The organism is Xanthobacter autotrophicus, from assembly GCF_030015065.1.
GTDB classification, from domain to species: domain Bacteria; phylum Pseudomonadota; class Alphaproteobacteria; order Rhizobiales; family Xanthobacteraceae; genus Xanthobacter; species Xanthobacter autotrophicus_D.
Genome location: NZ_JAIVFN010000001.1, coordinates 1 through 113,181 on the forward strand (window position 1 = coordinate 1; position 113,181 = coordinate 113,181).

Sequence of the window (113,181 nt, forward strand, 5' to 3'; positions counted from 1 at the left end):
GCCCCACCTCCCCCACGGCGAGGCGCTTGCCGAGCTTGATCAGCTTCGCATCGGCGAACATGGGCCCCGGAGCGGGCTTGCGCAGGAAGTTGATGGACAGGCTGGTGGTCACGGCAAGCCCCACCGGCCCGATCTGTCCCAGCAGGGCCACGTAGATGGCCACGTCCGCCAACGCCATCATGGCGGGGCCGGAGACCGTGCCGCCGGGGCGCAGGTGGCTCTCGTCCGCATCGAGGCGGACCGTGGCGACGTTGCGGCCGACGCTCTCCACATGGTGCGGCTTGCCCGGCCCGAAGGCCTGGGGAAACTCCCGCGTGAGGAAGGCTTCCAGCTCCTTCACCGACATCACCGCACCGCGCGCCGCGTCCATGCCGCTCGTCCCCTGCCCTTGAATGCGCTTTGGCCCCGGCTCGCGCCGGCCGCTTCTTGTGAATAGGATAGTACCCTGAAGGTCAAACATAAGAGGGCGGAAACCCATGTCGGCTGTGCCATCGGCCCACCCCGTCGCCAGCGCGGCGTCCCCGATCGTGACGCTGAGCTGCGATGACGGCGTTGCGACGCTCACGCTGGCGCGGCCGGAGCAGCGCAACAGCCTCTCCGAGGCGATGATGGCCGCGCTCACCTCCGCGCTCGCGGCTGTTGCGGCTGACACCTCGGTGCGCGCCGTGGTGCTGGCGGCGGAAGGCCCGGTCTATTCCGCCGGCCACGACCTGAAGGAGATCCAGAGCCATCGTGGCGATGCCGACCGGGGTCGGGCCTATTTCGAGGACGTGCTGAAGCGCTGCGCCACGCTGATGACCGCCATCGTCCGCCTGCCCCAGCCGGTGATCGCGGCCGTGGAAGGCATGGCCACCGCCGCCGGCTGCCAGCTGGTGGCGAGCTGCGACCTTGCCGTGGCCGGCGAGAAGGCGCGCTTCTGCACGCCGGGCGTGAATATCGGCCTGTTCTGCCACACCCCCATGGTGGCGCTTTCGCGCAACCTGGTGCGCAAGCACGCCATGGAGATGCTGCTGCTGGGCGAATGGGTGGAGGCGCAGGAGGCCCACCGCATGGGCCTCGTCAACCGGGTGGCGCCGGCCGGCGAGGCGCTGTCCGCGGCGCAGGCCCTCGCCCGGCGCATCGCCGAAAAGTCCCAGGTGCCGGTGAAACTGGGCAAGGCTGCCTTCTACACCCAGATGGAGATGGGCCTCGACGACGCCTATGCCTATGCCTCCCGCGTCATGGCCGAAAACATGCTGGCCCGCGACGCCGACGAAGGCATGTCCGCGGTACTCGCAAAGCGCGCACCCTCCTGGGAGGACCGGTGACAGCCCTGCCCTGACGGAGGTGTTGCGGCCCCTGTTTACCAACCATCAACCATAATCCGCTCAACTCGACACAGGCTGGCGCGACTCGTGCCGCCTGCGAGGGCCCGTTCCGACCGGCGTGTTCCACGCGTGCGGCCGGGGAAATGGTCCCTTCCTCGAAGTTTCGGGACGGCCCGTGGGCGGCTTATCTGAGCCTCGACGGGTCCGGCTCCGGGGAGAGCGGCCCAATGGCGCACACGGATGTGGCGCACACGGATATGGCTCAGGCACCCGCCGCAGGGGGGTGGTCGGCGCGCGCTTGGCGTCCCAGCCTCTGGCAGGTGGCGTGGCTGGCCCTTCTCCTGGCCGTCGTTGCCAGTTTCTTCCCGCTCCGCTTTACCGCCACCACCACCATTGCCTTCGATGTGGGCGCCCAGCCGCCGGCCATGGCGGCGCGCGGCGTGGCGCAGGTGCTCGCCTCGCGCGAACTCGCCTACAAGGCTGTCGACCGGCTCGGGAGCGATGACCGGGCGCGGCTGGCGGGCGGCTTCGGGATTCGCCTTCCCGGTGCCCGCGCCGATGCCGAGGAGCGCCCGGAGCCCGTGCGCGCCGCCTGGCGGCTCCTGGATGATCTCAACGTCACCACCATCAATGGCGGGCGGGGCCTTCGCCTGACCCTCTCGGCCCCGACACCATCCCTCGCCCTGCGTGCGGCGGATGCCTACGTGGCCGCCTTTCTCGCCCTGGACGCGGAGACGCGCGCCGCGGCCGACGAGCCCGCCACACTTCCGACCCTGCGGCACGGGGAGAGCGCGCACGTCGCCTTCCTGCCCGATCCCCCGCGCCCGCTCGCGCTGGCCCTGCTCCTGGCGGCGGCCGTGACCCTGCTGCTTGCCCAGCGCAACGCCGCCGCGGAGCCCGAAGTCGAAGGGCCGCTCACCGGCACCGACCTGCCGCTTGAGCTGAAGGGCAGCCATCGCATCGCCTGGCTCGGCGGTCCGGACGGCGGGCTTGAGATCGAGCCGGCGGTAGCCCGCCTTGCCGCCCAGATGGCGCGGTCCGGCACCTCCTCTCTTGTCATCCTGACTTCCGATGATCTGCCGGAGGCCTCGGCCGCCTGCGCCGTCGCCCTGGCCCGGCGGCTGTCGGACGAGGCGCGGGTTGCATTGGTGGCGCTCGACGGCGCGTCCGAGAACCTCGCGACCCTCGTTGCGGACCCGTGGTCGCCGGGCATGAGCGAGCTTCTGTTCGGGGTCGCCGGCTTCGGCGAAACCATCCATCGCGATGCCCATTCGCGTGCCCATGTGATCCCGCCCGGCCGCGATGCGCGTGGCGGGCCGGCCGTAATCGGGGCGGAGCGTCTGGCGCTCGTGCTCGAATCGTTGAAGCGCACCTACGATTATGTGGTGGTCGCCGCCCCCAGCCTGTCCGGCGCCAATGGTGGGGAACGGCTTTCAGCTCTCGACCCGCTGGTGGTGTGCCTCAGTGCCGACACCGCGCCCTCGACTGCGGCCGTGGAAAGCTTCGATGCGCTGGCGGAGCAGCGGTTCGCCCGCGTGGTGATGCTCTGCCTCGCCCTGCCGCCGGCCGAGAATGAAGGCGCCGAAGACGAGGGGAGGCCCCTGCCCACCATCGACGTGGTTGCAAGCCGCTCGCTGCACCGCGAGACGTCCATGCGTTACGCCGGCGCAGCTTGAAAGCCGAGCTAATTATTAGCCGACGAATTAAATAAATAAGCCGGCTAATTTATGCATTGAAGCATAGGGATTTGCCGTGCGGAAAATGCCCCGGGCGCGCCTTCGGCCGGCTCATCTCCTGCGTGAGAAAAGCCATATAATACATTGAAATTTATTTTTCTTTCGGCCTTTACGCCTTGCGGTCCGGCTGTTCCATCCACCGGATCAGCAGCCCGCCGGGAATGATCCAGAGCACTCCGAGCAGGATGTAGCAGATCATCTGCCAGAACCAGCCGAGCTCGGTCACGCGGCCCTGCGCCAGCGCCATTGCCGAAAGAGCCCAGAACACCACGAGGAGGAGCAGCAGCACCGTGCCGATGAGCTTTCGGATGCGTTGGGGCATGGTCCTGCTGTCCTCCTCTTGCCATCACATGGTCCGGCGAACCGATGGGCATGCGGCACCCGCGCCCTTGCGCGCCCTATCCGCCCTCTATAACGGATCGAAGTCGAGGGGCCAGTGCACGTTCCGTCAGCGCCCATGGCGCGCGGCGGGCAAATGCGATCATTGAGGCTTGCGCCAGTTCCGGAGCCGGCGGACGGATCGGCCCACGAGGCAGCCTCCGCCCCCGGACAGCGCACGGAAGCTGAGGGACACATGCCGCACGCCGAGGCCATCACTTTGACCCCAGACCGACACCGCCCTGGTCTCGCCAGCGTGCGCCTGTGGCTTTATGCCGTCGCCGCGCTGATCGTCGCCATGGTGGTGGTGGGCGGCGCGACCCGCCTCACCGAATCGGGCCTGTCCATTACCGAATGGAAGCCGGTCACCGGCGCCCTGCCCCCGCTGTCGCAGGCGGACTGGCAGGCGGAATTCGACAAGTACAAGGCCATTCCCCAGTACGAGATCCTCAACAAGGGCATGGGGCTCGAGGCCTTCAAGCAGATCTACTGGTGGGAATGGGGCCACCGCCTGCTCGGCCGCCTCATCGGCTTTGCCTTCCTGCTGCCATTCCTGTGGTTCGCGTGGCGCGGCGTTCTACGCGGGCGCCTGCTGGGGAAGTGCCTCGTCCTGTTCGTCCTGGGCGGGCTTCAGGGCGCGGTCGGCTGGTGGATGGTGGCGTCGGGGCTCACGGCCCGGGTATCGGTAAGTCAATACCGTCTCGCCATTCACCTGACATTGGCCTGCATCATCCTGTCCGCCATCGTGGCGGTCGCCCGCTCCTTGTCACCGGAGCCGCGCCGGGCGGTGAGCGGCCGCGTGCGGGCCACCGCGTGGGCGCTGCTGGTGCTGGTGCTGGTGCAGATTTTCGCCGGCGGGCTGGTGGCCGGGCTCGATGCCGGCATGGCGTACAATACGTGGCCGCTCATGGACGGCCACTTCATACCGCCCGCAGCCCAGCTGGCGGCGGCGGAGCCGTTGTGGCGCAATCTGTTCGAGAATGCGCTGACGGTGCAGTTCAGCCACCGCATGGTGGCCTATGCCTTGTGGACGCTGGCCTTGCTGCACGCCCTCGACGCCCGCCGGATCGGTGGTGCGGTGGCGAAGCGTGCCTTTGTGCTGTTCGCCCTCGTGACCGCCCAGGCAATGCTGGGCATCCTCACCCTGATCCATCAGGTGCCCATCGACCTGGCCTTGGCCCATCAGTTCGGCGCCACCCTCGTGCTGGTGGTGGCGACCCTTCATCTGGGCGGGCTCGCCGCCCCGTCCGGTGCGGCGGCGCCGACGCTGAAGCTGGTGAAGGGCTGAATGCCTTTACCAGCAGTAGCTTGGAGCCGGATTTGCCCAGTTTGATTCAGCTGGGTGCGTGTGTTCTTTCCTTATGTTTAGAGGGCGGTTCACCGAGCAAATTGGTTCAATCTGATCGGATCGCTCTCTAGGTCATCAGGGCGGCGACGATGGGCGCCATCAGCACGTTGAACAGGCCGGCCAGTACCATCACCAAGCCGGCTATGGAGCCTTCCTCCCCGCCGATCTGGTGGGCGCGGGCGACGCCGGCGCCATGGGCGCCCATGCCGAACAGGGCGCCGCGCGCAAGTGACGAGCGCAGCGGCATCAGCTTCATCACCACCTCGCCGATCGCCGCGCCGCAGATGCCGGTGACGATTACGAACACGGCCGTGAGGTCGGGCACGCCGCCGATATCCCCGGAGACGGTCATGGCGAAGGGCGTGGAGGTGGAGCGCGGCATCAGGCTGAGCTGGAGCGTGTGCGACAGGCCCAGCAGGTCCGCCAGCAGGAAGGCCGTGGACATGGCCAGCGTCGATCCCACCAGCACGCCCACCAGCAGCACCGGCCAGTGTCGGCGGATGAGCGCGCGCTGCTCGTAGATGGGGATGGCGAAGGCCACCGTCGCCGGCCCCATCATCAGCACCAGCCAGTGGGTGCCGCGGATATAGTCCGCATAACCCGTGTGAAGGCTGAGGGCGATGATGCCCACTGCCACCGGGGTGAGAAGCAGCGGCGAGGTCCACCAGAAGCGCCAGCGTCGGGCGACAAGCCGTGCCGCCGCATAGCAGCCGATGGTCACCGCCGACCAGAACAGGGTGGCGAACAGGGGGTCACGCAACATGGCCCGCCTCCGGAGCCACGGTGCGCATGCGCCAGCGATAGCACAGGTCCACCGCCAGCGCGGTGCCGCCCATGACCATGACGGTGCCGGCGAGAATCACCGCGGCGATCTTGAGACCCACGAGGCCCATCAGCTCGCCATGGTCGAGGATGGCCATCACCGCCGGAACGAAGAAGAGCAACATTTCAGCCAGCAGCCACCCCGCCCCGCGCCGCACCACGGCCGGCCGGATATGGCCGGTGGCGAGCAGCGCCAGCACCACCACCATGCCGACAATGCCGCCGGGCAGAGGCAGATGGGTGAGCCGCACCGTCGCTTCCCCAACAGCCCAGAAGCCGGCGAGAACCGCGATCTGAAGGATCATGCTGCGATGCAATATCGCCCGCATGCTGCGCAGTATGTTGCGCAATATATGTTGATGGGACAAGGAATGTGAAGACATTGGGGCAGACACCGTTCGGCACCTGAAGTGCCATTGCCGGCAATATAGTATGCGTCGCAGCATGATGAAAATGAATTGACTGAATTAATATCATTCCATAATCGCATGATATGGAACTTCGCACGCTCAAGGTTTTCGTGGAGGTGGTGCGGCAGGGCGGTTTCTCCCATGCGGCCAAGGCGCTGTTTTCAACGCAGCCCACCGTCTCGAAGGCGGTGAAGCAGCTGGAGGACGAACTGGGCGTGCCCCTGCTCGACCGCATCGGCCACCGAAGCCAGCTCACCGCGGCGGGCGAGATCGTCTATCGTCGCGCCCTGACCCTGCTGGCGGAGCGTGAGGGCCTCATCGCCGAGCTGGACGACCTGCGCGGCCTCAGGCGCGGCAGCCTGCGCCTCGGCCTGCCGCCGCTGGGCGCCAGCACCCTGTTCGCGCCGCTGTTCGCCATCTTCCGGGCGCGTTATCCGGGCATCGACATCCGCCTCACCGAACACGGCTCGAAGCGGCTGGAGGAAATGCTGCTGGAGGGCGAGGTGGAACTCGCCGGCTCGCTCATCCCGGTGCGCGATGTCTTCGACGCGCAACCGGTGCGGCGCGAGCCTCTGATGGCGGTGCTGCCCAAGGCTCACCCCCTGGCGGGGGACGAAAGCACCGGCATCGCGGCGCTGGCGTCATCGCCCTTCATCCTGTTCGAGGGCGGCTTCGCCCTCAACCAGGTGCTTGAGGACGCCTGCGCCCGCAACGGCTTCGCCCCGCAGGTGGCGGCGCGCAGCGGGCAGATCGACTTCATCGTGGAACTGGCGGGGGCGGGCCTCGGCATAGCCTTCCTGCCCCGCACCATCGCCGAGCAGAGGGCGACACCCTCCGTCGCCCTCACCCGGCTCGACGAGCCGGGCACCGAATGGCAGATGGCCATCGTCTGGCGGCAGGGCAGCTACCTCTCCCACGCCGCGCGCGCGTGGCTGGAGCTCACGCGCGAGGTCTATGGTCCCGAGGGCTCCGGCTGAGGCCGCGCCTCAGACCTTCGCCAGCGCCTGCTCGAGGTCGCCGATGATGTCGGCGACATCCTCGATGCCCACCGAGAGGCGCACCACTTCCGGCCCGGCGCCCGCCGCAACCTTGGCGTCGTCGGCCAGCTGGCGATGGGTGGTGGAGGCCGGGTGGATGATGAGGGAGCGTGTGTCGCCGATATTGGCGAGATGGGAGAACAGCTCCACGTTCGACACCAGCTTCACGCCCGCCTCGTAGCCGCCCTTCAGGCCGAAGGTGAAGACGGCGCCAGCGCCCTTGGGCAAATACTGCTTCGCCAGGGCATGGTAACGGTCGCTCGCAAGGCCGGGATAGCTCACCCAGTCCACCTTGGGATGGGCGGCGAGATATTCGGCCACCTTCAGCGCATTCTCGCTGTGCCGCTGCATGCGCAGCCCCAGCGTCTCGATGCCGGTGAGGATGAGGAAGGCGTTGAAGGGCGACAGCGCCGGACCGAGATCGCGCAGGCCCAGCACCCGGGCTGCGATGGCAAAGGCGAAATTGCCGAAGGTCTCGTGCAGCACCATGCCGGAATATTCCGGCCGCGGCTTGGACAGGAACGGATAGCGATCAGTGGCGGACCAGTCGAAGGTGCCCGCGTCCACGATCACGCCGCCAATGGAATTGCCGTGGCCGCCCAGGAACTTGGTGGCCGAATGCACGACGATGTCGGCGCCGTGCCTGATGGGCTGCCACAGATAGGGCGTCGCCAGCGTATTGTCGACGATGAGCGGCACGCCCGCCTTCTTCGCCACCGCCGAGATGGCGGCGATGTCGGTGACCACGCCGCCGGGATTGGCGATGCTCTCGGTGAAGATGGCCTTGGTCTTCGGCGTCACCGCCTTCTCGAAGGAGGAGATGTCGTCGGGATCGGCCCACACCACATTCCAGCCGAAGCTCTTGAAGGCATGGCTGAACTGGTTGATGGAGCCGCCATAGAGCTTGCGGGAGGCGATGAACTCATCCCCCGGCGTCAGCAGGGTATGGAACACCAGGTGCTGCGCCGCATGGCCCGAGGCCACCGCCAGCGCCGCCGTGCCGCCTTCCAGCGCCGCCACGCGCTCTTCCAGCACCGCATTGGTGGGGTTGGTGATGCGCGAATAGATGTTGCCGAAGGTCTGGAGGCCGAACAGGGCCGCGGCGTGGTCCACATCGTCGAACACGAAGGACGTGGTCTGGTAGATGGGGGTCGCCCGCGCGCCGGTGGTCGGGTCCGGCTGCGCCCCGGCATGGATGGCGAGGGTGGAAAAACCCGGCTCGCGCTGCGGCGCGCTGGTCTCGTCGGTCATAAGCGCTGTCTCCCAGTGGCATGACGCCGACCCATGAGGACCCGGCGTGAGTTTTTATATTAAATCGACAGTTTATGTATTATTAGGTCCGCGCGGTGCGATGGAAAGCCGCTGCACCCCCTGCCCCAGCCGCAGCGGCTTGCGGGAGGAGATGGTGCGGGAATTCACACCGGTCCAGCCGATCTCGCCGGAGAGGCGGCCATATTCGATCTTGGGGCAGCGGTTCATCACCACCTGAAGCCCCGCCGCCTCGGCCCTGGCGGCGGCCTCGTCGTTGCGCACGCCGAGCTGGGTCCACAGCACCTTGGGGAGGGGGGCGAGCTTGAGAACCTCGTCCACCACCGCCGGCACATGCTCCGGCGCGCGGAACACGTCCACCATGTCGATCGGCTCGGGCACATCCGCGAGCGTGGCGACGAAGGTGAGGCCCGCCACGGTCTTGCCCGCCTGTCCCGGATTGACCGGGAACACGCGATAGCCGCGCTCGGACAGGTATTTCATGACGAGATAGGAGGGCCGGGCCGCATTGGCGCTGGCGCCCACGATGGCGATGGTCCGCACCTGGGACAGGATGGCGCGGATATGGGCGTCGTCGTAGCGGTCGTGGTTCACCGGGCGCGTCCTCTCGCGTTCAGGGCTGGCTTTTGGCCTTGGAGAACAGAGTGAAGAAATTCCGCGTGGTGGCCTGCGCAAAATCCTCGAACGCCTCGCCCCGCGCCTGCGCGAGCACCTGGGCGGTCTCCCGCACGAAGGAGGGCTCGTTGCGCTTGCCGCGATAGGGCGTCGGCGCGAGGAAGGGCGAATCGGTCTCCACCAGGATGCGGTCGGCCGGCACGCTGGCTGCGATGGCGCGCAGGTCCTCGCTCTTCTTGAAGGTCACCACGCCGGAAAACGACACGTAGCCGCCCAGCGCCAGCGCGCGGCGCGCCAGATCCGGCCCCGCCGTGAAGCAGTGCAGCAGGAAGGGGAAGGCGCCCTTGGCGCTCTCCTCCTCGAGGATGGCGGCCACGTCCTCATCCGCCTCGCGGGCGTGGATGACGAGGGGCAGGCCGGTCTCCCGCGCCGCCGCGATATGGGTGCGGAAGCCCTGCTCCTGGGCCTCGCGGGGGCTGGTGTCGTAGTGATAGTCGAGCCCCGCCTCGCCGATGGCCACCACCTTCGGGTGGCGGGAGAGGGCCACGATCTCGCCCAGGGTCACGTCCAGCTCCTCGGCCGCCTGGTGCGGATGGGTGCCCACCGAGCAGGAGACCTGCTCGAACCGCTCGGCGATGGCGAGGATCTGCGGAAACCGCCGCACCCGGGTGGAGATGGTGACGAGATGGGACACCCCGGCCGCGCCGGCGCGGGCCACCACATCCGGCAGCTCGGCGGCGAAGTCGGGAAAGTCGAGATGGCAATGGCTGTCGACGAGCATGGCATTCACATTCGAAAGGTCGGCCTCACATAAGCGCATCCCCCCGCCGCGTCGAGGTGGCGGTGCGCCGTCGCCGGGCGCGCGTTGACGGAGCGCTCCGCTTCCGCCTTTGTGCACGCATTGCTGCAACGGATCCTGGTCATGGCATTGCCTGTCGCTCCCTTCCGCCCCGCCCTCGCCCGCCTCGCCGATTTTTCCGCCGCCTGGGCTGTCGCCGCCCTGGTCGCTGGGGTCGCGCTGCTGGCCTGGAGCGCGCAGGTCTCCATTCCCATCCAGCCCGTTCCCATCACGCTGCAAAGCTACGTGCTGATCACGCTGGCTGCGCTCATGGGCTGGCGGTTCGGCGGGCTGACCGTCGCCATCTACCTGTTTGCCGGACTCATGGGCCTGCCGGTGTTTTCCGGCGGGCGCAGCGGGCTTGGGATGCTGACCGGAACGTCAGGGGGCTTCATCGTCGGCTTTCTTCTGACGGCGCTGCTGGTGGGCTGGCTTCAGGAGACCTGGGCGCGGCTCAAGCCGTTGCCCTTGTTCGCAGCGCTGGCGCTCGGCCACCTGCTGCTGATGGTGCTCGGCGCCGGCTGGCTCGCCACCAAGATGGGGCCGATGGCGGCGCTGGAGAAAGGCTTCCTGCCCTTCCTTCCCGGCGCGGCGGTGAAGACGGTGGCGGCGCTTGCCACCGTCATCCTCGTCGAGCGCCTTTCGGGAACCGAGCGGTCGCGCTGAGACGCCCTTTCAGTGGGCCTGCCGGCCCAGATGGCGGATGAGGACGAGCGCTTCTTCCGGCGGGCGCTGCTCAATCCGCCGATAGCATCGTCCGTCCGCGGTGCGCCAGAGGCGGCCTGTGTCGACCAGGCACCGGCGCAACAATGCCGGGTCATCGAACAGGTGCCACGCCCGCAGCAGTTCGTTCACCTGCGCCTCGTTGAAGGTCTCGCCCGCCGGAATGCGGGACCACAGCACCCACAGGCACAAATTGCGACGGCTGTCCTTGGCGGGCCAGCGCGCGAGCCTGCCGGCGCCGTCGAAATGCTTGACTGCGTGCTCCACGCGCTTCAGGTCCACCGGCTCGGGCGGAGCGGGCTGGCTGGCGAGGCGGGCCTCGGCGGCGTGGTTGGCACGCAGATGCTGGAAATTGCGATAGCCGGCCGAGCGCGCCAGCATGTTCAGCAGCTGGACGTGGCCCGGCGTCGTCTCGCAGGCCGCAAGCTCGCGACCGAGCGCGCGCGCCAGCGCGGAGACGTCCCGGGTGGCGAAGGGCAGTTGGGTTCTGGACATGACCTATCCCTCAGGTGCCGAGGTTTTCAGTCGTTGGTCGCTGGCTTACGACACGGCACGGGATAAGTGTCTGCCGAGGGACGATGGCAGGTTTAGCTCCCCTTGCGGGGCAGCGACGCCTCGGTGAACTGCCGACCGAGGGCGCTTCTACACGCAGCGGCGGCGGCGATGCAAGGGGCGGCGCCCCTCTCAGCCGGACGCCGCGATCTCCTGCTTGAGCGCGTCGGCATCGCTTGCCGGCATGGTGATGGCGCGCACCTGCTCGCCCGGGCGCCCGGGATTGGTGACGATGGAGGCTTCCAGCGAGACGGTGACCGTGCCGCCGGAGGTGTTGAAGATATAGTCGAGCCGGAATGCCGCATCCTGGCTCTGGCCATTGGTGCGCTTCAGGGCCTCGTCCGGCGTCAGGCGCTTTTCGGCGACAAGCTGGGACGGCTGATCGACGGTAATATTATATTGCCGGGCCCGTCGGGAGGTGGCGATACGGGCCCGCACCAGCGTCGAATCGGCGTTGGGCAGCTTCACCTCGATGCGGGGGACGGCAGGGCCTTCCGGCAGCGGTGCCTGCTCGGCGGGCATCAGCGGGGGAATGGGGTCCATGGACGCCTGTGGCGCGCGGTCATACCGCTCGGCGGAACAGCCAGCGAGAAGCAGCGCGACGGCGACTGCCGTTATCCCTTTTCCGCCCGTCATCCGCACGGCTCCCGCTGCCTCCCGCTGCCGCGCGCCTCTGGCGCGCTTGTATTGAAAATGCCCGGATCGAGATTAACACCAGCTCCCGCCTAAGCCTGTGTGGTGCAAGGGCGAGGGCGAACCCTGCGGGTCATCCTGTCAACCCGTATAGGGCATTTTGGGGCGTGGCATCCATCCCGTCGCGGCGTTTTGCGTTCACGCCGCCGTTTCCGGCTCCACATAGCGGGGGAAGACACCCGCCGGCGCCGGCAGGGCGCGGCCGGCGGGAAGCCGGTGAACGGCGCCGAGCCGGTCGAAGCCGCGCTCGTCCGGCGGCACGGCCACGAGGTCGAGCAGCTTCGCCGCGCTCTGCGGCATCACCGGCTGCACCAGAATGCCCACCTCGCGGATAACCTCGGCGGTCACCCAGAGCACGGTCGCCATGCGGGCTGGGTCGGTCTTGCGCAGCGCCCAGGGGGCCTGGGCAGCGAAGTAGCGGTTGGCCTCCGCCACGACGGCCCATACCGCGGCGAGATAGTGGTGGATCGCCTGCCCTTCCATGGCCTCGCGGCTCTTCTCCAGCATGCCGTCGGCCAAAGCGAGGATGGCCTCGTCCTCCGGCGAGAGCGGGCCGGGCTGCGGCACCACGCCGTCGAGGTTCTTGGCGATCATGGACAAGGAGCGCTGGGCGAGGTTGCCGAGGTCGTTGGCGAGGTCCGCGTTCATGCGCGCCACGATGGCCTCGTGGCTGTAGGAGCCGTCCTGGCCGAACGACACCTCGCGCAGGAAGAAGTAGCGGATGGCATCCACGCCATAGGTGGCGGCGAGATCGAACGGGTCGATCACGTTGCCCACCGACTTCGACATCTTCTCCCCGCGGTTGAACAGGAAGCCGTGGCCGAACACGCGCCTGGGTGCCTCCAGCCCCGCCGACCACAGGAAGGCCGGCCAGTAGACCGCGTGGAAGCGGATGATGTCCTTGCCGATCACATGCACGTTCGCCGGCCAGAACCGCTTGAACAGCTCCGCGTCCGTGTCCGGATAGCCCAGCGCCGTGATGTAGTTGGTCAGCGCGTCCACCCACACATACATGATGTGCTTGTCGTCGCCGGGCACGGGAATGCCCCAGTCGAAGGTGGTGCGGGAGATGGAGAGGTCCTGCAATCCACCGGACACGAAGCTCACCACCTCGTTGCGCCGCGCCTCCGGCATGATGAAGCCGGGGTTTTCCGCATAATAGGCAAGCAGCCGGTCCTGATAGGCGGAGAGGCGGAAGAAGTAGCTCTCCTCCTCCACCCACTCCACCGGCGTGCCCTGGGGGCCGAGGCGGACGCCCTGCTCGTTCAGCTGGGTCTCGTCCTCGGCGTAATAGGCCTCGTCGCGCACCGAATACCAGCCGGCATAGGTGGATTTGTAGATGTCGCCGTTGGCGGCCATCTTCTCCCAGATGGCCTGGCTGGATGCGTGGTGCCGCTCCTGGGTGGTGCGGATGAAATCGTCTATGGAGAGATTGAACGCCTCCACCATGGCCTCGAAGCGCGGCACGTTGCGCGCCAGAAGCTCGCGCGGGGTGAGGCCGGCCTTCTGGGCGGTCTGGAGCATCTTGATGCCGTGCTCGTCGGTGCCGGTCAGGAAGCGCACGTCATAGCCGTCGAGCCGCTTGAAGCGCGCGATGCAGTCGGTCGCGATCGCCTCGTAGGCGTGGCCCATGTGCGGCACGCCGTTGGGATAGGCGATGGCGGTGGTGATGTAGAAGGAGGGCTTCGCGGACATCGGACGCTCGGAACAGGCTGGCTCGGAAAAGGGCTCCGGCCCCGCGCGTCGCGGCGGCTTCTCAGCGCACGGCTTCGGCGAGGTCGGCGAAGATACGGAACACCAGCGCCTTGCGATCGAGATTGAAGACATCCGCCTCCATCGCGCTGCGCCGCACCTTCTCCCATACCTCGCCGAGGCGGACAAGGCGATGGCGGGGCTCGTCGCCCCGCGTGGCGCGCTCGGCCACATAGTCGCTCACGGCCTCGATGAAGAGGTCGAGCCCGTCGGCGCGGTCGCCCTGGAGGCGGGCCCCCAGCGCGTGAAGGTCCTCGGGCCGGGGGCGGGGAAGCTGCGCCAGCGCCCGCAGGGTGGCGGAGCGCACCTCCATCCCCTCCCCCCGCGCCAGCACGATGGCCCGGCGCACGCTGCCCCCGCTGGCCTCGGCGGCCGCCGGCAGGGTGGCTGCGTCGAGGTCGTCCGTCTCGCCCTTCAGATGGTCGAGGGCGGCCAGCACGTCACCCTCGCCGAGGGGGCGCAGCCCCAGCAGGCGCGTGCGCGAGCGGATGGTGGGCAGCGCCCGGCCCGGCGCATGGGAGATGAGCAGGAACAGCGCTTTGGGCGGCGGCTCCTCCAGCGTCTTCAAAAGCGCGTTGGCGCCGAACGCGTTGAGGTCGTCCACCGCATCCACGATGCACACCCGCCAGCCCCCCGCCGCCGCCGTGGCGCCGAAGAAGCTGCGCACCCGCCGCACCATCTCGGCCGGGATGACGGTGGGGATCTTCTCCTCCCCGGCCTCGGGCACCCGGCGCAGCACCAGGAGATCCGGATGGCTGAGGGAAGCCACCTGCCGGAACACGGGATGGGCGGCCGGAAGATCGAGGTCGTGGGCGCCCGGCACGGGGCCGCCGGACAGCACCATGCGGGCGAGACGGTAAGCGAGGGTCGCCTTGCCGATCCCCTCCGGCCCGCCGATGAGCAAAGCGTGGGGCAGCCGCCCGGCGCGGAAATCCGCGATGAGGTCGGCTTCCAGCAGCCCATGGCCGAACAGGCGCGTCTGTTCCCTGGGATGCGGCGCGCCCGGCAGCGCGTCGCCCGCGACGACCTCGCTCATGGCGCCCCGCCCCGGATGCCTTGCGCACGGAGCGTCGCCATCACGACGCGGCGGCCTGCACTGCGAGCCCGAGGCGCGAGGCGACGATGCCGGCAATGGCCGCCGCCACCACATCTGCATCGGGCGTCGCGTCCACCACCACGCAACGCCCCGGCGCTCCCGCCGCACGCGCGAGAAAAGCCTCGCGGACGCTTGCGTGGTAGGCGACGCCTTCCTTCTCGAACCGGTCTGGATCGCCCATGCCGCGCCCGGCGGCCCGCGCGAGGCCGGTTTCCGGCGGCACGTCGAGGATGAGGGTCAGATCCGGCCGCGTGTCGCCGGCGGCCATCTCCTCCAATGCGTCGAGGAGGGACGATTCCACCTGGCCCACGGCGCCCTGATAGACGCGGGTGGAATCGATGAAGCGGTCGCAGATCACGATTTTGCCCGCCGCCAGTGCCGGGCGGATCAAGGTGTCCACATGGTCGGCCCGCGCCGCGGCGAACAACAGCGCCTCGGCGACCGGCCCCAGCGGCTCGGCCGCGCCGGAGAGCAGCACATGGCGCACCGCCTCCGCCCCTGGCGATCCGCCGGGCTCGCGGGTCTCCACCACGTCATGGCCGAGGGCGCGCAGACGGGCGGCGAGACGGCGGGCCTGGGTGGACTTGCCCGTCCCCTCCCCGCCTTCCAGCGTGATGAAGCGTCCGTTGGTCATTTGTGCAGCTTGGCCAGCGCGCGCCTGGCGAGATCGCGCACGCTGTCGCCCATCAGCGTCAGCCCGCCGTCGAGGGCGCGATCCACCAGGGAGCCCACCGGCACGTCCTCCTGCGTGTAGAGCGGCACCTCGAGCACTTTCACCTGGCCGCGCGTCACCTCGAGCCGGCCCACCTGCGTGCCCTTCGTGACCGGAGCCCGCAGCGGCCCGTTATAGACCGCGCGGGCGGTGATGCGCTCGTTGCCCGCACGGGGGGTGAGGACCGAGACCGGCCGTCCCGCCACCAGCCCCACGCTGCCGGACGCCCCGCCGAACACCTGGGCACGCCCCACATCCTGGTCGGCGGCGAAGATCACGCGCTGGCGGAACGCCTGGAAGCCCCATTCGACGAGCTTGCGGGTTTCATCCAGCCGTTCCTTCTCGCTCCTCGCTGCCAGCACCACCACGACGAGCCGCTGGCCGTTCTGCACCGCCGAGCCGAGGGCGTGATAGCCGACATCCTTGAGCCAGCCCACCTGCAGCCCGTCGGCGCCAATGCCCGCATCGAGCAGGACGTTGCGGTTGCGCTGCTTGATGCGGCTCCATTCGATGCCCGGGCGTGAAAACACCGGGTAATAGTCGGGATAAGTGCGGATGATATGCTGGGCCAGCACCGCCAGATCCCGCGCCGTGGAATACTGCCCCGGGTCGGCGAAGCCGGTGGCATTGCGGAACTCGGAATTGGCCATGCCTATGGCCTTCGCCCGGTCCGTCATCATCTGCGAGAATTCGACCTCGGTGCCGCCGACGCCCTCCGCCAGCGCGATGGCCGCGTCATTGCCTGAAACCACCAGCATTCCGGCGAGGAGCTCGCCCACGGGGGCAGGCTTGTTCACCTCGGCGAACATGGCGGCGAGGCCCGAGGGGGCGCCGCCCCGGCGCCAGGCGTTGACGCTCACGACGAACGGCGTGTCGAGGGCGATCTTGCCCGCCTTCAGCTGGGAGAAGACGACATCCGCGGTCATCACCTTGGCGAGGGCGCCGGGGGCGATGCGGCGATCCGCCTCCTTCTCGAACAGGGTCGTCCCGGTCTCGTAGTCGACGAGCATGGCGGAGGGCGCCGAGGTCTGGAAGCCGTCCGCCGCACGCGTCGTCTCTGCGCCGGCGAGCCCCGCGAGGCCTGCGAGAAGAAGGGCGAAGCAGAGCTTCCGCAGCATGGTGATCCACTCAGAGCATTTTCAGGCGAAAAGGAACCTGGTTCGCATGAAGAAAATGCGACGAACCATGGAGATAGATCATTCCTGCGCGGTCGGGAAAGCGCAAGATGCCCCGTTGAGCCGGACCGCCCGCAACCGCCGCGTACGAGGTTTGTCTAACGGAAAATGCCCGCAGGGACTCACCCGCGCCGCTGCCGGCGCACCTTGATCATCCTCCAGGGTTGGGAGGCGGGTAAAGCCCTGGACCGTGGGTCGCGAAAAAATGTGCCGGTCAGCGCGCGGCGTCGGCCGGCACGCCGGCGAAGCCGAGCCCGCTCACCGGCTCGGGACCCGAAGACCAGCCGGAGGCATTGGCCACCGCCACTGTGCCGGCGCTGCCGGAAATGCCGAGATCATAGGGCCGCCCCGGCGGCACGGGAGCCTCGGCGCTGGGCGGCGTAGAAGCCGGAACCGCGCGCATGGAGGGCACCTCGGGCACGAACGGCTTGGCCGAGGCCACCATGACCGGCGAGGTGGTCTTCAGATCGGCGAGGGTGCCATCCTGGCGCAGCGTCGAGGCGAGCTTGACGTCGTCGTCCTCGTCGAGCGGCGCGCGGCCCAGATAGTCCACCCGGACGCGGGCGACGCCGAACTTGGCGAAGCCGAGCAGCTCGGCAGCGCGATAGGAGACATCAATCACCCGCCCGCCCACATAGGGTCCGCGATTGTTCACGCGAACGACGATGGAACGCTTGTTGGCGAGATTGGTCACGCGCACGTAAGACGGCATGGGCAGCGTCTTGTGGGCTGCCGAGATGGAGCCCATGTCGAAGATCTCGCCATTGGCGGTCTTCCGGCCATGGAAATCCTTGCCATACCAGGAGGCGAGGCCCTCGGCGGTGTAGTCGGGATTTTCCGCCGGCACGTAGGTGCGACCTGCAACCGTATAGGGCTTGCCCACCTTGTATCCGCCGCCGCCCCGCGGCACGGGATCGCCCTCCGCCACGACGCGCGGGCTGGCGGAGACGCCGTAGAGCGGATCAATCTTGCTTCCGAGGGTTTCGACCGATCCGCATCCCGCAACGACGAGGCATCCGGCGAGAGCGACCGCCATTCGCGCTGCTGCACCGCTTCCGCCTCTCGCCCCGCTCTCCGGGGGGAGCGCCTTGCACGCAGGGGCGGGAGTTCGCGGAAGGAAGTGCAACGACGGTCCCCTCTTCATCGGTGCCAGGTCTCCAGCTTGCGCCGAAACCCGGCCGAGATGTCTTCAAGGCGCGCGCCGTCCTTGAGCCGGACAACCGCATTCGACGCCACAAGGGTGACTAAACACGGCAAAAATGGGGCAAGCTTGCGGCCATGGTTAATGACACGGCCTCCCATGCGGGCCTCGACGGGTGCCGGCGGGTGAGCTAGAGGAGGTCCTGCGCCAGCTCGGACCAGGGGCAACGCCCCCTGATGCATCAGCGGAAGGGTGGCCGAGCGGTTTAAGGCAGCGGTCTTGAAAACCGCCGTGGGTGCAAGCCCACCGTGGGTTCGAATCCCACCCCTTCCGCCAAAAGTGATGCAAAATCACTGGGTTATGACGGGCTGTGGTAGGGCGGATGTGCGGGCGGCGCAGCGAACAAATCGGCACCATCGGAGCTGAAAAGCGCTGTTCGGGACAAAAAGTCCCGAAAAAGTCCCGAACTGCGTTCACGCCATCCCCCGACACCAGCGTCTGGACGAGCCGGGACTTCGATCCCATGATTGAAACTTCGCCCTCGGCGACTTCGACGCGCCGGCCGAGCGCAATCTCGGCTTCCTTCTCGCCGCCGCCGCCCCGCTATGGACGGGGGTGTTGGTCCGGGGTCTGTCAGCGGTGAGTTGAATTCGCTGCGGTGGCGTCTTATCCGTGGACGCCATGGACACCCACGCCTGCGCCGAAAAAACCTTGATTTCCCTGCCCGGCCACCGGCCGCCTTCCGGTAGGGCGGCGCCGTTCCTGCCCATGAGCCGCGCCGAGATGACGGCGCTCGGCTGGGACGCCTGCGACATCGTACTGGTGACGGGCGACGCCTATGTGGATCATCCGAGCTTCGGTATGGCGATCATCGGCAGGCTGCTGGAAGCCCAGGGCTTCCGGGTCGGCATCATCGCGCAGCCCGACTGGCAGTCGGCGGAGCCGTTCAAGGCGCTGGGCAAGCCCAAGCTGTTCTTCGGCGTCACCGGCGGCAACATGGACTCCATGGTCAACCGCTACACGGCGGACCGCCGGCTGCGCCACGACGACGCCTACACCCCCGCCGGGGAGGGCGGCCGCCGGCCGGACCGCTGCACCATCGTCTACACCCAGCGCTGCCGCGAGGCGTTCAAGGACGTGCCCATCGTGCTCGGCGGCATCGAGGCATCGCTGCGCCGCATCGCCCACTACGACTACTGGTCCGACAAGGTGCGCCGCTCGATCCTGGCGGACGCCAAGGCGGACCTGCTCATCTACGGCAACGCCGAGCGCGCCGTGGTCGAAGTGGCGAACCGCCTCGCCGCCGGCGAGGCGCCGCGCGATCTGGAGTCCATCAGGGGCGTCGCGCTGTTCCGCCGCGTGCCGGAAAACTACACGGAACTGCACGCCGACGATCTCGATTCCGCCGATGAGGGAGCGGCCCGCCGCCCCGGCGATGTGGTGATCCGGCTGCCGGCGTATGAGCAGGTCGAACAGGACAAGGAAGCCTATGCCCGCGCCTCGCGCGTGCTGCACCGGGAGAGCAATCCCGGCAATGCGCGCCCGCTCGTGCAGCGCCACGGCGACCGCGACCTGTGGCTGAACCCGCCGCCGATCCCGCTGACCTCCGCCGAGATGGACGCCGTCTACGACCTGCCCTACGCCCGCGCGCCGCATCCCTCCTACGGCGATGCGAAGATCCCGGCCTGGGACATGATCAAGTTCTCGGTGACCATCATGCGCGGCTGCTTCGGCGGCTGCACGTTCTGCTCCATCACGGAGCACGAGGGCCGCATCATCCAGAACCGCTCGGAGGCCTCGATCCTGCGCGAGATCGAGCTGATCCGGGACAAGACGCCGGGGTTCACGGGGGTGATCTCGGACATCGGCGGCCCCACCGCCAACATGTACCGCATGGCCTGCAAGGACCCCAAGATCGAGGCCGCCTGCCGTCTGCCGTCCTGCGTGTTCCCCGACATCTGCCCGAACCTGAACACCTCCCACGACGATCTGATCCGGCTCTATCGCAAGGTGCGCGAGACAAAGGGCGTCAAGAAGGTGATGGTCGCGTCCGGCGTGCGCTACGACCTCGCGGTGAAGAGCCCGGAATATATCAAGGAGCTGGTGACCCATCACGTCGGCGGCTATCTGAAGATCGCGCCGGAGCACACCGAGCGCGGCCCGCTCGACAAGATGATGAAGCCGGGCATCGGCACCTATGACCGCTTCAAGGAGATGTTCGACGCCGCAGTGAAGCAGGCGGGCAAGAAATACTACCTCATTCCGTATTTCATCGCGGCGCATCCGGGCACGACCGACGAGGACATGATGAACCTCGCGCTCTGGCTCAAGAAGAACCGCTACCGCGCCGATCAGGTGCAGACGTTCCTGCCCTCGCCCATGGCCACGGCCACGGCCATGTACCACACCGGCGTCAATCCGCTGCGTGGCGTGCGGCACGGGGGAAGCGACAAGGTGGTGACGGTCACCGGGCTGCGGCAGCGCCGGCTGCACAAGGCGTTCCTGCGCTACCACGATCCCGACAACTGGCCGCTGCTGCGCGAGGCGCTGAAGCAGATGGGCCGCGCCGATCTGATCGGCTCCCGCCCGGACCAGCTCGTGCCGGCCCACCAGCCGCCCGGCACCGGCAAGGCCGCCGGCACGCGGCGACCCGTGCGCGGCACGGGCGGGGCACAGCGCTTCACCACGAAGGGCGTTCCCCTGCGAAAGACGTGAGCAGTCGGAGCGGGCAGGAGGTGTTCCCTGCCTTGCCCGGCACCAGCCATCACTCGGGCGAGGGCGCAGCCTCGCGCTGCAGGACGGCAGCAAAAAAGCCATCGGTATCGTGGCGCGCGGGCGTCAGAGACAGGTAGTCCGGATGGGCGGACTCGGCCAGTTGCGGCGCAGCCTCTCGTAGCGGCACGACGTGAAAGGCGGGATGCGCCGCGAGGAAGGCGGCCACCTGCGCCTCGTTCTCCTCGGCCAGCATGGAGCATGTGGCGTAGACGAGCCGCCCGCCGGGCTTCACGAGCCGCGCCGCGCTCGCGAGAATACTGGCCTGCAGCGGCAGGAGATTTTCAAGTCCGAGGCCCAGAACGCGCCAGCGTGCGTCCGGATTGCGCCGCCACGTGCCGGTGCCGCTGCAAGGGGCATCGACCAACACGCGATCGAACCCGCCCTTGTGACGCTTCACCCAGCGATCGGTCTCGCTGGCCAGGAGTCTGGTCTCGATATTGTGCAGTCCCGCACGCCTGAAACGCTCGGCGGCGCGCTTCAAACGGCTGTCGAGGACGTCGCAGGCGATGACGTGGCCCTTGTTTGCCATCTGCGCGGCAATGGCCAGTGTCTTGCCGCCGGCTCCGGCGCAGAAATCCACCACGCGTTCGCCCGGCCGTGCGTCGACCAGCATGGCCACGAGCTGCGAGCCCTCGTCCTGAATCTCGACCTCGCCGCTTTTCAACATCGGCAGGCTGGCGAGTGAAAGGCGCCCTTTCACGCGGATACCATAGGGCGCCATGCGGGACGCCTCGGCCGGCAAGCCAAGATCCCGCAACGCGGACAGCACGGCCTCACGCGTGGACTTGACCGGATTCACGCGCAGGTCGAGCGGGGCTGCTGCCAGAAGCGCGGCCATCTCGCGCGCGAACGCCTCGTCGAAACGCCGCCGCAGAGGCTCGACCGCCCAGGATGGACATTCAAAGCGCACCTCGTCCGGCATGGCTGGATGGTCGATCGGGCAGCCCTGCAATTTGACCAGCAGCGCGCGCTCGTGATCCATCAGGACGGCAGGGGCGAATTTGCCCCCGTTGAACAGACCATGGATCTGACCCCGCGTGTTGCCTCCCGGGGTCTTGCCCCCAAAGATGTTGCCCCCATCGAGCGCAAGCCATGCCAGCAGCCGGTTGCGAGGCACGTCCTTTCGTCCGTGCTTCGCCAGCCACCAGCCCACCCGTGCGTGATGTCGCAGCAGCGCATAGAGCAAATCGGAAATATGGCCACGATCCTCGTCGCCGATATAGCGTCTGGCCCGAAACCACGCCGAGACGACAGCATCGGCGGGACGCGCGACACTATCGACTTCATGCATCAGGTCGAGAGCAGCTTGCAGACGGGCGGCGGGGGTCACGGAAAGACGATTAGGCTGGAAAAACCGCGGCACCATAGACGAAGGCGCTGTTGTTGGCGATTGATTCGCATGTCGCTCGGACCCGGTCCGTCCGTGTTTGCGATCTCGGATCACTTCCGATCACGATTCGGGAGGCTCGGCCTGCCCGCAATTGTCGAAAGCAGGCCTCGCCAAGGAGCGCTCCGCGGGCTGCCGTCCGGCCGACCGCCTCTTTCCAAGGCGACGCTGGAGCTGTATTTTCGAGCGCCTACGGTCCGTTAGAGCGCGATCCGAGCAAATTGAACCAATTTGCTCGGTGAATCGCCCTCTAAACGCAAGAAAGAGAACGCGTTGTCCGATCAGCTTGCGATGCAAGCAGATCGGCACGTGCTCTAGACGTCTGATGGCGGAGTGTGTCGTGGCATTCGCACCGGGGTCGAAGCTTTCGTGAAACGTCCGTCCCGGTGGATCGGCCTGCTCGCCAAGCCGGCAATCCTTGCCAGTGTCATCGGCTTCCTTTCGTTTTTCGGCCTGGCCGACCAGATCGCCGGCTTCAGCGCCAATCTCGGTGAGAAGGACAGGATCGTGCGCTGGTCGGCCGTGCTGTCCGGCGCCACCCGCGATGCCGTTCCCGTGACGCTGATCGACATCGATGCCGCGACGATGGCGCTGCTCGGGCACCCCCAGCGCGTGCCCCGCGATCTGGTCGCCGGGCTGGCGTCGCTGGCCGCGGCCAAGCGGGCAAGCGGCATCTTCCTCGACATGGATACCTCGCAGCCGGGATCTCCGGCGGGCGATCAGGCCCTCCTCGCCTTCATCTCGGCCTATCCGGGGGATGCGCCGCCGCTCGCGCTCGCGCGCCGGCTGGGGCCGGTGGAGCAGGCCGGCAGCCGCGACGAGGCCCTTGCCGAGCAACCCTCCATCCTCGATGCCGCGGTGCGCGGGCGGGCGAACATCCTCTGGGTGACGAGCATCAGCCGCATCGACGAGGACCGTGTCGTCCGGCGGTGGGAGCTCAGCCGGACGTTCTGCGCGCCGGACGGCGGACGCACCCTGCCCTCGCCGCAGCTCTTCGCCGCCGCGGTAGCGAGCGCGGATCCGCGGCCATTGTCCGATATCCAGGCCTTCGCGGCGGCCCGCACCCAGGCGATCTGCGATCCCGGCGCGGCAACCGCCCCGGCCTCGCCCTGGCCACGCAATCCCGACCAGCGGGCGGCAATCGCCTTCCTGATCGCCGACGGACCCGATCACGCCGATCCGCAATTCATCCGGCGCGATGGCCGGAACGTGCCCCTGTTCCGCAGGGTATCGGCGCGCGCGCTGATGACCTCGGCGGGAACGATCGTCGCCCCCCGCGCGGTCGCCGACGATCTTCTGCGTGACCGGTTCGTGATCATCGGCGCCAGCCATGCCGAGAGCCTCGACGGGCATCTCACGCCGATCGGCTTCCTCCCCGGGGCGCTCATCGTCGCCAATGCGGTCGCCACGGCCCCCGCGGTGCTGTCCGGGCAGCCGCTGGGCCCGCTCGGTGCGACGCTGATCGCGCTGGCGCTGTTCGGCGCCATGATGGTGGTCACATCCCGCCTGCGGGCGGTGGCGGCGAGCGTCGTCATCGCCGTCGCGGTGCTGGTTTCGCTGATGGCGCTCGGCCGCATCTTCGCCCCTTCCACCGCCGGCGACATCGTACTGGCCGCCTTCGGCATGGTGGCCTTTCTTTCGACACTTGAAGGCCTCTACACCATTTGCAAGGAATGGCGTGCACGAGGATGGCGCGCGCTGCTGAAGCCGGAAAAGCCGCAGGCATCGCAACGCACGGAGGACATCGCGTGAAGAGTGCAGCCATGCTGCTTGCCCGGATGCGCCCTGCGCTGCTGGCCTTCGCCTTCGTCGCTGCCGCAAGCCTTCCCGTGCGAGCGGAGGACGAGGCCATGCGCACCCCGGCGGGCTACATCGTCGGCGTCGAGACTCCGGCCGCCGATCCCGACGAGGCCGCCCATATCCTGCGCGAGGGACAGGAAGTCTCCGTCCAGATCGGTGGCGCGCTGTTCGACGGCGACCAGGTGGTGGTGCGCGAGCCCCGCACCTCGGTCGTCATCGAGACGGTGAATGATCGCCATCTGCGCGTGGACGCGGCGCACTCGCCGCATCCCATCAAGGGCGAGCTTCCCGCCGGAGGACGCTTCAGCGCATTCGCGGCCATGGTCGGGGAGCTGTTCCGGGCGCGTCCGGAGGCACGGACCGTCAATCTCATAGGGCGCACCGACGGCACCCTGCGGCTGCAGCTCGGTCGTACCGTCACCCAGCGCGTGGTTCCCGGGACGCGACTGTGGATCGCCTGGGACGGCGGCATGAAGCCTTATACAGTCGAGATCCGTGGCCGGGCCGAAGGCGGCACGGCGCTGGCGACGACGCGCGCGAGCGGGCGCTCCGCCGTCGTGGCGCTTCCGCGCAAGGCATCCGGCCCCCTGCTTCTGGCGGTGAGCGATGCGGTCGGCGCGCAGGTCCGTATCGACCTTCTCGCCGACCCGACACCGCCCGCCGTCCCGGAATGGATCAGCGAAGGCGCGCCGACGCCTGCCTTCGGCCAGGTGGCGACCGCGCTCTGGCTGCTCGACCGCAAGCCTGCGGAATGGGATCTGCACGCCGCCGCCATTGCCGCGGAGGCGGGAAACTACGGTGCCGCCGAGGAGTTGCTGCTCCGTCTTGCCGAAGGCAAGAGACCTGCCCGATGACTTGCCGAAGGCAAGAGACCTGCTCGATGAGATTGCGCAGCGTCCTGCTGGTCGCGCTCTCCGCCCTCGCCTGCGCCGCCGCGCCCCACGGGGCAACGGCGAAGACCCGGGCCCTGCTGGTCGGGGTCTCCGAATATCCGAGCTTTCCGGCGGAGAAGCAGCTGAAGGCGCCGGCCAACGATGTGCGCCGCATGCAGCTCGCGCTCAAGGCGCGCGGCCTCTCCCAAGGTGATCTCGTCGTGCTCGCCGATGGGGTGGAGGGCTCGGCCGGCGCGCCGACCCGTGCGGCCATCCTGGAGGGCATGGAACGGCTGGCGCGGGAGGCGGAAAAAGGCGACCTGGTCATCTTCTATGCCTCCGGCCACGGCACCCGCCAGCCCTCGCGCACCAGCCTCAAGGTGGATGGCCTCGACCAGGTGTTTCTCCCCCGCGATGCATCTCCGCCAGGACCAGGCGGGCCGCGCAACCGGTTCGACAATGGCATCGCCGGGCCGGATTTCGGCGAACGGCTCGATGCCATCCGTGCCCGTGGCGCCGATGTCTGGTTCATTCTCGACAGCTGCTTTTCCGGATCGGCTTCGCGTTCGGTCGGCGAGGGCGTGCACGACAAGAAGATCGAGCTAGAGGACATCGGCCTTGCGTCCGCCACGGCCATGGCTCCCGAAAAGGCGACCGTGCTCGCCGACATGGCACCGGCCCTGCCGCCCGGCTCCGGCAGGCTGACGGCCTTCTATGCCTCACAGCCGAACGAGACGGCGCGGGAGGTGGCCCTGCCGCCCGGGGCGCCGATGGAAAGGCGTGTCTGGGGCTCGATCTTCACAACGGCCCTCGCCGAGGTGCTGCAACGCGCTCCCTCCCTCACCTATCGCCAGATGATGGTCGAAACCGGCCGCGTGCTCCGCGCTGACGCCGCCTTCCAGGCCCGGCAGACGCCGAGCTTCGAGGGCGATGGCATGGATGGGGTGCTGCCCGGCGCGGCGGCGCCAACTGCCGGCGCGACCTGGCGGGTGAGCGGCGGCATTCTGCATGCCGGGCAGATCGAGGGGGTGGAGGCAGGCGCCGTCGTGGCGCTCTATGACAGCGCGGCACCCGGGGTCGGAAAACCCACCGGCTTCGCGGTGGTTCAGGATGTGGAGGCGACCCGCGCCACGCTGGCGGCGGTCAAGCCGGGTTGCATGCCCACCACGACACGCTGCCCGACCGCAGCAAGCTCCCCGGCCCTGAAGCAGGCGGCTTATGCGCGGCTCGCCCGCCCCGCGCCACCGGTCACCTTCAGCATTTCTCGCCCTCGCCCGTGGCCCGGCGCGGGCGCACCGGATGCGGCAACCGAGGAACGCCTGCGCAAGGGGCTGGAAGCCGCGCTTGCGGGCCCGCTGAAGGACCGCGCGCGGCTCGACGACGCTGCCCCTGCCCTGACGACATGGATGACGGCCGACGGCTTCCGCTTCATGCCGGACGGCTTCGACCCGCTTGCGGTGGAGGCCGGACCGGCGGTGCTGATCGCGCCTGACGCGGATAGCGGCAGCACCGCCGCCGCGATTGCGCGCGCGGTGCTGCGCGCACGCCAGCTCTCGCGGCTCCAGGCCCTCGCCACAGCCAGCGGCACAACCGGCGACCTGGAGGTATCGGTCGAGGTCCGGCGCTTCGGGCTCGATCCGGCGACGCGGCAATGCGCGTTCAAGGGCGCCGCGACGCCGGTTGGCGAGGATGCCCTCGTCAAGCTCTGCGACAAGGTACAGGTCACGGTGGAAAATCGGAGCACCCGCCCGTTCCTGGCGGCGATCTTCTTCCTCGACGACGCGTGGAATCTGATGGCGCGCCGGCCGACCTGCCCCATCGGGCTCACCGTCTCGGACCGGCTGGAGCCCGGTCGGCGGCTGGTGTTCGAGGTGCCCTATCACGCCCGGGCCATCGTGGCCGGGCGGGCGCCCTCCACCACCAATGGCGTCTTCGTCACGGGCGTTCCCTTCGTCGAAGGCGAAACGGACCTGCCCGCCTTGTGTGCCCTGACAGGGTTCAACGACACCGGCGGACCGGCCACCCGGGGTAGCGAGACCGGCGATCTCGACGACCTGATCGAAGGTTCCACGCGCGGGGGTCGGCTGCCGCTCGAAAGCGCCAGCCTGTCTTTCGCCTTCTGGCCCATCAGCCAGCCCGTGAAGCCCTGAAGCACACGGGTCCGGTCAGGGGCGCTCAGGGGCGCTCAGGGGCGCTTCTGCGGCTTGGCCGGTGCTTGCGTTGCCGCGGCAGCCGGAGGCGGAGCCGGTGGCGTGGCGATGGTCTTCTTCATCCAGTCGGTATAGAGCGCCAGCCGGGTATAGACGCCGGGCAGCTCGGCGTGGCCACAACCGATGCCGAAGCTCACGATGCCCACCTGCACGAAGGAGCCATTGGCCTTGCGACTGAGGATCGGGCCTCCGGAATCACCCTGGCACGTATCGATCCCGTCCACGGCCGCTCCGGCGCAGAACATCTGCGGCGTCACCACGCCACCAATCTGCGGGAGCTGCTGCTCAAGGGCCCTGCGGCCGGCGGGCGAGAGGTTGAACACGTAGCTGAGGTTCTCGATCGCCTTGCGGGCATCCGGCGAATTCACCAGCGCCGAGGTCAGAACCCGGTTGCACTGATTGCGATCCACGGCGTTGAGCTTGGTTTCCAGCAGATCAGGCGAAGGACTGCCGCCCTCCGAGGTGGTGCCCCAGCCGATGATATGCAGCTCGGCCTCGCTCGGGAGGTCGGCGGACTCCGAATCCAGGGTCGTCACCGTGACCTGCGCGACCTTGACGTTGCGCTTGGGCGCACGCTCGAGCTCGATCAGGGCGATGTCGTTGACGTTGGTGCCGGTCACATATTTGGGGTGCGGGATGATGCGCTTGATCGGAATCCAGTCGCGCTCGTCATCCTCGGCGAGAAGGCTGGTATTGCCCACATGGACCAACAGGTTCTTGGTGTTGCGCAATCCTTCGACCTTGCCGCCTTCGCCCTCGACGAAGCAATGGGCCGCGGACAGGATCCAGCGCGAAGTCAGAACGCTTCCCCCGCACATGGGGGCGAGGCCCGTGATCTTTCCGTTGGTGGAGGTCACGCGGATGATCCCGGCCTGGAACGGATAGCTGCCCGGGGCCGCCTGCTGCCCGCCGACGATCTTCTCGTTGGCGCCCTTCTTCAGGATCCCGCCCGTCTTGAGCGCGGCGCCAGCGGCGGCGTAGGGCAGTGTCTTCGCATTGCTGCCGGGACGGAACGGGCGATCGGCGGTGCCGATGTCATCCGATGCCGGCAGCGTCGACGGGCGCGCACCCGCTGCGGCGGGGGCCTGCTCGAGGCGCAGTTCGTCTCCCGGCGCCTGGGCCTGAGCGGCGGATGCGGTGGCGGAAAGACAGACCGCAAGCGCGACGAAGCGGAGCGTCGGCCTTTGGACAACGGGGCGAAGCAACTGAAGCATCATGGGAGGCACTCTGTGACGACGGAGGGGCGTTCCGGGCCGATGCGACGGGGCTCTTGCCCTTGGGATGGCATGGTCACCGGGCTGAACGGGGCAGAACTGGACTGATCGGGACAGGACCGATCGGAAGGCCGAGTGCGTCCGGATGGAGCCTGGCTCACGGGTGCGGGCGTCTGCGGCAACGCCGCCCCTCAACTCCAGGGACGTTTCAGTACCTGCCGGGCACAACGATGAATGCTGGTTTCATTCGGTTTCCTCTCCATGTGACGCTGCGAGAATGTCAGACATTCGGAGAAGGTCAAATGGCCCCGCTAAAGCATGCACCGAACGGCTTGCATCACGATCCGACCGCACACCGCGTTCTCCTTTCACGGGCTTGGAGACGAATCCGGCTGGCTTATCCATGTCGCTGGAAAAGAGCCGTCGTCATGCCCGGGCTTGTCCTAAGGTGCGTCCGCCGCACGGCTGCCGAGCCAATCCGCACCCACCAGAGTCTCAAGCAGCTTGCGATCTTCCCGCGCGCTCGTGGTGTCGGTCGCCGGGGGCTTGGGGGTCCGCAATGCGTCGAGGGCCGCCTCCCGTGCCTTCGCCCCTTCGCCAAGGCCGAGATAGGCGAATGCCTGCGCGCGAAGGATGCGCCGGCCCAGGTCGCGATCGTCCTTCACCCGGCGCCGCGCGCGATCAAGGAGCGCCGACAGGGTTCGGACGGTCTTTTCGTCGGGGCCGTAATAGGATTCCAGATTGGCGAGTCCGAGTTGGTCCGAAATGGCCTTCTCCTCGCCGACGAGGACAGGGTCGCTGAGCGGGAAGACATAGGTTTCATAGGTCTTGCGCGCGTCATCCATGCGGCCGAGGGCGGCATAGAGGCCGGCCAGGTTGCGGGCCGGCTCGACGATGGCCCAGCTGTCCCCCTTGCCCGCCGCAACGAGGCTGGCGACGGCCCCTTCCCCCAAGCGCAGAGCCAAGGCATGGTCGCCGTCATCGAATGCCAGGAAGGAGCGCTTCAGGTCGAGCCGCACCTGCGTCCGCAGGTTTATGGTGCCGGTCGCCTCCCGCAGCTTCTGCGCCTCGCCGACGAGTGCGAGCGACAGCCCCCTGTCGGTCTGGTCCGAGGCCATGTCGAGCAGCAGCTCGATGCGGTCCGATTCGCGGCCGGGCTGGCTGGCGACGATTTCATAGGCCTCGCGCGTATAGCGCACCGTGAGCGCCGGGTTCGTCGTTTCCACCAAGCCGGCGCGCAGGGTCAGCAGGCGCGCGAGCGCCGTGAGGCGCCCCTCCGGCGCCGCGCGGATCTCGCGGATCGCCTCGTCAGCCATCGCGTCGGCGCGGACGCTGTCGCCCCACCAGGCCTCGACGGCGCTGATCCAGCCCGCAATCGCCTCGTCGCGGCGGGGATCCTGCGCGGGTAGCCCGCGCGCCAGGCGCCCGACGAATTCCACCGCGGCTGCGTAGGACGGGAAGACATAGTCCTTGACCCCCGCATAGTTGATCGTGGTGAGCCGTTCGATCTTTTCGAAATCGCCGAGGGCGACGGTGGCGACCAGGCGATCGACATCGGCCCATTCGGCGGCTGCGACGCGCGGATAATTGGCGGTCGAGGCGATCTGGGCGCTTTCGATCTGGAGAAGAGCGGCGATCACCTGCCGCTCCAGAATGTCCGGCGTGGCGGTGGACAGAGGCGTGTCGGCGTCCGCAATGCCGGACAGGGTAACGGCGCGCTGGACCGCCAGCATGCGGAGTGCCAGTTCCGCGGAGCCGTTTCGCAAGGCCCGCCGTGCGATGTGGCCGCACATCTGGGCGATGCGCGGGTCATAGGTTCCGCGGTCGATGACCGTGCGGGCAACGCGCGTTCCGATGAGCGCGGCCACCGTCGCCTCGTTGATACTGGCGAGATAGTTGGCGACGAGGTCCGCGCTCTCCAGCAGAGCCGGATCGTGATCCTCGCGGTTCAGCTGGCGCAGCAGATAAAGGTCGCGCGCCGCGTCGTAGCGCTCCTCGCGCAGCGAGCCCAGGGGGACGTCGTTCAGGAGATTCGACAGGATCTTGTCCGCCAGGATGGCATTGCCGGTCATGATGGCGCGGTCTGCGGCCTGCCGGCACGCCGCCATGCGGGTGGCATCCGGCCTGGCGCTGCCCAGGCAGTCGTCCGGCCCGGGCAGCGGGTTACGGTCCCGCCCCGCCACCGGTGCCTCCAGCTCGCCGATGACCGTATCGAGCTTCCCGGCATTGACCGCGTCCATCCGCCCCTTGCGCGCCAGGACCTGGGCCCGCCGGAAGAAGAAGAGCGCCAGCTCCGGCCGCCCGTCGGCTTGCAGCCGCTGCCCCGTGAGGGCCTCGGCCATGGCCAGCGTTTCCTCCATGTCGTCGGAAAGCGGGCCGCCCCAGCGGGCGGTCTTTCCCGCCGCCAGCACATTCATCAGAACGTAGAGTTGAGCTTCGCGAATGTCATAGCGGCGATAGGTTTCGGCGAGTGCCAGTTCCGCCATGACCGTGTCGGGCGCATTCAGAGGCGCCGCAAGGTAGTTCAACAGGACCGAATGGACGTTGCCGCGGATTTCCGCGGCGCGGTCCTTCAACCGGGCGCCGGCATATCCGGTCAGGTCGTAGAGGACGAGCAGGAGATCGGGATTTCCCTCGTCCTCGAGAGCGTCGCGCAGCGGCAACAGCAACGCCATGGCATCCTTCGGCCGTTTGTCCTCGACCAGCCTGTGCGCGGCCCGCAGCCGGTCCCGGATATCCGACAGGCGTCGCGCGGTGTCGGCCGCGTCCCGGGCCGCCGGCGCAGCCGGTCCGCCTGCAGTCTGCGACCACCCGGGACCAACGCCCGTCAGGGCCATCACATGAACGATCAAGCCGATCAGCGCGAGATGCTTCACCGTCCCTCCCCCACCATGACGAAAGGAGCCCAGATCGCCGGATGTGCCAGCGTCGGGTCCGAGGGATCGGTAATCAGCGCGAGCGTCGCGCGGCGGAAGGCTTCAGCCTTGGCGAGGGTGGGCTCGGTCCGCAACGCGGCAAGGGCCCCGGTCGTCAGCCGCGCGGCCGCGTCGTCGCGCACCGGCCAGTGCGAGACCAGCAATGTGCGGGCGCCCGCATAGAAGAACGCGCGGGCGAGCCCCGACAGGCCGTCCGCGCCGGGCGTGCCGTCGCCGCCGGCCGTGTTGCAGGCGGACAGGATCACCCAGTCGGCGGACAGATTGAGCCGTGCCGCTTCGGACGCGGTGAGAAGGCCGTCGTCCGGTCCATCCACGGCCGGTGGCGTGAAGACGAGGGCAGGTTCCGACAGGCCGGGAATGTCGCCCGCCAGCAGGCCATGGGTGGCGAAGGCGAGGACGCGGTAGCGGGAGAGGTCGGCCGCCTGGACCGCGCTCTTGGTGGCGGCGGCACCGACCTGCACGGAGTCCGGGGCGGCACCCAGCGCCTCCGCCAGCCGGCGCAGCTCGCCTTCCGTCTGGGGCAGCGGCGACAGGCTGCGGACGGTTTCCAGATTGACCGCGCCGCCCCGCAGCAGCGTTCCCGCAACATGCTCCGCATTGCTGGCGACCTGCGCCGGACCGTGACGTCCGCCCAGAAGTGGCGCGCCATAGCCGCGGAACGGCAGGGGGGCCGGCGGCGCGGCAGCGGCGGCGCGCAGGGATCTGAGGCTCGACACCGATGGCAATGTCACGATGCCCTGCCGCCGGATCAGCCACGCGGTCTGGCGCAGCGCCGCCGGATCGGTGTCGTCGCCCTGCGGCGGCTCGGTCACCAGCAGCGCGAAGGGCAGCGAATCGAATGGACGCTCGGCGACGACGAAGACGCGCTCGCGATGCGCCAGCACCTTGTCGAGCGGCGCCAGGATTCGCCGGAACAGGTCATGGGCGATCGCGCGGCTGAAGCTCACGCGCGCACCGGCGGCGGCGCCCTCGACATCGGTGTCGCCGAAGTCGCGCAGCGCCGAGCGCAGCACCGCGACCGCCCCCGGATCGAGGCCGGCGCGCAATGCCTTCACCTGCTCGACCAGCACGTCGCGTTCCACCGGCACGCGGTGCCAGTCGGCAGCATCGTGCGTCACCACCCAGACGAAAGTCTCGCGGGTGGCGACGAAGACCAGCACCAGCGCCTCGTTCTCGCCCAGCAGGGCCTGCGTCGCGGCGATGGAGACGGGCTGCGGCTGGGAGAGCTCGGCATAGGAGGGGAAGCGCGCGGCCATGTCGCCGTCGCTCTCGGCGATGCGCGCCTGCAAGGCATCGACTGCGGCGCGACGGGTCTCCACCACCGGATCATTGCCGCTGTCGGCCGATCCGAGCGCCTGCACCAGCGCCTGGTCGGCGCTCTTCCAGGCGGCGACCAGGTCCTGCCGCTGGCGCACGAGGCGGGCGAGGTCGTCGGACCCGGCGGCAAAGCGCACGCCGAGTTGCGCCAGCGCCATGCTGGCCGAGGTCAGCATGGCCTTTTGCGCCGACTGGAAGGCTTCGTCCCGCAATTGGGCGGGGGGCGGCAAGGGGTCCTGCGCCAGACCGGGCGCGATGCCCGACAGGAGCAAGGCGAGCACGCAGATCGCAACCAAAGCGGGATGGACGACGCGGCGCATCAGCGGCTCGCCTCCGGCGGCAGCAGATCGAGGGTGAACTGGCGCACCACCACGGAATTCGCCTCGCCCGCCTCCTCCTCGAACGGGTTGGCCGCGCGCAGGCTCGCATCGACCAGCGCGGCCCGTCCGAGCAGATCGACGAAGGCCCGGTGGCCGGTGCCGCTGCGCATGGACGCTGCGCCGGCCGCCGCCGCCTCCACGTCGCGCTGCAACAGGTGGCAGAGCGAGGGCGGGATGCCGCCGGCACGGGGCAAGGCGAAGACGAGGATGCGATGCAGGCCGATCTGGGCGGGGCCGTCCTTGCCCCAGGTCCGCAAGGTCGTGCGCAGCACCATGGGGCTTGCCGCCTTGGCCGGCAGCGTCGCGATGCAGCCATTCTGGCGCCAGCTGCGCACCGGCAGGTCGATGCCGGCCAAAGGATCGAGAAAGAAGATGCCGAGATCAATGTCGCGATCGGAGCGGTTGGTGATGGTCAGGCGAACCGTGTCGCAATGGGAGACCGCCGCCGCCGTGCCGCTGTCCACGGGCAAGGGGGGCGAAGCCTGCGAGACCTGTCCGCAACCGCGCCGCGGATCGGCAAGCTGCGCGGGATCGGTCTCCCGGACCCGGTCGAGGCTGATGTCGATATCGCCCGATGCGCCGTTCGAGCCCATTTCCGCGCTGCTGGCGACGCGCACGAGATTGGCCGCGCGCGCGTAGGCCCAGACGGCGGTGCGCAGCTGCTGCGCGAGCAGGCCGTCCGGAGAGGTCAAGGGGATCGAGAAGCTGCGCCCGTAGGCCTGCGGATCGCGGACCAGCAAGCCGCCTTCCGGCACCAGCCAGAGCTGCCCGTCGGCGAGGTGCAGGCGCAGGTCCGCCGGCTGTCCGGGCTCCGCCATCTCGACCCCGATGGCCGGCGCGCCCTCACGCGGGCGCAGGGCGAGCGCGAGTGCTTGGGCCACTCTCGGCTCGTCGACGCCCGCCACCCGGAAGCGGAAGGCGACGCCCGGGCGCTCCATTTGCGCCCACAGATCGCCACCGGCTTCGGTCCGGCCGCCCGCAGATGCCGGTGCTTCAGCCAGGGGCGCGCGGCTTTCGCCAGCCGTGGTGGCCGCGAGCCGCGCCATGCCGAGCCGGCGCGCGTCCGCCAGCGGGCCGTCGAACAAAGCGATCTCGGCGCCCACGTCGAACCCCTGCAGGGCACCGGCCTCGATCACCAGGTCGGCGCCGTCGCGCCGCGCGGGGAAACGCGGAACGGATCCCGGCTGCACGCCGGACACGCCGTGGTCGAGGTCGCCCTCGAACACCGGCAAGGGGGCGTGGGCGAGGCGCGCGGCCGCGGCGATGTCGAGGGAAACCATGCGGGCGAGATCGCGAAAGGTGCGCGCCCGCCCGGTTTCGAGCGCGCGCAGGAGGTGCCAGGTGAACACGCCGAACATCGCCTGCGGCGCGTCACCCGCGGCGCTTTTTCCGGCAAGCCCCGCCGCAGGCGCCGGATAGGCCCGCTCGATGGCCGGAGTCCAGGAATCGACCGCGAAGAACGCGATCAGCGAGCCCGTGTCGGCCTTGGAGGGGCGTTCGAACCCTCGCAGTGTGCCGCCGCGCTCCGGCGCGGATGTCGGCGCGGCCTCGGGCGCCGGGGGCGGCACCCCGAGCATCGTCGCATCAATGCCCCGCGTGGCGTCGGCCGAGCGCGTGACGGTTCCCGCATGGCAGGCATCGACGATGACCCAGACCGTCGCGCCCTTGGCCCGGATGCGGTCGAGCGCGGCGCCGAGCTCGTTGTCCACGATGGCATTGCGAATGGTCTTCGCCGCCGCATCGTACAGACCGGCATCCTTGGGGAGCAGAACCTGGTCGCGGCCCCCCGCCTCGGGCTCGGCGCCCGCGGCCGTCGGCGCCTGCGGCTGGGTGGTGCCGTGGCCGGAGAAGTGGAACAGGACGAAATCGCCGGGCCCGGCGCGATCCGCGAGGCGGGCGAGGCCGTCCAGGATGGCCGAGCGCACCGGCGCCGCCAGGGGGCGCGGCGTATCGGCGGCCTCCGGCAATCCCTCGGCCAGCACCTCGATGTCGGCGGCGTCGAAGGCGTGGCGGGTGAGGTAGCGCCACAGCAGAATCACATCATTGCGCGGACCCGCGAGGGCGCGGATCTGCGGTTCGTCATATGCGGCGACGCCCACCAGAAGCGCGAGATTGCGCGCCGACGCAAGGTTTGGCGCCAAAAGCACGACGAGGGCGACAAGACAGCCGAACCCGCGCGACACGCGCCCCATCGACACCCGGGACATGGCGCGGCTGCTCAAAGGGGGCCTCGACGACATGTCCCCGACCCAGCCATGATCCGGTAATCCCTCCCGTTTTTCCAACTATAGGGTGTGGACACAGGGCCCGGAAGAGGCCGGGGTCAGGCGCGGCAGCCGGTCAACTTCCACAGCCCGTCCGGCGGAATGAAGCGTCGCCCCTCGCGCTTCCAGTTCCAGAACGCCTTGGAGAGGCCCGGAAGCTGGATCAGCGGAGGAGCCAGGGGCCGGCCCTCGCCGGCTGGGTCCACCCGCTTCAGGTCGTCGCCGAAATAATACAGGAGGGACGACGGCGCCGTCGTCGTCTTGAACCCCTTGCGGCTGCCCTCCGGCGGAACCAGCATGAAGACATGAGTTGCGCTGAAGCCGGGCGGGTCGGCGACGCCGAACTCGGCGGCGAGCTTCTGCCGGTTTTCGGCGAGGCGGATCACCCAGGGCCGCTCCGAGGACGTGCCCGGTTTCAGCGGATGGGTAATCTCCCAGGAATTGGCGACACCTTCCGGCGCGCCCCAGTCGTCGTCGGCGTCGAGCGGAGTGTAGACTGCCTGATCGAGGGGGCAGTCGAGAGCCGGCGCCGGCATGGCTGTCGCAACGAGGACGAAGGCGGCGCAGACGCATCGGATCATGAATCGACCTCGTGCAGATTGCACGCGAGGTTAAGCATTTTCGAGCGAAGTGGATACCGGTTCGCGTGAAGAAAACGCATTGAAATAGAGCGACTTCCGTAGGCCGGGACGAGCGAGGGTCGCTCTCGCGAGGCGATGGGGCCACAAGAGGTGAATGTTGCGGATGAATGAGGACGGTATCGACAGGCCGGCGGTGCTCGCGGCGATCCGGATGGATCGCCATGCGGTGGACCGGCTGGCCGCCCGTGGCCTCATAACCGGGGACGCGCGGGATCAGGCCCTCGCCTTGATCGAGCCGCCGCGCCGTTGGGGGCTGTGGGCCGGTCGGCTGCTGGGGACGGTCGGAGCGGCGCTGGTGCTCTCCGGCATCGTCTATTTCTTCGCCTTCAACTGGAATGCCATCCCGCCCTTCGCCAAGCTGGGGGCGATTGCGGCCATGATCGCCGCGGCCTGCCTTGCCGTCGCCCTCCTCGGCTTCGGCCGGCGGGCGTCGGAGCCTGCGGCTGCGGCGGCAGTGACCCTCGTGGGCGTCTTCCTCGCCGTCGAAGGCCAGATCTACCAGACCGGCGCCGATGCCTGGACGCTGTTTGCCGCCTGGGCCGGGCTGACCCTGGCGTGGGCGCTGCTCGCCTGCTCGGCGGCCACATGGGCGGTGTGGATCGCCGTCGCCGCGGTGACGCTCATCACCTGGTGGGACCAGACGCAGCCCGCCGACGCAAGCTTCCATACCGGCAGGAGCCTCAGCCTGATGGTGCTCTTCGGCATGGCGCTGGGCGCGCGGGAGGCGCTGGCGGCGCGGGGTTTCTCCTGGCCTGCGGCGCGCTGGACGCGATTTTATCTCGCCTTGCCGATCCTTGTGGCGGGAGCCCAGCTGGCCTTCTTCCTGCTTGAGGATCTGCGGGGCTTCGGTCCCGCCGAATGGGCGGCCATCGCGTTGATCACCCTCGCCCTCGCCGCCATGGGCACGGTGTACCGATATGCGATCCCCGACGTGGTCATGCTGGCGGCGGTGACCCTCGCGGGATGCGCCATCGCCGACTTCGCGTTGTTCAGGCTGCTCGCCAACGGCAGCAGGCGGACCGACATGGGCACCTTTTTCCTCATGGGGCTCGCCACCCTTGCCCTGTTCGCGGCCGCCGTTGCCTGGCTCAGGTCGGTCTCGCGGCGGATGGAGGTCCGGCCATGACCCGTCCGTCCATTGATGCCGCGACCCTCATTAACGCCTGGCAGGCCTCCGGCGTGCTGCCGCCGGACGCGCATGCGGCCGTGGTGGAGGCGGTTCTCGCCTCCGCGGCCGAGGAACGTCCCCCGCTCTACCTCAAGATCCTCTCCGCCGTCGGCACCTTGCTGGCGACCCTGTTCTTCCTCGCCTTCCTGTTCGTCGCCGACATCATCTCGCTCAAAAGCGGCAGCAGTCTTCTGGGATGGGGCCTTGCCTTCCTCGCAGCCGGCATCGGGCTGTCGCTGGTCCTTCCGCGCATCGCCGAGGGCATCGGCCGCAGCGTGCTTGCTCAGACGGCCTTCACCGCCATGGCGCTCGGCAAGGTGATGAGCGTGTTCGGCGTCGTCCTGCTTGCCGGGACAGACACGCCCTGGGTGCCGACCGCCGCCATCGCCGCCGTGACCATCGCCACCTATCCGGTCTCCGCCTCGTCCCTGGACCGCGTCCTGTCGCCTTATGCCGTCGCGGCCTCGGCGCTTGCGGAGATCCTGGGGCGCTCGACCTTCAATACCGATCCCAGCCTCCTGCTCGCCGCCTTCTATGGGATGGCCACAGCCGTGGCGGGGCTTCTGATCCTGGTCCATCGGGTGCCGCTGGCGCTGCGGCCCATCGGGATCGCCGCCCTCGCAGCCATGGGCACCATCGTCTGTATTCTCGCCTCGGGCCACGATGCGGGATTGTGGGCGAACCGCCACCCGCTGGATCCGCGCCCGATCGAGACGATCCTCACGCTGTCGCTGATCGGCACCCTCGCCTGGGTCGCGGGCGGGGTCGGCCGGCTTGCCGAGCCCCCGCTGGCCGCAGCGGCGGCCGGCATCGTCCTCCTCGGCCTCGCCGGAGCGCCGGGCGTCAGCTTCGCCCTGCTCGTCCTCATCGTCGGCCATGCCCTCCACGACGTGCCGCTGCGGGTCGTCGGCGTGCTGGCGCTGCCGGTCTTCCTGGTGCTCTGGTACTATGGGCGCGACCTGTCGTTCCTGGAGAAATCGGCCACGCTGGTCGGCAGCGGCCTGCTGCTGCTCGGCGGGCAGTTCGTCATCGCCCGCGCCGGCTGGGATCGGGAGGAGACGCCATGAAGCGGGTGACGTGGCAGGTGACGTGGCATGCGGCGCGGCGCGCGCTGTTCCTCGCCGCCGGCCTTGCCGTGCTCGCCGCGCTGGGCTGGAGCGTCCGCGGCTTCGAGAGCCTGATGGCGTCAGGCGAAGTGGTTCTCCTCGACCTCGCCCCGGTGGATCCGCGCTCGCTGATCCAGGGCGACTACATGCGGCTCTCCTTTGCGCTGGAGCGGCAGCAGATCCGCCTCGGCGCGCCGACCGGTACCGTCATTCTCAAGCTGGACGAGCGCCGCATCGGCAGCTTCCGCCGCCTCGGCAGCGCAGGGCCGCCCGCGCCCGGCGAGCAGGCCTTTCACGTGCGCGCCCAGCCCGGCGGCGACGGGGTGATCGTCGAGCCGCACTCCTTCCTGTTCCAGGAGGGTCAGGCAGAACTTTATGCGAATGCGCGCTACGGCATTTTCCGCGTGGATGCGGCCGGGCGCCATCTGCTGGTCGGCCTCGCCGACGCCGAAGCCGGAAAGATCGAGCCGCGCTGAAGACGGACACCACCGCGCCGCATCGTCAGGTCTCGTCCGCCTTGCTGGTGAACCCGCGCACGCGGAGTGCCCGGACCGTCCAAGCCATGCCAAGGACGAGCGCCAGGCCGGCTGCGGCAAGGAGCCAGACCGGCATTTCCTGCCAGGGCCGCAGCACGCCCGCCTTCGCCGCCGCCACCACGAGGATCGTCACCACCAGGTAGACGAAAGCGGCCTGCCAGGTCTTCGCGCGCCCTGCCCCGTCGGGCGTGTCGTGCGGATCGAGAAAGCGCGGGGCGACGATGGCGAGATAGACCATTTGCTGGAGCGCGCCGAGCACGAACAATACGGCCGCCACGTCGAGCCGCAGAACTAACGCGAGACCGCCCGCCCCGATCAACACGGAGCCGGCGGCGAGCCAGATTTCCCGCGCGCGCGCGGCCGGATGCGGGGGAGCACCCATGATCGCCGCATAAGCCGTGTCGGCCATGGCCGAAACCGCGAGCGAGCGCACCACGAGCACGCCGCTCAGCACATAGAACAGGCCGAGGACCCTCAGGCCGGTTTCGATGACGATGTTCATGTGGAGCATCTCAAGGCGTGGCGTGCCGTCAAAGCAGGGCTGAAGAACGGGAGCCGAGGCAAGTGGCAGCTGCCAGGGCGAGGCTCGGCACGCAAGATCGGGCTCGGGAATGGCGCATGGACATGAACTCGCGTCGTACCGGACCGGTGGAGACGGACCACAACCGATTCCGGATCATCTCGGCGGGCCGAAGCGAAAGCAATCAGCCTCAGGACTCGGTTAGGGTCATGTCCAGCCCCCATGGCCGCCGTTGCGCGACGGCTCACCACCGGCGCCTCGGGACCGAAAGACGCCTGGAGACCGATCTCGGCAGCATCGCCAGCAGCCGCGTGGCGAGCATGGGCCCGCCTTCCACCGCGATGGATGTGCGTGCAAGTGTGACGAGCATCGGCCCTGGCGGTCCGCCACGCTGGTGCGGGGCATCGGCAAGGCCGAGGATGAATTCGTGACGACCGGGCTCGGCGGGAGCGGAAACGCTCATGCGCACCGTTGCCATGCCGCCGGGTGCCATGGGCGGCAGGGGCGTCGTCGAAACAGCGCCCCCGGGCGTGATCGGCCCGCCCTCGCGCAGCCAGGTGCCGGCCAGCACGATGCCGGCGGCCTCGGTCCCGATCATGTCGTCGTCGAGATTGCGCACCGCCACATCGAGATGAACCCGCTCGCCGGGCCTGGCCGGAGACGGCGCGGCCTCCAGCCCGAGCTGTACGATCTCGTCCCAGCTCGCCCAGGGTCGCGGCCATCGCGCCAGCGCGTCGGCGATGTGTCGGGAGAGCGTCGACGCCAGCGCACCGATATTGGCGGGCGTGTAGAGCTCGCCATAGGCGCCGTCAGTCTCCTCAAGGGCGAGGCTGGCGAAGCTGTCGCGCCAAAGCGGCACCGGGTCCTGCGTCGCAGCTTTCGGATTGAGCACGCTGTCGCGGCCATGAAGGACCAGCACGTCGCCGGGAAAGCGGAGCGGCTCCCCCGTCAGCTCGACCAGCATCAGCAGGGGGAGATCGCGGCCACGCCGCACCAGATGGCGCGCCATGGCCAGGGCGATCTCGGCCCCCTGGCACTGTCCCAGCAGAAGCACCGGCCCCGTCGGGCACATGGCCTGGACGTGCTGCACGTAGCGCTGGACCAGGGCCCGGATGACGGCCTTGTCCGATCGGCCGACCAGATGGGCCGAGCGGAAGGCATAAAGCGGCTGGTCGGCTCCGAGGGCCGCCGCCAGACCAACAGGCTCTTCCGCGCTGTTGAAGACGCAGAACAGCGGCGGCCTCGTGCCCGCCTCGTTCCAGGCGAGCATCAGCCTGTCGTGCGAGACTCTCCTGCCCTCCCAGGTCTCGATGAAGGACGCCATCTTGCGCCACATCCCGCGCGACTGGGTGCGCGGCGGACCGGCCTGCCGGGGCGCGGGGCCGGAGCGGGCCTGCTCCACCAGCGCGCGCAGCGTGTCGAAGCGGGGATCGGCGAAGAAGGCCTCGATGGCGAACGGCTGTTCGATGATCGCGTCCACCCCAGCCACCAGCGTCGCAGCGCGCAGCGAATCGCCACCGCACGCGAAGAAGTTGGCGCCGCGGTCGAAATCCGTGTCCAGATCCAGCACGTCGCGCCACAGCGCGCTCAGGACCGCGTCGATGTCGCCATCGGGCCTGCCGCCCGCGGGATTGCGCGCAAGCGTTGCTCCGCCCTGATCTGCGGCACGGGCGGCCAGAGCCAGCCGATCCACCTTGCCGGTGGCCGTGAGGGGCCATTCGCGCGGGCGGACCGCCATGACCAGCGCCGGCGCGATGCCGAAGCGGCGGACGAGCGATCGGCGGATATCGATGGTGCGCAGCTCCGGGCGCACCTCGTCCTCGCCGATCCCGACCGCGATCCCGAGCCGGTCGGTGGCGTCGGCGGTCCGACGCAGGACGAAGGACACCGCGCGGCCGTCAAAGCCGGGGATGGATTGCAGATGCGTGTCGAAATCATCGAGGGCGAACTTGCGTCCCCCGATGACGAGGACATGCTTCGCACGACCACGGAAGGCAAAGCCGCCGGGCCCGATGACGCCGAGATCGCCGGTCTTCCACCATCCATCCGCGCTCAGGCCCGCGCGGAACGCTTCCAGCTCTCCCCAATAGCCTGAAAACAGGGTCTGCGGCGCGCGCACCTCCACGTGCCCGACCTCTCCCGGCCGCGCCGGCGCGCCGCCATCGCCGACAATCCGCAGCGAAACGCCTGCGGCGCAGCCGCCAAGGATGGGCGCGCCCGCATTGTCCAGCGGCGCGGTCGCCGGATCGACCCCGGCGAGGATATGGCTCGTCTCCGTGGTCCCGTAGCCGGCGCGCAGGACATCGGCGGCACCATGGCGCCGCAGCAGGGCATCGAGGCGGGCGGATACGGGACGGGTGACCGTCTCGCCCCCGAGGCCCACCACCCGCAGGGAGCGCAGATCGAATGCGGACGCGCTGCCGGCGAGGCTTTCCGTCAGGCGTGCCGCCATGGAGTTGGTCATCTGGACGGACGTGATGGAAAAGCGCTCGATCGCCTCCAGGATCGCCGCCGGCCGGGCTGCGAGAAGCTGCGGCGACATCTGCGTCCAGCTCGCGAACTGAAGGAAGACCGCGCGCTGGCCACTGACGCCTTCCTGCGGGAAGACGCCGAGGCAGTGGTCGCGCAGCCATGCCGGTGCGTAATTGGCCGGAAAATGCCGGGACACCATCGCGCTGCGGCTTACCATGGCCAGCTTCTGCGCGCCGGTGGAGCCGGAGGTGGGGATGAGGCAGACGACCTCGTTCTCCTCCCCCACTTCGGCCATCTCCGCTTGCGTGTCGCCGACCTCCTCAAGCCGGACGACCGGCGCGCCGGGCCGCAGTGCGATCAGGCGGTCGAGGCCCGACGCGGGATCATCGGTGACGAACACCGGATCCCTGAGGCTGCCGACGAGCCGCGAGAGGGTCTCGTCCGCCGCGGTCCGGGCGACGCCTCCGAAGGGAATGACCGTGGCGCCCAGGCGCAGGCCGGCCCAGAACGCCGGGATGAAATCGAGAAGGTCTTCGGCCAGCAGGACAATATGGCGATCGGCTCCGGCGCCGGCGCCACGCAGGGCGGTGGCGATGCGCCCGGACCGTCGCCACGCGGCGGCGACCGTCTGCTCCACGACCCCGCCATCGGGCTGAAGACTGCGCAGGAGCGCGTCGGGCGACGCAGCGACGCGGCGGGCCAGGTTCCGGGTGACCGTCGCAGCCGCGTCGTCCGCGAGACTGCGCGCCGGACCGTTGAGAATTGCGACCTCCGGGGCCTGCTCAGGCCGCTGCAGCATGGCTCATATAGTCGGCGGCCGCGCGCATCACCTCGTCTCCCAGAGGGGTGAGATCGGCAGCGCCGAAGACCACGCCGGCCCCATCGTCGAACCGCGATGCCAGATGCGCCAGGGTCTGTTCGATCTGCCGCCGGTCGAGGGCGGAGCCTCCCGGAGCGCCGCGGGCCAGCAGGCGACCGTAGAACAGATGCAGCCGCGAACAGACGAAGGTGGCGTGGAACACGCCATCCATGGGCCGGGGATCGGAGCGCAGCGGCGAGCTGAAACGCTGCGAATCGGGATTGCGGACCAGAGGCTCCTCGTTGCTCAGCCCGAACAGCAGCAGGTGCGCGGCTTCGTGGACGAGGCTCTCGGCGATCTGCAGGGACGAGCGATGGATATCGACGTTCAGCGTCGCCGCGCCCCACAGCATGAGCGAGGAATCGCTGCCGAACGTGGCATCCGGGCTGAAGGGCGCCGCGCCGATGATCTGCACCACCAATGCGCGCACCTCCCTGCCGAGGTCGCTGTCCACGTGGTCGATGAGGGCGAGAGCCTCCTCCACATCCGACACGAATGTCTGCCATTGCGCGGCAAGACGACCGGCATCGAGCGGACCGATCACCGGCCTTGCCTCGCCCGCATTCAGGAGACGGCAGATGCGTGCCGCATCCTCGCCCAGCTTTTCCTCGTTCAGGGGGACGAGTTCATGGCGCGCGTCCTGGGCCGCCAGGGTGATGATTCGGCGCCAGAGCCGAGCCGCTTCCTCGGGGCGGCCGGCCTTCAGCGCGAAGACCAGCTCGAAATAGCAGCCGAAGACGCAGGGCTGGACGCGATGGTCTCTGACGTCGGCGAACAACCGCGCCGTTTCATCCGGCCCTGAGCCGAGCATTTGCCCGGTCTGCGCGAAGATGTGCTCCAGGCTCGACGCCAGCCTCAGCCGCGTTTTGCGATCCAGCTCTTCAATTCTGCTTTGGCCTTTTGGAAAGAATACCGACACAGAAAAGCTCACCCTTTTTAAGCTTAAGAGAACAGATGTTGTCACAAAGGACAACACCGCTCTGCGATCGGGGCGGTTTCACCGTAGCAGGCCTTCCATTGACCGTCGAGATACGCTCCCTTATGGAAATAAATGGCGAGAGCCGTAATCGCATGACGCGGTATTATTTTAGGCCGCCTCACGAATGGGCAAGGAGGGCGAGATGACCAAGTCTTCGATCGGGACGACCAACGCCGGGTTCACCGCAAATCTGGATGAAGCCATGCTTTTCGGCTTTGATCGGCTCCTCGGCGCGCGAGACGCGGAAGCTGCGGGCGTCGCCCTGAACAAGCGGGCTGAAACGCCGCCTTCCGACGCGATCACGAACGTCGCCGGCATCGCCTTCAACAAGCGTGGCGAAGGCCCGGTCCAGAAGCCGGCCCAGTCTCGCGACAACCAGTCCTGAATTCAAAGCCTTCCCAGGCCGTGGCGTCTGGGAAGGCTTGCCCGTGCGCGCTTGCGGCCGGCTCAGCAGGTGGAGAGCGGCAGCGGCGGCGGCGGGGTTGTGGATCCGGGACCGAGAGAGCGCTGCACCATCACGCTGTCGGACCAGCGGCCATAGCGATAGGCGACCCCCGGCAGGAGCCCCACGCGCACGAAGCCGAACCGCTCGTGCAAGGTGAGCGAGGCTTTGTTGTCGGCATCAATATAGCCGATCATCTGACGGAAGCCCGCCGCGGCGCAGGCGTCGATCAGCCCTTGCATGAGATGGCGGCCGATGCCCTGGCCGAGATGCTCGTGGTGCACATAGATCGAGTGCTTGACGCTGTAGCGGTAGGCCGGCCGCTTGCGGAACAGCACCACATAGGCATAGCCCACCACCTCCTCGCCGCGGAGCGCGACGATGTGGGGAAACCGGCGGCTCTTGAAATTCTTGCGGCGCTCGCGCAAGTCGTCGGGCTGCGGCGTGTCGCCGTCGTCCACGCCCTCCTCGACACCACGGCGGATGTGGCGGCGATAGATCGCCAGCATGGCATCCACGTCGGAATCCCGCGAGGGCCGAAGGATGACGGCTTGCTCCTGCTCCATGGGCGAACCTGAAACTCCCTGCCCTATTCCGCAACCACATAAGTATGGAGCCGCACGCGGCCGGATGCATCCGTCTCGCGATAGACGCCCTGGATCTCCACGTCGAAGCCGGGGAAGGTGTTGAAGCAGGCCTCGAACATCTTGAGATAGTCGATCATGGGCCTGGCGCGCCCGGTCAGCCGCTCGCCGGGCACGATGGTGGCGATGCCCGGCGGATAGACCACGAAGGGCGTCGTCGCGATGCGGCCCGAAATGGCGTCGATGGGCAGGTACTCCACATCGTTGCGGACCAGGCAGCGCGCCGCGTCGTGGGGCGAAAGGACGATCTCCGGCAGGTGCTCGGCCGAGAACTGCATGGCCTGCAGGGCGCTGACATTGGCGGCGCGGAAGAAACGGTGCATTTCCCCGCACAGGTCGCGCAGGCGCACGCCGGCATAGCGCGCCGGCCGGCGGCGGTAGAATTCCGGAATGGCGTCTTCCAGCAGCGCATTGTCGTCATGCAGCTTCTTGAAGGCGACGAGGCCAGAGATGAGGGTGCCCGCCTTCGACGCCTCGACGCCGGGGGTGAGCAGAAACAGCAGGGAATTCAGGTCGTTCTTCTCGGCGACGATGCGATTCTCGCGCAGATATTGCGCCACCACGGGCGCGGGGATGCCGTGCTCGGCATAGGCTCCAGTGGCGCGGTCGAAGCCGGGGGTCAGAAGGGTCAGCTTGTTGGGATCGGTCATGGCGAAGCCCTCCGCCATGCCGTCGAAGCCGTGCCAGGAGGCTCCGGGGGTGAGGTGCCAGAAGGCGGGGTTGGTGGCGAGAAGGTCGGTGGCGACGCTCTCCCACGGCACCTCGTGCGCCGCGCCGGGGCTCGACACGTCGGGGATCGACACCCGGTCGGGCACGAACGGCTCGAAGAACCAGCGCCGCTCGGGGCGCTGCTCCTTTTCCTCGAACTCGCGGCGCACGGCGCGGATCTTCTTGCGCAGCTCGATGCCGAGCCGGATCGTGTCGTCCCACAGCACTTCGCCCGAGCGGCCCTTCATCATCTGCGCGCCCACGTCGAGGGAGGCGAACAGCGGATAGAAGGGCGAGGTGGAAGCGTGCTGCATGAAGCTCTCGTTGAAGCGCCGGTGCTCCACCCGCCGCTTCTGGCCGGTGATGTGCCGGTCCTTCATGTGGATCTGGGAGGCCTGCGAGAAGCTCGCCAGCTGCTTGTGGGTGGACTGGGTGGCGATGATGCCCGGCGCGTCGGGTCCGAGGTCGGCGAGGCCCATGGCGAAGCGCCCGGCATAGAGCGGGTGGAACTTCATGAAGCCCGCCCACGCCTCGTCGAACAGGATGTAGTCGGTGAGATGGCCGATGGCCTTGAGGATCATCTCGGCATTGTGGATGGTGCCGTCATAGGTGCACTGCTCCACCACCGCGACGCGGAACGGGCGGGGCTTGCGCCACGCGTCGGGGTCCTTCACCAGGGGGTGGGTGCGGATGCGCTCGCGCAGGGCGGTCTCGTCCAGCGCGGCGAAGTCCATGGGGCCGATGAGGCCATGGGCGTTGCGCACGGTGGGCACATAGACCGGGATGCCGCCGGAGATCATCAGCGCGCCGTGATGGGCGGCCTTGTGGTTGTTGCGGTCGAACAGCACCAGGTCGCCGTCGGTGACGAGGGCGGAGAGCGCCACCTTGTTGGAGGTGGAGGTGCCGTTCAGCACGAAATAGGTCTTCTCGGCGCCGAAGATCTTCGCCGCCTCCTTCTGCGCCGCCAGCGCCGGGCCCTCGTGGGTCAGCAGGTCGCCGAGGTCGAGCACGGAATTGTCGAGGTCGTCGCGGAACACCGCCTCGCCCAGATGCTCCATGAACACCCGGCCGATGGGGCTGCGGGAATAGAACACGCCGCCATTGTGGCCGGGGCAGGTCCACAGCTGGTTGCCCTCCTCGGCATAGTCCACCAGCGCGCCGAAGAACGGTGTCTTCAGCGTCTCGGCATATTGCTTCAGGCGGCTGATGAGGTTGCGGGCGATGAAGGTGGGCGTCTCCTCCGAGAGGAACACGTAGCCGTCGATGAAGTCGAGCACCTCCACCGGCACGTCCTCGAGGCGCTTCCTGCGGATCAGGAGCAGAATGGGGAAGTCGAGCCCGCGGCGACGCATCAGGTTGATGAGGGCGGCGGTCTTGCCTTCCAGGCCCTTCTTGCCCCAGTCCACCAGCATGCAGCCGATGGCAGCGTCGGTCTGTACGGCGATCTCGGCATCTTCCAGATTGCGCGCCTTCACCACCTCGAAACCGGAGCGTTCAATCTCCGCGACGATCTGGTTATAGCGGGCGCCCTCCAGGTCGTCGGCGTCGAAGACCGGCGTCGCGAACAGGAAGGTGAAGCGTCTGAAATAGTCCATGGGGCACCCGATCTGATCCGACGCGAGATGTCGCGTCCTTACGTGACAAGCCCGCGACAGGACTGTGACCATCCTCCGGGCGCTGGCCCCGCGCCCCTCATCCGCGTCGTGTTTACGACATTCGTCGGCCTTCAGGCGCCGCTCGCTGGTGGCTTTGGGTGGTCCGCAAATTGCGTGTGGTGGGCGAGACGTTCAATTTCGGAAGGCGACCCCCGATGGCGTTCACCCCAGTGTGTCAAACGAGTGCCGTGAGCGAAGGGGCCATGGGCCTGTTCCAGGTCGGTCGCAAGAGCGTGCTTCTGGTCTGGCCGGAGGGCGGGGAGCTCAAGGCCTTTCGCGGTCGCTGCCCGCATGCGGACATGCCGCTGACCGACGCGACCTTCAACGGCAAGACGGTCACCTGCCCGATCCACCAGTGGGGGTTCGACGGCACCAGCGGCAAGTGCGTGACGCACCTGGTCCGCAACGAGCTTCACCCCTATCCGGTGCGGGTGGAAGGCGACGAGATCCAGGTCGATGTCGGGCCGGTGAAGGCGCCGCGCGCCCCCGCGTGAGCGTCCTCCCGCGGCGGCCGTTCGCCGGAGCCAATGCCCGGAACCCAGTGCCCGGAGCCTACGAGGCGCCGGCGAACTGCTCCAGCAGCGCGTCGCGCGCCTCCGCGATGCGGCGATAATGCTCGCTGCTGCCGCCCGCGTCGGGATGCGCCGTCTTGGCGAGGCGCCGGAAGGCGGCATTGATATCCGCCGGCTTGAGCGCGCCTTCCATCGGCAGGTTCAGGACCTCGCGGTGCTCCTTGTCGTCTTCGTCGAATTCCAGCCGGAACAGGAAAGCCCTGCGCTTTTCCTGCGCTTCGCGGCGCAGCCCGACCTGGTCCTCCTGCCATCTCTGGCGTGACATGACGAGGCATTCGCCGAAGGCAATCCGCCCTTGCGATTCAAGCTCGTCGAGGCTGAAGGGCCCGACCACGCTGTAGGGCGGCGCCAGAAAGGCGCTCCTGCCGCCCTCGCCCTCCTCGATACGGCCGATGCTCACCATGTCGAGAACGCCCAGCGAGCCATTCCAGACGACCCATTCCACCTTGTCCGTCATGCGCGCGCTCTCATGCATGAGCCGGCGCCGCTCTCCCGTCATGTGTGCGAAAGGGTTCGCGACCGCTGGACCGTTCGTGCGCCCATGCATGTTCAGGGCCAAAAACGTGCCGGGTGGCGCATGCGCTCTTTCATCGGCCGCCTGCTCCCGGGTAAGCAGGACGTGGGAACGGTGCGGCCACCGCCCGCGATGGACCGGCGGTGTCCGGGCCGTGACGCATCGGGGCCCTGCCACTCACCGGCCGGCGTGACGTCGCAAGCGGGCGCCGGCCATCGCGAAAGGAAGCCGGGCGTGGAAATCGTCGCTGTCGATATCGGGGGCACCCATGCACGCTTCGCGCGTGCGGAAGTGGCGGACGGACGGGTGGTGTCGCTGGACGCTCCCGTGGTCATGAACGCGGCCGACCATGCCAGCTTCCAGCTCGCATGGCAGGCCTTCGCCGAAACGGTCGGGGCGGGCCTGCCCCGCGCCGCCGCCATTGCCATTGCCTGCCCCGTCGATGGAGAGGTGCTGAAGCTCACCAACAATCCCTGGATCATCCGCAAGGATCTGATCTCCGAGAAGCTGAACGTGGAGGCCTGGACCCTGGTCAATGATTTCGGCGCCATCGGCCACGCGGTCGCGCAGATCGGCGAGGACGGCTTCGCCCATCTCGCCGGTTCCGAGGCGCCGTTTCCCGACGAGGGCGTGATCAGCATCATCGGTCCCGGCACCGGGCTGGGTGTCGCCCATGTGCTGCGCCAGGGCGGCCGCTATCATGTGATCGAGTGCGAGGGCGGACACATCGACTTCGCCCCGCTCGACTCGCTGGAGGAGTCCATCCTCCACCACCTGCGCCAGCGCTATTCGCGCGTCTCGGTGGAACGGATCGTCTCGGGACCCGGCCTTCTCAACATCTATGAGGCCCTGGCCGCCATCGAGGGCTGCGCCATCAGCCACATGGAGGACCGGACCCTGTGGGAGCTGGCCACGGCGGGCAAGGATAGCCTCGCCGCCGCCGCGCTCGACCGGTTCTGCCTCAGCTTCGGGTCGGTCGCGGGCGACATCGCCCTGGTGCAGGGCGCCAAGGCGGTGGTGATCGCCGGCGGCATCGCCCCGCGGATCGCCCACCTGCTTCCCCAATCCGGCTTTGCCAGCCGCTTTTCGGCCAAGGGACGGTTCGCGCAGCGGATGGCGGAGATCCCGGTGCGGCTCATCACCCATCCCCAGCCCGGCCTCTACGGCGCGGCCGCCGCCTTTGCGGCGCAGCATACGCGCTGACCGGACTGGATTTCAGCGCCGCCCCGCCGCCAGCAGTAGCGCCGCCCCGCCCACCAGGATGCCGGCCGAGACGCGGTCAGCGACGAGTGTGAAGCGTCCCGAGAGCGCGGCCCGGGCCTTGTCCGCCACCACGGCCCACAGCACGTCGCCCACCAGGGCAATGGCGGCGAACACCGCCGCCAGAAGGGCGATCTGCGGCACCGGATTGGCCGTGTCGGTGATGAATTGCGGCAGGAACGCCGCGTGGAACAGCAGGGTCTTGGGGTTCGCGAAGGCGACCGCCAGCCCCCGCCCGAACGAGGCGCGGGCCGAGGGTGTCGGCGCAGCGACCGCGGAACCGGCGCTGCGCCATTGCAGCACGGCGAGCCAGAGGAGATAGGCCGCGCCAGCATAGCGCACCAGATCGAAATGGCGGGAGAAGGCCTCGACCACATAAGCGAGCCCCCCCGCCACGAGCGCGAGCTGGGCGATCAGCCCCACATTCACGCCTGTCGCGGTGAGGATGCCTGCCCGGCGCCCGTGCTTCAGGCTGGTTCCGACAATGAGCGCCACGTTCGGCCCTGGCGTCGCCGCGAGCGCGATGCACGCGATGACGAACAGAGCGAGGCTTTCCGCCGAGATCATTGCCATCCCCCGATCCGGCGGGCACCCCGACCGCCGCCTGCTCAGGCCTCGGACGCCTCACCCGCGTCGTCGCCGTCGCCATTCTCGGCCCCGGCATCGTCGCTGATGTGCTCCACGGAGACGACGCGCTCGCCTTCCGCGGTGTCGAACACGATGACGCCCTGGCTCGCCCGGCCGACGATGCGGATGCCATCCACCGGGCAGCGTATGAGCTGGCCGCCGTCGGTCACGAGCATGATCTGGTCCTGGTCCTCCACCGGGAAGGAGGCGACCAGGCGGCCATTGCGCTCGTTCACCGCCATGGCGACGATGCCCTTGCCGCCGCGTCCGGTCACCCGATACTCGTAGGACGAGGTGCGCTTGCCGTAGCCGTTCTCGGAGACGGTGAGGATGAACTGCTCTGCCTCGCTCATCTTCACATAGCGGTCCTGGCCGAGCGGCCCGTCGCCGGCAGCCCCTTCCTCTGCGTCCACCTCTCCGGCTTCCACCACCTCGCCCGCCAGGGCGCGCCGACGCTTGATGTAGGCGAGGCGTTCCTCGGCCGGGGCGTCCACATGGCGGATGATGGCCATGGAGATGATCTTGTCGCCGTCCTCCAGCCGGATGCCGCGCACGCCCACGCTGTCGCGGCCCTTGAACACGCGCACCTCCGTGACCGGGAAGCGGATGCACGCGCCGGCCGCCGTGGTGAGCAGCACGTCGTCGTCCTCGGTGCACAGGCCCACGTCGGCGATGGCCTCGCCCTCGGCGAGCTTCATGGCGATCTTGCCGTTGCGGTTCACCTGGGCGAAATCGGTCAGGGCATTGCGCCGCACCGTGCCGCCGGTGGTGGCGAACATGATCTGGAGCCGCTCGTTCTCGTCGTCCTTCTCCGGCAGCAGCACGACGGAGGTGATGCGCTCATCCTGCTCCAGCGGCAGGATATTGATGAGTGCCTTGCCGCGGGCCTGCGGTGCCGCCAGCGGCAGGCGCCACACCTTCAGCTTGTAGACCTGCCCCTTGGAGGAGAAGAACAGCACCGGCGCGTGGGTGGAGGCCACGAACAGGCGGGTGACGAAATCCTCGTCCCGCGTCTGCATGGCGGAGCGGCCCTTGCCGCCGCGGCGTTGCGCCCGGTAGGTGGAAAGCGGCACGCGCTTGATGTAGCCGGCGTGGGAGACGGTGACGACCATCTCCTCGCGCTGGATCAGGTCCTCGTCCTCGAGGTCGCCGAAGCCTTCCACGATCTCGGTGCGCCGGGGCGTGCCGAACTCGTCCTTGATGGCGATGAGCTCGGCCCGGATGATGGCGCGCATGCGCGGCCGGCTGGCGAGAATGTCGAGATAGTCGGCGATCTCGGCGGCGAGCTTGTCCAGTTCCTCGGCGATCTCGTCGCGGCCGAGGGCAGTCAGGCGCTGCAGGCGCAGGTCGAGGATGGCGCGGGCCTGCTCGGCCGACAGGCGATAGGTGCCGTCGTCGCCCAGCTTGTGGCGCGGGTCGGCGATGAGGGCGATCAGGGGGGCCATGTCCTTGGCCGGCCAGTCGCGCGCCATCAGCGCCTCGCGGGCGCTCGCCGGGTCCGGCGCGGTGCGGATGAGGCGGATCACCTCGTCGATATTGGCAACGGCGATGGCGAGGCCCACCAGGACGTGGGCCCGGTCACGGGCCTTGCGCAGCAGGAACTTGGTGCGCCGGCTGATGACCTCCTCGCGGAAGGCGATGAAGGCGGTGAGCACATCGTGGAGGGTGAGCACCCCCGGCTTGCCGCCGGAGAGCGCCACCATGTTCACGCCGAACGAGGTCTGGAGCAGGGTCAGGCGGTAGAGGTTGTTCAGCACCACATCGGCCTGGGCGTCGCGCTTGATCTCGATGACCACGCGCATGCCGTCCCGGTCGCTCTCGTCGCGGATCTCGGAGATGCCCTCGATGCGCTTGTCGCGCACCAGCTCGGCCATCTTCTCGATCATCGTCGCCTTGTTCACCTGATAGGGGATCTCGGTGACGATGAGCGCCTCGCGCTCCTTGCGTATGGTCTCGATGGCCACCTTGGCCCGCATCAGGATGGAGCCGCGGCCGGTGAGATAGGCCTGGCGGATGCCGGTGCGGCCGAGAATGAGCGCGCCGGTGGGGAAGTCCGGCCCTGGCAGCAGGTCGAGCAGCGCCTCGGGCTCGAGGGTCGGATCGTCGAGCAGGGCGACGGTGGTGTCGACGATCTCGCCGAGATTGTGCGGCGGGATGTTGGTGGCCATGCCCACGGCGATGCCGCCGGCGCCATTCACCAGCAGGTTCGGGAACTTGGCCGGCAGGACGCTCGGCTCATGCTCGGAATTGTCGTAATTGTCCTGGTAGTCGACGGTGTCCTTGTCGAGGTCGTCGAGGAGCGCGTTCGTCACCTTCTCGAGGCGGACCTCGGTGTAGCGCATGGCCGCCGGGGCGTCGCCGTCCACCGAGCCGAAATTGCCCTGCCCGTCCACCAGCGGCACCCGCATGGCGAAGGTCTGCGCCATGCGCACGAGGGCGTCGTAGACCGACTGGTCACCGTGGGGATGGTATTTACCGATGACATCGCCCACCACGCGGGCCGACTTGCGATAGGACTTGTTCCACTCGTACCCGTTCTCGTGCATGGAGAACAGGATGCGCCGATGCACCGGCTTCAGGCCGTCGCGCACGTCGGGCAGCGCCCGGGCGACGATGACGCTCATCGCATAGTCGAGGTAGGAGCGCGACAGCTCCTCCGTGATGGAAACGGGCCGGATATCGGACGGCGGCTCGCCGCCGGGCTTCGGCGTCTCGGAATCGGCCAAAAGTCAACACTCTCAATCGTGGAACGCGAGCTTTCCTTCTAGCCGATTCACCTCTGCGACGCCAGAGAAACCCCTCCGACGCAACGATTTTTAATTCTTTATTTTCAATTACTTATTAGCCACTTCCGGCGGCACATGCCCGCAATTTGACCCTTTTGCGTCGAAACCGCCCTCAAAGGTCAAAAACAGCGCTCCCGAAAGCGATGTCGCGCCACGCCATCGTCCTGCAATCCCAAGGCGTCCCGGCCCGACCCGCCAGCGACCGCCAATCTCGCGCACGCTTGTCCTTACCGGGAAGCGCGCGCCGGAGCCCGTCAGAACGGAATCTCGTCGTCGAGATCCGCTGCAGGGCGCCCGCTGCCGGAGCCGCCCCCCGACGGCGGAGGCGACCGGCGCGCGCCCCCCGAGCCACCGCCATAGCCGCCGCCCATGGGGCTTGCCGATCCGAAATCCGAGCCGCCGGCATAGTCGTCACCCCCGGCACCCGCACCGGAGCCCTCGCCGCGCCCGTCGAGCAGGGTCAACTCACCCCGGTAGGGCCGCAGCACCACCTCCGTCGTGTAGACATCGCGGCCGTCCTTCTCGTACTTGCGGGTCTCGAGCTGGCCCTCAAGATAGACCTTCGAGCCCTTCTTGAGAAAACGCTCGGCCACACCGATCAGGTTTTCATTGTAGATGGACACGGCGTGCCATTCGGTCCGGTCTTTCCGCTCGCCGGTGGCCTTGTCACGCCAGCTTTCGGAAGTGGCAATGCGCAGGTTGCACACCCGTCCACCGCTCTGGAAGCTGCGAACCTCCGGATCCCGGCCGAGATTGCCGATCAGGATCACCTTGTTGACGCTGCCGGCCATCCTGCCGCTCCTCGCTCGTGGTCGCCTGTTCGCCGCACCCTACCGCCCCCTGAGCCGCAGGCCAGCCAAAAGCCGACTTTTCCCCATGATGTGCCACGCGAACCCGCGCTCCGGCACACTGATGCCCACCTACTGTTCACGTTGTGTTCCTAGCTGTTCCGCCATCCCGATGCAAGCTCCATCTTCACCGCCGATTCCGGGCGCCCTGGATTTTTGGCTGGCGGCGGGCTCTGGTTCCTGATATGTTCTCTACCGCATTGCACACGGTCGACTACATTCAGGCCATGACCCCGGGCCGCTTCCCGGCCCGGGGCGTTGCCCTTCTGCCCTGATCCTTCCGCGCCTTTGGGCGCCAATGGAAATCCATGTCTGATCGCGCCTTTCCCAAGCGGGCGGCAACCGCCCCTGACATTGCCGGCCGCCGGGATGCCCGCACCCTCACGGTGCGCGGTGCGCGCGAGCACAATCTGAAGAATGTGGATCTCGAAATCCCGCGCGACAGTCTGGTGGTATTCACCGGGCTTTCCGGCTCGGGCAAGAGCTCGCTCGCCTTCGACACCATCTATGCGGAAGGCCAGCGCCGATATGTGGAAAGCCTCTCGGCCTATGCGCGCCAGTTCCTGGAGATGATGCAGAAGCCGGACGTGGACCAGATCGACGGCCTGTCGCCGGCCATTTCCATCGAGCAGAAGACCACCTCCAAGAATCCGCGCTCGACTGTCGGCACCGTGACGGAGATCTACGATTACATGCGCCTCCTGTGGGCGCGCACGGGCGTGCCTTATTCCCCCGCCACCGGCCTGCCCATCGAAAGCCAGACCGTCTCGCAGATGGTGGACCGCACGCTGGCCCTTCCCGAAGGCACGCGGCTGTACCTGCTCGCGCCGGTGGTGCGCGGGCGCAAGGGTGAGTACCGCAAGGAACTTGCCGAATGGATGAAGAAGGGCTTCCAGCGGGTGAAGATTGACCGGGCGTTCCACGAGATCGCGGAGGCGCCGGCCCTCGACAAGAAGTTCAAGCACGACATCGACGTGGTGGTGGATCGTATCGTGGTGCGGCCGGATCTGGCGGCGCGCCTCGCCGACAGCTTCGAGACGGCGCTCGCGCTGGCGGATGGCATCGCGGTGGCGGAGTATGCCGACGAGAAGGACGAGGCGGGGGAGCCGCGACGCATCCTGTTCTCGGAGAAATTCGCCTGCCCGGTTTCCGGCTTCACCATTTCCGAGATCGAGCCGCGCCTCTTCTCCTTCAACAATCCTTTCGGCGCCTGCCCGGCCTGCGACGGTCTCGGCGTCGAGCAGACCATCGACCCGGACCTCGTGGTGCCGGACCGGATGCGCTCGCTGAAGCAGGGCGCCATCGCCCCATGGGCGAAATCCACGTCGCCTTATTACGGCCAGACCCTGGACGCGCTGGCGAAGCACTTCCATTTCAAGCTCAACGTGCCGTTCGCCGACCTGCCGGAGAAGGCGAAGGCGGTGCTGCTCTATGGCTCCGGCGACGAGAAGATCACCTTTTCCTACGATGACGGCATGCGGGCCTACGAGACTTCCAAGACCTTCGAGGGCGTGGTGCGTAACCTGGACCGGCGCTGGAAGGAAACGGACAGCGACTGGGCGCGGGAGGAAATCTCCAAATATTTCTCGACCGTTCCGTGCAAAGCCTGCTCGGGCTACCGCCTGAAGCCGGAGGCCCTCGCCGTGAAGGTGGCCGGCAGGCATATCGGCGAGGTGGGCGAGCTTTCGGTCCGGGCGGCATCCGCGTGGTTCGAGGCCCTGCCGGGCGCGCTCACCGACAAGCAGAACGAGATTGCCGGGCGGATCCTCAAGGAGATCCGCGAGCGGCTGGTCTTCCTGCTGGATGTGGGGCTCGAATATCTCACGCTCGCCCGGGCCTCCGGAACCCTGTCCGGCGGCGAGAGCCAGCGCATCCGTCTCGCCTCGCAGATCGGCTCGGGCCTGACCGGCGTGCTTTATGTGCTGGACGAGCCTTCCATCGGCCTGCACCAGCGCGACAATGCCCGTCTCCTGGATACGTTGAAGCACCTGCGCGACCTCGGCAATACGGTGATCGTGGTGGAGCATGACGAGGACGCCATCCTCGCCGCCGACTATGTGGTGGATGTGGGGCCCGGCGCGGGCATCCATGGCGGGCGCATCGTGGCCCAGGGAACGCCGGCCGAGATCCTGGCCGACCCTAATTCCCTCACCGGCCAGTATCTCACCGGCCAACTGTCCGTGGGCGTGCCGGCGCGGCGCAAGCCCAACTCCAAGCGCGTGCTCAAGCTTTCGGGCGCGCGGGGCAACAATCTGAAGGACGTGACGGCGGAGATCCCCCTCGGCCTGTTCACCTGCATCACCGGCGTGTCGGGGGGTGGCAAATCCACGCTTCTCATCGACACGCTGTACAAGGCGGTGGCGCGGCGGCTGAACGGCGCCAGCGAGGCCCCCGCCCCGTACGACCGGCTGGAGGGGCTCGAGCATCTCGACAAGGTCATCGACATCGATCAGTCGCCCATCGGCCGGACCCCGCGCTCAAATCCCGCCACCTATACGGGTGCCTTCACGCCGATCCGCGAGTGGTTTTCGGGGCTGCCCGAGGCCAAGGCGCGCGGCTACGGCGCCGGGCGCTTCTCCTTCAACGTGAAGGGCGGGCGCTGCGAGGCCTGCCAGGGCGACGGCGTCCTCAAGATCGAGATGCACTTCCTGCCGGACGTCTATGTCACGTGCGATGTCTGCAAGGGCAAGCGCTACAACCGCGAGACCCTGGAGGTCACCTTCAAGAACAAGTCCATCGCCGACGTGCTGGACATGACGGTGGAAGAGGGCGCGCAGTTCTTCAAGGCGGTGCCTTCCGTCCGCGAGAAGCTGGAAACCCTGCATCGCGTGGGGCTCGACTACATCAAGGTCGGCCAGCAGGCGACCACGCTGTCCGGCGGCGAGGCGCAGCGGGTGAAGCTGTCCAAGGAGTTGTCCAAGCGCGCCACCGGCCGCACCCTCTACATCCTCGACGAGCCCACCACGGGCCTGCACTTCCACGATGTGAAGAAGCTGCTCGAGGTGCTGCACGAACTGGTGGAGCAGGGCAACACGGTGGTGGTGATCGAGCACAATCTGGAAGTCATCAAGACCGCTGACTGGATTCTCGATCTGGGTCCCGAAGGGGGAGACGGGGGCGGCGAGATCGTTGTGGCGGGCACGCCCGAACAGGTGGCGCAGCACCCGCGCTCCCACACCGGGCACTTCCTCGCGGAAGTCCTGGCGCGGCGCCCCATGGCCAAGGCGCCTTCGACGCAAAAGCCGGCGAGCCGGAAGGCCGATGCCCGCAAGCCGTTGGCGACCAAGACAGCTGCAGCGACAGCCGCAGCGATCAAGGCGGGGGAAGATGAGCCGCCGGCTAATCTCTCGGAGAGTGCGGTCGAGGAGCACACCGCGCCGGCCAGGGCAGCACCCCGCCCCCGGGGGCGGCGTCGGCAAGCCGCGGAGTAGGCTGGGCCGGGAAAGGGGCTGGACTTCCCGGCTTTCGTGGCTTCGGGCTTGCGCCGTGGCGTTGCGGCCCGGCGATGCGGGGAACCGCTCCTCCGGCAGGACCTGTCCGAAGCCTGATAGCCCCGCGACGACACTCGCGGGGGCCTGCGCGTCGCCCCTGACCGGGAGGCGTCCGGGCCAGATCGCCGTTTGGAGCGCGACCGGCAAGAGCGGCCATCATCGGTGCAAGATGCAAAGTCGTTCTTGTGGTCGGAGGCTCGGCGTTTCCGGTCGCACCGCGATGGCGGCCCGCTCGTCTCAACCGTGCGCTCCATGCACACTCCGCAATGCTGCATTGCATGATCAGATCTATGGCATTGCAGCAAGAGGGCGTATCTAGGAGGCGAAAGTCGCGGAAGCAGAGTGAAGCTTCCGCAAAGTGGAGAAGACCAATGTTGCTCTGGGGTTTCCTGGCTCGCCAGTTCCGCCGGTGGCAGACGTATAATCGCACTGTCACTGAGCTGTCCAAGCTCGATGATCGCAGCCTCGCCGACATCAACGTGTCGCGCAGCGAGATCCGTGCCCTCGCCCGGCACGCCTCCGCCGGCATCTGATCCGACGACGCCGACATAGCCCGGCCCTCCTGGCCGGACGTCGACAATGGCCCCGCTCGGGGCCATTTTCGTTTTCCGGATGCCAGATCCCGCGCGGGGGTTGAAGTTTCTGGCGCGCCTGTGGCACATGGCTCCTCCCGCCGCGCCCCGGCCGCAAGGCCCCCTTCCCCGGCGGAGCGGAGGAGCCATGCCCGAGACAGCCGAGCCCGTCCACGTCGTCGGCGGCGGCCTCGCCGGATCGGAGGCGGCCTGGCAGATCGCGAGCCGCGGCGTTCCCGTGGTGCTGCACGAGATGCGGCCCCAGCGCACCACCGACGCCCACCTGACCGACGGCCTCGCCGAGCTGGTCTGCTCCAATTCCTTCCGCTCCGACGATCCGGAGGGCAATGCGGTGGGCGTGCTGCATGCCGAAATGCGGCAGGCCGGTTCCCTCATCCTCGCCGCGGCCGACCGCAACCAGGTGCCCGCGGGCGGCGCTCTGGCCGTGGATCGCGAAGGCTTCTCCCGCGCCGTCACACAGGCGCTCGAAGGCCACCCCCTCATCGAGATCCGCCGCGAGGAACTCACCGCACTGCCGCCAGCCGACTGGGACAAGGTGATCCTTGCCACCGGCCCCCTCACCTCGCCGGCGCTCGCCGAGGCCATCCTTTCGCTGACCGGCGAAACGGCGCTCGCCTTCTTCGATGCCATCGCGCCCATCGTGCATTTCGACTCCATCGACATGGGCAAGGCCTGGTTCCAGTCGCGCTACGACAAGCCGGGGCCCGGAGGCACGGGCGCGGACTACATCAACTGCCCGCTGGACGAGGCCCAGTACCACGCCTTCGTGGACGCGCTGATTGCCGGAGAGAAGGCGCCCATGCGCGACTTCGAGGCCAGGACGCCCTATTTCGACGGCTGCCTGCCCATCGAGGTGATGGCCGCGCGCGGCCGCGAGACCCTGCGCTTCGGCCCCATGAAGCCTGTGGGCCTCACCAACCCGCACGCGCCCACCGTGAAGGCCTACGCCATCGTCCAGCTGCGGCAGGACAACAAGCTGGGCACGCTCTACAACATGGTGGGCTTCCAGACGAAGCTGCGCCACGGTGAGCAGGCGCGCATCTTCCGCACCATTCCCGGGCTGGAGAATGCGGAATTCGCGCGGCTCGGCGGGCTCCACCGCAATACCTATCTCAACTCCCCGCGCCTGCTCGACGGCACGCTGCGGCTGAAGGCCGACCCGCGCCTGCGCTTTGCCGGACAGATCACCGGCTGCGAGGGCTATGTGGAAAGCGCGGCCGTGGGCCTGATGGCCGGGCGCTTCGCGGCGGCCGAGCGGAGGGGCGAGGTCATCGTGCCGCCCCCGCTCACCACGGCACACGGGGCGCTGCTCGCCCACATCACCGGCGGGCACGTGGAGGCGGAGGAGGCCGGGGCGCCGCGCTCGTTCCAGCCCATGAACATCAATTTCGGCCTGTTCCCGCCGCTGGAGGAAGCCACCCGCGGCGAGCCCGGCAAGCGCCTGCGGGGCGCGGAGAAGACCCTCGCCAGGAAGAAGGCGATGGCCGCCCGCGCCCTCGCCCACATGGCGGCGTGGCTCGACACGCCGGCCCGGGCGGCTTAAGAGGCGCCGATGCCGCGTATTTCGAGCCCGCCGCCTCCCGTGGAATATCACGCCGATCCGGCCCGTTTCGCCGTGGACACGGTGCTGAAGCGCGACGTCTTCTCCACGGTCGAGCGAGGCACCTGGACCGACCGCAACGGCAAGCCGTGGCCCGCCGTGCGTCGGCGCTGGAACGAGGTCTCGCTCTGGCTCGGGCCGCTGGCCCGGCGTCTTGCCGCGTTCGAGGTCAAAGCGCTGGAGCGCGTGACCCGGACCGGCGTGACCACGCCGCTGCTGGCCGTGGGCGACCGCTTCCTGGTGCGCGGCTGGGTGGAGGGCGCGCCGCTGCAGATCGCGCGGCCCACGGGCGACCTTCATTTCTTCCGCTCGGCGCGCGCGGCGCTGCATACGCTGCATGCCGCCGGCTATGTCCACAACGATCTCGCCAAGCAGCAGAACTGGCTACGCGGGGCCGATGGCGAAGCCTGGCTCATGGATTTCCAGCTGGCCCTGCCCATCAGCCGGCGCTGGAAGCTCGGCCGGGTGCTGGCCTATGAGGACATTCGCCACCTCTTGAAGCACAAGCGCACCTATTGCCCGGACGCGCTCACGGCGCGCGAAAAGAAGGTGCTGGCCACCAAAAGCCTGCCCACCCGCATCTGGATGGCCACGGGCAAGAAGGTCTACCGCTTCGTCACGCGGCGGCTCCTGTCCTATTCGGATACCGAGGGGCGCGGTCCACGGGTGACGCAGGTAGCCCCGCGCATCGCCGCGGCGCTGGCCGCCCATCCGGCGGTGGCCGAGGTGCACATGGCCGATTTCCAGACCCTGGGCGGCAAGGTGGGACTCTATGCCTTCGTGGCCCCGCGCGAGCCGGTGACGGTGGAGGCGCTGCGGGCGCACCTCGCGCAGGCGCTGCCCGACCGGCCCCATCTCGACCAGCTCCAGCTCGTGGAAGCCTTGCCCCACGGCGCCGACGGCGCGGTGAGGGATGACCTGCTGCTGCTCATCGCCCGCAACCAGATCGAGATGCTCGACGTGCTGGCGGGCTCGGAAGCGGTGCGCCTCCAGGTGGCCGAGATTGCGCGCGGACGGCTCAATCTGACGGACCGGATCACCCGCCCGGCGGCGTGAGGCGCGAAGCCACAGGCCCACGCGGATCGGCCCGCCACGAGAGCGATTCCGGCAAACGTGTGCGGTGCTTTGGCGTCCGGATTTGCGCAAGGCGACAGACCTGGCTCAGAACCAGACCTTTCCGGCCGCGGCCCGGCGCGAGCCGCGCCAGAGCGCGAACTGGCGGCGGAACGGGGACAGGCCAGCCACCTCCTGGAAGGGGTCGCGCACCCGCGCCAGCGCCTTGAGGTCGCCCGGAACCAGCGCCAGCGGCAGATAGGGCGCGGCGAACGCCGCCGCCGGGCCCAATCGTGCTGCAGCCTCGCGTGCGGCCCCAAGATGGCGCTTCGCCTCGGCCCTCAGGTCCGAAAGCGCAGCCAGCAGCGCCGGCGACGCCTTGCCCGAGACCGCCTCGTCCCGGCCGATGCCGTGGCGCGCGAGGAGATCGAGGGGCAGGTAGCATTGCCCGCGCGCCGCATGGATGGGAAAGGCGCGCATGAGGCCGGTCATGGCAATGGCAACGCCGCCATGGCCCGAGAGATCCCCCGTCCCGGATGCGGCCTGGGGGGACAGCACGAGGGCAGACAGCTGGAGCAGCGCGGCGGCGGTCTCCCCCGCATAGCCCTCCAGGTCCACGACCTTGGGCATGGGATCGTCATAGAGGTCGAAGATGCGCGCATCCACCAGCGCAATCAGGCTGGCACGCGGGAGAGCGAAGCGCTCGGCCGTATCGAGCAGCGCCGCGGCGATGGGGTGGCCTTCCACCGAACCCCGTCCCTGCCCCTCGATCACCTCCCGCCACCAGGCGAGGCGCACCTCGCCGGGCAACGCCTCGCGCACCACCTCGCGCACCCGCGCCACATCCAGGTTGAAGGCATAAAGGGCGAGGAGGTGCCGGCGCTTGTCCTCCGGCGCGAACAAGGCGGCGAGGAAGCGGTCGCGGTCCTGGGCGCGGACCTGCTCGGCGCAATAGGCATAGGCCGCGTCGAGGGTGGCGATGTCGGGCGCGATCTCGTCCGGCACGGCCCGGGCTCAGACGGCGATGAGGGCCGCGCCCACGCGGCGACCCTCGCCGAGCAGCACGTTGTAGGTGGAGGCGGCGCTCGCCGTCGGCATCAGCTCGAAGCGCAGGCCCTGTTCCCGCAGCAGCTGCTTCAGCGGCTCCTTGAGATGCGCCGGATCGCGTCCGGTGCCGAGGAGCAGCAGCTCGAATGCGCCCGCCTCGGCGAGGATGGGCGCGAGGGCAGCGGTGTCCACATCCGCCATCCGCAGCGGTGCCCAGGGGCGGATGCCCGAGGGAAGGGCGAGGATGGAGCCGGCATGGGACATGCCGGCGAAGTGGAAGAAGCTGTCGCCATAGCCGTCTATGGTGACCTGCCGGGGGAAGAAAGGCGCGCCGGACGGGCTTCCCACCGGATCACGCCTTGGCGGGACGGGCCGGCGGGCGCTTGCCCCCCTTCGCCACGCCCTTGCCGGAGGATTTGGCCGGGGCCGGAGCGATGGGCTCGTCCACGATTGCGGCTTCGGCCTCGGAGAGCTTGGCCGCCTCGTCCACACCCAGCACGGCCTCCGGCTCCTCCTTGGCGGGACCGGCGACGGTCTGCGAGCGCAGGCCAAGATGGATGAGGATGGGCGCGGCCACGAAGATGGTGGAATAGGTGCCGATCACCACGCCCACCATCATGGCCAGCGAGAAGCCGCGCAGCACCTCGCCGCCGAAGAAATACAGGGCCAGGGTGGCGAAGAAGGTGGTGGTGGAAACGATGATGGTCCGCGAGAAGGTCGCGTTCACCGCGATGTCCAGCAGGTCCGGAAGGGGAAGCTTCTTGTAGCGGCGCAGCATCTCGCGGATACGATCGTACACCACCACCGTATCGTTGAGCGAATAGCCCATGATGGTCAGGATGGCCGCGATGGACGTCAGGTCGAAATCAATGCCGAAGGCCGAGTAGATCATCAGCGTGACGAAGATGTCGTGCATCGTCGTCACGATGGCGCCCACGGCGAACTGCCACTCGAAGCGGAACCACAGATAAGCGAGGATCGCCACCGCGCCGAGCACCAGGGCGAGCGTGGACTGGCGCACCAGCTCGCCTGATACGCTCGGGCCCACCGTTTCCACCCGGCGGACGGAGTATTCCGCGCCCAGGACGTCGCGCACCTTGGTGATGATCGCCTGCTGGGCCTCGTCGCTGGCACCGAACGCGCCGACGCGGATCAGCACGTCGCGGGGCGAGCCGAACTCCTGGATCTGCACGTCGCCCACATCGAGGTCGGTCAGATGCTCGCGCAGGGCGCCGATGTCCGCTGCCGGCTGGCTGGTCTGCGCCTCGATGAGGGTGCCACCCCGGAAGTCGATGCCGAGATTGAAGCCCATGGTCGCGAACAGGAGCACGGCGACGAGGGACAGCACCGCCGAGAACGGGAACGTCCAGTGGCGCAGGCGCATGAAGTGGATGTTGGTCTGCGCCGGAATGTAGTCGATCAGGGGCATGTGCGGCGCACTTTCAAATGGGCAGCTTCGCTGGCCGCCGCCACTTCACCCAATAGGCGATCATCAGTCGCGTCAGGGTATAGGCGGTGAACATGGTGGTCAGAAGGCCGAGAATATAGGTGACGGCAAAGCCGCGCACCGGGCCTGAGCCACCCATGAGGAACAGGATCACGGCCGTGGCCAGCGCCGTGATGTTGGCGTCGAGGATGGTGCCCAGCGCGTTCACGAAGCCCTTGTCGATCGCCGAGATGGCGGAGCGGCCTTCCCGTGCCTCGTCGCGCATGCGCTCGAAGATGACCACGTTCGAATCCACCGCCATGCCGATGGTGAGCACCACGCCGGCGATGCCCGGCAGGGTCAGCGTCGCGCCCAGCACCGATTGCAGCGAGAACATGAGGATGATGTGGACGACGAGCGCCACCAGCGCGAACAGGCCGAACAGGCCGTAGACGCCGATCATGAACACCGCCACGAGCCCGCCGGCCACATAGGCGGCGGTCTTGCCGGCATTGATGGAATCGGCGCCGAGGCTCGGGCCCACCGTGCGCTCCTCCACCACCTTGAGCGGGGCGGGCAGCGCGCCGGCACGCAGCAGGATGGCGAGGTCGTTGGCCTGCTGGACGGTGAAGGAGCCGGAGATCTGCCCGGAGCCGCCGAGGATGGGCTCGCGGATCACCGGCGCGGAGATCACCTGGTTGTCGAGCACGATGGCGAAGGGCCGGCCCACCGCATCCTGCGTGGTGGCGGCGAAGCGACGGGCGCCATTGTTGTTGAAGCGGAAGGAGACGATGGGCTCGCGGGAGTTCTGGTCGAAGCCCGGCTGGGCATCCACGAGATCCTCACCGGACACGCGCACCTGCTTCTCGACGAGGTAGGGCTGGCCGTCCTGGCCCTGCAGCACCTCCGATTCCGGCGGCGGGCGGCCTTCCAGCGCCTGCTGCGGCGACATGGACTGATCGACCATGCGGAAGGAGAGCTTGGCGGTCTGGCCGAGCAGGTTCTTCAGCCGCTGGGGGTCCTGAAGGCCGGGCACCTGGACCAGGATGCGGTCGATGCCCTGGCGCTGGATGTTGGGCTCCACCGTGCCGAGCTGGTCGATACGCCGGCGGATGATCTCGATGGACTGGTCGACGGCCGAGCGCATGCGGGCGGTAAGCCCGGCATCGGTGAGTTGCACGGTCACGGCGCCGTCGGAGCCGGAGGAGACCAGAAGGTCCATCTCGCCGGAGGAATTGCCGAACAGCGCGTTGGTCACCGGCGCCGCCAGCTTGCGCAGCTCGGTGACCGCCTTCTGGGTGTCGGCGGCATCGCGCAGGCGCAGGCTCACCGTGGTGTCGCGCACGGCGAGGTTGGAATAGCCGATTTTCTGGTCGCGCAGGACGCGGCGCACCTCGTCGCGCACCTGTTCCGTGCGCTCCTTGCGCAGCGCCGCGCCGTCCACCTCGAGCAGGATGTGCGAGCCGCCCTGAAGGTCGAGCCCCAGCGTCACGCGGCTGGAGGCCAGCCAGGTGGGCAGATATGCCAGCGCGCTCTGGGGCAGGACGTTCGGCAACGCGAACAGCAGTCCCACGGCGATGGTGAGGAGAATCGCCGTGGTCTTGAGGCGGGAGAAATGCAGCATGTCGCGCGCTTATCTCAAAAAGGAATCGGGCGGCAGCTCAGGCCGCGGGCGCTTCGTCCTTGGCCGGCTCGCCCTTGGCGCGGACGGTGGCGATCTGGGTGCGCAGCTGCCGGACGCGGACATTGTCGGCGATCTGCAGCTCGATCTCGTTCTCGTCCACCACCTTGGTCACCTTGCCGACGAGGCCGCCGGCAGTGACGATGACGTCGCCGCGGCGCAGGGCGCCGACCATTTCCTGGTGGGCCTTGGCACGCTTCTGCTGCGGCCGCAGGATCAGGAAATACATCACCACGAAGATCAGCAGGAACGGAGCAAGCTGAATGAGCATGTCGGCCCCGCCGCCGGCTCCCGTGGCGCCTTGGGCGAAAGCGGGCGTAATGAACATTTGCGTCCTCGTTCGGTCGGTGGTGGGAATCCCTGCCGCGCCGGGGTTCGGCGGGGCGGCGGGACTATAGCGGCCGGCCCGTCGAATGCAAACGAAGGGGCCCCGCGATCACGGATCTGTTGAAAAGGCCGGGTTTGCGCGGTGGCCGCGCGCCGGCAGGCGGGAACAGGGAGGTCGATGCGTGAACGACGAAACCTATGCGCGCGCCGTCGCGGTGCTGGAGGCGTTCCGCGCCCGCGGCCAGACCCTCGCCACGGCGGAATCGTGCACCGGCGGCCTCGTGGCGGGCGCCCTGACCGAGGTGCCCGGTTCCTCCGACGTGGTGGACCGGGGGTTCGTGACCTATTCCAACGCCGCCAAGATGGCGATGCTCGGCGTGCCCGAGGCGACCCTCGCGGCCCATGGCGCGGTGAGCGAGGCGACGGCCCGCGCCATGGCGGTGGGCGCGCTGAACGCGGCGGGCGTCGATGCGGCGGTGGCCATCACCGGCATTGCCGGGCCGGGCGGCGGCTCGGCGGAAAAGCCGGTGGGCCTCGTCCATTTCGCCTGCGCCCGCAGGGATGGCACGGTGGAGCACCGGGAGAAGCGCTTCGGCGATCCCGGCCGCACCGAGATCCGCCGGCTCGCGGTGCTGGAGGCGCTGGACCTGCTCGCCCGCGCCGCCGCCCCCTGAGCAGCCTCACCCCTCCTTGATCACCTCAAGGAAATGCGGGCCGTAGCGCTCCAGCTTGGCCTCGCCGACGCCGGAGACATCCCCGAGCCCCGTGAGCGAGCGGGGGCGGACCCGCACCATCTCCAGCAGCGTCGTGTCATGGAAGATCACATAGGGCGGCACGCCCTGGGCGCGCGCGATCTCCAGGCGCAGCCCCTTGAGTTTGCGAAACAGGGCCTCGTCGGCGGGATCGGACAGGACCGGCCCCGGCCCCCGCGCTCCGCCGGTGGTCCGGGCCGGACGGGCGCGGGCCTCCGCCTTCAGCTCCACTTTCTCGGCGCCGCGCAGCACGGCACGGCATTTCTCGGTGAGGCCGAGACTTCCATGGCCCTCCACATCCACCCACAGATGACCCATGGCCACCAGCTGGCGGACGATGGCGCGCCACTCGTCCCGTGAAAAATCCTTGCCGATGCCGAAGGTGGAGAGCTTGTCGTGGCCGAATTTCAGCACCTTCTCGTTGGCGTCGCCGCGCAGCACGTCGATGACATGCCCGGCGCCGAAGCGCTCGCCGGTACGGTAGACGCAGGAGAGCAGCTTCTGGGCCGCCTCGGTGCCATCGAAGGTGCGCGGGGGCGAGAGGCAGGTGTCGCAATTGCCGCAGGGCTCATCGAGGTCCTCCTCGAAATATTTCAGCAGCACCTGACGGCGGCAACTCGCGGTCTCGCACAGGCCCAGCAGCGCATCGAGCTTGCCGCGCTCCACGCGCTTCCTCGCCTCCGGCACGTCGGAGGATTCCACGAACTGGATCAGCTTCGCCACGTCCTCCACCCCATAAAGGAGCAGGGCCTCGGACGGCAGGCCGTCGCGCCCGGCGCGGCCGGTCTCCTGGTAATAGGCCTCGATGCTCTTGGGCAGGTCGAGATGGACCACGAAGCGCACGTCCGGCTTGTCGATGCCCATGCCGAAGGCGACGGTGGCCACCATCACCACCCCCTCCTCCTTCAGGAAGCGATCCTGGTGGCGGGCGCGGGTGTCGGCGTCGAGGCCGGCATGGTAGGGCAGCGCGGTGCGCCCCTCGGTGGATAGGATCTCGGCGGTCGCTTCCACCTTCGCGCGGCTCATGCAATAGACGATGCCCGCCTCGTCCGCGTGGTCGTCGAGGAAGGCGCGCAGCTGCGCCCGCGGGTTGGACTTGGGTACGATGCGGTAGCGGATGTTCGGCCGGTCGAAGGAGGAGAGGAAGACCCGCCCATCCTCCAGGGCCAGCCGTTCCATGATCTCGCGGCGGGTCGGGCCATCCGCCGTGGCGGTGAGGGCGAGGCGCGGCACGCCAGGGAAACGTTCGTGCAGGATCGTGAGCTGGCGGTATTCGGGCCGGAAATCGTGCCCCCACTGGGAGACGCAATGCGCCTCGTCGATGGCGAAGAGGGAGAGGTGCGCGCCGTCCAGCAGGGTAAGGAAGCTGTCGGTCAGAAGCCGTTCGGGCGCCACGTAGAGCAAATCGAGCTCGCCCATGGCGAGCGCCCGCTCCACCTGCCGCGCCTCGCCGGGGGCCAGCGACGAATTGAGCATGGCCGCCTTGACCCCCAGCTGGCGCAGGGCCTGCACCTGGTCGTGCATGAGCGCGATGAGGGGGGAGACGACGATGGCGGTGCCCGGACGCACCAGCGCCGGCACCTGGTAGCACAGGGACTTGCCGCCGCCGGTGGGCATCAGCACCAGGGCATCGCCCCCTGCCGCCACATGCTCGACGATTTCTTTCTGCCGCCCGCGGAACGCGTCGTAGCCGAAGACGTGACGCAGGACGTGAAGGGGGTCGGAATCAGGGGCGGCGTTCAAGGCAGGCATGGCGCCTTATAGACCCGTCGGCGGGACGGGCAATGCGGTCAGCGGCGGCACCGGCCATGGATTGGGGCGCTGACGCGGGGAGCGACGGGAGGGGAGCGGTGGGCGAGCCCGCCGCCTCCCCGAACGCGAACGAGGGTGGCCCCGGATGCGCGATCTATCGCTTTCGCCCCGGCGTGCTGAAATTGCTGGTGTGGCCTTCGCGCGATGCCTGGGCCCGCCACACCTTGGCAGCCGCCGCGAGCTTCGCCTCTGGCGCGATGCGGCCGATCATCTGCTCCATCTTCTGGCCGCCGCAGGACGGGCACACCGGCGTTTCCGACGCGCCGACCAGCAGTTCGCAATCCTTGTCGCACTCGGGACAATGAAAGTTGTAGAGCGGCACCGTCGAACCTCCGTTCCAGCCACACTGACGCCCCGCGCGGCGCCCGCAAATCTTTGATCTGCAAAGCGTTCGCGCACCGGATGCGCCGTGGCGCGCCGCTCCGTCGTCGCCCGGAGCGGCGCGCCCTGACATTTCGCAAGCAGGAAGCGGGCCAGATCAGTCCGCGACTTCGGTCTCGATGCCGAGCACCTGTTCCAGGACGCCGGCCGGGTCCTCGTCCTTCATCAGGGCGGTGCCGATGAGCAGGGCCTTCGCCCCCACGGCGCCGAGCCGGTCGCGGTCGGCGGCGGTGCCGAGGCCGCCTTCCGCCACCACCAACACCTTCTCCGGCGGGATCAGCGGGATCAGCGCCTCGCAGGTGCCGGGCTTGAGCTCGAAGGTATGTATGTCGCGGTTGGTCACGCAGATGAAGTCGGCGCCCGCGGCCAGCGCCGCCTCCACCTCCTCCGGGGTGTGGACCTGCACCAGCGGGTCCATGGCCACGGAGGCCGCACGCTCGCGGAACTCGGCCAGCTGCGGGCCCAGCAGGGCGGCGGACAGCATCACCGCGTCGGCCCCGGACAGGCGGGCCTCGATGATCTGGTACAGGTCGAAGATGATGTCCTGCGCCAGGAGCGGAATGCCCACCGCGCCGCGCACGGTGGCGAGGTCCGAATAGGAGCCGCGGAAGGCCTGCCGCTCCACCGCCACCGACAGCGCCGCCGCCCCCACCGCCTCGAAATCCTCGGCCAGCGGCTTGTAGGGCACCATGGTGCGGAACGAAGGATCAAACGGCGAGCCGCCCTTCAGCTCGGCGATGACGGCGGGCGCGCCGCCCGCCTTGAAGGCGGCCGCGAGCGCGCCGTGGAAGCCACGGGTCATGGGCATGTCGCCGACCTTGCCCTGGATCTGGCCGAGGGAGCGGCGCGCCTTGGCCTTGGCGAGCTGGTCCCGGCGCTGGACGATGAACGGCTTGAGCAGGCTTTGGTCTGGCAAGATCATGAACGAACGTCCGTCTCAAATGGGGCGCCGGAAGCCGACAGGCCGCCCCGGCGCGAAAAATGCCCCCCAAGCCTCACAGATTTCGCCGCGTTTCGCCACCACCGTGGCGCGGGTGCGGTGCGGTTTCCTCTTTCCACGGGCGGCGCAAGGAGCGATCATGAACATTATTCCATCGGTTCCGGTCTCTTCGACCGGTGCCGAAGGGGTTTCGCTCAGGCGCCGCGCGGGCTTGCACCAAAGGCGGATGGGAGAGGCCCCTGCGCTGCTGGCCCTTTTCTTCGCCCGAGAGATTTTTCGAGATGTTCACCCGCGTCTGCAAAGCCGAAACCGTGCCCGAAGGCGGCATGCGGCTCGTCATCGCCGATAGTCACCTGATCGTCCTGGCCTGGCCCGACAATGGGGAAATCAAGGCGTTCCAGGGCGTGTGCCCGCATTCCAACACGCCGCTGAACGAAGCGGAGTTCGACGGCACCATCATCACCTGCCCGCTCCATTTCTGGACCTGGGACCTCAACAGCGGTGACCCCGTCGAGCCCAAGGAGAGCCCGCTCGCGCAGTATCCGGTGAAGATCGAGGACGGCATCGTCTATATCGACACCGAGGGCGTCACGCCCCTGTTCGCGGCCCCCTGAGCCCCGGCGGCCCGGCCGGATGTAACCGCCGGGCCGGCCTGTGCCCGTACCCCGATGGATTGAGTGGCCGCCCTTCGGCCCGGAGCGCCCCGCTCCGGGCGGCTCGGCCGCAAGCCGGAGTTTGCCCGTGACACAAGAAACCGCCGTCATCGTCGGCGCCGGCAAGGGCCTCAGCGCGGCCCTCGCCCGCCGTCTCGCCAAGGAGGGCTTCCGCGTGGCCCTCGTCGCCCGCGACGTGGAGAAGCTCGCCGCCCTCGCGGCGGAGACCGGTGGCGTCGCCATCTCCGCCGACGCCCAGAGCCCGCAGGCCGTCGAGGCCATGTTCGCCGAGGTGGACCGCACCCTCGGCACCCCCGACCTCGTGGTCTTCAACGCGGCCATGCGCTATCGCGGCCCCATCGAGGTGCTTGATCCGGCGGACGTCATGGACACCTACGCGGTGGGCGCCTTCGCCGGCTTCCTCACGGCGCAGGCGGCGGCGCGGCGGATGCTCCAGCGCGGCTCCGGCTCCCTCTTCTTCACCGGGGCCACGGCCAGCGTGAAGGCCATGCCCCATTCGGTGCCGTTCGCCATGGCCAAGTTCGCGCTGCGCGCCCTCGCGCAGGGGCTGGCCCGCGAGCTTGGGCCGCGCGGCATCCATGTGGCCCACTTCGTCATCGACGGCGGCATCGCCTCGTCCTGGGCGACGGAGGGCGAAAGCGGCCCGCCGGACAAGTGGCTGGATCCCGCCGCCATCGCGGAGACCTATCTCGCCGTGCATCGCCAGCACCGCTCCGCCTGGACCGCCGAGATGGAACTGCGGCCCTGGGTCGAGAAGTTCTGATCGGAGCACCGTCGCGGCGCCCCCTGCGAGCGTTGTGGGCCGCCTGTGGGCGTGCCATCTTGCCCCTCTTGCGGGAGATCCTGGACAGGCCGACGCATCCGGGGCTCTTTCGCACATGCGCCATATGGGCGCGGCCGGACACGGACGGGCACCGCTCGTCCGATCCGGCTTGAAACGGGAGGGGACACCAAGATGGGAGGGGATACTTGCCGCATTCCATGGTGAACGGACGCCAGATCAAGGCCGCGCGGGCCCTGCTCGGCTGGTCCCGCAACGAGCTGGCGGACCGCACCGGTGTCACCGCGCCGACCGTGAAGGTGGTGGAGAAGGATTCGGGCGTGCTGGAATCGCTCGCCTCCACGCGTGCCCGCCTGTGTCATGTGCTCGAGGAGGAAGGCGTGGCCTTCCTCAATGGCGGCGCCATGGGCGTGCAACTCGTGCCGAAGGACGAGGGCCTGCGCACCGAAGATCTCAACGCCTCCAACGACGATTGACGCAAACCATGATCCTGCACCAATTCGCCGCCCGGCACTGGATCGTCGTCGCCATCATCCTGGTCATCGCGACGCTCGCCTATCTCGGCAGCTGGTCCTGATCGAGGGGGCGCCGGGACCTCCGCTCCCGGCGCCCCCGGTCTTGCCTCACCTGCTTGCCTCGCTTGCTTGCCTCACTCCACCAGCAGCAGCGCGAAACCGTCATAGCCCTTGGCGCCCACAGTCTGGACGGCCGTGGCGGACAGGCGCGGGTCGGCGCCCGCGAGATCGAAGAAGCGTCGCACTCCGATGACATTGGCGTCGGAACTGTCCGCCTCCAGCACCTTTCCACTGCGCACCACATTGTCGCAGACGATGACCGTGCCCGGACGCGACAGCCTGAGCGCCCAGTGGAGGTAGTCCGGATTGCTGGGCTTGTCGGCGTCGATGAAGATGAAATCGAACGGCCCCTGCCCTTCCGCCTCCAGCTTGGGCAGGGTGTCGATGGCCCGGCCCACGCGCAGGTCCACCTTGTCGGCAAGACCGGCGCGGGCAAGGTTCGCGCGCGCCACATCGGCATGGCGCGGCTCGAACTCCAGCGTCACCAGCTTGCCGTCCGCCGGCAAGGCGCGGGCGAGAAAGATGGCGCTGTAGCCGCCCAGCGTTCCGATCTCCAGGATGCGCTTCGATCCGATCATACGGGCGAAGAGGTGCAGCATCTGTCCCTGCGCCGCCGAGACGGAGATCGCCGGCAGGCCCGCCTCGGCGGAGGCTGCGAGCACCTCCTCCAGCACCGGATCGGCCGGCAGGAGGCGCTCGACGATATAGTCGTCCATACCGGCCCAGAGGGTCGCGCTCATGGTCACGTCTCCGTATCGCGTGTTCATGTCCGGCGGGCGTCAGTTGCTGCGGGCGTCAGTCCTGGTCGCTTTCGCGCGCGGCGCGGATCGAGAGCACCGCATAGGCCACCACCAGCGCCAGTTCCACCAGGGTGAAGAGGAGCAGGCGCGTCATGCCCGCCGGCGCCCAGGCGCCGAGCACCACCTGCGCCAGTGTGGCGATGAGCCACAGCACCACGGCCCACCCCGCCCTCAGCCACAGCCCGACGCCGGCGATGGGATCAATGATGGCGGCCCAGATGATGGCGGCCTGGGCCGCCATGGGCATGGCCTCGAAGCGGCTCTCCGGCCCGTCGCCGATGCCCAGGATCACCGCCCAGTGGATGATCCCCTCGATGAGCAGGAAGGCCGCGACGCCGCGCAGGAACAGGAACAGCCGCCGCCGCCAGGGCGTCAGGTTCTCCCACTGGGCGCGGGCACTGGCATCAATGGGATCGTAATGGCTCATGCACCGGGTGCCAGAAGTTCCAGTTCGTCGGGGATGGGATCGAAATGCGCCGCAATGACGGCGCTGTCCACATCCTCCAGTTGAGACGGCTGCCATTTCGGGGCGTTGTCGCGGTCGACGAGGACCGCGCGCACACCCTCATAGAAATCATGGCCGGCCATGACGCGCGTCACCACCCGCAATTCCAGCTTCAGGCATTCTCCGAGATCGAGCGCCCCGCCCCGGCGCATCTGCTCCATGGCGATGCACAGGCTGGTGGGGGAGCGCTGGCGCATCTCGCGGGCGGTGGCGGCGGCGAAGTCCGCATGGGTCCCGCCGGCCGCCGCCTGATCGAGCGCGGCGAGGATGGCTTCCACGGTGCCACGGCCGAACGCATCGGCGATGAAATCGGCGCGGTCGGCGAATGCGCCCGGCCCCGGATCGACGCGATGGTCGGCGAGGATGCGCTCCACGTCGCCGCCGGCGACAAGGGCTTCCTCCAGCGCGGGGAAGGCGCCGGAGGGGACCACGTCGGTGGCGAGCCCGCAGGCATGCGCCTCGGCGGCACGGATGCGGGTGCCGGTCAGCGCCAGGAACACGCCGAAGGCGCCGGGCAGGCGCGGCAGCACATGGGTGCCGCCCACGTCCGGGAAAAGGCCGATATTCACTTCCGGCATGGCGAAGAGATAGCGATCCCCCGCCACCCGGTGTGCCCCGTGGGCGGAGAGGCCGAAGCCGCCGCCCATGCAGATGCCGTCGATGAGCGCCACATAGGGCTTGGGAAAGCTGCCGATATAGTCGTTGAGGACATATTCCTCGCGGAAGAAGGCGAGGGCCTCCCCGGCACGGCCGCCGCGGCCGAGGTCGTAGATGGAGCGCACGTCGCCGCCGGCGCAGAAGGCCTTCTCGCCTGCGCCCTTGATGATGATGCGGGTGATGGCCGGGTCCTTCGCCCAGGCCCTGAGTCGGGGCAGGATCTCGCGCACCATGCCGAGATTAAGCGCGTTGAGCGCCTTCGGCCGGTTGAGGGTGATGATGCCGGCCGCGCCCTTCTCTTCCAGCAGAACCTCAGGTTCCGATGTCACTGCGCTCTCCCCTTCGCCGCCGATGATGCCGCTGAGCGGTTCCCCCGGCAGGGTTAGACGCGGCCCCGGACACCGTCAACGCGACGGCGCGCACTCCCGCCGTGCACGCTTGCACATCCCGTCCCTGCCCCTGCCCTCGCAGGGCGGCGCCCGGGCGGCTATAAGGAGCAAAGCGCGCCCGCACATGGGCGCCCCGGAACAACGAGCGCACCATGGCCTTCACCACGCCCCGCATCCGTCCCGTTTCCGAAGCCGAGCCGGCGCGCGCGCCGGGGCTCGACCTCGTCCATCGCCCGCGGCGCAACCGCAAGACCGACTGGGCGCGGCGGCTGGTGCGCGAGAACACGCTCACGGTGGACGACCTGATCTGGCCGATCTTCGTGATGAACGGCACCGCCACCCGCGCCCCCATCCCCTCCATGCCGGGCGTGGAGCGCCTGACCGTGGACGAGGCGGTGCGCGCGGCGGACATGGCGGCGAAGCTCAGGATCCCGGCGCTTGCCATCTTCCCTTACGTTGACCCCACACTGCGGGACCCCACCGGCAGCGAGGCGCTGAACGCCAACAACCTGGTCTGCCAGACCCTGCGCGCCATCAAGGCCGAGATCCCCGAAATCGGCCTCATCACCGACGTGGCCCTGGACCCCTTCACCAGCCACGGCCATGACGGCCTGCTGGAGGACGGGCGCATCCTCAACGACGAGACGGTGGACCTGCTGGTGCGGCAGGCGCTGGTGCAGGCGGAAGCCGGGGCCGACGTGATCGCGCCTTCCGACATGATGGACGGGCGGGTCGGCGCCATCCGTGCCGGGCTCGACGCGGCGGGCTTCGAGGACGTGCAGATCATGTCCTACGCCGCCAAGTATGCCTCGGCCTTCTACGGCCCGTTCCGCGACGCCATCGGCACCGCCAAGACCCTCTCCGGCGACAAGCGCACCTACCAGATGGACCCCGGCAACGGGCTGGAAGCCATCCGCGAGGCCGCCCTCGACGTGGAGGAAGGCGCCGACATGCTCATGGTAAAGCCCGGCCTGCCCTATCTCGACATCGTCTACCGGCTGAAGGAGACCTTCGGCCTGCCTACCTTCGCCTATCAGGTGTCGGGCGAATACGCGATGATCGAGGGCGCCATCCGCAACGGCTGGGTGGATGGCGACCGCATTGTTCCCGAGAGCCTGCTCGCCTTCAAGCGCGCCGGCGCCGACGGGATCCTGACCTATTTCGCGCCGCGCGTTGCCGAGCGGCTGGCCGCGCAGGGGTGAGGCCCGCGCCGGGAGAGACGATATGACAGCCTCCGCCGTCGCCAAAGGCAGCCTGAACGGCGACCTGCCCGTGACCTTCGCGGACGTGGAGGCGGCGCGCGCGCTGGTGAGCGGCGCCGTCCTGCGCACCCCCACCCTGCACGCCCCGCGCCTGTCCACCCTGACCGGCGCCGACGTGTACGTGAAGTACGAGAACTTCCAGGTCACCGCCTCGTTCAAGGAGCGGGGCGCGCTGGTGAAGCTGGCACGCCTCACGCCCGAGGAGGCGCGCCAGGGCGTCGTGGCCATGTCGGCGGGCAATCATGCCCAGGCGGTGGCCTATCACGGCACACGGCTGAAGATTTCCACCCTCATCGTCATGCCGGAGACCACACCGCAGGTGAAGGTGGCCGCCACCGAGGCCTTCGGCGCCGAGGTGGTACTGTTCGGCGAGACGGTAGCCGACGCCTTCGAGGAGGCCGAGCGCATCGCCAGGGCGCAGGGCCGCGTCTTCGTCCACCCCTATGATGACGCGGACGTGATCGCCGGCCAGGGTTCGCTCGGTCTTGAGATGATCGAGGACGCGCCGCCGCTGGACGCGGTGCTGGTGCCCATCGGCGGCGGCGGGCTCATCGCCGGCATGGCTCTGGCCTTTGCCGGGCGCTCCCCCGCGACCGAGGTGGTCGGCGTCGAGACCCAGCTCTATCCCGCCATGTGGTCGGCCATGACGGGGGAGGCGCGGCCCTGCGGCGGGCCGACGCTGGCCGAAGGCATCGCGGTGCGCAATGTGGGCGTCATCACCTCCCAGGTGGTGCGGCGCCTCGTGCCCCATGTGGTGCTGGTGGACGAGACCGCGCTGGAGCGGGCGGTGAACGCCTTCCTCATGCACCAGAAGACGCTGGCCGAGGGCGCCGGCGCCGCCGGCCTCGCCGCCCTGCTCGCCGAGCCGGAACGTTTCCGCGGCAAGACGGTGGGCCTCGTCGTCTCCGGCGGCAACATCGACCCGCGCATGATCGCCGGCATCCTGCTGCGGGAGCTGGAGCGGGAGGAGCGCATCGTCTCCTTCCGCCTGACCATCCTCGACCGGCCGGGCATGCTGGGGCGCATCGCGACGCTGCTCGGCAAGCTCGGCGCCAACATCCTGGAGGTGCATCACCGCCGCACCTTCCTCGACGTGCCGGCCAAGGGCACCCGCCTCGACCTGACGGTGGAGACACGCGACCAGGCCCATGTCGAATTGATCCAGAAGGCGCTGGAGAGCGAAGGCCTGCCGGTCCAACGCCTGGGCGCCGGAGGCGCCGACTGGTGATGGGCGCCGGAGGCGCCGACTGGTGATGGGCGCCGGAGGCGCCGACTGGTGATGGGCGCCGAAGGCGCTGACTGGTGACGTGCGCCGCGGGCGCAAACGGGGGAGGCCTGCCGCGATCTTGCGCCGCAGGTCCGGCCACACCACCTGAAGGTGTCGGAAGGAGCCATTGACCCATGAGCAACACCAGCGACACGTCCCGCGAGCCGCCGCGCATCGGTCTCTCCGACGCGGCGCCTCCCCATGCCTACGATCCGGTGACCCAGCCGGAATATTTCGAGGGCGTGCTCTCCCGGCGACTCATGGCCTTCCTCGTCGATGCCATCCTGATCTTCGGCGCCGTGGTGCTTTTCTATATCTTCGTCCTGCTGATGGGCGTGGTGACGCTGGGCTTGAGTTGGATCGCGTTCTTCTTCATCTGGCCGACCTTCGTCATCACGGCGCTCGCCTACAACGCCCTCACCCTCGGCTCGCCCGCCTCGGCGACGCTCGGCATGCGACTCATGGATATCGAGGTCCGCACCTGGTACGGCGCTCCCTGCTATGCGCTGCTCGGCGCGGTGCATGCGGTGTGCTTCTGGGTGTCGGTCTCGGTGTTCACGCCATTCGTGCTGCTGGTTGCCCTGTTCAACGACCGGCGCCGGCTGCTGCACGATTTCCTCGTGGGCACCGTGGTGGTGAACAACAGCCAGCGGGCGGATGCACTGCGGCGCCGGAGCTGATTTTTCGCCTTAGGAGCACCTTCGCCTTTGACCTCTTCCCGCGCAGCGGCGATGCTGTCTTTTCCTGAGGCACGAGTGCCGTGAGCGAGCATCCGCGCGATACGCCGCAATTCTATCTGACGGCCCCCTCCCCCTGCCCCTACCTGCCGGGGCGGGAGGAGCGGAAGGTGTTCACCCACCTGGTGGGCGACCGGGCGGCCAGCCTCAACGACGTGCTCACGCAAGGGGGGTTCCGCCGCAGCCAGTCCATCGCCTATCGCCCGGCGTGCGAAGGCTGCAAGGCCTGCGTCTCGGTGCGGATCTGCGTGGACGACTTCAAGGAAAGCCGCAGCTTCCGTCGCATCCAGCTGGAGAATGCGGACCTCATCGGCCAGATCAAGCCGGCGACCCCCACCTCCGAGCAGTACGCCCTGTTCCGCAGCTACGTCACCGCCCGCCACGGCACCGGCGGGATGGCCGACATGAGCGTGCTCGACTACGCGATGATGGTGGAGGACACCCACGTCCACACCCGTCTCGTGGAATATCGCAAGCGCGGGCCGGACAGCCGCATCATTCCCCGCGGCACCGGCGACCTCATGGCGGTGGCGCTGACGGACGTCCTCGTCGACGGCCTGTCCATGGTCTATTCCTTCTACAACCCTCAGGTGCAGAATCGTTCTCTCGGTACCTTCCTGATCCTCGACCACATCATCCGGGCGCGACAGATGGGGCTGCCTTACGTCTATCTCGGCTACTGGGTGCAGGGCTCGCGCAAGATGGATTATAAGCGCCGCTATCTTCCGCAGGAGCGCCTGACGCCCCACGGCTGGGAGCGGGTGGACAAATAGCGGCGTCGAACGAGGCGTCCGGGGGGAGCCGCGTGAGCTATTTCAGCAATGCCTTGAATATCTTCATCGCCGTCTTCGCGGCCCTCTTCCCGATCGTCAATCCGCTCGGCGGCGCACCCATCTTCCTCAATTTCGTGCGCGGCTGCTCCAAGCAGACGCGGGACGCACTGGCCCGCAGCGTGGCCATTTACGGTTTCCTGCTGCTGCTCGGATCGCTTGCCATCGGCGCGCAGGTGCTGCTGTTCTTCGGCATCACCCTGCCGGTGCTGCGGGTGGCCGGCGGCGTGGTGGTGACCTCGGTCGGCTGGAACCTGCTGCACCAGGGCGACGAGCCTGCCAAGCGCGCGGACGGAACGCCGCTGGACGACGCCCACGCCCAGGATCAGGCCTTCTATCCGCTGACCCTGCCGCTCACCGTCGGCCCCGGCTCCATCGCCACCACCATTGCGCTTGCGGCCAGCCACAAATCCACCTTCCAGACCGACCTTGTCATGTCGCTGTCGTCCCTGGTCGGGGCGGTGGCCGGGCTTCTGGCGGTGGCGCTGACCGTCTATTTCGCCTTCCGCGAGGCTCCCACCATCGAGCGTGTCCTCGGCAAGAATGGCACCAACGTGCTGGTGCGCCTGTTCGCCTTCATCCTGTTCGCCATTGGCGTGCAGATCGTGTGGCTGGGCATGCGCGACCTGCTCGGCGAAATTCCGCGACGCTGAACCGTCCCTTCATTCAACCCAGCCATACCGTCGCGGGACTGCATCCGCGCTTCGCCTCCTGTTAGAAGGCTCGAAATTCCACGCGCCTCAGGCAGGAGCACGCCATGTCCGTTTCCGACCATCCCGTCCGCCGCGTCGCCGTGATCGGGGCGGGAACCATCGGCGCGAGCTGGGCCGCGCTGTTCCTGTCCCGCGGGCTCGACGTGGTGGTGAGCGATCCGGCGCCGGGTGCCGCCGAGGCCACCCAGCGCCTCATCTCTGCCGCCTGGCCCATCCTGATGGAGCTCGGCGGCGAAGGCGCGATCGACCCCACGAGCTGGCGCTTCGAGGCCGATCCGGTGAAGGCGGTGGCGGGCGTGGACTTCGTGCAGGAGAACGCGCCCGAGCGCTACGAGCTGAAACAGAAGCTGTTTCCCGCCATCGACGCGGTACTGCCGCCGCAGGTGGTGATTGCCTCCTCGTCTTCCGGCCTGCTGGTGAGCCGCATCGCCGAGGGCTGCCGCCATCCCGAGCGCTGCATCATCGGCCACCCGTTCAATCCGCCGCACCTGATCCCGCTGGTGGAGGTGGTGGGCGGCGAAAAGGCGAGCCGCGCGGCCATCGCCACCGCCATGGATTTCTACCGGGCCATGGGCAAGCACCCCATCGAGATCCGCAAGGAGGTCGCCGGCCACGTGGCCAACCGCCTGCAGGCGGCCCTGTGGCGCGAGGCCATCCATCTGGTGGAGCAGGGCGTGGTTTCAGTGGCGGACGTGGATGCGGCCGTCTGCGAAGGCCCCGGTCTGCGCTGGGCGCTCATGGGCCAGCACATGACCTTCCATCTGGGCGGCGGCCAAGGTGGCCTTGCCCATTTCATGCACCACCTTTTGCCTGCGGTGGAGACGTGGTGGGACGATCTCGGCACGCCGAATATGACGCCGGAGCTTCAGGCGAGGCTGGTTGAAGGCGTGACGGCGGAAGCCGCCGGCCGCTCCATCGCCGAACTGGCGCAGCGGCGCGATACCCTGCTGACGCAGATCGTGGCGTTGAAGCACGCCCATGATGCGGTCGAGGAAAAGCAGGACCTCAGCGACCGGCTCGATGAGGCGCTGGAGGAGAGCTTCCCGGCCAGCGACCCGGTGGCGGTGCACCGGGCGGATTGAGGGCGGCCCCCTCTCCCCTTGCAGGGAGAGGGGTTCCGCGGTTTGAGGCTTCAGGCCAGCGCCTTCAGCGCGGTCTTGCCGGCGTAGCGGGCGCTGTCGCCCAGTTCCTGCTCGATGCGCAACAGCTGGTTGTACTTGGCCGTGCGGTCGGAACGGGCCAGCGAGCCGGTCTTGATCTGCCCGCAATTGGTGGCCACCGCGAGGTCGGCGATGGTGGCATCCTCGGTCTCGCCCGAGCGGTGGGACATGACGGCCCGGTAGCCGGCCTTGTGGGCCATTTCCACCGCGTCCAGCGTCTCGGTGAGGGAGCCGATCTGGTTGACCTTCACCAGGATGGCGTTGCCCACGCCCTCCTTGATGCCGCGCGACAGGCGCTCCACGTTGGTGACGAACAGATCGTCGCCCACCAGCTGGCACTTGGAGCCGACCGTGTCGGTGAGGAGCTTCCAGCCCACCCAGTCGTCCTCGGCCATGCCGTCCTCGATGGTGACGATGGGATACTTGGCCACGAGCTCGGCGAGGTAGGCCACCTGGGACTCGATGTCGCGCACCGTGCCCTCGCCCTCATAATTGTAGACGCCGTTCTTGAAGAACTCGGTGGAGGCGCAGTCGAGGCCGAGATAGACGTCGTCGCCCGGCTTGAAGCCGGCCTTCTCGATGGCTTTGAGCACGAATTCCAGCGCCGCCTCGGCGGAGGCGAGGTTGGGGGCGAAGCCGCCCTCGTCGCCCACATTGGTGTTGTGGCCGGCGTCCTTCAGGCCCTTTTTCAGGGTATGGAAGATTTCCGCGCCCCAGCGCAGGCCCTCGGCGAAGGAGGGGGCGCCGGCGGGCAGGATCATGAATTCCTGGAAGTCGATGGGGTTGTCCGCGTGGGCGCCGCCATTGATGATGTTCATCATGGGCACCGGCAGCACGCGGGCATTGACGCCGCCCACATAGCGATAGAGCGGCAGGCCCTTGGATTCGGCCGCGGCCTTGGCGACGGCGAGCGACACGCCGAGGATGGCGTTGGCGCCCAGGCGGCCCTTGTTGGGGGTGCCGTCCAGCGCGAGGAGGGCGGCGTCGATGTGGGCCTGGTCCTCGGCCTCATAGCCGCCGATGGCGTCGAAGATCTCGCCGTTGACCGCGTCCACCGCCATGCCGACGCCCTTGCCGAGATAGCGGCCGGCGTCGCCGTCGCGCAGCTCCACCGCCTCGTGGGCGCCCGTGGATGCGCCCGAGGGCACTGCGGCGCGACCGAGCGAGCCGTCTTCCAGCACCACGTCCACCTCCACGGTGGGATTGCCGCGGCTGTCCAGAATTTCGCGTCCGATGATGTCCACGATGGCGGTCATGAAGACTCCTTCCCTGCGTCGTCCCGTGCGGCACGGCGAATGGGAAGGACAAATTTTCGCCCCTGCCCCGGCCGCCACCGGGAAACCCGAAGGCCCCAGCCTCTCAGGCGTGCCGCTTCTAGCGCGATCTTTTGCGCCTGCGAAGAGGCTGAACGGCGCTTCGCCGCAAATCGGCCGGACGGCGGTTGAACATTACGGCCGGCGCGGGTAGAGCACCCGCTCTTCCGCCGCAGGAAACGAGATATGACCGATCGCCCGCTCCAGCTCGGCGTCAGCGCCGCCTTGCCTGCTTCTCCCGAGGAAGCCGTGCTCGACCGCGTGCCGAACCCGCATCCGGACGTGGACTATGTGGCGCGCTTCACCTGCCCGGAATTCACCTCCCTGTGCCCGGTGACGGGGCAGCCGGATTTCGCGCACCTCGTCATCGACTATGTGCCCGACCAGTTCCTCGTGGAGTCGAAGTCTCTCAAGCTGTACATGGGCAGCTTCCGCAACCACGGCGCGTTCCACGAGGATTGCACCGTGGCGGTGGGCAAGCGCCTGGTGGACCTGCTCCAGCCCCGTTTCCTGCGTATTGCCGGCTACTGGTATCCGCGCGGCGGCATCCCCATCGACGTGTTCTGGCAGACCGGAAAGCTGGCCGAGGGCGTGTGGTTGCCGGATACGGGGGTTGCGCCCTACCGCGGTCGCGGGTGAAGCTGTCCGTTCCGGAGCTGCCGACGCCAGAACAACACCAGGGCGGCCCGGGGGAGGACGGAGGGCACGGATTATGCCGAAGCTCATTGTCACCAACGGTGAATCCGCGGCTGATCGCCTGCGCGCGGCGGGGATCAGGGGCCATATCCTGCCGTGGCAGGATATGCTCCACGACGGACCGGTCCCGCCCGGCACCGACCTCGAGGAGGTGTCGGACGTGCGCGCCGATTTCCTCTCGCAGGCGCTGGGGCTGCCCTTCGACGAGGTCCGGGCGGATTTCGCCCACCGCGACGCGCAGGTGGAGGTGCATGTGGCCTACCGCGAGGTGGAGCTGTGGTTCGAGCATGACCTGTTCGACCAGCTCCAGCTGATCCAGGTCCTCGCCTATTTCGCCCACCAGCCGGAGCGCATGGGCATCAGCCTGGTGCAGGCCTCCCACTATCTGGGGATGATGGACCCCGACAGTGTGCGCGCGCTGGAGACCGCCCGCGCGCCGGTCAGCCACCTCCAGCTGGAAACCGCGCGCGAGGCCTGGGACGCTTTCACCGCCCCCACGCCGCGCCCGCTCGCCACTTTCCTCTCGAGGTCGCAGGTGTCCCGCGTTTATGAGGTGCTGCCCCATCTGGCGCCCGCGCTCCATCGGCTCATCGCCGAGCTGCCGGCGCCCAAGAGCGGGCTGTCGCTGACCGAGGAGCGCATCCTGCGGCAGCTTCAGGACGGACCCGTGAAGGTGGCGCACCTCTATGCCGCCGTGCATTCCATGGACGAGGCGCAGTTCCTCGCCGACCTGCCGTTCTTCCTGCGCCTCGACGGCCTCGCCTTCGCCCACGAGCCGCTGATTTCCGGCCTGCCGTTCCGCTCCAGCGAAGCGGCGGGCATGCGCTTTTCCCCCGGCAGCGACAGCGCAGCCGAGCGCAGCTACCGCACCTATGCCGCGGCCGAGATCGCGCTGACGCCCGCGGGCGCGGCGGCGCTGAAGGGCGGCTTCGACCATGCCTGCGAGAATGCCGTGGACCGCTCCATCGGCGGAACGCATCTCCAGCCCGGCGCCATGTGGCGCTTCGACCGGGCGTCCGGCAGCCTCGTGCTGCCGAATTAAAGCCGCCGGTCGGCGCTTTCTAGTGGATCAAAGAGTTGTGGTTCCGACCCCGTTTTCCGGCTTCGCCTCCTGCTCGCCATGGGCCTTGAAGGCGGCGAAGGCGAGCACGGTGAGCGGCGTGGCGAGCACCACGCCGAGGGCGCCGAACACATTGCCGAACGCCACCACCGCGAACAGCGTCACCGCGGGCGGCAGCGACACCATGCGCTGCTGGAGCAACGGGGTGATCACGTTGCTCTCCGATTGCTGCACGATGACGAAGACCAGCAGGGTCCACAGCCCCGAATCGACGCCCAGCGTCAATGCGATGAGCACGGCGGGTGCCGCGGCCACCACAGGCCCGATCATGGGGACGAACTCGGCGAGCCCTGCGAACAAGGCGAGCGCCAGCGCCGAAGGCACCCCCACGATGGTGAGGCCGATGAAGGTGAGCACGCCCACCACCACCATGGCGATGAGCTGCGCCTTCAGGAAATGCCGCAGGTCCTCGGACACGGCAGCGAGCCGCAGCGCCACCGCCGGCCTGTCGGCCTCGGCCCAGAGCGACAGGAACATGCGCCGGTAGAGGTCCGGCGACGCGGCGAAATAGATGCCGCCCACCACCACCAGGAAGCTGCCCAGCACCACCTGGAACAGGTTGCTGGTCAGCCCCTGCACGGCCGAGATCACCGTCTCGCCGGAGGGCGCAGCCGCCTCGGCCCGGCGCAGCAGGTCGTCGCCCATGCCTTCCAGGTGGAAGCGCTGCTCGAAGGCGCGCCAGGCGGCGGGCAGTTCATTGATCAGCTCGGCGATCTGCACCTGGATGGTGGAGCCGAACAGATGGAGGGTGAGCCCGATGCCGCCGAACACCAGGAGCGCAACCGGGAATACCGCGTAGCGCTCGGGAAAACGGGTGAGGCGCGCGAACGGCTCCGCCAGCGCGTGCAGGGCCAGCGACACCAGCATGGCCGCGAACACCTGGAGGAACACGTCGATGATCTTGAAGGAGAAATAGGCGAGCGCAAGGACGATGCAGGCGACGGCGACGCGCCGCGCCACGAGCCAGTCGGAAGTCATGATGTCCTCTTGCCGGGAAAGCGCCGTGCGGCCTGTATAGCCCGAATAGACAGCGCCGCACATGCTCGGGTGAACGACAGCGCCGGCCTTGGCGCTCCAGCCCCCTCTCCCGCTTGCGGGGGAGGATTCTAGAGCACGCGCCGATCTGCTTGCATCGCAAGCTGATCGAACAACGCGTTCTCTTTCTTGAGCTTAGAGGGCGATTCACCGATCAGATTGATTCAATCTGATCGGATCGCGCTCTAGAACACGCGCCGATCAACTTTCATCGCAACCTGATCGGCGCCGGTCCTAAGCCGCCTCCACCGACACCACCCCGGGGATGGCCTTGATGGCCCCGGCGATCTGCGGGGAAATGGGATATTTGCCGGGCAGGCTTACTTCCACCTCGGCCCGCGCATCCTCCACCAGCAGGATCAGGCTGACCTCGCCCGATCCCGCATCTGCGGCCTTGCCGTCGGCGAGGCGGCGGGCGATGCCCTCGATGGGCTCGGGGGAGCGCAGAAAGATGCGCAGGCCCTTCTGGTGGCGGGCGGTGACGGGATCGAGCTTCTCGCAGGAATTGATGCGCACGCGCACGTCCTCGCCCTGAAGCTCGGCGGCCACCATCATCAGCAGCGGCGTGCCCGGTTCCAAAAGGTCGCGATAGTGCGCGAGGCCTTCGGAGAAGATCACCGCCTCGTAATGGCCCGAGGGATCGGACAGGCCGACGATGCCCATGCGGGTGCCCGACTTGGTGCGCCGCTCCTGCTTGGACACCACGGTGGCCGCAAGCCGCCCCGCCGCCGCACCCGAGCGCACCGCACGGGAGAAGTCGGCGAAGGACTGCACCCGCATCTTCTTCAGGGCATCCGCATAGTCATCCAGCGGATGGCCGGTGAGGAAGAAGCCGATGGCGTCATATTCCTTCTGCAGCCGTTCGGACGGCAGCCAGGGCGCCGCCTCCGGAATGGGCAGGGACGCCGCCGAGGGGCCGGAGCCGAACATGTCGTTCTGGCCGGACTGGGCGTTCGCCTCCACGCGCTGGGCCTCGGCCACGATGGATTCGATGGCGGCGAACGCCCGCGCCCGGTTCTTCTCCAGAACGTCGAAGCAGCCGGCGGCCATCAGGCTTTCCAGCGTGCGCTTGTTGACCAGCTTCACCGGCAGGCGAGAGGCGAAATCCGCAAAGCTCTTGAAGGGCTTATCGCCGCGCGCCTGAACCAGCGCATCCACCGCCGCCCCGCCCACGCCCTTGATGGCGGCCATGGCGTAGATGATCTTGCCATCCTTCACCGCGAATTCGCGGGCCGACAGGTTGATATTGGGCGGCACCACCTCGATGCCGAGGCGCTGGGCCTCCTGCCTGAATTCCGCAAGCTTGTCGGTGTTCCCCATGTCGAGGGTCATGGAGGCGGCGAGGAACTCGGTGGGGTAGTTCGCCTTCAGCCATGCCGTCTGGTAGGCGACGAGGGCGTAGGCTGCGGCGTGGGACTTGTTGAAGCCGTAGTCGGCGAACTTGGCCAGCAGGTCGAAGATGGTGTCCGCCTGCGCCTTCTCGATGCCGCGCCCGGCGGCGCCCGACACGAAGCGCTCGCGCTGCTTCTCCATCTCGGCGCGGATCTTCTTGCCCATGGCCCGGCGCAGCAGATCGGCCTCACCCAGCGAATAGCCCGCCATGGCCTGGGCGATCTGCATCACCTGTTCCTGGTAAATGATGACGCCGAACGTCTCCTTCAGATAGGGCTCCAGCATGGGATGGAGATAATCCGGCTGGGCGCGGCCGTGTTTGCAATCGCAATAGACCGGGATGTTGGCCATGGGGCCGGGCCGGTACAGCGCCACGAGGGCGATGAGGTCCTCCACCCGGTCGGCCTTCATGTCCACCAGCGCGCGGCGCATGCCCGCGCTTTCCACCTGGAACACGCCCACCGTCTCGCCCTTGCCGAGCATGGCGTAGGTCTTGGGGTCGTCCAGCGGGATCTTGGAAATGTCGAGCTCGATGCCGCGCTGGTGGACCAGCTTCACCGCCTTGTCGATGGTGGTCAGCGTCTTCAGGCCCAGGAAGTCGAACTTCACCAGGCCGGCCTGCTCCACCCATTTCATATTGTACTGGGTGACCGGCATGTCGGACTTGGGATCGCGATAGAGCGGCACCAGCTCGTGCAGCTTCCTGTCGCCGATCACGATGCCCGCCGCATGGGTGGAGGCGTGGCGGTTGAGCCCCTCCAGCTTCACCGCGATGTCGAAGGCGCGCTTCACCACCTCTTCCTGGTCGCGCGAGGCCTGGAGGCGCGGCTCGTCCTCGATGGCCTGCTTCAGCGTGACCGGATTGGCCGGGTTCTGCGGCACCAGCTTGCAGAGCTTGTCCACCTGCCCGTACGGCATCTCCAGCACGCGGCCCACGTCGCGCAGCACGCCGCGCGCCTGGAGGGTACCAAAGGTGATGATCTGCGCCACCTGGGCGCGGCCGTAGCGCTCCTGCACATAGTGGATCACCTCGTCGCGGCGTTCCTGGCAGAAGTCCACGTCGAAGTCGGGCATGGACACGCGGTCCGGGTTCAGGAACCGCTCGAACAGCAGGCCGAAGCGCAGGGGGTCGAGGTCGGTGATCTGGAGCGAATAGGCCACCAGCGAGCCGGCGCCCGATCCACGCCCCGGCCCCACCGGGATGTCGTGGGCCTTGGCCCACTTGATGAAGTCCGACACGATGAGGAAGTAGCCGGGGAACTTCATCTTGGTGATGACGGAAAGCTCGTAGGCGAGCCGCTCCTCGTAGGTGGCGATGTCGAGCCCCGGCGCCGGCCCGTGCTTTGCGAGGCGCTGGGCAAGGCCCTCCTTCGCCTGCCGTTCCAGCTCGGCGGCCTCCTCGGCGAGGGGATCCCCCTCCCCCCCGCCGGAAGTGAAGCGCGGCAGGATGGGCTTGACGGTGCGCACCCGATGGGCACAGCGCTGGGCGATCTCGACCGTATTGGCCGTGGCCTCGGGCAGGTCGGCAAACAGGGCGAGCATTTCGGCGCGGGTCTTGAAGCGGTGCTCGGGCGTCAGCCGGCGCCGGTCGCCCTCCGACAACAAGCGGCCCTCGGCGATGCACAGCAGCCCGTCATGGGCCTCATAGTCGGTCTGGCTGGCGAAGAAGGGCTCGTTGGAGGCGACGAGCGGAATGCCCTTGGCATAAGCGAGGTCGAGCAGTCCCGCTTCGGCGAGGCGCTCGGCGTCGGTGTCGTGGCGCTGGATCTCCACATAGAGCCGGTCGCCGAACAGGGAGGCGAGCAGGTCGAGCCGCTCCGCCGCCAGCTCCGGATGGCCGGACACCAGCGCCTTGTCGATGGGGCCGGCCGGCCCTCCCGTGAACGCGATGAGGCCGTCATGGGCCTCGGCGAGCCAGTCGGGCAGGATGCGCGGCTCGTCCTCGCTCGCGGTTTCCAGAAACGAGCGGGAAACGAGGCGCATCAGGTTGCGCCACCCCGGCTCCGACTGGGCGAGCAGCACGATGCGCGGCCGCTTCGGCCGGATCGCCCCGCGCGGGCCCGCCGGCTCCGGCAGGTCGAGGGCGAGGGACACGCCGGCGATGGGCTGGATGCCCGCGCCCGCCATCTTTTCGGAAAACTCCAGCGCGCCGAAGAGGTTGCCCGTATCGGTGAGGGCAATGGCCGGCTGCGCGTCCGCCTTCACGAGGTCGGCCAGCTTGCCGATGGAAAGTGCCCCCTCCAGCAGCGAATAGGAGGAATGGACGTGCAGATGGATGAAGCCGGGATCGGGCATGGACCGGAGCGGGTGCGAGGAGAGTCGAATGCCGGTGATCTTAGAGCGCGATCCGATCAGATTGAATCAATCTGATCGGTGAATCGCCCTCTAAATTCAAGAAAGAGAACGCGGTGCCCGATCAAGCTGATCGGCGCGTGCTCTAGAGCGAAGGGGCGATCAAGGTCACTGTGGGAAAATAGGTCGCGTAGCGGCCGCGATCCCGAGTCAGGAGCGGTCGCCCGACGATGGCGGCATGGGCTCCGATGAGAAAGTCCGGCAGCACGCCCGTGCGGGAGCCGCCCGCCTTGCGGTATTGGCCGAAGATCTTGCCTGCCAGAAAGAGCGCCGCGCGGGGCGTCTCGACGAGGGTGATGCCGGCGACTGTGAAAAATTCGTCCACCGCCTCGACACGGGCATAACGCACGGACAGCTCGGCATACACCATGGGATCGGCGAGGAGCGGACCGTCCAGCGCTGCCGCTTCGAGATGCTCTTCCGACCACGTCGCCCAGACCGGATCGTCCGTCACCAGATCGAGCAGCACGTTAGTATCCACGAAGGTCATCGCCGCCGGCTCATCGCTCGCCGCGAGTGAGCGCCATGATGGCGTCGGTGCTGAGGCCCGCCCCCGCATGGCCGCGCAATTTTGCGAACCGGCCGTGATGCGCGTCCTCCCCAACCTTGGTGAAGATCACACGATCACCCTCCAGCCGGAACTCCACCGCGCTGCCCGGCGTGATGCCGAGCAGATCGCGCACCCGCTTGGGAACCGTCACCTGTCCTTTGCGTGTCACCGTGCTGGCCATTTGGTAATACCTCGCACACTATGCGCATTACCTACCATAGGGACCTCGCCGCCGCGAGCGTTGCGCCTTTGCCCTCCGGTCTTTCCAGCTCCTGGCTGTTCTGGGCCCTGTTGTCCGCCGCGTTCGCGGCGCTCACCGCCATTTTCGCCAAGGTGGGGGTGGCGAATATCCATTCCGACCTCGCGACGCTGCTGCGCACGGTGATCATCCTTGCGCTCGTGGCGGCGATGGTGGGGTTCGGCGGCTCCTGGCAGGCGCCCGGCGAGATCCCGGCGCGCACGTGGATCTTCCTGATCCTGTCGGGCCTTGCCACCGGAGCGTCGTGGCTGTGCTATTTCCGCGCGCTGAAGCTCGGCGACGCCGCGCGGGTGGCGCCGGTGGACAAGCTGAGCGTGGTGCTGGTCGCCATCTTCGGCATCGTGTTCCTGGGCGAGCGCCTGAGCGCGCTCGCGAGCCTCGGCGTCGTCCTCATTGCCGCCGGGGCGGCGCTGGTGGCGCTGGGATAGCGCCCCCGAAATACCGGCTCAGAAGTGGCTGAAGCTGCCGGCGCCGAGGTTGAGGGCATGGCCGCCGGCATCGGTCACATCAAGGCCGGGCTGCTCCCGCGTCTCGCCGATCAGCGCCACCGGCACGCCGGCCCTCGCGGCCTCGGCAGTGAAGGCGTGGACCAGGGCATGGGGCACGCAGGCCACCACCTCGTAATCGTCCCCGCCGGTGAGCGCGGCCGCGAACAGGCTGCCGTCCGCTGCGATGGCCGCCGCAGCGGCAGCCGACAAGGGTACCCGTCGCGCCTCGATGCGGCCGCCGCAGCCCGAGGCGGCGAGCATCTTCGCCACGTCACCGGCCAGCCCGTCGGATACGTCCATGGCGGCTTTCGCATAGCGGCGCAGGACCGGGGCGATGGCGAGCCGCGGCTGGGGATGAAGATAGCGATCCAGGAGATGGCCGCGCTGCTCGTCGCTCAGGCCCGCGAAGGCCGCCCCCGCTCCGTCCTGCCGCAGCCGCAGGCCCAGTGCCGCGTCGCCGATGGTCCCGGTGACGAGGAGGGACTGGCCGGGCCTTGCCCCGGTGCGCGGCACGAACGCCCCCTTCGGCACCGAGCCCAAAGCGGTGAGCGTGATGGTGACCGGGCCGGGGGTCGAAACCGTATCGCCGCCGAGGATGGGGCACAGATAGCGCTCCGCATCCTCGCCCAGCGCAGCGGCGAAGGCTTCCATCCAGGCCTCGGGCGTGTCCTTGGGCAGGGCCAGCGCCAGCAGTGCGCCGAGCGGGTCGGCGCCCTTGGCCGCGAGGTCCGAAAGGTTCACCCGCAGCGCCTTGCGGGCGATGGATGCGGGCGGATCATCGGCGAAGAAATGGACTCCCGCCACCACCGCATCCTTGGTGAGGACGAGGTCGCAGCCCTCGGGCGGGGTGAGCAGAGCGGCGTCGTCGAGCAGGCCGAGCGCGGCGGGCGAGCCGGCGATGGGGCGCAGGAAGCGCGCGATGAAGCGATCCTCGCCCGATCCCCCTGCCCCGCCGCCCTCCATCTCAGCTGCCCTTGAACTCGTCGGGGCGCAAATCGTGGGCCAGCGTGTCGAGCACGGCATTGACCATGCCGGTCTCGTCGCGATCGAGGAAGGCGCCGGCCACGTTCACATATTCGGTGATGACCACGCGGGCCGGCACGTCGGGCTTGGATGCCAGCTCGAAGGCGCCGGCACGCAACACCGCCCGCAGCACCGCTTCCACCCGCTTCAGCGGCCAGCCCTTGGTCAGGGCATTGTCCACCATGGGGTCGATGCGGCGCTGGTCGTTCAGCACCCCCTCCACCACGGCGCGGAACAGGCGCACGTCGGCCTCGGGGAACTCGACGCCCTCCACCTCCTGGCCGAGCCAGTGGCTCTCGAACTCGGCGAGGATGTCGTTGAGCGGGGTCTGGGCGAGGTCCATCTGGTAGAGCGCCTGCACCGCGCCGAGGCGGGCCGCGCTCTTCTTCATGGGCTTTGCCGGGGCGTTCACGTCCTTCATGCTTCCAGCCGCCGCTTGAGGCGCAGCAGGGTGAGCGCCGCTTCCGCTGCGCCGCCACCCTTGTTGCCCTCGGAGACGCGGGCGCGCTCCCAGGCCTGGGCCTCGGTGTCCACGGTGAGGATGCCGTTGCCCACCGGCAGCGCATGCGCCATGCCGAGGTCCATGAGCCCGCGGGCGGATTCCCCGGCCACGATCTCGAAATGATAGGTCTCGCCGCGGATGACCACGCCGAGGCCGACCACAGCATCCACCGCATCGCCGGAGACCTCGGAGGCCTCCAGCGCGATCTCGGCGGCGATGGGAACCTCCAGCGCGCCGGGCACGGTGATCACCTCCACCTCCACGCCGGCCGCCTCCAGCACCGCGCGGGCGCCGGCCAGAAGCTCGTCGGCGAGGGCCTCGTAATAGCGGCCCTCCACGATGAGCACCCGGGCGCCTTCCAGCGAACCGCCGTTGAGCGAGGCGTCGCCCGCGCTTTCCCTGCGCGTCGTGACCATGGGACTTGTCTCCAGAACTGTGCGGCGCCGCGCGGCGCCGGAATTGGCCGCGAGGCGTACTAGGCCCGGGGGAACTCCGCAAGCCGGGCGGCATAGCGGGCCATGAGGTCCGCCTCGAAATTGACCGTGTCCCCCGCCTTCACGCCCCCCCAGGTGGTGACCGCCAGCGTGTGGGGAATGAGCAGGCAGGAGAAGGTGTTGCCCTCCACCGTGTTCACCGTGAGGGAGGTGCCGTCGAGGGCCACGGAGCCCTTCGCCGCCACGAAGCGGGCAAGCTGTTCCGGCACCTCGAACACGAAGCGCGTAGTGGAGCCCAGATCCTCCCGCGACACCACCTTCGCCGTGCAGTCCACGTGGCCGGAGACCATGTGGCCGCCCAGCTCGTCGCCCAGCTTCAGCGAGCGCTCCAGATTGATGCGCCGGCCCTGGGTCCAGCCGCCCACGGTGGTGACCGCCAGCGTCTCCGGCGCCGCATCCACGGTGAAGAGCGTGCCGCGCGGGCCGCCGGCCGTCACCGAAGTGACGGTGAGGCATACGCCCGCATGGGCGATGGAGGCGCCCACGTCGATGCCCGTCGCCTCGAACGCGGTGGCAATGGTGAGGGTCTTGACCTCCCCCTTCGTCTCCACGGCGACAAGATCGCCCATGTCGGTGACGATGCCGGTGAACATCACTTTTCTCCTTCAGGTGGAGGCTGCCGTGCCCAACCCAGGTCCGACAGGATTTGCGCCATCGGCGGCAGCCATCCGGCCCGATGCATGCCGGCCATTGTGAAGAACACGCTCGCGGCTAGTGCAAGAGCACCGATCAGCGCACGCACCGGATGCTTCGCGCAGGTGGGATCGGTATGGCGCGTGACGGCGCCGCCAACCGTTTTCAGAATCCAATCGAAGACCCACTGCATGTCCGTGGTGGCCTGTCAGCGTCTCCACAAGCGCACGAGCCGGTCGGCGCCAAGCTCGGCGCGCTCCACCTCGGCGAAGCCCACGGGGGCGAAAAGGCGGCCGAGCGGACGGCCGGCCAGGGCATCATAGGCATCCGGTCCCAGCAGCACCGGGCTGTGGAAGACAGCCACCTCGTCCACCAGGCCAGCCTCCAGGAAGGCCGCGGCGGTGGTGGGGCCGCCCTCCACCATCAGCCGGGTGATGCCGAGCAGGCCCAGAAGCTTGAGCACCGCCGGCAGATGCAGCCGCCCCTCCACGCCGCCGCGCGGGGCGCGCAGCACCTCGACGCCCTTCTCCATGAGGGCGGCAGCGCGCTCGGCCGGGGCATCCTCCGCCGCGATCACCCAGACCGGGACATCGCAGGCGGTGCGCACGAGCGCGCTTTCAAGGGGTATGTCGAGCCCGCTGTCGAGCACGAGGCGCACCGGGGAGCGGTCCTCATGGCCTTCCAGCCGGCAGGTGAGCATGGGGTCGTCCGCCGTCACCGTGCCGAGGCCCACCAGGATGGCGTCCGAATGGGCGCGCATGAGATGCGCCCGCGCCCGCGCCTCGGGTCCGGTAACCACCGCCGGACGCGGCCCGGCAAGGGCCGCCTTGCCGTCGGCGGAGACCGCCATTTTCAGCAGCACATGGGGCCGGCCCCCGGTGACGCGGCGGATATGGCCGGCATGGTCGGCCAGCGCCTGCTCGGCGCCCACGCCCACAGTCACCCAGATGCCGGCGGCGCGCAGGCGGGCGACGCCGCGCCCCTTCACCCGATGATCGGGATCCTCGATGGCGGCCACCACCCGGCGCACCCCGGCGGCGATCACCGCACCGGCGCAGGGCGGGGTACGGCCATGATGGGAGCAGGGCTCCAGCGTCACATAGAGCGTGGCACCTCGGGCCGCCTCCCCCGCCTGGGCGAGGGCGATGGGCTCCGCATGGGGGCGGCCGGTGGCGGCGGTGGCGGCGGCGCCGACGATGTGCGGGCGGCCGTCCACATGCTGCACCACCACCGCACCTACGGAAGGGTTCGGCCAGGTGCGCCCGAGGCCGGTCTGGCCCACCTTGAGGGCCTCGGCCATGAACAGCTCGTCCTCCTCCGGAGAGGTGACGGGATGGGCGGACAGGGGAGAGGCGCTCATTCGGCGCCCCGCGGCGGGGTCTTGGGGGCGGCCTTCGGCTTGTCCCTGGCGCCCTCGCCCTTCACCTCGCCCTTCACCTCGCCCTCCTGGGACAGCTCGGCCAAGGCGTGCTCGAAATCCTTGGCCTCGCGGAAATTGCGGTAGACCGAGGCGAAGCGCACATAGGCCACGTCGTCGAGCTGCTTGAGGCCTTCCATCACCATCTCGCCAATGGTCTCGGAGGTGATGTCGCTGTCGCCCATGCTTTCCAGCTGGCGCACGATGCCGGACAGCATGCGCTCCACCCGCTCGCCGTCCACCGGACGCTTGCGCAGCGCCACGTCCACGGAGCGGGCGAGCTTGTCGCGGTCGAACGGCACCCGCCGGCCGGAGCGCTTCAGCACCATCAGCTCGCGCAATTGCACGCGCTCGAAGGTGGTGAAGCGGCCGCCGCAATCCGGACAGATGCGGCGGCGGCGGATGGCGGTGTTGTCTTCCGTCGGCCGGGAATCGCGCACCTGCGTGTCGAGACCGCCGCAATAGGGACAGCGCATGCTTCACCCTCTCCGGCGCTCAGGCATTGTCGCCCGTGGACAGGCACCCGCGAGGCGAAAACGCGCTGGCACCTGTCCCTCCTGGCACTTGTCCCTCAGGGATAGATGGGGAAGCGGGCGAGCAGGCCCGAGACCTTCGCGCGCACCGCGGCTTCCACCAGCGAATCCTCGTCCGTGCCCTTCTGGGAGAGCACGTCCAGCACCTCGGCGATCATGTCGCCCACCTGCTGGAACTCGGCCACCCCGAAGCCGCGCGTGGTGCAGGCCGGCGTGCCGAGGCGGATGCCGGAGGTCACGAACGGCTTCTCGGGGTCGAACGGGATGCCGTTCTTGTTGGTGGTGATGTGGGCGCGGCCCAGCGCGCCTTCCGAGGTCTTGCCGGTGAGGCGCTTGGGGCGCAGGTCCACCAGCATCAGGTGGGTGTCGGTGCCGCCGGAGACGATGTTGAAGCCGTGGCCCTTCAGGGTCTCGGCCAGCGCCTTGGCATTCTCCACCACGTTCTTCGCATAGAGCTTGAACTCGGGGCGCAGCGCCTCGCCGAAGGCCACGGCCTTAGCGGCGATGACATGCATCAGCGGCCCGCCCTGGATGCCGGGGAAGATGGCGGAGTTGATCTTCTTGGCGAGGTCCTCGTCATTGGTGAGGATCATGCCGCCGCGCGGGCCGCGCAGGGTCTTGTGGGTGGTGGTGGTCACCACGTGGGCGTGGGGAAACGGGCTCGGATGCGCGCCGCCCGCGACGAGGCCGGCGAAATGGGCCATGTCCACCATGAGCACGGCGCCCACACTGTCGGCGATGGCCCGCATGCGCGGAAAGTCGATCACCCGCGGATAGGCCGAGCCGCCGGCGATGATGAGGCGCGGCTTGTGCTCGTCGGCGAGCCGCGCCACCTCGTCATAGTCGATGCGCTGGTCGTCCTCGCGCACGGTATAGGGCACCGGCTTGAACCACTTGCCGGACATGTTGACCGGCGAGCCGTGGGTGAGATGCCCGCCGGCGGCGAGGTTGAGCCCAAGATAGGTGTCGCCCGGCTGCATCACGGCGAAGAACACGCCCTGGTTCGCCTGGCTGCCGGAATTGGGCTGCACGTTGGCGAAGGCGCAGCCGAACAGCTTCTTGGCGCGCTCGATGGCGAGAGTCTCCGCCACGTCCACGAACTGGCAGCCACCGTAATAGCGCTTGCCGGGATAGCCCTCGGCATACTTGTTGGTGAGCACGGAGCCCTGGGCCTCGAGCACGGCGCGCGAGACGATGTTCTCGGAGGCGATCAGCTCGATCTCGTCGCGCTGGCGACCCAGCTCCGCCTTCACCGCGCCGGCGATCTCGGGATCGCTCTCGGCGAGAGGGGCAGTGAAGAAGCGGTTCATTTCCTCCGAAATGGAGGCGCGGTTCGCGTCCTGCGAGGCCATGGCAGGTCTCCGGTAATGTCGGGGCACCCCGGCAGGACGCCGGTTCCAGCGGCCCTCAGGAGCGGACCCTGCGCTTATCACAGGGTCGCGGTGAAGTCCAAAGCCGGGGCATGCGGCAGGAACGGCCCAGCCCTGCGCCGGCTACAGATGACAGCCGGCGCAGGGGGCGGGTGCTCACCGCGACGTGAAGTTGATGCTTACCGAGAACGTGAGTGGCTTGCCCTCCGGCGGTGCGGGAAAGGGCGAGGCGCGGTGCGCCATGGCCACGGCCTCGCGGTCCAGCACCTCGTTGCCCGAGGCGCTGACCAGCCGCACGCCGGTGACCGAGCCGGACGGGCTGAGCGAGATGGAAACCCCCGGCCGCCCCACATTGCCGCCCTGCGGGCGCTTGTAGCGGTTCAGGTGCGAAAAGGCTCGCGAGCGCCAGTCGGCGATCGCCGCCGAGCGGACCGCCGCCGAGCCCGGCGATGGCGCGGCCGTGGACTGCGCTACCGGCGCATCCGATCGGGGGGCGGCGGTGGTGACGGGAGCAGACGGGCGGCGCGTCGGCTTGGCGTCCTTCTTCGGCCGCTCCACCTTCTGCTTCGGCGGCTGCCTGACCTCTTCCTTCTTGGGCTCGGGCTTGGGCAGCACCACTTCGGCCTGTTCCTTCGACGGCTCGATCTCAGGCAGCTTCTCCGCCACCTGGTTCACCACCGGCTCGGGCGGCGGCGCGGCCTCGGCCGGGACGTCGGGCGCGTCGGGGACGGATTCGGGCGCCTGGACCATCTGCGGCCCGGGGGCGGCGTCCTCCACCTGGTCCTCGCTGGCCGCAAGCGGGGCCAGCTCGATCATGATGGCGGCCGGTGGCGCCGCCTCCCCGGCCTCCACCTTGCGCCAGAACAGCGCCACATAGACCGCGGCGGCATGCACGACGACGATGAACAGAGCCCCCGCGGCAAGCCGCAGCACGGTGTCACGCAGATGGGTGCGGTCGAAATCGTGCCAATGATGGTGGTGGACCGCGCTCACTATCGGCCTCCCGGCACCGGGGCGGGCGCGGCGGGCGCCGGCGATTCGGGCGCGGCCGGCTCGCCTTCGAGGCCCACCAGCGCCACCTTGAGATAGCCGGCGGTGCGCAGCAGGTTCATCACCTCCATCACGTCGCCATAGGGCACGGCCTTGTCGGCGCGCACGAACACCCGCTGCTGGCGGTCGCCGGAGGTCTTGCCGTCGAGGGCCTGGGCGAGGGCGGGCCGGGCGAGCGGCTCATCCCCCAGCGCCAGCGAGAGATCCTTCTTCACGGTGAGGAACAGGGGCTTGTCGGGGCGCGGCTGGGGCTGGGCGTTGGCCGCGGGAAGGTCCACCTTCACATCCACCGTGGCGAGCGGGGCCGCCACCATGAAGATGATGAGCAGCACCAGCATCACGTCGATGAAGGGCGTGACGTTGATTTCGTGGTTCTCGGCGAGGTCGTCCCCGCCGCCTTGGTCGAGCTTGGCGGCCATGGCGGATCACTCCGCCGCGGCGCGCAGGCGACGGGGCTCGATGCCGCTGGCCGCCCGGTCGAGATCGCGGGACAGATGGCGCATCACCTCGGCCGAGGTGTCGGAGAGGCGCGCCTTGTAGGCGGCGATGGCCCGGGCGAACAGGTTGTAGATCACCACGGCGGGGATGGCCGCCACGAGGCCGATGGCGGTGGCGAGCAGCGCCTCGGCAATGCCAGGCGCCACCACGGCGAGGTTGGTGGTCTGGGCCTTCGAGATGCCGATGAAGGCGTTCATGATGCCCCAGACGGTGCCGAACAGGCCCACGAACGGGGCGGTGGCGCCGATGGTGGCGAGCACGCCCGTGCCGCCCGACATGCGCCGCCCGGCGCCCGCCTCGATCCGGCCGAGGGAGACCGCGACGCGCTCCTTGATGCCCTCCACCGGCAACCCCTCGGAGACGTTCCATTCGGCGAGGGCGGCCTTGACGGTGGCGGGCGCCGCCCCCTTGCCCGTCGGCAGCGCGGCGGCGGCAGCGGCAAGCGTCGGCGCCATGCGCAGCGCCTTGAGGGTGCGCGCCACCGCGCGACGGGCGAAGAACAGCTCCAGCGACTTGGCGAACCACACCGTCCAGGTGACGAGGGAGGCGAAGGCGAGCCCCACCATCACGGCTTTGACCACCAGGTCAGCCGCCATGAACATACCCCAGGGGGACAGATCATGGGGCAGGCGCGCATCGACGGCGGCACTCTGGGGCGCGGGCACATGCTCCGCCGCCCGATCGCCTGCGCCGTGCGGCGCGGCCTCTGCGTGCGGTGCAAGCGGAACCGCCGCTTCGGCGGCGGATACCGCTGGCTGCTCTGCGGGAGCAGGCGTCGCCGGCTGGGCAAGGCAGACGCCCGGCAAAAAGGCAAGGGCAAGGAAAAGCAAAGCGGCACCCGCGGGTACCTTGAACAAGCCACGCCAAAACAGCGTGCACGACATCATGCGAACGGGCATCGCGCGTCACCAATCAGATTTGCAAGATTTGCTGGCGATCCCGGGCAACGGGGCTGGCTGGCTTCGATTGTTATAAGCCCATTCGGCGGCGAAGCTAACCCTGATGACCTTTTTGCGTCTAGCGGCGGCATGCCGCAGGGCAATGCCCTTCTCAATGCCAAGGCGCACCGCTTAGCCTTCCGCGACGAAAGGCTAGTGGTTCGGCCGCGACAGATGGGGCCTGTCCGGCGCGGACGAACCTCAACGCGTTCTCTCTCATCAAGTTGGAGCGCAAGCCCGTCGCGGCGCCTGGTATCCGGGGGAAAAGGTGGGGCTTCCGGCACACGATCATCCGCGGATCGCGGCGTGGCTTGTCCATGCCGGCGGTTGGTCGCGCGCGATATTCACGCGCCCGATGCCCGGCCCACGGCCTCCTGCCCGCTATTCTTTTGCCCGCCTTTCACTTGCCCGCCTTTCACTTGCCCGTCTTTCACTTGCCCGACTGGTCCTGGCCTGGACGCTTGCCTACCTGGTGCTTGCCCAGGGGATGGTCGGCGCGTTTGCCGCTGGCGCCATGGCGGCTCCGACCGAAGCCGGGGCGGTCCTCTGCATCGGCGCCGCCCACGACACGGCCGATACGGACGACGGCCCCGCCCAAGGAGTGGTGCGGAGCCTGCACTGCTTTCTCTGTCCGGCGGCCGGCAGCGTGCCGCTGCTGGCGGTGCCGCCCCGTCTGCCGCTGCCGGCCGCGCCGCTCCAGGTCGCGGCGTCGGCCCTGCGCGGCCACCTCGCGGCCCCGCTCCTCCCGGCGCGCGAGCAGGCTCGTCCCCGCGCGCCCCCGGCTGCGGCCTGAGCTGCTCCAGGGATCGGGGGCCTGTCCGGTCGATATGACCGGTCCGCCCGCGCGCCCCTGAACCGACAGAACACGCCACGCGTCCCGATCAGCCTGCGGCGCGGGCTGGTGGTCGCGTGATCTGTCGCCTCTCGCCCGAACCTTCCGGCCCTTCACAGTTGCGCCGCGCGCAGGCCTGCGCCGACGGCACACGGAGCTGTCATGTCCCCTCACCTTCCTTGCGCGCCTCTCGCCGCGCATGGCGCACGCACGCGCGCCGCCACTCTCCTCCTGCTCGCTTCCGTCGCCCTTCCCATCGGCGCCAGCCAGTCAACAGCCTTGGCACAGGAGGCGACGGCCCTCCCGGATGTCCAGGTGGACGGCGACGACAGCACCACCTCCCTCACCGTGGCGACGGAAGCCCAGGCCCGGGCCGCCATCGAGCGTACCCCGGGCGGCGCCGAGGTGGTGCCCGACACCGCCTGGCGCGACGGCCGGGCGCTCACCATCAAGGACATGCTGGACTTCGTGCCCGGCGTGTTCGCGCAGACCAAATGGGGCGAGGACACCCGCCTCTCCATCCGCGGCTCGGGCGTGTCGCGCAATTTCCACCTGCGCGGCATCCAGCTGTTCCAGGACGGCATCATCCCCCTGAACTCCGCCGATGGCGGCGGCGATTTCCAGGAGATCGACCCCACGGCGTTCCGCTATGTGGAGGTGTTCAAGGGCGCGAACGGCTACCAGTTCGGCGCCAACGCACTGGGCGGCGCCATCAACTTCGTGACGCCCACGGGCCGCGATTCGAAGGGCTTCGAGGCGCGGATCGACGCCGGCAGCTTCGATTTCTACCGCTTCCAGGCGAGCGCCGGCGGCGCCATGGGGACTGCGGACGGCTTCATCACCGCCTCCGCCTTGACCTCAGGGGGATACCGCCAGCATTCGGCCGGCGATTCCGTGCGCGCCTCCGGCAATTTCGGATGGCGCCCCTCCGAGACCTTCGAGACGCGCTTCTTCTTCAACGCCAACGACATCGAGCAGCAGATCCCCGGCGCCGTCTCCAAGACCGCGGCGCTGACCGATCCGCAGGCCGCCAACCCCACCAACGTCAAGCTTGACTACCAGCGCAACATCCAGTCGGCCCGGCTCGCCAACAAGTCGGCCTGGGTCGTCAGCGACACCACCAGGCTGGAGTTCGGCGGCTTCGTCTCCGACAAGTCCCTCGATCACCCCATCTTCCAGGTGCTGGACAACCAGTATGTGGACTATGGCGGCTTCGCCCGCCTCGTGGACGAGCGGCAGGTCGCGGGCTTCGCCAACCGCCTCACCGCCGGCATCACCACCGCCATCGGCAACATCGACGCCAAGCGCTACGTGAACCAGTACGGCAACCCCGGCGCCCTCACCTTCGCCGCCAGCGAGGACGCCACCACCACCACCGTCTATGCCGAGGACAATTTCTACCTCACGCGGTCGTTCGCTCTGGTCGGCGCGTTCCAGTACCTCACCGCAACCCGTGAGCGGACCGGCATCTACAACGCCGCAACCGGCGAGCAGGACTACACCTTGTTCCTGCCCAAGGGCGGCGTCGTGTGGGATGTGGGGCCGGGAGCGCAGGTGTTCGGCAACATCTCCAATTCCGGAGAGGTGCCCACCTTCTCCGAGCTGACCAATTTCGCGAGCCCCATCCTCTCCAACCTCAAGGCCCAGACCGCGACCACCTACGAGATCGGCAGCCGGGGCCGCAGCGAGGACTTTACCTGGGATGTCTCGCTCTACCGCTCCAACGTCATGAACGAGCTGCAGTGCGACGCCAGCAGCATTCCCGGCATGTGCACGGTGGTCAATCTCGGCTACACGGTGCACCAGGGGGTGGAAGCCGGCTTCGGCGGCACGCTGCTGAAGGGGATCTGGGAGCACGGCGCGGCACCGGACAAGGTCTGGTTCAATCTCGCCTATACCTATTCCGACTTCTTCTTCGACAATGACCCCGTCTGGGGCGACAACCAGCTGCCCGGCATTCCGCCGCACTACATCCGCGCAGAACTGCTCTACAAGCATCCGAGCGGCTTCTATGCCGGACCCAATGTGGAATGGGTGCCGACCCCTTATTATGTGGACGACGCCAACACGTTGAACACGGCCGCCTACGCCCTGCTCAATTTCCGCATCGGCTACGACAAAGGCGGCCCGTTCACCGCCTATATCGATGCCCGCAATCTCTTCAACACGGCCTATATCGCCACCGTCAGCGTGACCGGCAGGGCAACGCAGACCTCGGCCCTGTTCGAGCCGGGCAACGGGCGCTCGGTCTATGCGGGCATCCGCTATACGTGGTGAGGCTTCAAGCGCGATCCGGGCAAATTGAACCCTTTGCCCGGATCGCGCTCTGAACCGAAGGATGGCGCACGGCGTCCGTCGCCGCGCCGGCGCGCCTCAGGCCGTCTTGTCGAACAGCTGGCGGCCGATGAGCATGCGGCGGATCTCGCTGGTGCCGGCGCCGATCTCGTAGAGCTTGGCGTCGCGCAGCAGGCGGCCCGTCGGGTAATCGTTGATGTAGCCGTTGCCGCCCAGGGTCTGGATGGCTTCGAGCGCCATCCAGGTGGCCTTCTCGGCGGCGTAGAGGATGGCGCCGGCGGCATCCTCGCGGGTGGTGGCGCCGCGGTCGCAGGCCTTGGCCACGGCGTAGACATAGGCCTTGGTGGCGTTCATGGTCACATACATGTCGGCGATCTTGCCCTGCATCAGCTGGAAGGTGCCGATGGGCTGGCCGAACTGCTTGCGCTCGTGGACATAGGGCAGCACCACATCCATGCACGCCTGCATGATGCCCGTGGGCCCGCCGGCGAGCACCGCGCGCTCGTAGTCGAGGCCGGACATGAGCACGTTGACGCCCTTGCCCACGGCGCCGAGCACGTTCTCCTCCGGCACCTCGCAATCCTCGAACACCAGCTCGCCGGTGTCGGAGCCGCGCATGCCCAGCTTGTCCAGCTTCTGCGCCGTGGAGAAGCCCTTGAAGCCCTGCTCCACCAGGAAGGCGGTCATGCCCTTCGGGCCGGCGGCGGGGTCGGTCTTGGCGTAGACCACCAGCGTCTCGGCAATGGGGCCGTTGGTGATCCACATCTTGGAGCCGTTGAGGATGTAGCGGTCGCCCTTCTTCTCCGCGCGGGTGCGCATGGAAACCACGTCGGAGCCCGCGCCCGGCTCGGACATGGCGAGCGCGCCCACATGCTCGCCGGAAATGAGCTTGGGCAGGTATTTCGCCTTCTGCTCTGCATTGCCGTTGCGGCTGATCTGGTTGACGCACAAATTGGAGTGCGCGCCATAGGACAGGCCCACCGAGGCCGAGGCGCGGGAAATCTCCTCCATGGCGATGACGTGCTCGAGATAGCCGAGGCCCGAGCCGCCATATTCCTCCTCCGCCGTGACGCCGAGCAGGCCCAGCGCGCCGAGCTTGGGCCAGAGGTCGCGGGGGAAGGTGTTGGTGCGGTCGATCTCGGCGGCGCGCGGGGCGATCTCGGCATCCGAGAACGCGCGCACGGTGTCGCGCAGCATGTCGGCGGTTTCGCCGAGGTCGAAATCGAAATCCGCGGAGCTGTTCGGCAGCATTCTAATTCCCTCCCTTGCTCCCTGTGTTCTGCATCGCGGACGGAGCCGGCGCGCGGGAAGCGGCGCTAGAATAAAACGGTTGTCCGTTTATTCAATGGGGTTGGGCCGGGGCAGCGCAGTCTTTCGTTCCCCGGATCAGCGCTCCGGCTTCGCCGTCGCTTGTCCGGGCACGAAGTCATCCTACCCCGCCCACATCGGAATATCCCCGCGCGCCCAGCCCGCCTTGACGCCCGCCACATAATCCCCGTACCGCCCCTCGGCGATCGCCTTGCGCGCGCCGGCCATGAGCTGCTGGTAGTAATGGATATTGGCCCACGAGATCAGCATGGCTCCCAGCATCTCCTCGCAGCGCACGAGGTGGTGGAGATAGGCGCGGGAATAGTCGCGCAAAGCCGGGCAGTCGCTCTCCTCGTCCAGCGGACGGGGGTCCTCGGCGTGGCGGGCGTTCTTCAGGTTGATGCGGCCAAAGCGGGTGAAGGCCAGCGCGTGGCGTCCCGAGCGGGTGGGCATCACGCAGTCGAACATGTCGATGCCGCGCGCCACCGATTCCAAGAGGTCGTCGGGCGTGCCCACGCCCATGAGGTAGCGCGGCTTGCCGGCCGGCAAATGCGGCTCCACCGTCTCGATCATGGCGAGCATGATCTCCTGCGGCTCGCCCACCGCGAGGCCGCCGATGGAATAGCCGGGGAAGTCCATGTCCGCCAGCGCCCGGGCCGATTCCACCCGCAGCGCCGGCACTGCCCCACCCTGCACGATGCCGAACAGCGCCCGCCCTTTCGGCTGCGCCTCGAACGCGCGCTTCGAGCGCTCGGCCCAGCGCAGGGACAGGCGCATGGCGCGCGCGGCGTCCTCGTCGGTGCAGGGCAGGCGCACGCATTCGTCGAGCTGCATCTGGATGTCGGCGCCGAGCAGGCCCTGGATCTCCACCGAGCGCTCGGGGCTCATCTCGTGGATGGCGCCGTCCACATGGGAGCGGAAGGTGACACCCTGTTCGCTCATCTTGCGCAGGCTCGACAGGCTCATCACCTGGAAGCCGCCGGAATCGGTGAGGATCGGCCCGTCCCAGCGCATGAATGTGTGCAAGCCGCCGAGCTTCGCCACCCGCTCGGCGCCGGGGCGCAGCATGAGGTGGTAGGTGTTGGCGAGCACGATGTCCGCACCCGCCTGCCTCACCTGGTCGAAATAGAGGCCCTTCACGGTCGCCACCGTCCCCACCGGCATGAAGGCCGGCGTGCGGATGACGCCGCGCGGGGTCGAGACGTAGCCGGTGCGGGCGGCGCCATCGGTGGCGGACAGGGTGAAGGAGAAGGTATCGGCCAGAGGCTTGAGGAGCGTCATGGCCCGCCTTCTGGCAGAAGCAGGCACGCATCGCCATAGGAATAGAAGCGATAGCCGGCCTGTATGGCATGGGCATAGGCGCGCTTCTGCGCCTCATGCCCCACGAAGGCCGCCACCAGCATCACCAGCGTCGAGCGCGGCAGGTGGAAGTTGGTGAGCATGCCGTCCACCGCGCGGAAGCGATAGCCGGGGGTGATGAAGATGTCCGTCTCCCCCACGAAGGGGCGGATGAGGCCGTCTTCCCCCGTGGCGCTCTCGATGAGGCGGGTGGAGGTGGAGCCCACGGTGAAGATGCGCCCGCCTTTGGCCTTCACGGCATTGAGGGCGGCGGCGGTGTCCGCACTCACCTCGCCCCATTCGGCATGCATGCGATGGCCGGAGGTGTCCTCCGCCTTCACCGGCAGGAAGGTGCCCGCCCCCACGTGCAGCGTCACGGTGTGCATCCCTGCCCCCGTGGCAGCGATGCGGGCCAGAAGCTCCGGCGTGAAATGCAGGCTCGCCGTGGGCGCGGCCACCGAGCCGGACACGCGGGCGAACAGGGTCTGGTAATCGGTACGGTCGCGGTCGTCCTCGGCGCGGCGGGCGGCGATGTAAGGCGGGATGGGCATGTGACCCACGGCGGTCACCGCCTCGTCCAGCGCCGCCCCGGCCAGATCAAAGGCGAGGACGAGAGAGCCGTCCTCCGCCTTCGCCGCCACCTCGGCATCGAAGGTGCCGAGGAGGCACGAGCGCCCCTCCCCGCCGAAGCGGATCCGGTCCCCCACGCGCAGCCGCTTGCCCGGCTTGGCGAAGGCCTGCCAGCGCGACGCATCGAGCCGCTTCACCAGGTTGGCCTCGACCCGCACGTGCGAGCCGCCGTCGCGCCCGCGCACCCCTTCGAGGGCGGCGGGGATGACACGGGTGTCGTTCACCACGACGGCGTCGTCGGCCGTGAGGAAATCCGGCAGGTCGCGGACCTGCAGGTCAAGAAGCTCTGGCGTGCGCCCCGGTTGCACCACGAGCATGCGCGCGGTGTCGCGCGGCTCGGCGGGGCGCAGGGCGATGCACTCCTCCGGGAGATCGAAATCGAAGGCGTCGACGCGCATGGGAAAAGGCTGCGTGCTCTGTGTTGAAATGAGAAGGCGATTCACGGGCAAGTGGCTTCAACTTGCCCGGATCGCGCGCTCGTCGGCAGGATCAGAAGATGGCGATCGCGCCCTGCCAGATGGCCCAGGTCATCAAGGCGGTGACGAGCAGGCCCAGCACCGTCGCCCCGAAGCCTGCCAGGATCACGAGGCCATCCCGCTCCACGAGGCCGAGGCCGAAGATGCACACGGCAAAGCCCGGCGGCAGGTTGCCGAGGAAGGGAATGGGCAGCAGCAGGATGAAGCCGAGCAGCACCACCGTCGCCCCCACCACGCGGCGGGCCGTGGGGCCGGCGAACTGCTCCAGGCGCGGGCGCGACAGCTTCTCGAAACGCTCGATCCAGGGCCGCGAGCGGGTGACGATGGCCTCCAGCATGGCGCGCGAGAAGGTGCGCTTCGCGATGGACTCGGGCAGCCACAATTCCTGGCGGCCGAGCACCATCTGCAGGCCGATGAGGCCCAGGATGATGCCGCAGATCACCGGGATGCCGGGCGGCATGGGGATGCAGTTGGGAATGCCGAAGATGAGGAACAGAATGCCGAAGGCACGATTCCGCAAGGCGTTCACGAGGTCGCCGATGGCCACCTTGTCCTGTTCCTGGGCGGCAAGGACGGCGGCGAGCAATTCAGACGTTCGGGGTGTGCGGTGATCCAAGTGGACCTCGTTTCCATGGCTCACCTTCACTCTTAGCATCGGGAAAGCGGCGGTGTCAGGGCATGGGAGTCGCAGGGGCCCATTGCATAATTCGATACCTCCGCCCCGCATTCCCCTCAGGCTGCGGACGACGCGCGGCGGCCCAGAAGGGGCGCATCGCGCTCCGCGTGAAGGACAGCCGTGGCGTCGAGCGCTGCGAGCGCGCCCTCCTCCGGTACCAGCCCCTGCGCCCGCAGCGCCAGATAGCGCCCGCAGCAGACCCTGAGGAAAGAGGTGAAGTTCTCGATGTCGCGGCCGGCCTCGGCCTTCTCGTCATGCAGCCGCGACAGCAGGCGATTGACGGAGAGGCCGTCGCGCGCGGCGATGTCCTCGAGCACGGACCAGAAGAAGGCTTCGAGCCTGACACTGGTGCTGAAGCCGTTGAGGCGAAGCGCCCGGGTTTCCTGGATCCAGAGCGCGGGGTCGGCCCCGCTGAACAAACGGCACATGGGATCATCCTCCCGCTCGTCCGCGCCCGTGCCGGGCCAAAGGCAGGCGAGGGGCGCCCGGCATGCGCGCAACCCCCGCGCTACACGCATGCCGTTCGCCGCCCCGCTCACAGATAACCCGATGGGCAGCTCAAAGCGAGATGGAAGTCCCCAATAGGGCAAGGAACTGGGCAACGAACGCCGGATGGGCAGGCCAGGCCGGCGCGCTCACGAGATTGCCTTCGGTGACGGCCTGATCCACGGGAATGTCCGCATAGGTGCCACCGGCCAGCTCCACTTCCGGGCGGCAGGCGGGATAGGCCGAGCAGGTGCGGCCCTTGAGGACGCCGGCGGCCGCCAGCATCTGCGCGCCGTGGCAGATGGCCGCCACCGGCTTGCCCGCCTCGAAGAAATGCCGGACGGCCGCAGTCACCTCCGGATAGAGCCGCAGATATTCCGGCGCGCGGCCGCCGGGAACCAGCAGAGCGTCGTAGCTTGCCACGTCCACCTCGGCGAAGGTGGCGTTGAGGGCGAAGAGGTGGCCCGGCTTCTCGGTATAGGTCTGGTGACCCTCGAAATCGTGGATGGCGGTCGCGATCTTGTCGCCGGCCGTCTTGCCGGGACACACGCCGTGCACCGTGTGCCCCACCGCCAGCAGCGCCTGGTAGGGCACCATGATCTCGTAGTCTTCGCCGAAATCGCCGACGATCATCAAAATGCGCTTGCCCGCCATTGCCGTCTCCCCGGTTGCGCAGGAGCGCGAACGCGCCTGCGTCGAAGCGGCAAGGTTAGGGGCGCACGCCGTCCGCCGGGTGTTATCCGGTTGCGACAGCTCGGGGCGCCGCGTCGCCGGCGTCAGTTCAGCAGGAACATCCCGTCCACGGTCCGCAGCTCCGCCGGCTTGATGAGCCCGCTATGGGCCACCCGCACCGAGTGGAGCCGGCCCTCGATCTCCCGCTGCCAGAACTCGAGAAACCTGTTGAGTTCGGGAAAACGCGGGCAGAGGTCGTATTCCTGCCAGAGATAGGTTTGAAGAAGGGCGGGATGGTCGGGCATCCGGTAGAGGATCTCGGCCGTGGCAAGGCCGTAGCCCTCCATCTGAAGGACGAAATCCCGCGACACCCTGGATGGATGGGACACCATGGGGCACACCTCCATATCCCTGTCCCCGACGCCTCGCGGCCGCCGCGAAAGCAGGTCGGGACCAGACAATTCCATTGTCGGCTCCAAAGTTTCCGCCGGCCAAGGCTAAAGTTTGGTTTCCGTTTGCAAAAACAATGCTCTAGCAGCCTTCAGGCAGGACTGCTGACAGGCGCGCTGGCGAACGATTGGGCGCGCGAAAAACGAGCAGAATCTGGGTAGCCATTTGATTTTCAACGCCCTTCCGGTGCATTGGCACTCTATATCGGCGAGTGCCAAATTTTTTGCCGAGCCCCCTTGCGGGACGAAAACGCCGCCCTTAGATCGCGATCGGGCCGGGTGCCTGAAGGCCCGGCGCCTTGAATTGAAGCAACCAACCGGAGGTTTCCCCGATGGGTTTCCGTCCTCTGCACGACCGCGTGGTCGTGAAGCGCATCGAAGCTGAGCAGAAGTCGGCCGGCGGCATCATCATTCCCGATACCGCCAAGGAGAAGCCGCAGCAGGGCGAAGTCGTCGCCGTGGGCCCGGGCGCCCGTAACGAGAAGGGCGAGTTGGTCGCCCTCGACGTGAAGCCGGGTGATCGCGTGCTGTTCGGCAAGTGGTCCGGCACCGAGGTGAAGATCGACGGCCAGGATCTCCTGATCATGAAGGAGAGCGACATCCTCGGCGTGCTCGAGGCGTCCGCGAACGCCCAGAAGGCGGCCTGAGCAGGCAGCCCGGCCGGGGCCGGCAGACCGCGCGCTGAGCCGCCGCACCGTCCCCGCTTTCACCCCTCCCCTCGTCCCAATCTGAAGGAGCAGGCCACATGGCTGCCAAGGACGTAAAATTCTCCATTGATGCGCGCGACAAGGTCCTGCGCGGCGTCGACATCCTCGCCAACGCGGTGAAGGTCACCCTCGGCCCCAAGGGTCGCAACGTGGTGATCGAGAAGAGCTTCGGCGCCCCCCGCATCACCAAGGACGGTGTGTCGGTGGCCAAGGAGATCGAGCTCGAGGACAAGTTCGAGAATCTCGGCGCCCAGCTGGTGCGCGAGGTCGCCTCCAAGACCAATGACCTCGCCGGCGACGGCACCACCACCGCCACCGTGCTGGCCCAGGCCATCGTCCGCGAGGGCGCCAAGGCGGTTGCCGCCGGCATGAACCCCATGGACCTGAAGCGCGGCATCGACCTCGCCGTGGACGCCATCGTCAAGGATCTGGCCGCCAACTCCAAGAAGGTGACCTCGAACGACGAGATCGCCCAGGTCGGCACCATCTCCGCCAACGGCGACGCCGAAGTCGGCAAGTTCCTCGCCGAGGCCATGAAGAAGGTCGGCAACGAGGGCGTCATCACCGTCGAGGAAGCCAAGTCCTTCGAGACCGAGCTCGACGTGGTCGAGGGCATGCAGTTCGACCGCGGCTACCTCTCGCCCTACTTCATCACCAATGCCGAGAAGATGCGCGTGGAGTTCGAGGAGCCCTACATCCTCATCAACGAGAAGAAGCTGACCGGCCTGCAGGAGCTGCTGCCCGTGCTCGAGGCGGTGGTGCAGTCGGCCCGTCCGCTGCTGATCATCGCCGAGGACGTGGAAGGCGAGGCCCTCGCCACCCTCGTGGTGAACAAGCTGCGCGGCGGCCTCAAGGTCGCGGCGGTGAAGGCTCCCGGCTTCGGCGACCGTCGCAAGGCCATGCTGCAGGACATCGCCATCCTGACCGGCGGCACCGTGATCTCCGAGGAAGTCGGCATCAAGCTCGACAGCGTGAACCTCTCCATGCTCGGCCGCGCCAAGAAGGTGGTGATCGAGAAGGAGAACACCACCATCGTCGACGGTTCCGGCGAGAAGGCCGACATTGAGGCCCGCATCGCCCAGATCCGCGCCCAGATCGAGACCACCACCTCCGACTACGACCGCGAGAAGGCGCAGGAGCGCCTCGCCAAGCTCGCCGGCGGCGTGGCCGTGGTGCGCGTGGGCGGCTCGACCGAGGTCGAGGTGAAGGAGAAGAAGGACCGCGTGGACGATGCCCTGCACGCCACCCGCGCCGCGGTGGAAGAAGGCATCGTGCCCGGCGGCGGCGTGGCCCTGCTGCGCTCCATCAAGGTCCTCGAAGGCCTCAAGGTCGACAATGCCGACCAGAAGACCGGCATTGAGATCGTGCGCCGCGCCATCCAGGCTCCCGCCCGCCAGATCGTCCAGAATGCGGGCGACGACGGCTCCGTGGTGGTGGGCAAGATCCTCGAGAACGCCGACTACACCTTCGGCTACAACGCCCAGACCGGCGAATATGTGGACATGGTGAAGGCCGGCATCATCGACCCCACCAAGGTGGTGCGCACCGCGCTCCAGGATGCGGCTTCCGTGTCCGGCCTGCTCATCACCACCGAGGCGCTCATCGCCGAGCTGCCGAAGAAGAACGCCCCCGCGGCCCCGGCCATGCCGGGCGGCGGCATGGACTTCTGAGGTAGAACAGACCTCTGACGCCGCCCGGCTTTTTCGCGAGGGAGCAAACCGGCAAGCCGGTTTGCTCGGGCGGCGGCATGGACTTCTGAGGTAAAGCAAGCCTCCAGCGCCGCCCGGCGAGTCTTTGAGTAACGCAAACCGGCAACAGCCGGTTTGCTCGGGCGGCGGAGCAACTTGAGTGAGAACGGCCGGGCCCTGTGCCCGGCCGTTTCTTTTGGGCATCAGGCTGCCCCCGCCTGCGCCGGATCCCGTCCCTTCAACTCCCGCTGATCCCTCCCCTGACACCATGGCGGGCGCTCCTCGGGCACGTTATGGTTGAAGAGGGAGAGCAGACCAAAATGCCCCATGAGGTCGCGCGCCCGGCCGGGATGGCCCGTCCGTCCGGCCATCGGGAAGTGTGAGCACGAAAGGATCAGTCATGAAGACGACCATTGTCGCGGCAGCCCTCGTTCTGGCGCTGGCTCCCACCGCCGTGTCGGCGCAGGGCGTGGTGAAGGGCGCCGAGCAGGGCGCCAGCAAGGGTGCCGAAGTGGGCGACAAGGCCGCCGGGCCGGTCGGTACCGCCGTGGGTGGCACGGTGGGTGGCGTCGGCGGTGCCGTCACGGGTGGCGTGTCCGGCGGCGTGAAGGGCACCGGCGAAGGCGCCAAGGAAGGCGCGCGCGCCGGCGAGAAGGCGGCGGGTCCCGTGGGCGCCGTGGTCGGTGGCACCGTGGGCGCGGTGGGCGGCGCTGTCGGCGGCGTGCTCGGCGTCAAGTAGGCCGGCCAAGGCTCCAACAAGGCTTCGGGCCCCAAGGCTCCAGTCATCGCCGGAGCCAGAGAACACCAAGGCCCGCCGCGGCACTGCCCCGGCGGGCCTTTTCATGTGCCGAGCCGCGTCACGCCGGAGCGAAGCTCAGAGTCCCTTCTTGCCGGCCAGCGCGGCGAGCTTCTTCAACACCACCAGCGTGCCCTTAAGGCGCGCATCGGCGGTGGGCCAGTCGCGCAGGAACACCACCTTGAAATCGGGCCGCACCTTGGCCTGGTTTCCCTCCTGCCCGATGAGCTTCACGAGGCCCGAGGGATCGGCGAACTCGTTGTCGCGGAAGCCGAGCACCACGCCCTTGGGGCCCGCGTCCACCTTCTCCACATTGGCCTTGCGGGCGAGCGCCTTGATCTGGGTGAGCTTCAGGAGCTGGCCCACCTCCTCCGGCGTGGGGCCGAAGCGGTCCACCAGCTCCGCGCCGAAGGCGTCGATCTCCGCATCCTCCTGGATGTCCGCGAGGCGGCGGTACAAGGCGAGACGTACGTGGAGGTCCGCCACATAGTCCTCCGGGATCAGCACCGGCATGCCGATGGTGATGTTGGGGGACCACTTGTCGTCCACATAGTCGGTGATGCCGGCCTTGATGTGGGCGATCGCCTCCTGGAGCATCTCCTGGTACAGCTCGTAGCCCACTTCCTTGATGTGGCCCGACTGCTCGTCGCCGAGCAGGTTGCCGGCGCCGCGGATGTCGAGGTCGTGGCTCGCCAGCTGGAAGCCGGCGCCGAGCGTCTCCAGCGATTGCAGCACCTTGAGCCGGCGTTCCGCCTGGGTGGTGACGGGCCTCGCCGCCGGCACGGTGAAGATGGCATAGGCGCGGGCCTTGGCCCGGCCCACGCGGCCACGCAGCTGGTAGAGCTGGGCGAGGCCGAACATGTCGGCGCGGTGCACGATCAAGGTATTGGCATTGGGCACGTCGAGGCCCGATTCCACGATGGTGGTGGAGAGCAGCACATCGTACTGGCCGTCGTAGAAGGCGGTCATGATGTCTTCCAGCGCCCCGGCGGCAAGCTGGCCGTGGGCCACCGCCACCTTCACCTCGGGCACGGATGCGGCCAGGAATTCGCGCACCTCCGCCAGATCCTCGATGCGCGGCACCACATAGAAGCTCTGGCCGCCGCGATAGCGCTCACGCAGCAGCGCCTCGCGCACCACCAGCGGGTCGAACGGCGTCACGAAGGTGCGCACCGCGAGGCGGTCCACCGGCGGCGTGGCGATGATGGAAAGCTCGCGCACCCCGGTCATGGCCAGTTGCAGCGTGCGCGGGATGGGGGTTGCGGTGAGGGTCAGCACATGCACCTCGGCGCGCAGTTGCTTCAGGCGCTCCTTGTGGGAGACGCCGAAATGCTGCTCCTCGTCGACGATGACGAGGCCGAGGTCCTTGAAGCTGATGGCCTTGCCGAGCAGCGCATGGGTGCCCACCACGATATCCACCGTGCCGTCGGCGAGGCCCTTCTTCACCGCTGTGAGGTCCTTGCCCGTCACCATGCGCGAGGCCTGGGCGATGTTCACCGGCAGGCCCTTGAAGCGCTCGGAGAAGGTCTTGAAATGCTGGCGGGCGAGCAGGGTGGTCGGCACCACCACCGCCACCTGCTTGCCGGAGAGGGCCACGGCGAAGGCCGCGCGCAGGGCGACTTCCGTCTTGCCGAAGCCCACGTCGCCGCACACCAGCCGGTCCATGGGATGGCCGGAGGCGAGGTCGTCCAGCACCGAGTCGATGGCGGCTTCCTGGTCGTCGGTTTCCTCGTAGGGGAAGCGGGCGCGGAACTCGTCGTAGAGGCCCATGGCGGGCACCAGTTTCGGCGCCTCGCCAAGCTGGCGCTGGGCCGCGATCTTGATGAGTTCGGACGCCATCTCGCGGATGCGCTTCTTCATCCGCGCCTTGCGCGCCTGCCAGGCACCGCCGCCCAGCTTGTCGAGCTGGGCCTCGGTCTCCTCCGAGCCGTAGCGGCTCAGGAGCTCCAGGTTTTCCACCGGCAGGAACAGCTTGTCCCCGCCGGCATAATGGAGCTCCAGGCAATCATGGGGCGCGCCCATGGCCTCCACGGTCTTCAGGCCGACGAAGCGGCCGATGCCGTGATCCACATGCACAACGAGGTCGCCGGCGGTGAGCGCGGTCAGCTCGGTGAGCACGTCCTGCGGCCGGCGGGCCTTGCGCTTGGGGCGCACGAGGCGGTCGCCGAGGATGTCCTGCTCGCCGATGACAGCGAAGTCCGGCGTCTCGAAGCCCGCCTCCAGCCCGAACACGGCGAGCGCCGCCTGGGTCTTTGGCAGGGCCGCGAGGCTGTCGAAGCGGGAGATGGCGGCGAGGCCCTTGAGCCCGTGGTCGGCCAGCACCGTGCCCAGCCGCTCGCGCGAACCCTCGGACCATCCGGCGAGGATCACCTTCTTGGACTTCTGCAGCTCGCGCACATGGGTGATGGCCGCGTCGAAGACATTGGCCTCGGGGTCCGCCCGCTCGGCGGCGAAGGAGCGGCCCTGCACGCCGCCGAGGTCGATGATGCGCGCCTGTGTCCCCTGCGGCGCGGCGAACGGGCTGAGGCGCGCAAGGGAGAGCTCGGCGATCCGCTTGTTCCATTCCGGGCCGGTCAGATAGAGCCGGTCGGGAGGCAGCGGATTGTAGATGCTGCCACCCGCCAGCTCCTGCCCGCCCTTTCGGGCGTCGTAATAGTCGGCGATCTGGGCGATGCGCTCGCCCGCCGCCTCCTCCGCCAGCGGATCCAGCAGGAGGGTGCCACCGTCCAGATAATCGAACAGGGTGTCCATGCGCTCGTGGAACAAAGGCAGCCAATGCTCCATGCCCGCATGGCGCCGGCCTTCGCTCACCGCCTCGTAGAGGGTATCGCCCTTCCGGGCGGCGCCGAACTCCGCCACGTAGGCCATGCGGAAGCGGCGCATGGTCTCGGTCATGAGCTGGAACTCGGCCATGGGCACGAGCTCCAGGGAGCGCAGCTGCCCGGTGGTGCGCTGGGTCTCGGGATCGAAGGCCCGGATGCTCTCCAGCGTGTCGCCGAAGAAATCGAGGCGGATGGGGGCGTCGAGGCCCGGCGGATAGAGGTCGATGAGGCCGCCGCGGACCGCATATTCGCCGGTATCGCGCACGGTGGGGGTGCGCAGGAAGCCGTTCTGCTCGGCCCATTGGGTCACACCGTCGAGGTCGATGGCGTTGCCCGCCGCGGCGACCAGCGATTGCGCCGCCACCAGCCCCTTGGCCGGCACCCGCTGCACCGTGGCGTTCACGGTGGTGAGCAGGACGCACGCATTCCCGCCCTTGATGCGGGCGAGCTTCGCCAATGTCGCCATGCGCCGGGCCACAATGGCGGCGTTGGGCGAGGCGCGGTCGTAGGGCAGGCAATCCCACGACGGAAAGCTCAGCACCTCCAGCTCGGGCGCGAAGAAGGCGAGACCCCGCTCCAGCGCCGCCATGCGCTGGCCGTCGCGGCAGACGACGGTGAGGCTTGGCCAGGGTGCATTTTTGCGCCCGGCGAGGGACCGGGCGAGGTCCGCCACCACCATGCCCTCCATGCCGTCCGCGACGCGGGAGAGGATGAGCGGCCGGCCTTCGGCCAGCGCGTCGGCAAGGGGCTGGGGACGCTTCACGAGGGCACTCCGGTAAAATGCAGGCAGGGCCTGCGAGCGACGCTCATTGGCCCTTGGCACAGGGCGCGGTCAGGCCGGCAGGCCGCGCCCGGACATGTGGAAGTCGCAGATCCTGCGGAACAGCGGCGTGTCGAATTCGATGGGCGTCGGCTCGCTGCCGCTGATCCAGGAGAAGACCTTCTGGTCCTCGGGCTCCAGCAGCGCCTCGAAGGCGTCGAGGTCGGCGTCGGACAGGGCCTCGATCTCGGAATTGGCGAAGCCGCCGAGAATGAGGTCCATCTCCCGCATGCCGCGATGCCAGGAGCGGAACAGAATGCGGCGACGGCGCTCGTCCAGCCCGTCGCTGGACCTCGTTAGGCCGGACATGATCTCGATGCCTCCAAAGCACGGCGTCGGCCGGGCCGAAAAGCCCGTCCGTGCCGGGCATATAGGGGCAAGACGCGCCTTTTGGCCAGTGAGGCGCGCTGCCCCATCCGCCCCACCCCTTGACCCGGACGGCAAGACAGGCTCCCAAGGGCGGGCGGCGGGCTCGACCCGGCGCGCCCCCGCCACGGCCAGCCGGAACACCATGCAGCCCGAACGGATCGGACAAGATATCGTCGCCGCCCTGCGCTTCTATTCCCGGCTGCCCATCCCGGCGCGGCGGGGCGAGGCGGACGCCTTCGCCATGCCGGAGCTCGACCGCATCGCCTATGCCATCCCTCTGGCAGGCGCGGGGATCGGCCTTGTCGGCGCGCTGGTCCTGGTCGGTGCCGTGGCGCTGAAGCTGCCGGCCTTCCTCGCAGCCGGGCTGGCGGTCACCGCCCTCGTGCTCGCCACCGGCGCGTTCCACGAGGACGGCCTCGCCGACACGGCGGACGGCCTCGGCGGCGGACGGGACCGGGCCCAGCGCCTCGCCATCATGCGCGACAGCCGCATCGGCACCTATGGCGGCTCGGCCCTCGTCCTGGCGCTGCTGCTGCGGGTGGCGGCGCTGGAGGCGCTCGTCACCTCGGCCGGCCCGTTCCGGGCGGCACTGGCGCTGGTGGCGG

General features: G+C 68.5%; 103 protein-coding genes and 1 tRNA gene (1 of these 104 only partly in view). 39 read left to right on the plus strand and 65 right to left on the minus strand.

Features of this window, described 5'->3' with window-relative positions:
* The coding region (locus tag K9U40_RS00005) for a PaaI family thioesterase (RefSeq protein WP_282888264.1) at positions 1–370 on the minus strand (370 nt) is incomplete at its 3' end.
* A gap of 106 nt (positions 371–476) precedes the next feature.
* On the opposite strand from K9U40_RS00005, the gene K9U40_RS00010 reads away from it, so the two are divergent.
* Together K9U40_RS00010 and K9U40_RS00015 are read left to right on the plus strand one after the other, a co-directional pair.
* Positions 477–1,307, plus strand: coding sequence for an enoyl-CoA hydratase (locus tag K9U40_RS00010; RefSeq protein WP_282888265.1), 831 nt, complete (start codon positions 477–479; stop codon positions 1,305–1,307).
* Positions 1,308–1,564: 257 nt separating this feature from the next.
* Positions 1,565–2,983: a hypothetical protein gene (locus K9U40_RS00015; protein WP_282888266.1), complete on the plus strand. Its 1,419-nt coding sequence runs from the start codon at positions 1,565–1,567 to the stop codon at positions 2,981–2,983.
* 169 nt (positions 2,984–3,152) lie between these two features.
* On the opposite strand, the gene K9U40_RS00020 is transcribed toward K9U40_RS00015, so the two are convergent.
* The gene (locus K9U40_RS00020) at positions 3,153–3,365 is read right to left on the minus strand and encodes a DUF2842 domain-containing protein (protein ID WP_282888267.1); all 213 of its coding nucleotides are present in this window, start codon (positions 3,363–3,365) and stop codon (positions 3,153–3,155) included.
* A gap of 252 nt (positions 3,366–3,617) precedes the next feature.
* On the opposite strand from K9U40_RS00020, the gene K9U40_RS00025 reads away from it, so the two are divergent.
* A complete protein-coding gene (locus K9U40_RS00025; protein WP_282888268.1) occupies positions 3,618–4,709 on the plus strand; it encodes a COX15/CtaA family protein in 1,092 nt (363 codons plus the stop codon).
* 127 nt (positions 4,710–4,836) lie between these two features.
* On the opposite strand, the gene K9U40_RS00030 is transcribed toward K9U40_RS00025, so the two are convergent.
* Together K9U40_RS00030 and K9U40_RS00035 are read right to left on the minus strand one after the other, a co-directional pair.
* Entirely contained in the window at positions 4,837–5,532 is a 696-nt protein-coding gene (locus K9U40_RS00030; RefSeq protein ID WP_282888269.1) for an LrgB family protein, read from the minus strand.
* Positions 5,522–5,986, minus strand: a complete 465-nt coding sequence (locus K9U40_RS00035; RefSeq protein WP_414114763.1) for a CidA/LrgA family protein — start codon at positions 5,984–5,986, stop codon at positions 5,522–5,524. Before K9U40_RS00035 ends, K9U40_RS00030 begins: the two co-directional genes overlap by 11 nt.
* A 98-nt stretch (positions 5,987–6,084) precedes the next feature.
* Here K9U40_RS00035 and K9U40_RS00040 point away from each other — a divergent pair, with 98 nt between their 5' ends.
* Positions 6,085–6,978, plus strand: a complete 894-nt coding sequence (locus K9U40_RS00040; RefSeq protein WP_282888271.1) for a LysR family transcriptional regulator — start codon at positions 6,085–6,087, stop codon at positions 6,976–6,978.
* A gap of 9 nt (positions 6,979–6,987) precedes the next feature.
* On the opposite strand, the gene K9U40_RS00045 is transcribed toward K9U40_RS00040, so the two are convergent.
* The 3 genes from K9U40_RS00045 to K9U40_RS00055 form a co-directional block, all read right to left on the minus strand.
* Positions 6,988–8,289 (minus strand): O-acetylhomoserine aminocarboxypropyltransferase, encoded by a 1,302-nt coding sequence (locus K9U40_RS00045; protein ID WP_282888272.1) that lies wholly within the window; start codon positions 8,287–8,289, stop codon positions 6,988–6,990.
* A 72-nt stretch (positions 8,290–8,361) separates the two neighbouring features.
* Complete coding sequence (locus K9U40_RS00050; RefSeq protein WP_282888273.1) at positions 8,362–8,901, minus strand: CoA-binding protein; 540 nt, start codon at positions 8,899–8,901, stop codon at positions 8,362–8,364.
* Between the two features lie 19 nt (positions 8,902–8,920).
* A complete protein-coding gene (locus K9U40_RS00055) occupies positions 8,921–9,703 on the minus strand; it encodes a TatD family hydrolase (RefSeq protein ID WP_282888274.1) in 783 nt (260 codons plus the stop codon).
* Between the two features lie 141 nt (positions 9,704–9,844).
* On the opposite strand from K9U40_RS00055, the gene K9U40_RS00060 reads away from it, so the two are divergent.
* Entirely contained in the window at positions 9,845–10,426 is a 582-nt protein-coding gene (locus tag K9U40_RS00060) for a biotin transporter BioY (RefSeq protein ID WP_282888275.1), read from the plus strand.
* 9 nt (positions 10,427–10,435) lie between these two features.
* Here the strand turns inward: K9U40_RS00060 and K9U40_RS00065 are convergent, their stop codons facing one another.
* The 7 genes from K9U40_RS00065 to K9U40_RS00095 all read right to left on the minus strand — a co-directional run bounded on the left by K9U40_RS00065 (position 10,436) and on the right by K9U40_RS00095 (position 17,499).
* Positions 10,436–10,978: a DUF2087 domain-containing protein gene (locus K9U40_RS00065; protein ID WP_282888276.1), complete on the minus strand. Its 543-nt coding sequence runs from the start codon at positions 10,976–10,978 to the stop codon at positions 10,436–10,438.
* A gap of 189 nt (positions 10,979–11,167) precedes the next feature.
* Complete coding sequence (locus K9U40_RS00070; protein WP_282888277.1) at positions 11,168–11,578, minus strand: hypothetical protein; 411 nt, start codon at positions 11,576–11,578, stop codon at positions 11,168–11,170.
* Between the two features lie 288 nt (positions 11,579–11,866).
* On the minus strand, positions 11,867–13,423 hold the full coding sequence (gene metG / locus K9U40_RS00075; RefSeq protein WP_349239400.1) for a methionine--tRNA ligase: 1,557 nt from the start codon (positions 13,421–13,423) through the stop codon (positions 11,867–11,869).
* Positions 13,424–13,484: 61 nt separating this feature from the next.
* Positions 13,485–14,516, minus strand: a complete 1,032-nt coding sequence (locus tag K9U40_RS00080; RefSeq protein WP_282888279.1) for a DNA polymerase III subunit delta' — start codon at positions 14,514–14,516, stop codon at positions 13,485–13,487.
* A gap of 40 nt (positions 14,517–14,556) precedes the next feature.
* Positions 14,557–15,210, minus strand: coding sequence for a dTMP kinase (gene tmk / locus K9U40_RS00085; RefSeq protein ID WP_282888280.1), 654 nt, complete (start codon positions 15,208–15,210; stop codon positions 14,557–14,559).
* Positions 15,207–16,406 carry a D-alanyl-D-alanine carboxypeptidase family protein gene (locus K9U40_RS00090; RefSeq protein ID WP_282888281.1) on the minus strand — a complete coding sequence of 400 codons (1,200 nt, stop codon included), beginning with the start codon at positions 16,404–16,406 and terminating at the stop codon, positions 15,207–15,209. Before K9U40_RS00090 ends, tmk begins: the two co-directional genes overlap by 4 nt.
* A gap of 271 nt (positions 16,407–16,677) precedes the next feature.
* On the minus strand, positions 16,678–17,499 hold the full coding sequence (locus K9U40_RS00095; RefSeq protein ID WP_282888282.1) for a septal ring lytic transglycosylase RlpA family protein: 822 nt from the start codon (positions 17,497–17,499) through the stop codon (positions 16,678–16,680).
* A 351-nt stretch (positions 17,500–17,850) separates the two neighbouring features.
* Between K9U40_RS00095 and K9U40_RS00100 the strand changes: the two genes are divergently transcribed.
* A tRNA-Ser gene (locus K9U40_RS00100) sits at positions 17,851–17,940 on the plus strand.
* Positions 17,941–18,285: 345 nt separating this feature from the next.
* A complete protein-coding gene (locus tag K9U40_RS00105; RefSeq protein WP_282888399.1) occupies positions 18,286–20,319 on the plus strand; it encodes a YgiQ family radical SAM protein in 2,034 nt (677 codons plus the stop codon).
* A 49-nt stretch (positions 20,320–20,368) separates the two neighbouring features.
* Here the strand turns inward: K9U40_RS00105 and K9U40_RS00110 are convergent, their stop codons facing one another.
* Positions 20,369–21,709: an RsmB/NOP family class I SAM-dependent RNA methyltransferase gene (locus K9U40_RS00110; RefSeq protein ID WP_282888283.1), complete on the minus strand. Its 1,341-nt coding sequence runs from the start codon at positions 21,707–21,709 to the stop codon at positions 20,369–20,371.
* 426 nt (positions 21,710–22,135) lie between these two features.
* Here K9U40_RS00110 and K9U40_RS00115 point away from each other — a divergent pair, with 426 nt between their 5' ends.
* Genes K9U40_RS00115 through K9U40_RS00125 form a run of 3 tightly spaced genes read left to right on the plus strand, consistent with a single transcriptional unit; the run spans position 22,136 to position 26,588 of the window.
* Entirely contained in the window at positions 22,136–23,518 is a 1,383-nt protein-coding gene (locus tag K9U40_RS00115) for a CHASE2 domain-containing protein (RefSeq protein ID WP_349239401.1), read from the plus strand.
* Positions 23,515–24,420, plus strand: coding sequence for a hypothetical protein (locus K9U40_RS00120; protein WP_282888284.1), 906 nt, complete (start codon positions 23,515–23,517; stop codon positions 24,418–24,420). Before K9U40_RS00115 ends, K9U40_RS00120 begins: the two co-directional genes overlap by 4 nt.
* 26 nt (positions 24,421–24,446) lie before the next feature.
* Positions 24,447–26,588 (plus strand): caspase family protein, encoded by a 2,142-nt coding sequence (locus K9U40_RS00125; RefSeq protein WP_282888285.1) that lies wholly within the window; start codon positions 24,447–24,449, stop codon positions 26,586–26,588.
* A gap of 35 nt (positions 26,589–26,623) precedes the next feature.
* Here K9U40_RS00125 and K9U40_RS00130 read toward each other — a convergent pair whose 3' ends face one another.
* The 5 genes from K9U40_RS00130 to K9U40_RS00150 form a co-directional block, all read right to left on the minus strand.
* Positions 26,624–27,865: a serine protease gene (locus K9U40_RS00130; protein ID WP_282888286.1), complete on the minus strand. Its 1,242-nt coding sequence runs from the start codon at positions 27,863–27,865 to the stop codon at positions 26,624–26,626.
* Between the two features lie 440 nt (positions 27,866–28,305).
* A complete protein-coding gene (locus tag K9U40_RS00135; protein ID WP_282888287.1) occupies positions 28,306–30,738 on the minus strand; it encodes a hypothetical protein in 2,433 nt (810 codons plus the stop codon).
* Positions 30,735–32,435, minus strand: coding sequence for a CHAT domain-containing protein (locus K9U40_RS00140; protein ID WP_282888288.1), 1,701 nt, complete (start codon positions 32,433–32,435; stop codon positions 30,735–30,737). Before K9U40_RS00140 ends, K9U40_RS00135 begins: the two co-directional genes overlap by 4 nt.
* A complete protein-coding gene (locus tag K9U40_RS00145; protein ID WP_282888289.1) occupies positions 32,435–34,702 on the minus strand; it encodes a caspase family protein in 2,268 nt (755 codons plus the stop codon). Before K9U40_RS00145 ends, K9U40_RS00140 begins: the two co-directional genes overlap by 1 nt.
* Positions 34,703–34,818: 116 nt before the next feature.
* A complete protein-coding gene (locus K9U40_RS00150; protein WP_282888290.1) occupies positions 34,819–35,340 on the minus strand; it encodes a hypothetical protein in 522 nt (173 codons plus the stop codon).
* 163 nt (positions 35,341–35,503) lie between these two features.
* On the opposite strand from K9U40_RS00150, the gene K9U40_RS00155 reads away from it, so the two are divergent.
* The 3 genes from K9U40_RS00155 to K9U40_RS00165 are packed head-to-tail and all read left to right on the plus strand — an operon-like array spanning position 35,504 to position 38,150.
* Positions 35,504–36,526: a DUF2157 domain-containing protein gene (locus K9U40_RS00155; RefSeq protein ID WP_282888291.1), complete on the plus strand. Its 1,023-nt coding sequence runs from the start codon at positions 35,504–35,506 to the stop codon at positions 36,524–36,526.
* Positions 36,523–37,635 carry a DUF4401 domain-containing protein gene (locus K9U40_RS00160; protein ID WP_282888292.1) on the plus strand — a complete coding sequence of 371 codons (1,113 nt, stop codon included), beginning with the start codon at positions 36,523–36,525 and terminating at the stop codon, positions 37,633–37,635. The genes K9U40_RS00155 and K9U40_RS00160 overlap by 4 nt, the downstream gene beginning before the upstream one ends.
* Positions 37,632–38,150 carry a GDYXXLXY domain-containing protein gene (locus K9U40_RS00165; RefSeq protein WP_282888293.1) on the plus strand — a complete coding sequence of 173 codons (519 nt, stop codon included), beginning with the start codon at positions 37,632–37,634 and terminating at the stop codon, positions 38,148–38,150. Before K9U40_RS00160 ends, K9U40_RS00165 begins: the two co-directional genes overlap by 4 nt.
* Positions 38,151–38,175: 25 nt before the next feature.
* On the opposite strand, the gene K9U40_RS00170 is transcribed toward K9U40_RS00165, so the two are convergent.
* The 3 genes from K9U40_RS00170 to K9U40_RS00180 form a co-directional block, all read right to left on the minus strand.
* On the minus strand, positions 38,176–38,712 hold the full coding sequence (locus K9U40_RS00170) for a hypothetical protein (RefSeq protein ID WP_282888294.1): 537 nt from the start codon (positions 38,710–38,712) through the stop codon (positions 38,176–38,178).
* Between the two features lie 262 nt (positions 38,713–38,974).
* On the minus strand, positions 38,975–42,001 hold the full coding sequence (locus K9U40_RS00175; protein WP_282888295.1) for an AMP-binding protein: 3,027 nt from the start codon (positions 41,999–42,001) through the stop codon (positions 38,975–38,977).
* Entirely contained in the window at positions 41,985–42,839 is an 855-nt protein-coding gene (locus K9U40_RS00180; protein WP_282888296.1) for an aKG-HExxH-type peptide beta-hydroxylase, read from the minus strand. Before K9U40_RS00180 ends, K9U40_RS00175 begins: the two co-directional genes overlap by 17 nt.
* 343 nt (positions 42,840–43,182) lie before the next feature.
* On the opposite strand from K9U40_RS00180, the gene K9U40_RS00185 reads away from it, so the two are divergent.
* The gene (locus tag K9U40_RS00185) at positions 43,183–43,425 is read left to right on the plus strand and encodes a hypothetical protein (RefSeq protein WP_282888297.1); all 243 of its coding nucleotides are present in this window, start codon (positions 43,183–43,185) and stop codon (positions 43,423–43,425) included.
* 62 nt (positions 43,426–43,487) lie between these two features.
* On the opposite strand, the gene K9U40_RS00190 is transcribed toward K9U40_RS00185, so the two are convergent.
* Positions 43,488–44,048: a GNAT family N-acetyltransferase gene (locus tag K9U40_RS00190; protein WP_282888298.1), complete on the minus strand. Its 561-nt coding sequence runs from the start codon at positions 44,046–44,048 to the stop codon at positions 43,488–43,490.
* Positions 44,049–44,071: 23 nt separating this feature from the next.
* The gene (locus tag K9U40_RS00195; RefSeq protein ID WP_282888299.1) at positions 44,072–46,429 is read right to left on the minus strand and encodes an Orn/Lys/Arg decarboxylase N-terminal domain-containing protein; all 2,358 of its coding nucleotides are present in this window, start codon (positions 46,427–46,429) and stop codon (positions 44,072–44,074) included.
* 215 nt (positions 46,430–46,644) lie between these two features.
* Here K9U40_RS00195 and K9U40_RS00200 point away from each other — a divergent pair, with 215 nt between their 5' ends.
* Positions 46,645–46,983, plus strand: a complete 339-nt coding sequence (locus K9U40_RS00200; RefSeq protein WP_282888300.1) for a Rieske (2Fe-2S) protein — start codon at positions 46,645–46,647, stop codon at positions 46,981–46,983.
* A 58-nt stretch (positions 46,984–47,041) separates the two neighbouring features.
* Here the strand turns inward: K9U40_RS00200 and K9U40_RS00205 are convergent, their stop codons facing one another.
* Entirely contained in the window at positions 47,042–47,518 is a 477-nt protein-coding gene (locus K9U40_RS00205) for a J domain-containing protein (RefSeq protein ID WP_282888301.1), read from the minus strand.
* 291 nt (positions 47,519–47,809) lie between these two features.
* Here K9U40_RS00205 and glk point away from each other — a divergent pair, with 291 nt between their 5' ends.
* Positions 47,810–48,778, plus strand: a complete 969-nt coding sequence (gene glk, locus K9U40_RS00210) for a glucokinase (RefSeq protein WP_282888302.1) — start codon at positions 47,810–47,812, stop codon at positions 48,776–48,778.
* 12 nt (positions 48,779–48,790) lie between these two features.
* On the opposite strand, the gene K9U40_RS00215 is transcribed toward glk, so the two are convergent.
* From K9U40_RS00215 to ssb, 3 genes are all read right to left on the minus strand, one after another.
* A complete protein-coding gene (locus tag K9U40_RS00215) occupies positions 48,791–49,408 on the minus strand; it encodes a LysE family translocator (RefSeq protein WP_282888303.1) in 618 nt (205 codons plus the stop codon).
* 35 nt (positions 49,409–49,443) lie between these two features.
* A complete protein-coding gene (gene gyrA, locus K9U40_RS00220; RefSeq protein WP_282888304.1) occupies positions 49,444–52,188 on the minus strand; it encodes a DNA gyrase subunit A in 2,745 nt (914 codons plus the stop codon).
* 314 nt (positions 52,189–52,502) lie between these two features.
* The gene (gene ssb / locus K9U40_RS00225; RefSeq protein ID WP_282888305.1) at positions 52,503–53,039 is read right to left on the minus strand and encodes a single-stranded DNA-binding protein; all 537 of its coding nucleotides are present in this window, start codon (positions 53,037–53,039) and stop codon (positions 52,503–52,505) included.
* Positions 53,040–53,404: 365 nt separating this feature from the next.
* Between ssb and uvrA the strand changes: the two genes are divergently transcribed.
* The 4 genes from uvrA (at position 53,405) to K9U40_RS00245 (ending at position 59,836) form a co-directional block, all read left to right on the plus strand.
* Complete coding sequence (gene uvrA / locus K9U40_RS00230; RefSeq protein WP_282888306.1) at positions 53,405–56,527, plus strand: excinuclease ABC subunit UvrA; 3,123 nt, start codon at positions 53,405–53,407, stop codon at positions 56,525–56,527.
* Positions 56,528–56,958: 431 nt separating this feature from the next.
* The gene (locus K9U40_RS00235) at positions 56,959–57,120 is read left to right on the plus strand and encodes a DUF1127 domain-containing protein (RefSeq protein WP_282888307.1); all 162 of its coding nucleotides are present in this window, start codon (positions 56,959–56,961) and stop codon (positions 57,118–57,120) included.
* Positions 57,121–57,307: 187 nt separating this feature from the next.
* Complete coding sequence (gene trmFO, locus K9U40_RS00240; RefSeq protein ID WP_282888308.1) at positions 57,308–58,723, plus strand: methylenetetrahydrofolate--tRNA-(uracil(54)-C(5))-methyltransferase (FADH(2)-oxidizing) TrmFO; 1,416 nt, start codon at positions 57,308–57,310, stop codon at positions 58,721–58,723.
* Positions 58,724–58,732: 9 nt separating this feature from the next.
* Positions 58,733–59,836 (plus strand): serine/threonine protein kinase, encoded by a 1,104-nt coding sequence (locus K9U40_RS00245; RefSeq protein ID WP_282888309.1) that lies wholly within the window; start codon positions 58,733–58,735, stop codon positions 59,834–59,836.
* Positions 59,837–59,941: 105 nt separating this feature from the next.
* Here K9U40_RS00245 and K9U40_RS00250 read toward each other — a convergent pair whose 3' ends face one another.
* From K9U40_RS00250 to yajC, 5 genes are read right to left on the minus strand one after another with little or no spacing between them, the layout of a single operon-like run.
* A complete protein-coding gene (locus K9U40_RS00250) occupies positions 59,942–60,838 on the minus strand; it encodes a phytoene/squalene synthase family protein (RefSeq protein WP_282888310.1) in 897 nt (298 codons plus the stop codon).
* 9 nt (positions 60,839–60,847) lie between these two features.
* A complete protein-coding gene (locus K9U40_RS00255) occupies positions 60,848–61,228 on the minus strand; it encodes an Mth938-like domain-containing protein (RefSeq protein WP_282888311.1) in 381 nt (126 codons plus the stop codon).
* 4 nt (positions 61,229–61,232) lie between these two features.
* Positions 61,233–62,309, minus strand: coding sequence for a protein translocase subunit SecF (secF, locus tag K9U40_RS00260; RefSeq protein ID WP_282888312.1), 1,077 nt, complete (start codon positions 62,307–62,309; stop codon positions 61,233–61,235).
* A gap of 13 nt (positions 62,310–62,322) precedes the next feature.
* On the minus strand, positions 62,323–63,930 hold the full coding sequence (secD, locus tag K9U40_RS00265; RefSeq protein ID WP_282888313.1) for a protein translocase subunit SecD: 1,608 nt from the start codon (positions 63,928–63,930) through the stop codon (positions 62,323–62,325).
* A gap of 37 nt (positions 63,931–63,967) precedes the next feature.
* Entirely contained in the window at positions 63,968–64,315 is a 348-nt protein-coding gene (gene yajC / locus K9U40_RS00270) for a preprotein translocase subunit YajC (RefSeq protein WP_282888314.1), read from the minus strand.
* Between the two features lie 181 nt (positions 64,316–64,496).
* Here yajC and K9U40_RS00275 point away from each other — a divergent pair, with 181 nt between their 5' ends.
* Complete coding sequence (locus K9U40_RS00275; protein ID WP_282888315.1) at positions 64,497–64,988, plus strand: CinA family protein; 492 nt, start codon at positions 64,497–64,499, stop codon at positions 64,986–64,988.
* Positions 64,989–64,994: 6 nt separating this feature from the next.
* On the opposite strand, the gene recQ is transcribed toward K9U40_RS00275, so the two are convergent.
* The 3 genes from recQ to K9U40_RS00290 all read right to left on the minus strand — a co-directional run bounded on the left by recQ (position 64,995) and on the right by K9U40_RS00290 (position 68,181).
* A complete protein-coding gene (gene recQ, locus K9U40_RS00280; RefSeq protein WP_282888316.1) occupies positions 64,995–66,818 on the minus strand; it encodes a DNA helicase RecQ in 1,824 nt (607 codons plus the stop codon).
* A 154-nt stretch (positions 66,819–66,972) separates the two neighbouring features.
* A complete protein-coding gene (locus K9U40_RS00285) occupies positions 66,973–67,200 on the minus strand; it encodes an FmdB family zinc ribbon protein (protein WP_282888317.1) in 228 nt (75 codons plus the stop codon).
* A gap of 156 nt (positions 67,201–67,356) precedes the next feature.
* The gene (locus K9U40_RS00290) at positions 67,357–68,181 is read right to left on the minus strand and encodes an indole-3-glycerol phosphate synthase TrpC (protein WP_282888318.1); all 825 of its coding nucleotides are present in this window, start codon (positions 68,179–68,181) and stop codon (positions 67,357–67,359) included.
* Between the two features lie 299 nt (positions 68,182–68,480).
* On the opposite strand from K9U40_RS00290, the gene K9U40_RS00295 reads away from it, so the two are divergent.
* The 3 genes from K9U40_RS00295 to K9U40_RS00305 all read left to right on the plus strand — a co-directional run bounded on the left by K9U40_RS00295 (position 68,481) and on the right by K9U40_RS00305 (position 70,130).
* Positions 68,481–68,813 (plus strand): Rieske 2Fe-2S domain-containing protein, encoded by a 333-nt coding sequence (locus K9U40_RS00295; protein WP_282888319.1) that lies wholly within the window; start codon positions 68,481–68,483, stop codon positions 68,811–68,813.
* A gap of 127 nt (positions 68,814–68,940) precedes the next feature.
* Positions 68,941–69,636 carry an SDR family NAD(P)-dependent oxidoreductase gene (locus K9U40_RS00300; protein WP_282888320.1) on the plus strand — a complete coding sequence of 232 codons (696 nt, stop codon included), beginning with the start codon at positions 68,941–68,943 and terminating at the stop codon, positions 69,634–69,636.
* A gap of 206 nt (positions 69,637–69,842) precedes the next feature.
* A complete protein-coding gene (locus K9U40_RS00305; protein WP_282888321.1) occupies positions 69,843–70,130 on the plus strand; it encodes a helix-turn-helix domain-containing protein in 288 nt (95 codons plus the stop codon).
* 173 nt (positions 70,131–70,303) lie between these two features.
* On the opposite strand, the gene K9U40_RS00310 is transcribed toward K9U40_RS00305, so the two are convergent.
* Genes K9U40_RS00310 through K9U40_RS00320 form a run of 3 tightly spaced genes read right to left on the minus strand, consistent with a single transcriptional unit; the run spans position 70,304 to position 72,520 of the window.
* Complete coding sequence (locus K9U40_RS00310; protein ID WP_282888322.1) at positions 70,304–70,969, minus strand: O-methyltransferase; 666 nt, start codon at positions 70,967–70,969, stop codon at positions 70,304–70,306.
* A 55-nt stretch (positions 70,970–71,024) separates the two neighbouring features.
* Positions 71,025–71,456 carry a DUF6163 family protein gene (locus K9U40_RS00315; RefSeq protein ID WP_282888323.1) on the minus strand — a complete coding sequence of 144 codons (432 nt, stop codon included), beginning with the start codon at positions 71,454–71,456 and terminating at the stop codon, positions 71,025–71,027.
* Entirely contained in the window at positions 71,453–72,520 is a 1,068-nt protein-coding gene (locus K9U40_RS00320; RefSeq protein ID WP_282888324.1) for an enoyl-CoA hydratase/isomerase family protein, read from the minus strand. The genes K9U40_RS00315 and K9U40_RS00320 overlap by 4 nt, the downstream gene beginning before the upstream one ends.
* A 212-nt stretch (positions 72,521–72,732) precedes the next feature.
* Between K9U40_RS00320 and hemB the strand changes: the two genes are divergently transcribed.
* The 6 genes from hemB (at position 72,733) to K9U40_RS00350 (ending at position 78,471) form a co-directional block, all read left to right on the plus strand.
* Positions 72,733–73,782 (plus strand): porphobilinogen synthase, encoded by a 1,050-nt coding sequence (hemB, locus tag K9U40_RS00325; protein ID WP_282888325.1) that lies wholly within the window; start codon positions 72,733–72,735, stop codon positions 73,780–73,782.
* A gap of 22 nt (positions 73,783–73,804) precedes the next feature.
* Positions 73,805–75,070, plus strand: coding sequence for a threonine ammonia-lyase (locus K9U40_RS00330; protein ID WP_282888326.1), 1,266 nt, complete (start codon positions 73,805–73,807; stop codon positions 75,068–75,070).
* A gap of 173 nt (positions 75,071–75,243) precedes the next feature.
* Positions 75,244–75,789: an RDD family protein gene (locus tag K9U40_RS00335; RefSeq protein WP_282888327.1), complete on the plus strand. Its 546-nt coding sequence runs from the start codon at positions 75,244–75,246 to the stop codon at positions 75,787–75,789.
* Between the two features lie 80 nt (positions 75,790–75,869).
* Positions 75,870–76,619, plus strand: coding sequence for an arginyltransferase (locus K9U40_RS00340; protein ID WP_282888328.1), 750 nt, complete (start codon positions 75,870–75,872; stop codon positions 76,617–76,619).
* A 32-nt stretch (positions 76,620–76,651) separates the two neighbouring features.
* Complete coding sequence (locus K9U40_RS00345) at positions 76,652–77,329, plus strand: MarC family protein (RefSeq protein ID WP_282888329.1); 678 nt, start codon at positions 76,652–76,654, stop codon at positions 77,327–77,329.
* A 104-nt stretch (positions 77,330–77,433) separates the two neighbouring features.
* Positions 77,434–78,471 carry a 3-hydroxyacyl-CoA dehydrogenase NAD-binding domain-containing protein gene (locus K9U40_RS00350; RefSeq protein ID WP_282888330.1) on the plus strand — a complete coding sequence of 346 codons (1,038 nt, stop codon included), beginning with the start codon at positions 77,434–77,436 and terminating at the stop codon, positions 78,469–78,471.
* Between the two features lie 50 nt (positions 78,472–78,521).
* Here the strand turns inward: K9U40_RS00350 and eno are convergent, their stop codons facing one another.
* Complete coding sequence (eno, locus tag K9U40_RS00355) at positions 78,522–79,805, minus strand: phosphopyruvate hydratase (protein WP_282888331.1); 1,284 nt, start codon at positions 79,803–79,805, stop codon at positions 78,522–78,524.
* Positions 79,806–80,048: 243 nt separating this feature from the next.
* Here eno and queF point away from each other — a divergent pair, with 243 nt between their 5' ends.
* Positions 80,049–80,501, plus strand: coding sequence for a preQ(1) synthase (queF, locus tag K9U40_RS00360; protein ID WP_282888332.1), 453 nt, complete (start codon positions 80,049–80,051; stop codon positions 80,499–80,501).
* A 73-nt stretch (positions 80,502–80,574) separates the two neighbouring features.
* Entirely contained in the window at positions 80,575–81,600 is a 1,026-nt protein-coding gene (locus tag K9U40_RS00365; RefSeq protein WP_282888333.1) for a DUF1835 domain-containing protein, read from the plus strand.
* Between the two features lie 27 nt (positions 81,601–81,627).
* On the opposite strand, the gene K9U40_RS00370 is transcribed toward K9U40_RS00365, so the two are convergent.
* The 4 genes from K9U40_RS00370 to K9U40_RS00385 all read right to left on the minus strand — a co-directional run bounded on the left by K9U40_RS00370 (position 81,628) and on the right by K9U40_RS00385 (position 87,188).
* Positions 81,628–82,656 carry an AI-2E family transporter gene (locus K9U40_RS00370; RefSeq protein WP_282888334.1) on the minus strand — a complete coding sequence of 343 codons (1,029 nt, stop codon included), beginning with the start codon at positions 82,654–82,656 and terminating at the stop codon, positions 81,628–81,630.
* A 291-nt stretch (positions 82,657–82,947) separates the two neighbouring features.
* Positions 82,948–86,400 (minus strand): DNA polymerase III subunit alpha, encoded by a 3,453-nt coding sequence (gene dnaE, locus K9U40_RS00375; protein ID WP_282888335.1) that lies wholly within the window; start codon positions 86,398–86,400, stop codon positions 82,948–82,950.
* Positions 86,401–86,542: 142 nt separating this feature from the next.
* On the minus strand, positions 86,543–86,947 hold the full coding sequence (locus K9U40_RS00380) for a type II toxin-antitoxin system VapC family toxin (protein ID WP_282888336.1): 405 nt from the start codon (positions 86,945–86,947) through the stop codon (positions 86,543–86,545).
* Between the two features lie 10 nt (positions 86,948–86,957).
* On the minus strand, positions 86,958–87,188 hold the full coding sequence (locus K9U40_RS00385; RefSeq protein WP_282888337.1) for an AbrB/MazE/SpoVT family DNA-binding domain-containing protein: 231 nt from the start codon (positions 87,186–87,188) through the stop codon (positions 86,958–86,960).
* A 20-nt stretch (positions 87,189–87,208) separates the two neighbouring features.
* On the opposite strand from K9U40_RS00385, the gene K9U40_RS00390 reads away from it, so the two are divergent.
* Positions 87,209–87,694 carry an EamA family transporter gene (locus K9U40_RS00390; protein WP_282888338.1) on the plus strand — a complete coding sequence of 162 codons (486 nt, stop codon included), beginning with the start codon at positions 87,209–87,211 and terminating at the stop codon, positions 87,692–87,694.
* 18 nt (positions 87,695–87,712) lie between these two features.
* On the opposite strand, the gene thiL is transcribed toward K9U40_RS00390, so the two are convergent.
* The 11 genes from thiL to exbB form a co-directional block, all read right to left on the minus strand.
* Positions 87,713–88,717 carry a thiamine-phosphate kinase gene (gene thiL, locus K9U40_RS00395; protein WP_282888339.1) on the minus strand — a complete coding sequence of 335 codons (1,005 nt, stop codon included), beginning with the start codon at positions 88,715–88,717 and terminating at the stop codon, positions 87,713–87,715.
* 1 nt (position 88,718) lies between these two features.
* Positions 88,719–89,198 carry a transcription antitermination factor NusB gene (nusB, locus tag K9U40_RS00400; RefSeq protein WP_282888340.1) on the minus strand — a complete coding sequence of 160 codons (480 nt, stop codon included), beginning with the start codon at positions 89,196–89,198 and terminating at the stop codon, positions 88,719–88,721.
* Positions 89,195–89,695: a 6,7-dimethyl-8-ribityllumazine synthase gene (gene ribH, locus K9U40_RS00405; protein WP_282888341.1), complete on the minus strand. Its 501-nt coding sequence runs from the start codon at positions 89,693–89,695 to the stop codon at positions 89,195–89,197. Before ribH ends, nusB begins: the two co-directional genes overlap by 4 nt.
* A 59-nt stretch (positions 89,696–89,754) precedes the next feature.
* Positions 89,755–90,366 carry a riboflavin synthase gene (locus K9U40_RS00410; protein ID WP_282888342.1) on the minus strand — a complete coding sequence of 204 codons (612 nt, stop codon included), beginning with the start codon at positions 90,364–90,366 and terminating at the stop codon, positions 89,755–89,757.
* Positions 90,366–90,599: a hypothetical protein gene (locus tag K9U40_RS00415; RefSeq protein WP_282888343.1), complete on the minus strand. Its 234-nt coding sequence runs from the start codon at positions 90,597–90,599 to the stop codon at positions 90,366–90,368. The genes K9U40_RS00410 and K9U40_RS00415 overlap by 1 nt, the downstream gene beginning before the upstream one ends.
* Positions 90,600–90,614: 15 nt before the next feature.
* Complete coding sequence (gene ribD / locus K9U40_RS00420) at positions 90,615–91,766, minus strand: bifunctional diaminohydroxyphosphoribosylaminopyrimidine deaminase/5-amino-6-(5-phosphoribosylamino)uracil reductase RibD (protein WP_282888344.1); 1,152 nt, start codon at positions 91,764–91,766, stop codon at positions 90,615–90,617.
* Positions 91,763–92,299: a transcriptional regulator NrdR gene (gene nrdR, locus K9U40_RS00425; protein ID WP_282888345.1), complete on the minus strand. Its 537-nt coding sequence runs from the start codon at positions 92,297–92,299 to the stop codon at positions 91,763–91,765. The genes ribD and nrdR overlap by 4 nt, the downstream gene beginning before the upstream one ends.
* A gap of 95 nt (positions 92,300–92,394) precedes the next feature.
* Positions 92,395–93,708, minus strand: coding sequence for a serine hydroxymethyltransferase (glyA, locus tag K9U40_RS00430; RefSeq protein WP_282888346.1), 1,314 nt, complete (start codon positions 93,706–93,708; stop codon positions 92,395–92,397).
* Between the two features lie 174 nt (positions 93,709–93,882).
* Positions 93,883–94,719 (minus strand): energy transducer TonB, encoded by an 837-nt coding sequence (locus tag K9U40_RS00435; protein ID WP_282888347.1) that lies wholly within the window; start codon positions 94,717–94,719, stop codon positions 93,883–93,885.
* Complete coding sequence (gene exbD, locus K9U40_RS00440) at positions 94,719–95,195, minus strand: TonB system transport protein ExbD (protein ID WP_282888348.1); 477 nt, start codon at positions 95,193–95,195, stop codon at positions 94,719–94,721. The genes K9U40_RS00435 and exbD overlap by 1 nt, the downstream gene beginning before the upstream one ends.
* Positions 95,196–95,201: 6 nt before the next feature.
* Complete coding sequence (gene exbB / locus K9U40_RS00445) at positions 95,202–96,173, minus strand: tonB-system energizer ExbB (protein ID WP_282888349.1); 972 nt, start codon at positions 96,171–96,173, stop codon at positions 95,202–95,204.
* Positions 96,174–96,480: 307 nt separating this feature from the next.
* Here exbB and K9U40_RS00450 point away from each other — a divergent pair, with 307 nt between their 5' ends.
* Complete coding sequence (locus tag K9U40_RS00450; RefSeq protein ID WP_282888350.1) at positions 96,481–97,005, plus strand: hypothetical protein; 525 nt, start codon at positions 96,481–96,483, stop codon at positions 97,003–97,005.
* Positions 97,006–97,206: 201 nt separating this feature from the next.
* Entirely contained in the window at positions 97,207–99,321 is a 2,115-nt protein-coding gene (locus K9U40_RS00455) for a TonB-dependent receptor family protein (RefSeq protein ID WP_282888351.1), read from the plus strand.
* Between the two features lie 96 nt (positions 99,322–99,417).
* Here the strand turns inward: K9U40_RS00455 and K9U40_RS00460 are convergent, their stop codons facing one another.
* From K9U40_RS00460 to K9U40_RS00490, 7 genes are all read right to left on the minus strand, one after another.
* On the minus strand, positions 99,418–100,590 hold the full coding sequence (locus K9U40_RS00460; RefSeq protein ID WP_282888352.1) for an isovaleryl-CoA dehydrogenase: 1,173 nt from the start codon (positions 100,588–100,590) through the stop codon (positions 99,418–99,420).
* Between the two features lie 180 nt (positions 100,591–100,770).
* A complete protein-coding gene (gene tgt / locus K9U40_RS00465; protein WP_282888353.1) occupies positions 100,771–101,928 on the minus strand; it encodes a tRNA guanosine(34) transglycosylase Tgt in 1,158 nt (385 codons plus the stop codon).
* Positions 101,925–103,013, minus strand: a complete 1,089-nt coding sequence (gene queA / locus K9U40_RS00470) for a tRNA preQ1(34) S-adenosylmethionine ribosyltransferase-isomerase QueA (RefSeq protein ID WP_282888354.1) — start codon at positions 103,011–103,013, stop codon at positions 101,925–101,927. The genes tgt and queA overlap by 4 nt, the downstream gene beginning before the upstream one ends.
* Before the next feature lie 91 nt (positions 103,014–103,104).
* Entirely contained in the window at positions 103,105–103,707 is a 603-nt protein-coding gene (locus K9U40_RS00475) for an exopolysaccharide biosynthesis protein (protein ID WP_282888355.1), read from the minus strand.
* Positions 103,708–103,823: 116 nt separating this feature from the next.
* The gene (locus K9U40_RS00480; protein WP_282888356.1) at positions 103,824–104,195 is read right to left on the minus strand and encodes a ribbon-helix-helix domain-containing protein; all 372 of its coding nucleotides are present in this window, start codon (positions 104,193–104,195) and stop codon (positions 103,824–103,826) included.
* A gap of 130 nt (positions 104,196–104,325) precedes the next feature.
* The gene (locus K9U40_RS00485) at positions 104,326–104,907 is read right to left on the minus strand and encodes a DJ-1/PfpI family protein (RefSeq protein WP_282888357.1); all 582 of its coding nucleotides are present in this window, start codon (positions 104,905–104,907) and stop codon (positions 104,326–104,328) included.
* A 122-nt stretch (positions 104,908–105,029) separates the two neighbouring features.
* Positions 105,030–105,317 carry an usg protein gene (locus K9U40_RS00490; RefSeq protein WP_282888358.1) on the minus strand — a complete coding sequence of 96 codons (288 nt, stop codon included), beginning with the start codon at positions 105,315–105,317 and terminating at the stop codon, positions 105,030–105,032.
* Positions 105,318–105,706: 389 nt separating this feature from the next.
* Between K9U40_RS00490 and groES the strand changes: the two genes are divergently transcribed.
* The 3 genes from groES (at position 105,707) to K9U40_RS00505 (ending at position 108,508) form a co-directional block, all read left to right on the plus strand.
* Positions 105,707–106,021, plus strand: coding sequence for a co-chaperone GroES (gene groES / locus K9U40_RS00495; protein ID WP_282888359.1), 315 nt, complete (start codon positions 105,707–105,709; stop codon positions 106,019–106,021).
* Between the two features lie 98 nt (positions 106,022–106,119).
* On the plus strand, positions 106,120–107,751 hold the full coding sequence (groL, locus tag K9U40_RS00500; RefSeq protein ID WP_282888360.1) for a chaperonin GroEL: 1,632 nt from the start codon (positions 106,120–106,122) through the stop codon (positions 107,749–107,751).
* Between the two features lie 418 nt (positions 107,752–108,169).
* Positions 108,170–108,508: a hypothetical protein gene (locus K9U40_RS00505; RefSeq protein ID WP_282888361.1), complete on the plus strand. Its 339-nt coding sequence runs from the start codon at positions 108,170–108,172 to the stop codon at positions 108,506–108,508.
* Between the two features lie 135 nt (positions 108,509–108,643).
* Here the strand turns inward: K9U40_RS00505 and mfd are convergent, their stop codons facing one another.
* Positions 108,644–112,150, minus strand: a complete 3,507-nt coding sequence (mfd, locus tag K9U40_RS00510; RefSeq protein ID WP_282888362.1) for a transcription-repair coupling factor — start codon at positions 112,148–112,150, stop codon at positions 108,644–108,646.
* Between the two features lie 69 nt (positions 112,151–112,219).
* Entirely contained in the window at positions 112,220–112,516 is a 297-nt protein-coding gene (locus tag K9U40_RS00515; protein ID WP_282888363.1) for a succinate dehydrogenase assembly factor 2, read from the minus strand.
* A 202-nt stretch (positions 112,517–112,718) separates the two neighbouring features.
* Here K9U40_RS00515 and cobS point away from each other — a divergent pair, with 202 nt between their 5' ends.
* Positions 112,719–113,181, plus strand: partial view of an adenosylcobinamide-GDP ribazoletransferase gene (cobS, locus tag K9U40_RS00520; RefSeq protein WP_282888364.1) — the 5' portion only. It continues 335 nt past the right edge of the window; 463 of the gene's 798 nt are visible here — the first part of the coding sequence; its start codon is at positions 112,719–112,721; its stop codon lies beyond the right edge, outside the window.

Bases quoted from the DNA above. Each gene is read 5' to 3' on its own strand.
- K9U40_RS00040 (WP_282888271.1), top strand. From the start codon at position 6,085: ATGGAACTTCGCACGCTCAAGGTTTTCGTGGAGGTGGTGCGGCAGGGC.
- K9U40_RS00105 (WP_282888399.1), top strand. From the start codon at position 18,286: ATGGACACCCACGCCTGCGCCGAAAAAACCTTGATTTCCCTGCCCGGC.
- K9U40_RS00455 (WP_282888351.1), top strand. From the start codon at position 97,207: ATGTCCCCTCACCTTCCTTGCGCGCCTCTCGCCGCGCATGGCGCACGC.
- K9U40_RS00060 (WP_282888275.1), top strand. From the start codon at position 9,845: ATGGCATTGCCTGTCGCTCCCTTCCGCCCCGCCCTCGCCCGCCTCGCC.
- hemB (WP_282888325.1), top strand. From the start codon at position 72,733: ATGGCCTTCACCACGCCCCGCATCCGTCCCGTTTCCGAAGCCGAGCCG.
- exbD (WP_282888348.1), bottom strand. From the start codon at position 95,195: ATGGCCGCCAAGCTCGACCAAGGCGGCGGGGACGACCTCGCCGAGAAC.
- glyA (WP_282888346.1), bottom strand. From the start codon at position 93,708: ATGGCCTCGCAGGACGCGAACCGCGCCTCCATTTCGGAGGAAATGAAC.
- ribH (WP_282888341.1), bottom strand. From the start codon at position 89,695: ATGGTCACGACGCGCAGGGAAAGCGCGGGCGACGCCTCGCTCAACGGC.
- K9U40_RS00140 (WP_282888288.1), bottom strand. From the start codon at position 32,435: ATGCGCCGCGTCGTCCATCCCGCTTTGGTTGCGATCTGCGTGCTCGCC.
- K9U40_RS00365 (WP_282888333.1), top strand. From the start codon at position 80,575: ATGCCGAAGCTCATTGTCACCAACGGTGAATCCGCGGCTGATCGCCTG.
- K9U40_RS00150 (WP_282888290.1), bottom strand. From the start codon at position 35,340: ATGATCCGATGCGTCTGCGCCGCCTTCGTCCTCGTTGCGACAGCCATG.
- exbB (WP_282888349.1), bottom strand. From the start codon at position 96,173: ATGCCCGTTCGCATGATGTCGTGCACGCTGTTTTGGCGTGGCTTGTTC.
- K9U40_RS00190 (WP_282888298.1), bottom strand. From the start codon at position 44,048: ATGGAGCAGGAGCAAGCCGTCATCCTTCGGCCCTCGCGGGATTCCGAC.
- dnaE (WP_282888335.1), bottom strand. From the start codon at position 86,400: ATGCCCGATCCCGGCTTCATCCATCTGCACGTCCATTCCTCCTATTCG.
- K9U40_RS00335 (WP_282888327.1), top strand. From the start codon at position 75,244: ATGAGCAACACCAGCGACACGTCCCGCGAGCCGCCGCGCATCGGTCTC.
- K9U40_RS00205 (WP_282888301.1), bottom strand. From the start codon at position 47,518: ATGACGGACAAGGTGGAATGGGTCGTCTGGAATGGCTCGCTGGGCGTT.
- recQ (WP_282888316.1), bottom strand. From the start codon at position 66,818: ATGCCTGCCTTGAACGCCGCCCCTGATTCCGACCCCCTTCACGTCCTG.
- K9U40_RS00505 (WP_282888361.1), top strand. From the start codon at position 108,170: ATGAAGACGACCATTGTCGCGGCAGCCCTCGTTCTGGCGCTGGCTCCC.
- groES (WP_282888359.1), top strand. From the start codon at position 105,707: ATGGGTTTCCGTCCTCTGCACGACCGCGTGGTCGTGAAGCGCATCGAA.
- K9U40_RS00515 (WP_282888363.1), bottom strand. From the start codon at position 112,516: ATGTCCGGCCTAACGAGGTCCAGCGACGGGCTGGACGAGCGCCGTCGC.
- queF (WP_282888332.1), top strand. From the start codon at position 80,049: ATGACCGATCGCCCGCTCCAGCTCGGCGTCAGCGCCGCCTTGCCTGCT.
- K9U40_RS00070 (WP_282888277.1), bottom strand. From the start codon at position 11,578: ATGGACCCCATTCCCCCGCTGATGCCCGCCGAGCAGGCACCGCTGCCG.
- thiL (WP_282888339.1), bottom strand. From the start codon at position 88,717: ATGGAGGGCGGCGGGGCAGGGGGATCGGGCGAGGATCGCTTCATCGCG.
- metG (WP_349239400.1), bottom strand. From the start codon at position 13,423: ATGTCCGCGAAGCCCTCCTTCTACATCACCACCGCCATCGCCTATCCC.
- K9U40_RS00045 (WP_282888272.1), bottom strand. From the start codon at position 8,289: ATGACCGACGAGACCAGCGCGCCGCAGCGCGAGCCGGGTTTTTCCACC.
- K9U40_RS00410 (WP_282888342.1), bottom strand. From the start codon at position 90,366: ATGTTCACCGGCATCGTCACCGACATGGGCGATCTTGTCGCCGTGGAG.
- groL (WP_282888360.1), top strand. From the start codon at position 106,120: ATGGCTGCCAAGGACGTAAAATTCTCCATTGATGCGCGCGACAAGGTC.
- K9U40_RS00015 (WP_282888266.1), top strand. From the start codon at position 1,565: ATGGCTCAGGCACCCGCCGCAGGGGGGTGGTCGGCGCGCGCTTGGCGT.
- secF (WP_282888312.1), bottom strand. From the start codon at position 62,309: ATGCCCCTGATCGACTACATTCCGGCGCAGACCAACATCCACTTCATG.
- K9U40_RS00020 (WP_282888267.1), bottom strand. From the start codon at position 3,365: ATGCCCCAACGCATCCGAAAGCTCATCGGCACGGTGCTGCTGCTCCTC.
- K9U40_RS00080 (WP_282888279.1), bottom strand. From the start codon at position 14,516: ATGAGCGAGGTCGTCGCGGGCGACGCGCTGCCGGGCGCGCCGCATCCC.
- K9U40_RS00090 (WP_282888281.1), bottom strand. From the start codon at position 16,406: ATGCTGCGGAAGCTCTGCTTCGCCCTTCTTCTCGCAGGCCTCGCGGGG.
- uvrA (WP_282888306.1), top strand. From the start codon at position 53,405: ATGTCTGATCGCGCCTTTCCCAAGCGGGCGGCAACCGCCCCTGACATT.
- K9U40_RS00160 (WP_282888292.1), top strand. From the start codon at position 36,523: ATGACCCGTCCGTCCATTGATGCCGCGACCCTCATTAACGCCTGGCAG.
- K9U40_RS00095 (WP_282888282.1), bottom strand. From the start codon at position 17,499: ATGGCGGTCGCTCTCGCCGGATGCCTCGTCGTTGCGGGATGCGGATCG.
- secD (WP_282888313.1), bottom strand. From the start codon at position 63,930: ATGCTGCATTTCTCCCGCCTCAAGACCACGGCGATTCTCCTCACCATC.
- K9U40_RS00165 (WP_282888293.1), top strand. From the start codon at position 37,632: ATGAAGCGGGTGACGTGGCAGGTGACGTGGCATGCGGCGCGGCGCGCG.
- K9U40_RS00130 (WP_282888286.1), bottom strand. From the start codon at position 27,865: ATGATGCTTCAGTTGCTTCGCCCCGTTGTCCAAAGGCCGACGCTCCGC.
- K9U40_RS00380 (WP_282888336.1), bottom strand. From the start codon at position 86,947: ATGACCTTCGTGGATACTAACGTGCTGCTCGATCTGGTGACGGACGAT.
- nusB (WP_282888340.1), bottom strand. From the start codon at position 89,198: ATGAAGGACGTGAACGCCCCGGCAAAGCCCATGAAGAAGAGCGCGGCC.
- K9U40_RS00485 (WP_282888357.1), bottom strand. From the start codon at position 104,907: ATGGCGGGCAAGCGCATTTTGATGATCGTCGGCGATTTCGGCGAAGAC.
- tgt (WP_282888353.1), bottom strand. From the start codon at position 101,928: ATGACGCTCCTCAAGCCTCTGGCCGATACCTTCTCCTTCACCCTGTCC.
- K9U40_RS00235 (WP_282888307.1), top strand. From the start codon at position 56,959: ATGTTGCTCTGGGGTTTCCTGGCTCGCCAGTTCCGCCGGTGGCAGACG.
- tmk (WP_282888280.1), bottom strand. From the start codon at position 15,210: ATGACCAACGGACGCTTCATCACGCTGGAAGGCGGGGAGGGGACGGGC.
- K9U40_RS00200 (WP_282888300.1), top strand. From the start codon at position 46,645: ATGGCGTTCACCCCAGTGTGTCAAACGAGTGCCGTGAGCGAAGGGGCC.
- K9U40_RS00195 (WP_282888299.1), bottom strand. From the start codon at position 46,429: ATGGACTATTTCAGACGCTTCACCTTCCTGTTCGCGACGCCGGTCTTC.
- K9U40_RS00490 (WP_282888358.1), bottom strand. From the start codon at position 105,317: ATGGTGTCCCATCCATCCAGGGTGTCGCGGGATTTCGTCCTTCAGATG.
- K9U40_RS00025 (WP_282888268.1), top strand. From the start codon at position 3,618: ATGCCGCACGCCGAGGCCATCACTTTGACCCCAGACCGACACCGCCCT.
- queA (WP_282888354.1), bottom strand. From the start codon at position 103,013: ATGCGCGTCGACGCCTTCGATTTCGATCTCCCGGAGGAGTGCATCGCC.
- K9U40_RS00245 (WP_282888309.1), top strand. From the start codon at position 58,733: ATGCCGCGTATTTCGAGCCCGCCGCCTCCCGTGGAATATCACGCCGAT.
- ribD (WP_282888344.1), bottom strand. From the start codon at position 91,766: ATGAGCGCCTCTCCCCTGTCCGCCCATCCCGTCACCTCTCCGGAGGAG.
- K9U40_RS00350 (WP_282888330.1), top strand. From the start codon at position 77,434: ATGTCCGTTTCCGACCATCCCGTCCGCCGCGTCGCCGTGATCGGGGCG.
- K9U40_RS00390 (WP_282888338.1), top strand. From the start codon at position 87,209: ATGCGCATTACCTACCATAGGGACCTCGCCGCCGCGAGCGTTGCGCCT.
- K9U40_RS00290 (WP_282888318.1), bottom strand. From the start codon at position 68,181: ATGATCTTGCCAGACCAAAGCCTGCTCAAGCCGTTCATCGTCCAGCGC.
- K9U40_RS00480 (WP_282888356.1), bottom strand. From the start codon at position 104,195: ATGTGCCGTTTGTTCAGCGGGGCCGACCCCGCGCTCTGGATCCAGGAA.
- K9U40_RS00415 (WP_282888343.1), bottom strand. From the start codon at position 90,599: ATGCAGTGGGTCTTCGATTGGATTCTGAAAACGGTTGGCGGCGCCGTC.
- K9U40_RS00315 (WP_282888323.1), bottom strand. From the start codon at position 71,456: ATGAGCCATTACGATCCCATTGATGCCAGTGCCCGCGCCCAGTGGGAG.
- eno (WP_282888331.1), bottom strand. From the start codon at position 79,805: ATGACCGCCATCGTGGACATCATCGGACGCGAAATTCTGGACAGCCGC.
- trmFO (WP_282888308.1), top strand. From the start codon at position 57,308: ATGCCCGAGACAGCCGAGCCCGTCCACGTCGTCGGCGGCGGCCTCGCC.
- K9U40_RS00010 (WP_282888265.1), top strand. From the start codon at position 477: ATGTCGGCTGTGCCATCGGCCCACCCCGTCGCCAGCGCGGCGTCCCCG.
- K9U40_RS00055 (WP_282888274.1), bottom strand. From the start codon at position 9,703: ATGCTCGTCGACAGCCATTGCCATCTCGACTTTCCCGACTTCGCCGCC.
- K9U40_RS00030 (WP_282888269.1), bottom strand. From the start codon at position 5,532: ATGTTGCGTGACCCCCTGTTCGCCACCCTGTTCTGGTCGGCGGTGACC.
- K9U40_RS00370 (WP_282888334.1), bottom strand. From the start codon at position 82,656: ATGACTTCCGACTGGCTCGTGGCGCGGCGCGTCGCCGTCGCCTGCATC.
- K9U40_RS00175 (WP_282888295.1), bottom strand. From the start codon at position 42,001: ATGCTGCAGCGGCCTGAGCAGGCCCCGGAGGTCGCAATTCTCAACGGT.
- K9U40_RS00330 (WP_282888326.1), top strand. From the start codon at position 73,805: ATGACAGCCTCCGCCGTCGCCAAAGGCAGCCTGAACGGCGACCTGCCC.
- K9U40_RS00065 (WP_282888276.1), bottom strand. From the start codon at position 10,978: ATGTCCAGAACCCAACTGCCCTTCGCCACCCGGGACGTCTCCGCGCTG.
- K9U40_RS00295 (WP_282888319.1), top strand. From the start codon at position 68,481: ATGTTCACCCGCGTCTGCAAAGCCGAAACCGTGCCCGAAGGCGGCATG.
- K9U40_RS00125 (WP_282888285.1), top strand. From the start codon at position 24,447: ATGAGATTGCGCAGCGTCCTGCTGGTCGCGCTCTCCGCCCTCGCCTGC.
- ssb (WP_282888305.1), bottom strand. From the start codon at position 53,039: ATGGCCGGCAGCGTCAACAAGGTGATCCTGATCGGCAATCTCGGCCGG.
- K9U40_RS00215 (WP_282888303.1), bottom strand. From the start codon at position 49,408: ATGGCAATGATCTCGGCGGAAAGCCTCGCTCTGTTCGTCATCGCGTGC.
- K9U40_RS00170 (WP_282888294.1), bottom strand. From the start codon at position 38,712: ATGAACATCGTCATCGAAACCGGCCTGAGGGTCCTCGGCCTGTTCTAT.
- nrdR (WP_282888345.1), bottom strand. From the start codon at position 92,299: ATGCGCTGTCCCTATTGCGGCGGTCTCGACACGCAGGTGCGCGATTCC.
- K9U40_RS00460 (WP_282888352.1), bottom strand. From the start codon at position 100,590: ATGCTGCCGAACAGCTCCGCGGATTTCGATTTCGACCTCGGCGAAACC.
- K9U40_RS00385 (WP_282888337.1), bottom strand. From the start codon at position 87,188: ATGGCCAGCACGGTGACACGCAAAGGACAGGTGACGGTTCCCAAGCGG.
- yajC (WP_282888314.1), bottom strand. From the start codon at position 64,315: ATGTTCATTACGCCCGCTTTCGCCCAAGGCGCCACGGGAGCCGGCGGC.
- K9U40_RS00310 (WP_282888322.1), bottom strand. From the start codon at position 70,969: ATGAGCGCGACCCTCTGGGCCGGTATGGACGACTATATCGTCGAGCGC.
- K9U40_RS00155 (WP_282888291.1), top strand. From the start codon at position 35,504: ATGAATGAGGACGGTATCGACAGGCCGGCGGTGCTCGCGGCGATCCGG.
- K9U40_RS00145 (WP_282888289.1), bottom strand. From the start codon at position 34,702: ATGTCCCGGGTGTCGATGGGGCGCGTGTCGCGCGGGTTCGGCTGTCTT.
- K9U40_RS00185 (WP_282888297.1), top strand. From the start codon at position 43,183: ATGACCAAGTCTTCGATCGGGACGACCAACGCCGGGTTCACCGCAAAT.